The 112,178-nt window shown below is 67.7% G+C and carries 103 protein-coding genes and 1 riboswitch (2 of these 104 only partly in view); of the genes, 40 read left to right on the forward strand and 63 right to left on the reverse strand.

The features are described 5' to 3' along the window. Both ACEN9N_RS20880 and ACEN9N_RS20885 read right to left on the reverse strand, forming a co-directional pair. Positions 1–1,067, reverse strand: partial view of an acyl-CoA dehydrogenase family protein gene (locus tag ACEN9N_RS20880; protein WP_495654433.1) — the 5' portion only. 82 nt of this gene lie to the left of the window's left edge; 1,067 of the gene's 1,149 nt are visible here — the first part of the coding sequence; the start codon lies at positions 1,065–1,067; its stop codon lies beyond the left edge, outside the window. Positions 1,068–1,101: 34 nt separating this feature from the next. Beyond that, positions 1,102–2,214, reverse strand: coding sequence for a CaiB/BaiF CoA transferase family protein (locus ACEN9N_RS20885; protein ID WP_413314839.1), 1,113 nt, complete (start codon positions 2,212–2,214; stop codon positions 1,102–1,104). Between the two features lie 255 nt (positions 2,215–2,469). Here ACEN9N_RS20885 and ACEN9N_RS20890 point away from each other — a divergent pair, with 255 nt between their 5' ends. Then, positions 2,470–2,706 carry a hypothetical protein gene (locus ACEN9N_RS20890; protein ID WP_413314840.1) on the forward strand — a complete coding sequence of 79 codons (237 nt, stop codon included), beginning with the start codon at positions 2,470–2,472 and terminating at the stop codon, positions 2,704–2,706. Between the two features lie 9 nt (positions 2,707–2,715). Here the strand turns inward: ACEN9N_RS20890 and ACEN9N_RS20895 are convergent, their stop codons facing one another. The 3 genes from ACEN9N_RS20895 to ruvB all read right to left on the reverse strand — a co-directional run bounded on the left by ACEN9N_RS20895 (position 2,716) and on the right by ruvB (position 5,748). Beyond that, the gene (locus ACEN9N_RS20895; RefSeq protein WP_413314841.1) at positions 2,716–3,585 is read right to left on the reverse strand and encodes a UDP-2,3-diacylglucosamine diphosphatase; all 870 of its coding nucleotides are present in this window, start codon (positions 3,583–3,585) and stop codon (positions 2,716–2,718) included. 124 nt (positions 3,586–3,709) lie between these two features. Next, positions 3,710–4,678, reverse strand: a complete 969-nt coding sequence (gene dmeF, locus ACEN9N_RS20900) for a CDF family Co(II)/Ni(II) efflux transporter DmeF (protein ID WP_495654434.1) — start codon at positions 4,676–4,678, stop codon at positions 3,710–3,712. Between the two features lie 5 nt (positions 4,679–4,683). Then, positions 4,684–5,748 (reverse strand): Holliday junction branch migration DNA helicase RuvB, encoded by a 1,065-nt coding sequence (gene ruvB / locus ACEN9N_RS20905; RefSeq protein ID WP_042672563.1) that lies wholly within the window; start codon positions 5,746–5,748, stop codon positions 4,684–4,686. Between the two features lie 99 nt (positions 5,749–5,847). Here ruvB and ACEN9N_RS20910 point away from each other — a divergent pair, with 99 nt between their 5' ends. The 7 genes from ACEN9N_RS20910 to ACEN9N_RS20940 all read left to right on the forward strand — a co-directional run bounded on the left by ACEN9N_RS20910 (position 5,848) and on the right by ACEN9N_RS20940 (position 12,418). After that, positions 5,848–6,465 carry a CDP-alcohol phosphatidyltransferase family protein gene (locus ACEN9N_RS20910; RefSeq protein ID WP_495654435.1) on the forward strand — a complete coding sequence of 206 codons (618 nt, stop codon included), beginning with the start codon at positions 5,848–5,850 and terminating at the stop codon, positions 6,463–6,465. A 32-nt stretch (positions 6,466–6,497) separates the two neighbouring features. Next, the gene (locus ACEN9N_RS20915) at positions 6,498–8,264 is read left to right on the forward strand and encodes a bifunctional alpha/beta hydrolase/class I SAM-dependent methyltransferase (protein ID WP_413314844.1); all 1,767 of its coding nucleotides are present in this window, start codon (positions 6,498–6,500) and stop codon (positions 8,262–8,264) included. Next, positions 8,261–9,610 (forward strand): phosphatase PAP2/dual specificity phosphatase family protein, encoded by a 1,350-nt coding sequence (locus ACEN9N_RS20920; protein WP_495654436.1) that lies wholly within the window; start codon positions 8,261–8,263, stop codon positions 9,608–9,610. The genes ACEN9N_RS20915 and ACEN9N_RS20920 overlap by 4 nt, the downstream gene beginning before the upstream one ends. Beyond that, a complete protein-coding gene (locus ACEN9N_RS20925) occupies positions 9,600–10,046 on the forward strand; it encodes a hypothetical protein (protein WP_413314847.1) in 447 nt (148 codons plus the stop codon). The genes ACEN9N_RS20920 and ACEN9N_RS20925 overlap by 11 nt, the downstream gene beginning before the upstream one ends. A 124-nt stretch (positions 10,047–10,170) precedes the next feature. Then, the gene (locus ACEN9N_RS20930) at positions 10,171–10,881 is read left to right on the forward strand and encodes a lysophospholipid acyltransferase family protein (protein WP_007827978.1); all 711 of its coding nucleotides are present in this window, start codon (positions 10,171–10,173) and stop codon (positions 10,879–10,881) included. Then, entirely contained in the window at positions 10,878–11,834 is a 957-nt protein-coding gene (locus tag ACEN9N_RS20935) for a phosphatidate cytidylyltransferase (protein WP_007827976.1), read from the forward strand. Before ACEN9N_RS20930 ends, ACEN9N_RS20935 begins: the two co-directional genes overlap by 4 nt. Further along, the gene (locus ACEN9N_RS20940) at positions 11,831–12,418 is read left to right on the forward strand and encodes a YdeI/OmpD-associated family protein (protein WP_413314849.1); all 588 of its coding nucleotides are present in this window, start codon (positions 11,831–11,833) and stop codon (positions 12,416–12,418) included. The genes ACEN9N_RS20935 and ACEN9N_RS20940 overlap by 4 nt, the downstream gene beginning before the upstream one ends. Before the next feature lie 87 nt (positions 12,419–12,505). Here the strand turns inward: ACEN9N_RS20940 and ruvA are convergent, their stop codons facing one another. Beyond that, positions 12,506–13,078, reverse strand: a complete 573-nt coding sequence (gene ruvA, locus ACEN9N_RS20945) for a Holliday junction branch migration protein RuvA (protein WP_007827972.1) — start codon at positions 13,076–13,078, stop codon at positions 12,506–12,508. Between the two features lie 29 nt (positions 13,079–13,107). Here ruvA and ACEN9N_RS20950 point away from each other — a divergent pair, with 29 nt between their 5' ends. Together ACEN9N_RS20950 and ybeY are read left to right on the forward strand one after the other, a co-directional pair. Next, entirely contained in the window at positions 13,108–14,055 is a 948-nt protein-coding gene (locus ACEN9N_RS20950) for a PhoH family protein (protein ID WP_495654437.1), read from the forward strand. A 1-nt stretch (position 14,056) separates the two neighbouring features. Continuing rightward, the gene (ybeY, locus tag ACEN9N_RS20955; RefSeq protein WP_007827968.1) at positions 14,057–14,524 is read left to right on the forward strand and encodes an rRNA maturation RNase YbeY; all 468 of its coding nucleotides are present in this window, start codon (positions 14,057–14,059) and stop codon (positions 14,522–14,524) included. A 10-nt stretch (positions 14,525–14,534) separates the two neighbouring features. Here the strand turns inward: ybeY and dtd are convergent, their stop codons facing one another. Both dtd and ACEN9N_RS20965 read right to left on the reverse strand, forming a co-directional pair. After that, positions 14,535–14,978, reverse strand: a complete 444-nt coding sequence (gene dtd / locus ACEN9N_RS20960) for a D-aminoacyl-tRNA deacylase (RefSeq protein ID WP_495654438.1) — start codon at positions 14,976–14,978, stop codon at positions 14,535–14,537. Further along, complete coding sequence (locus tag ACEN9N_RS20965; protein WP_495654439.1) at positions 14,975–15,892, reverse strand: cation diffusion facilitator family transporter; 918 nt, start codon at positions 15,890–15,892, stop codon at positions 14,975–14,977. Before ACEN9N_RS20965 ends, dtd begins: the two co-directional genes overlap by 4 nt. Positions 15,893–16,044: 152 nt before the next feature. On the opposite strand from ACEN9N_RS20965, the gene ACEN9N_RS20970 reads away from it, so the two are divergent. Continuing rightward, positions 16,045–16,605 (forward strand): FecR family protein, encoded by a 561-nt coding sequence (locus tag ACEN9N_RS20970; protein ID WP_495654440.1) that lies wholly within the window; start codon positions 16,045–16,047, stop codon positions 16,603–16,605. Continuing rightward, positions 16,602–17,225 (forward strand): OmpA family protein, encoded by a 624-nt coding sequence (locus ACEN9N_RS20975; RefSeq protein ID WP_413314853.1) that lies wholly within the window; start codon positions 16,602–16,604, stop codon positions 17,223–17,225. Before ACEN9N_RS20970 ends, ACEN9N_RS20975 begins: the two co-directional genes overlap by 4 nt. Before the next feature lie 8 nt (positions 17,226–17,233). Here the strand turns inward: ACEN9N_RS20975 and tyrS are convergent, their stop codons facing one another. Further along, entirely contained in the window at positions 17,234–18,442 is a 1,209-nt protein-coding gene (gene tyrS / locus ACEN9N_RS20980) for a tyrosine--tRNA ligase (RefSeq protein WP_007827958.1), read from the reverse strand. A gap of 184 nt (positions 18,443–18,626) precedes the next feature. Between tyrS and ACEN9N_RS20985 the strand changes: the two genes are divergently transcribed. Both ACEN9N_RS20985 and ACEN9N_RS20990 read left to right on the forward strand, forming a co-directional pair. Beyond that, a complete protein-coding gene (locus tag ACEN9N_RS20985; RefSeq protein WP_007827955.1) occupies positions 18,627–19,973 on the forward strand; it encodes a M23 family metallopeptidase in 1,347 nt (448 codons plus the stop codon). A gap of 44 nt (positions 19,974–20,017) precedes the next feature. After that, positions 20,018–21,142, forward strand: a complete 1,125-nt coding sequence (locus tag ACEN9N_RS20990) for an anhydro-N-acetylmuramic acid kinase (RefSeq protein ID WP_495654441.1) — start codon at positions 20,018–20,020, stop codon at positions 21,140–21,142. Positions 21,143–21,148: 6 nt separating this feature from the next. Here the strand turns inward: ACEN9N_RS20990 and mdtD are convergent, their stop codons facing one another. From mdtD to rplM, 4 genes are all read right to left on the reverse strand, one after another. After that, a complete protein-coding gene (mdtD, locus tag ACEN9N_RS20995) occupies positions 21,149–22,573 on the reverse strand; it encodes a multidrug transporter subunit MdtD (RefSeq protein WP_478179388.1) in 1,425 nt (474 codons plus the stop codon). Positions 22,574–22,653: 80 nt separating this feature from the next. Further along, a complete protein-coding gene (erpA, locus tag ACEN9N_RS21000; protein WP_007827949.1) occupies positions 22,654–23,019 on the reverse strand; it encodes an iron-sulfur cluster insertion protein ErpA in 366 nt (121 codons plus the stop codon). Between the two features lie 216 nt (positions 23,020–23,235). Beyond that, positions 23,236–23,628: a 30S ribosomal protein S9 gene (gene rpsI / locus ACEN9N_RS21005; RefSeq protein WP_007827948.1), complete on the reverse strand. Its 393-nt coding sequence runs from the start codon at positions 23,626–23,628 to the stop codon at positions 23,236–23,238. Positions 23,629–23,640: 12 nt separating this feature from the next. Next, on the reverse strand, positions 23,641–24,072 hold the full coding sequence (gene rplM, locus ACEN9N_RS21010; RefSeq protein WP_007827946.1) for a 50S ribosomal protein L13: 432 nt from the start codon (positions 24,070–24,072) through the stop codon (positions 23,641–23,643). Between the two features lie 197 nt (positions 24,073–24,269). Between rplM and ACEN9N_RS21015 the strand changes: the two genes are divergently transcribed. Continuing rightward, a complete protein-coding gene (locus ACEN9N_RS21015) occupies positions 24,270–25,220 on the forward strand; it encodes a 23S rRNA (adenine(2030)-N(6))-methyltransferase RlmJ (protein ID WP_007827944.1) in 951 nt (316 codons plus the stop codon). A 13-nt stretch (positions 25,221–25,233) separates the two neighbouring features. Here ACEN9N_RS21015 and ACEN9N_RS21020 read toward each other — a convergent pair whose 3' ends face one another. From ACEN9N_RS21020 to ahcY, 4 genes are all read right to left on the reverse strand, one after another. Then, positions 25,234–25,854: a septal ring lytic transglycosylase RlpA family protein gene (locus ACEN9N_RS21020; RefSeq protein ID WP_413314857.1), complete on the reverse strand. Its 621-nt coding sequence runs from the start codon at positions 25,852–25,854 to the stop codon at positions 25,234–25,236. A gap of 62 nt (positions 25,855–25,916) precedes the next feature. After that, a complete protein-coding gene (metF, locus tag ACEN9N_RS21025; protein WP_056595584.1) occupies positions 25,917–26,741 on the reverse strand; it encodes a methylenetetrahydrofolate reductase [NAD(P)H] in 825 nt (274 codons plus the stop codon). Between the two features lie 10 nt (positions 26,742–26,751). Further along, a complete protein-coding gene (locus ACEN9N_RS21030) occupies positions 26,752–27,546 on the reverse strand; it encodes a TlyA family RNA methyltransferase (protein WP_495654442.1) in 795 nt (264 codons plus the stop codon). Between the two features lie 10 nt (positions 27,547–27,556). After that, positions 27,557–28,996, reverse strand: coding sequence for an adenosylhomocysteinase (ahcY, locus tag ACEN9N_RS21035; RefSeq protein ID WP_413314859.1), 1,440 nt, complete (start codon positions 28,994–28,996; stop codon positions 27,557–27,559). A 65-nt stretch (positions 28,997–29,061) separates the two neighbouring features. Next, positions 29,062–29,130: riboswitch (S-adenosyl-L-homocysteine riboswitch) on the reverse strand. A gap of 148 nt (positions 29,131–29,278) precedes the next feature. On the opposite strand from ahcY, the gene ACEN9N_RS21040 reads away from it, so the two are divergent. The 5 genes from ACEN9N_RS21040 (at position 29,279) to ACEN9N_RS21060 (ending at position 36,052) form a co-directional block, all read left to right on the forward strand. Continuing rightward, positions 29,279–31,435, forward strand: coding sequence for a hypothetical protein (locus ACEN9N_RS21040; RefSeq protein WP_495654443.1), 2,157 nt, complete (start codon positions 29,279–29,281; stop codon positions 31,433–31,435). 137 nt (positions 31,436–31,572) lie between these two features. Continuing rightward, positions 31,573–32,232, forward strand: a complete 660-nt coding sequence (locus ACEN9N_RS21045; protein WP_495654444.1) for a hypothetical protein — start codon at positions 31,573–31,575, stop codon at positions 32,230–32,232. Between the two features lie 161 nt (positions 32,233–32,393). After that, entirely contained in the window at positions 32,394–32,888 is a 495-nt protein-coding gene (phaP, locus tag ACEN9N_RS21050) for a TIGR01841 family phasin (protein ID WP_478179385.1), read from the forward strand. Positions 32,889–34,107: 1,219 nt separating this feature from the next. Next, on the forward strand, positions 34,108–34,362 hold the full coding sequence (locus tag ACEN9N_RS21055) for a hypothetical protein (protein ID WP_495654445.1): 255 nt from the start codon (positions 34,108–34,110) through the stop codon (positions 34,360–34,362). Positions 34,363–34,417: 55 nt separating this feature from the next. After that, the gene (locus tag ACEN9N_RS21060; RefSeq protein WP_495654446.1) at positions 34,418–36,052 is read left to right on the forward strand and encodes a peptide chain release factor 3; all 1,635 of its coding nucleotides are present in this window, start codon (positions 34,418–34,420) and stop codon (positions 36,050–36,052) included. Positions 36,053–36,061: 9 nt separating this feature from the next. On the opposite strand, the gene ACEN9N_RS21065 is transcribed toward ACEN9N_RS21060, so the two are convergent. From ACEN9N_RS21065 to ACEN9N_RS21075, 3 genes are read right to left on the reverse strand one after another with little or no spacing between them, the layout of a single operon-like run. Further along, positions 36,062–36,865, reverse strand: a complete 804-nt coding sequence (locus ACEN9N_RS21065; protein WP_413314861.1) for an ABC transporter permease — start codon at positions 36,863–36,865, stop codon at positions 36,062–36,064. Position 36,866: 1 nt separating this feature from the next. Then, positions 36,867–37,703 carry an ABC transporter permease gene (locus ACEN9N_RS21070; RefSeq protein ID WP_413314867.1) on the reverse strand — a complete coding sequence of 279 codons (837 nt, stop codon included), beginning with the start codon at positions 37,701–37,703 and terminating at the stop codon, positions 36,867–36,869. Between the two features lie 8 nt (positions 37,704–37,711). Further along, on the reverse strand, positions 37,712–38,707 hold the full coding sequence (locus ACEN9N_RS21075) for an ABC transporter ATP-binding protein (protein WP_495654447.1): 996 nt from the start codon (positions 38,705–38,707) through the stop codon (positions 37,712–37,714). Positions 38,708–38,801: 94 nt separating this feature from the next. On the opposite strand from ACEN9N_RS21075, the gene ACEN9N_RS21080 reads away from it, so the two are divergent. Beyond that, positions 38,802–39,650 (forward strand): HAD-IIB family hydrolase, encoded by an 849-nt coding sequence (locus ACEN9N_RS21080; protein ID WP_495654448.1) that lies wholly within the window; start codon positions 38,802–38,804, stop codon positions 39,648–39,650. A gap of 36 nt (positions 39,651–39,686) precedes the next feature. Here the strand turns inward: ACEN9N_RS21080 and ACEN9N_RS21085 are convergent, their stop codons facing one another. From ACEN9N_RS21085 to ACEN9N_RS21100, 4 genes are all read right to left on the reverse strand, one after another. Continuing rightward, the gene (locus tag ACEN9N_RS21085; RefSeq protein WP_495654449.1) at positions 39,687–40,661 is read right to left on the reverse strand and encodes a Bug family tripartite tricarboxylate transporter substrate binding protein; all 975 of its coding nucleotides are present in this window, start codon (positions 40,659–40,661) and stop codon (positions 39,687–39,689) included. A 128-nt stretch (positions 40,662–40,789) separates the two neighbouring features. Then, positions 40,790–41,830 (reverse strand): histone deacetylase family protein, encoded by a 1,041-nt coding sequence (locus ACEN9N_RS21090; RefSeq protein ID WP_495654450.1) that lies wholly within the window; start codon positions 41,828–41,830, stop codon positions 40,790–40,792. A 7-nt stretch (positions 41,831–41,837) separates the two neighbouring features. Continuing rightward, the gene (gene ocd / locus ACEN9N_RS21095) at positions 41,838–42,887 is read right to left on the reverse strand and encodes an ornithine cyclodeaminase (RefSeq protein WP_413315861.1); all 1,050 of its coding nucleotides are present in this window, start codon (positions 42,885–42,887) and stop codon (positions 41,838–41,840) included. 135 nt (positions 42,888–43,022) lie between these two features. Next, positions 43,023–44,435, reverse strand: a complete 1,413-nt coding sequence (locus tag ACEN9N_RS21100; protein ID WP_007827899.1) for an aminotransferase-like domain-containing protein — start codon at positions 44,433–44,435, stop codon at positions 43,023–43,025. A 163-nt stretch (positions 44,436–44,598) separates the two neighbouring features. Between ACEN9N_RS21100 and gabT the strand changes: the two genes are divergently transcribed. From gabT to ACEN9N_RS21135, 7 genes are read left to right on the forward strand one after another with little or no spacing between them, the layout of a single operon-like run. After that, on the forward strand, positions 44,599–45,891 hold the full coding sequence (gabT, locus tag ACEN9N_RS21105; RefSeq protein ID WP_413315865.1) for a 4-aminobutyrate--2-oxoglutarate transaminase: 1,293 nt from the start codon (positions 44,599–44,601) through the stop codon (positions 45,889–45,891). A 27-nt stretch (positions 45,892–45,918) separates the two neighbouring features. Next, positions 45,919–47,013, forward strand: coding sequence for an ABC transporter ATP-binding protein (locus tag ACEN9N_RS21110; RefSeq protein WP_369648969.1), 1,095 nt, complete (start codon positions 45,919–45,921; stop codon positions 47,011–47,013). Between the two features lie 55 nt (positions 47,014–47,068). Beyond that, a complete protein-coding gene (locus ACEN9N_RS21115; RefSeq protein WP_007827892.1) occupies positions 47,069–48,097 on the forward strand; it encodes an ABC transporter substrate-binding protein in 1,029 nt (342 codons plus the stop codon). 54 nt (positions 48,098–48,151) lie between these two features. Further along, positions 48,152–49,375: an ABC transporter permease gene (locus tag ACEN9N_RS21120; RefSeq protein ID WP_413315866.1), complete on the forward strand. Its 1,224-nt coding sequence runs from the start codon at positions 48,152–48,154 to the stop codon at positions 49,373–49,375. A gap of 22 nt (positions 49,376–49,397) precedes the next feature. Continuing rightward, positions 49,398–50,216: an ABC transporter permease gene (locus ACEN9N_RS21125; protein WP_369648971.1), complete on the forward strand. Its 819-nt coding sequence runs from the start codon at positions 49,398–49,400 to the stop codon at positions 50,214–50,216. 14 nt (positions 50,217–50,230) lie between these two features. Then, complete coding sequence (gene speB / locus ACEN9N_RS21130) at positions 50,231–51,190, forward strand: agmatinase (protein ID WP_042672569.1); 960 nt, start codon at positions 50,231–50,233, stop codon at positions 51,188–51,190. A gap of 37 nt (positions 51,191–51,227) precedes the next feature. Further along, entirely contained in the window at positions 51,228–52,706 is a 1,479-nt protein-coding gene (locus ACEN9N_RS21135) for an NAD-dependent succinate-semialdehyde dehydrogenase (RefSeq protein WP_495654451.1), read from the forward strand. A gap of 35 nt (positions 52,707–52,741) precedes the next feature. Here ACEN9N_RS21135 and uvrA read toward each other — a convergent pair whose 3' ends face one another. Beyond that, complete coding sequence (uvrA, locus tag ACEN9N_RS21140) at positions 52,742–58,591, reverse strand: excinuclease ABC subunit UvrA (RefSeq protein ID WP_495654452.1); 5,850 nt, start codon at positions 58,589–58,591, stop codon at positions 52,742–52,744. Positions 58,592–58,769: 178 nt separating this feature from the next. Between uvrA and ACEN9N_RS21145 the strand changes: the two genes are divergently transcribed. Next, positions 58,770–59,885 (forward strand): ABC transporter substrate-binding protein, encoded by a 1,116-nt coding sequence (locus tag ACEN9N_RS21145; RefSeq protein ID WP_413335594.1) that lies wholly within the window; start codon positions 58,770–58,772, stop codon positions 59,883–59,885. Positions 59,886–59,903: 18 nt separating this feature from the next. Here ACEN9N_RS21145 and ACEN9N_RS21150 read toward each other — a convergent pair whose 3' ends face one another. The 5 genes from ACEN9N_RS21150 to ACEN9N_RS21170 form a co-directional block, all read right to left on the reverse strand. Continuing rightward, positions 59,904–60,050 (reverse strand): hypothetical protein, encoded by a 147-nt coding sequence (locus ACEN9N_RS21150; RefSeq protein ID WP_007827873.1) that lies wholly within the window; start codon positions 60,048–60,050, stop codon positions 59,904–59,906. Between the two features lie 119 nt (positions 60,051–60,169). Next, positions 60,170–61,864 carry an MFS transporter gene (locus ACEN9N_RS21155; RefSeq protein WP_495654453.1) on the reverse strand — a complete coding sequence of 565 codons (1,695 nt, stop codon included), beginning with the start codon at positions 61,862–61,864 and terminating at the stop codon, positions 60,170–60,172. Positions 61,865–62,034: 170 nt separating this feature from the next. Next, positions 62,035–62,679, reverse strand: coding sequence for a 2-hydroxychromene-2-carboxylate isomerase (locus ACEN9N_RS21160; RefSeq protein WP_495654454.1), 645 nt, complete (start codon positions 62,677–62,679; stop codon positions 62,035–62,037). After that, positions 62,676–62,933, reverse strand: a complete 258-nt coding sequence (locus ACEN9N_RS21165; protein ID WP_007827867.1) for a DUF1289 domain-containing protein — start codon at positions 62,931–62,933, stop codon at positions 62,676–62,678. Before ACEN9N_RS21165 ends, ACEN9N_RS21160 begins: the two co-directional genes overlap by 4 nt. Further along, positions 62,930–63,418: a YbaK/EbsC family protein gene (locus ACEN9N_RS21170; protein ID WP_007827866.1), complete on the reverse strand. Its 489-nt coding sequence runs from the start codon at positions 63,416–63,418 to the stop codon at positions 62,930–62,932. The genes ACEN9N_RS21165 and ACEN9N_RS21170 overlap by 4 nt, the downstream gene beginning before the upstream one ends. Positions 63,419–63,812: 394 nt before the next feature. Here ACEN9N_RS21170 and nirB point away from each other — a divergent pair, with 394 nt between their 5' ends. Genes nirB through ACEN9N_RS21190 form a run of 4 tightly spaced genes read left to right on the forward strand, consistent with a single transcriptional unit; the run spans position 63,813 to position 69,323 of the window. Then, the gene (gene nirB / locus ACEN9N_RS21175) at positions 63,813–66,344 is read left to right on the forward strand and encodes a nitrite reductase large subunit NirB (protein ID WP_495654455.1); all 2,532 of its coding nucleotides are present in this window, start codon (positions 63,813–63,815) and stop codon (positions 66,342–66,344) included. Positions 66,345–66,364: 20 nt separating this feature from the next. Next, a complete protein-coding gene (gene nirD / locus ACEN9N_RS21180) occupies positions 66,365–66,706 on the forward strand; it encodes a nitrite reductase small subunit NirD (RefSeq protein WP_007827864.1) in 342 nt (113 codons plus the stop codon). Positions 66,707–66,757: 51 nt separating this feature from the next. Continuing rightward, complete coding sequence (locus tag ACEN9N_RS21185; RefSeq protein WP_007827863.1) at positions 66,758–67,570, forward strand: formate/nitrite transporter family protein; 813 nt, start codon at positions 66,758–66,760, stop codon at positions 67,568–67,570. Positions 67,571–67,580: 10 nt separating this feature from the next. Then, on the forward strand, positions 67,581–69,323 hold the full coding sequence (locus ACEN9N_RS21190; RefSeq protein ID WP_495654456.1) for a bifunctional protein-serine/threonine kinase/phosphatase: 1,743 nt from the start codon (positions 67,581–67,583) through the stop codon (positions 69,321–69,323). Positions 69,324–69,338: 15 nt separating this feature from the next. Here the strand turns inward: ACEN9N_RS21190 and ACEN9N_RS21195 are convergent, their stop codons facing one another. The 15 genes from ACEN9N_RS21195 to ACEN9N_RS21265 all read right to left on the reverse strand — a co-directional run bounded on the left by ACEN9N_RS21195 (position 69,339) and on the right by ACEN9N_RS21265 (position 85,782). Continuing rightward, a complete protein-coding gene (locus tag ACEN9N_RS21195) occupies positions 69,339–70,259 on the reverse strand; it encodes a hydroxymethylglutaryl-CoA lyase (RefSeq protein ID WP_413335601.1) in 921 nt (306 codons plus the stop codon). Positions 70,260–70,427: 168 nt separating this feature from the next. Beyond that, entirely contained in the window at positions 70,428–70,733 is a 306-nt protein-coding gene (locus ACEN9N_RS21200; RefSeq protein ID WP_495654457.1) for an acylphosphatase, read from the reverse strand. 10 nt (positions 70,734–70,743) lie between these two features. Next, positions 70,744–71,913 (reverse strand): acyl-CoA dehydrogenase family protein, encoded by a 1,170-nt coding sequence (locus tag ACEN9N_RS21205; RefSeq protein ID WP_007827846.1) that lies wholly within the window; start codon positions 71,911–71,913, stop codon positions 70,744–70,746. After that, a complete protein-coding gene (locus ACEN9N_RS21210) occupies positions 71,910–73,136 on the reverse strand; it encodes a CaiB/BaiF CoA transferase family protein (RefSeq protein WP_007827844.1) in 1,227 nt (408 codons plus the stop codon). The genes ACEN9N_RS21205 and ACEN9N_RS21210 overlap by 4 nt, the downstream gene beginning before the upstream one ends. Before the next feature lie 122 nt (positions 73,137–73,258). Continuing rightward, positions 73,259–74,275 (reverse strand): Bug family tripartite tricarboxylate transporter substrate binding protein, encoded by a 1,017-nt coding sequence (locus ACEN9N_RS21215; RefSeq protein ID WP_413315882.1) that lies wholly within the window; start codon positions 74,273–74,275, stop codon positions 73,259–73,261. Between the two features lie 25 nt (positions 74,276–74,300). Beyond that, entirely contained in the window at positions 74,301–74,690 is a 390-nt protein-coding gene (locus ACEN9N_RS21220) for a cupin domain-containing protein (protein ID WP_130428240.1), read from the reverse strand. Then, positions 74,687–75,436 (reverse strand): IclR family transcriptional regulator, encoded by a 750-nt coding sequence (locus ACEN9N_RS21225; RefSeq protein ID WP_495654458.1) that lies wholly within the window; start codon positions 75,434–75,436, stop codon positions 74,687–74,689. Before ACEN9N_RS21225 ends, ACEN9N_RS21220 begins: the two co-directional genes overlap by 4 nt. 92 nt (positions 75,437–75,528) lie before the next feature. After that, positions 75,529–76,449, reverse strand: a complete 921-nt coding sequence (locus tag ACEN9N_RS21230; protein ID WP_413335606.1) for a 2-hydroxyacid dehydrogenase — start codon at positions 76,447–76,449, stop codon at positions 75,529–75,531. Positions 76,450–76,549: 100 nt separating this feature from the next. Beyond that, positions 76,550–77,521 carry a DUF4349 domain-containing protein gene (locus tag ACEN9N_RS21235; RefSeq protein WP_495654459.1) on the reverse strand — a complete coding sequence of 324 codons (972 nt, stop codon included), beginning with the start codon at positions 77,519–77,521 and terminating at the stop codon, positions 76,550–76,552. Between the two features lie 69 nt (positions 77,522–77,590). Further along, the gene (locus ACEN9N_RS21240; RefSeq protein ID WP_495654460.1) at positions 77,591–79,681 is read right to left on the reverse strand and encodes an acetyl/propionyl/methylcrotonyl-CoA carboxylase subunit alpha; all 2,091 of its coding nucleotides are present in this window, start codon (positions 79,679–79,681) and stop codon (positions 77,591–77,593) included. Continuing rightward, positions 79,674–80,345, reverse strand: coding sequence for a DUF4126 domain-containing protein (locus ACEN9N_RS21245; RefSeq protein WP_007827835.1), 672 nt, complete (start codon positions 80,343–80,345; stop codon positions 79,674–79,676). Before ACEN9N_RS21245 ends, ACEN9N_RS21240 begins: the two co-directional genes overlap by 8 nt. Positions 80,346–80,354: 9 nt before the next feature. Continuing rightward, positions 80,355–81,149: an enoyl-CoA hydratase/isomerase family protein gene (locus ACEN9N_RS21250; protein WP_495654461.1), complete on the reverse strand. Its 795-nt coding sequence runs from the start codon at positions 81,147–81,149 to the stop codon at positions 80,355–80,357. A 13-nt stretch (positions 81,150–81,162) separates the two neighbouring features. After that, on the reverse strand, positions 81,163–82,788 hold the full coding sequence (locus ACEN9N_RS21255; RefSeq protein WP_413315889.1) for a carboxyl transferase domain-containing protein: 1,626 nt from the start codon (positions 82,786–82,788) through the stop codon (positions 81,163–81,165). Then, positions 82,785–84,464 carry an AMP-binding protein gene (locus ACEN9N_RS21260; protein ID WP_495654462.1) on the reverse strand — a complete coding sequence of 560 codons (1,680 nt, stop codon included), beginning with the start codon at positions 84,462–84,464 and terminating at the stop codon, positions 82,785–82,787. The genes ACEN9N_RS21255 and ACEN9N_RS21260 overlap by 4 nt, the downstream gene beginning before the upstream one ends. 145 nt (positions 84,465–84,609) lie before the next feature. Continuing rightward, the gene (locus ACEN9N_RS21265; RefSeq protein WP_007827817.1) at positions 84,610–85,782 is read right to left on the reverse strand and encodes an isovaleryl-CoA dehydrogenase; all 1,173 of its coding nucleotides are present in this window, start codon (positions 85,780–85,782) and stop codon (positions 84,610–84,612) included. A gap of 139 nt (positions 85,783–85,921) precedes the next feature. On the opposite strand from ACEN9N_RS21265, the gene ACEN9N_RS21270 reads away from it, so the two are divergent. Continuing rightward, entirely contained in the window at positions 85,922–86,950 is a 1,029-nt protein-coding gene (locus tag ACEN9N_RS21270; RefSeq protein ID WP_413315552.1) for an AraC family transcriptional regulator, read from the forward strand. Between the two features lie 16 nt (positions 86,951–86,966). Here ACEN9N_RS21270 and ACEN9N_RS21275 read toward each other — a convergent pair whose 3' ends face one another. The 4 genes from ACEN9N_RS21275 to ACEN9N_RS21290 form a co-directional block, all read right to left on the reverse strand. Beyond that, positions 86,967–87,296: a thioredoxin family protein gene (locus ACEN9N_RS21275; RefSeq protein WP_495654463.1), complete on the reverse strand. Its 330-nt coding sequence runs from the start codon at positions 87,294–87,296 to the stop codon at positions 86,967–86,969. A gap of 21 nt (positions 87,297–87,317) precedes the next feature. Further along, positions 87,318–88,010 carry an HAD family hydrolase gene (locus tag ACEN9N_RS21280; RefSeq protein ID WP_413315554.1) on the reverse strand — a complete coding sequence of 231 codons (693 nt, stop codon included), beginning with the start codon at positions 88,008–88,010 and terminating at the stop codon, positions 87,318–87,320. A gap of 53 nt (positions 88,011–88,063) precedes the next feature. Further along, entirely contained in the window at positions 88,064–89,950 is a 1,887-nt protein-coding gene (gene thiC, locus ACEN9N_RS21285) for a phosphomethylpyrimidine synthase ThiC (RefSeq protein WP_007827808.1), read from the reverse strand. 223 nt (positions 89,951–90,173) lie between these two features. Beyond that, on the reverse strand, positions 90,174–90,608 hold the full coding sequence (locus ACEN9N_RS21290) for a YchJ family protein (RefSeq protein ID WP_007827801.1): 435 nt from the start codon (positions 90,606–90,608) through the stop codon (positions 90,174–90,176). A 340-nt stretch (positions 90,609–90,948) separates the two neighbouring features. On the opposite strand from ACEN9N_RS21290, the gene ACEN9N_RS21295 reads away from it, so the two are divergent. Beyond that, complete coding sequence (locus ACEN9N_RS21295; RefSeq protein ID WP_495654464.1) at positions 90,949–91,698, forward strand: helix-turn-helix transcriptional regulator; 750 nt, start codon at positions 90,949–90,951, stop codon at positions 91,696–91,698. Positions 91,699–91,708: 10 nt separating this feature from the next. On the opposite strand, the gene iaaH is transcribed toward ACEN9N_RS21295, so the two are convergent. From iaaH to ACEN9N_RS21330, 7 genes are all read right to left on the reverse strand, one after another. Next, complete coding sequence (gene iaaH / locus ACEN9N_RS21300) at positions 91,709–93,229, reverse strand: indoleacetamide hydrolase (RefSeq protein WP_495654465.1); 1,521 nt, start codon at positions 93,227–93,229, stop codon at positions 91,709–91,711. A gap of 90 nt (positions 93,230–93,319) precedes the next feature. After that, positions 93,320–94,450 (reverse strand): acyl-CoA dehydrogenase family protein, encoded by a 1,131-nt coding sequence (locus ACEN9N_RS21305; RefSeq protein ID WP_495654466.1) that lies wholly within the window; start codon positions 94,448–94,450, stop codon positions 93,320–93,322. Between the two features lie 36 nt (positions 94,451–94,486). After that, a complete protein-coding gene (locus ACEN9N_RS21310; protein ID WP_007838712.1) occupies positions 94,487–95,734 on the reverse strand; it encodes a glutamate carboxypeptidase in 1,248 nt (415 codons plus the stop codon). 88 nt (positions 95,735–95,822) lie between these two features. Beyond that, a complete protein-coding gene (locus ACEN9N_RS21315) occupies positions 95,823–97,007 on the reverse strand; it encodes an acetyl-CoA C-acyltransferase (protein ID WP_495654467.1) in 1,185 nt (394 codons plus the stop codon). Between the two features lie 45 nt (positions 97,008–97,052). Beyond that, on the reverse strand, positions 97,053–98,873 hold the full coding sequence (aceK, locus tag ACEN9N_RS21320) for a bifunctional isocitrate dehydrogenase kinase/phosphatase (protein WP_007836168.1): 1,821 nt from the start codon (positions 98,871–98,873) through the stop codon (positions 97,053–97,055). A gap of 29 nt (positions 98,874–98,902) precedes the next feature. Beyond that, positions 98,903–99,691, reverse strand: coding sequence for a carbonate dehydratase (can, locus tag ACEN9N_RS21325; RefSeq protein ID WP_413315560.1), 789 nt, complete (start codon positions 99,689–99,691; stop codon positions 98,903–98,905). A gap of 27 nt (positions 99,692–99,718) precedes the next feature. Beyond that, positions 99,719–100,138 (reverse strand): MerR family transcriptional regulator, encoded by a 420-nt coding sequence (locus ACEN9N_RS21330; protein WP_007836165.1) that lies wholly within the window; start codon positions 100,136–100,138, stop codon positions 99,719–99,721. A gap of 107 nt (positions 100,139–100,245) precedes the next feature. Between ACEN9N_RS21330 and ACEN9N_RS21335 the strand changes: the two genes are divergently transcribed. The 4 genes from ACEN9N_RS21335 (at position 100,246) to ACEN9N_RS21350 (ending at position 104,392) form a co-directional block, all read left to right on the forward strand. Then, positions 100,246–101,316 carry an MBL fold metallo-hydrolase gene (locus ACEN9N_RS21335; protein ID WP_007836164.1) on the forward strand — a complete coding sequence of 357 codons (1,071 nt, stop codon included), beginning with the start codon at positions 100,246–100,248 and terminating at the stop codon, positions 101,314–101,316. A gap of 9 nt (positions 101,317–101,325) precedes the next feature. After that, on the forward strand, positions 101,326–102,630 hold the full coding sequence (locus ACEN9N_RS21340; RefSeq protein WP_495654468.1) for a leucine-rich repeat-containing protein kinase family protein: 1,305 nt from the start codon (positions 101,326–101,328) through the stop codon (positions 102,628–102,630). Then, positions 102,627–103,547 carry a pseudouridine synthase gene (locus tag ACEN9N_RS21345; RefSeq protein ID WP_495654469.1) on the forward strand — a complete coding sequence of 307 codons (921 nt, stop codon included), beginning with the start codon at positions 102,627–102,629 and terminating at the stop codon, positions 103,545–103,547. The genes ACEN9N_RS21340 and ACEN9N_RS21345 overlap by 4 nt, the downstream gene beginning before the upstream one ends. A 74-nt stretch (positions 103,548–103,621) precedes the next feature. Beyond that, on the forward strand, positions 103,622–104,392 hold the full coding sequence (locus ACEN9N_RS21350) for an SDR family oxidoreductase (RefSeq protein WP_056515878.1): 771 nt from the start codon (positions 103,622–103,624) through the stop codon (positions 104,390–104,392). A gap of 18 nt (positions 104,393–104,410) precedes the next feature. Here ACEN9N_RS21350 and ACEN9N_RS21355 read toward each other — a convergent pair whose 3' ends face one another. From ACEN9N_RS21355 to glyQ, 6 genes are all read right to left on the reverse strand, one after another. After that, positions 104,411–105,394 (reverse strand): M48 family metallopeptidase, encoded by a 984-nt coding sequence (locus ACEN9N_RS21355; RefSeq protein ID WP_495654470.1) that lies wholly within the window; start codon positions 105,392–105,394, stop codon positions 104,411–104,413. A 17-nt stretch (positions 105,395–105,411) separates the two neighbouring features. Next, positions 105,412–106,179, reverse strand: a complete 768-nt coding sequence (locus tag ACEN9N_RS21360) for a lysophospholipid acyltransferase family protein (protein ID WP_007836158.1) — start codon at positions 106,177–106,179, stop codon at positions 105,412–105,414. Then, positions 106,179–106,772, reverse strand: coding sequence for a D-glycero-beta-D-manno-heptose 1,7-bisphosphate 7-phosphatase (gene gmhB, locus ACEN9N_RS21365; RefSeq protein ID WP_413315565.1), 594 nt, complete (start codon positions 106,770–106,772; stop codon positions 106,179–106,181). Before gmhB ends, ACEN9N_RS21360 begins: the two co-directional genes overlap by 1 nt. Before the next feature lie 22 nt (positions 106,773–106,794). Then, positions 106,795–108,948 carry a glycine--tRNA ligase subunit beta gene (gene glyS, locus ACEN9N_RS21370; RefSeq protein WP_495654471.1) on the reverse strand — a complete coding sequence of 718 codons (2,154 nt, stop codon included), beginning with the start codon at positions 108,946–108,948 and terminating at the stop codon, positions 106,795–106,797. Positions 108,949–109,043: 95 nt separating this feature from the next. Further along, positions 109,044–109,595 (reverse strand): metal-dependent hydrolase, encoded by a 552-nt coding sequence (locus tag ACEN9N_RS21375; protein ID WP_495654472.1) that lies wholly within the window; start codon positions 109,593–109,595, stop codon positions 109,044–109,046. A gap of 18 nt (positions 109,596–109,613) precedes the next feature. Next, entirely contained in the window at positions 109,614–110,522 is a 909-nt protein-coding gene (gene glyQ, locus ACEN9N_RS21380; protein WP_007836152.1) for a glycine--tRNA ligase subunit alpha, read from the reverse strand. A 171-nt stretch (positions 110,523–110,693) separates the two neighbouring features. On the opposite strand from glyQ, the gene ACEN9N_RS21385 reads away from it, so the two are divergent. Continuing rightward, entirely contained in the window at positions 110,694–111,506 is an 813-nt protein-coding gene (locus ACEN9N_RS21385) for a phosphatase PAP2 family protein (RefSeq protein ID WP_495654473.1), read from the forward strand. A gap of 109 nt (positions 111,507–111,615) precedes the next feature. Here the strand turns inward: ACEN9N_RS21385 and ACEN9N_RS21390 are convergent, their stop codons facing one another. Next, positions 111,616–112,178, reverse strand: partial view of an asparaginase gene (locus tag ACEN9N_RS21390; RefSeq protein WP_007836147.1) — the 3' portion only. 508 nt of this gene lie beyond the right edge of the window; the window shows 563 of its 1,071 coding nt (coding positions 509–1,071); its start codon lies off the right edge, out of view; the stop codon is at positions 111,616–111,618.

The raw sequence follows: 112,178 nt of genomic DNA on the forward strand, positions 1-112,178 counted from the left end.
CGCGCCACCATGTACTCGTTCATGAAGCCGTAGCCGCCGAACAGCTGCAGGCACTCGTCTATCACGCGGCCTTGCGCCTCCGAGCCCCAGAGCTTGGCCATCGAGGCGGTGGCGGTGTCGAGCCTGCCGGCCACGAGGTCTTCCACGCAGCGATCGATGAAGGCGCGGCCCACCTTGATCTGCGTGGCGATCTCGGCCAGCTTGAACCGGGTGTTCTGGAATTCGGCGATCGGCTTGCCGAAGGCCTTGCGATCGCGCACGTAGTCCAGCGTGGCCTGGTAGGCGCCTTCCATGGCGGCCAGCGCGCTCAGGCCGATGATGGTGCGCTCATAGGGCAGGTCGCTCATGAGCTGGAAGAAGCCCTGGCCCTCGACGCCGCCGAGCAGCGCGTCGGCGCCCACGCGCACGTCGTCGAAGAAGAGCTCGGAGGTGTCCTGCGCCTTCATGCCGATCTTGTCGAGCACGCGGCCCACGCGGAAGCCCTTGCAACCCTCGGTCTCGACGATGAGGATCGAGGTGCCCTTGGCGCCCTGCGTCGGGTCGGTCTTGCACACCACCAGCACCACGCCGGCCAGGAAGCCGTTGGTGATGAAGGTCTTGGAGCCGTTGACGACATAGCCACCGTCCTTCTTCTCGGCGCGGGTGCGCACGCCCTGCAGGTCGGAGCCTGCGCCGGGTTCGGTCATGGCGATGGCGCCGACCAGCTCGCCGCGCGCCATGCGCGGCAGGTAGCTGCGCTTCTGCGCCTCGGTGCCGTGGTTGAGGAAGTAGTGCGCCACGATGCTGTGCACCGAGCTGGCCATGCCGGTGAGCGCGCGGCGCGACATCTCCTCGTAGAACACGGCTTCATGGCGAAAGTCGCCACCGGCGCCGCCGTATTGCTCGGGAATGTCCGCGCACAGCAGGCCGAGCGCGCCGGCCTTGCGCCAGACCTCGTGGCCCACGTGGCCGCGCCTGCGGGCTTCCTCGTCGTGCGGGAGCACTTCGGTTTCGATGAAGCGCACCACGTTGTCGCGGTACAGCTCCAGGTCTTCATCGCTCCAGGAGCGGCGGAAATCGATGGCCATGTCGCCTTTCTTCGTTTGTCGTCGGCTTGCTTCGTCAGGAAGCGCACAGCGGTGCGATGGCGTGGGCCGCCACGCCCCAGCGGCGCAGCACGGTCTCGCCGTCGTCGCGCGCGGCGGCCGGAGGCACGACCGGCGCGGTGCGGCTGAAACGCGGCGCGGGCGCGGGCTGCACCACGCCGCCCACGTTGGCGAAGGTGCCGCGCGCCACGTTGTGCGGATGTTCTGGGGCCTCGTCCCAATCGAGCACGGGCGCGAAGCAGGCGTCGCTGCCCTCGAGCAGCACGCACCACTCGTCGCGCGTGCGGGTGCGGAACAGGTCGGCCATGCGCAGCTTGAGCAGCGGCCAGCGGTCGGCGTCCATCTGCGCGTCGAAGGAGGGGTCGTCGGCGATGCCGCAGCGCTCGCGCAGGAGCGCGTAGAACTGCGGCTCGATGGCGCCCACGGCCACGTACCTGCCGTCGGCGCAGGCGTAGGTGTCGTAGAAATGCGCGCCGCCGTCGAGCATGTTCTCGCCGCGCTGGTTGCTCCACCGGCCGGCCGACTTGAGGCCGTACATCATGGCCGACAGCAGCGCCGTGCCATCGGCCATGGCGGCATCGACCACCTGCCCTTGCCCCGACTGCTTCGCCTCGTGCAGCGCGGCGAGGATGCCGAAGGCCAGCAGCATCGCGCCGCCGCCGAAGTCGCCCACGTAGTTGAGCGGCGGCACGGGCGGCTCGCCCGCGCGGCCGATGGCATGCAGTGCGCCGCTGATGGCGATGTAGTTGATGTCGTGCCCCGCGGCATGCGCCAGCGGGCCGTGCTGGCCCCAACCGGTCATGCGGCCGTAGACCAGGCGCGGATTGCGCGCATGGCAGGGCGCGGGGCCGAGGCCCAGCCGCTCCATGACGCCGGGGCGGAAGCCTTCGATGAGCACGTCGGCCTTCTCGACGGCATCGAGCACGGATTGCGCCGCGCCTTCCGCGCGCAGGTCGGTCTGCAGCGTGCTGCGGCCGCGCGCGAGGATGTCATGCGCATCGGGCTGCGTGCCCGGGCGGGCGATGCGGATCACCTCCGCGCCCATGTCGGCGAACAGCATCGCGCAGAACGGGCCGGGGCCGATGCCCGCCATCTCGATGACCCGCAACCCCTGCAGTGGACCCGCCATGCCTCGTCTCCTTCGGCTCCGCGCGGAACGCCTGCCGTGTGGCGCCATCTTGGCGCCCAGGCGCCCCGCAAGCATCGTCGGAAGCGACGAATGCGCACGCGATGAGCCGCGCTTCGCGCCAATCACTAGCGCAGACTTTTGTTTTCATTTACTCGGGATAGTCCGATATCCCGCCGCGCCGGCAGATGTTTCAATTCGTACGGGAGTCGTTCCGGGCGTCACAGAAAAAGTGCGCCACCTTCGAAGGAAGCAACCTTGAGCTCTGTCATTCCCGGCTTCTCGCACGCCAGCGTCGAACGGCTGTGCGACTACGAACTGCCCGAACCACCGGCCCCTGCGCTGCGGGAAGCAGCGGAACCTCCTGGGCCCGAGAACCTCGCCCTGGCCTGGTGGCTGTGGATGGACGAACTGGGCAAGAGCATGTTCAGGCACTACGACACCTGGCGCGACCAGCTCGGCCATACGGCGGACGGCCCGGCCCGCAAGGGCTGAGCGCGTCGTTCAGGTCGCGACGGGTTCGCGCTGCGGCACGGCTTTCGCCGGCACGGGCATGTGCTTTGCCCAGTCGATGATTTCCAGCGTGCCGTCGGCATGCTCGGCCAGCGCGGTCAGGCTCTCGACCCAGTCGCCATCGTTGCAGTAGAGGATGCCGTCGATGTCGCGCATCTCGGCGTGGTGGATGTGACCGCAGACCACGCCCTGCGCGCCGCGCTTGCGGGCTTCGCGGGCCACGGCCATTTCGAAGTCGCCCACGTAGCTCACCGCGCGCTTGACCTTGCCCTTGAGGTACTTCGAAAGCGACCAGTACGGCAGCCCCATGCGTGCGCGCAGCGAGTTGAGGTGGCGGTTGAGCTTGAGCGTGAATTCGTAGAGCGAATCGCCCACGTAGGCGAGCCACTTGGCGCACTGGATCACGCCGTCGAACAGGTCGCCGTGGATGATCCACAGCTTGCGGCCGTCGGCGGTTTCATGAATCCATTCATCGGCCACGTCGATGCCGCCGAAGTTGTGGTGCAGGTACTTGCGCGCGAACTCGTCGTGGTTGCCCGGAATGAAGATCACGCGTGTGCCCTTGCGCGCCTTGCGCAGCAGCTTCTGGATCACGTCGTTGTGCGCCTGCGGCCAGTACCAGTGCCGCTTGAGCTGCCAGCCGTCGATGATGTCGCCGACCAGGAACAGGGTTTCGCACTCGGTGTGCTTCAGGAAGTCGAGCAGCGCACGCGCCTGGCAGCCGGGCGTGCCCAGGTGCAGGTCGGAGATCCACAGGGTACGGAATTGCAGGGGTGGACGAGCGCGATCGTCGTCCTCCGGGTCGAGGGCCCGGGTCGCGGTGTCGCGCCATGCGCGAAGGAAAGCGTCGTCGCGTTGCATGGACGGGTAGGCTCCCACCGCGGCGTGACCGCATGATGGCGCTGCCGTGACACTCCGGTGACGCGTGACTGGCCCTTGGCTTCGCATTTCTCCCTCCCCCGGAACGGGAAGGAGCAAGACCCACTCAATCCACGCAGCGCTGGATTTCGACCGTCGAGTGGCGGATTTCCTCGTGCATCGAGAAGCAGGCGCGCACCTCGTCGGCCGTCAGCGTGGGCGAATGCGTCACCACCGTCAGCGCGCAGGCATACGCGTCGCGCCCCACGCGCCACACATGCAGGTCGGCCACGCGCGTCTTCGAACCGGCCAGCATCGTCTCGACGCCTTCGCGGATTTCTCCGGTAACGGGGTGGTCCATCTCGCGGTCGAGAAGCACCTTGCCGGTTTGCTTCAGCAGCCCCTTGGCCCAGACCGCCACCAGCACCGCGCCGACGATGCCCATCGCCGAGTCGAGCCAGGCCCAGCCGTAGAACCAGCCACCGAGCAGCGCCGCGATGGCCAGCACCGAGGTGGCGGCGTCGGCGACGACGTGCAGGTAGGCAGAGCGCAGGTTCAGATCGTGGCCGTGATCGCCGTGTGCATGGTCGTGGTCGTGGTCGTGCCCATGTCCGTGGTCGTGCCCGTGATGATGGTGGTGATGCGCCCCGCCCAGCAGCCGCGCGCAGACCAGGTTGACCACCAGCCCCAGCACTGCCACCGAAATGGCTTCGGGGTAGAGGATCGCCGAAGGCGACCACAGCCGCTCCAGCGAGCCGGCCACCATCAGCACCGCGATGCCCAGCAGCACCAGCGCGCTCGCGAAGCCGCCGAGCACCTCGATCTTCCAGGTGCCGAAGGCGAAACGCGGGTCGCGCGCATAACGGCGTGCTGCCGCATACGCGAACGCGCTCAGCCCGATGGCCAGCGCATGCGAACTCATGTGCCAGCCGTCGGCCAGCAGCGCCATCGAATTGAACCACCAGCCGGCGCCGATCTCGACCATCATCATTGCGGCGGTGATCCACATCACGAGGCGCGTGCTGCGCTCGGCCGAAGAGGTGTCGGCGCCGAAATGATGATCGTGCTGCCAGGCGCTCAGGTCATGGGTGTGCATAAGGTTCAAGCTCCGAAAAGATCGGGCCCCTCGGCGCGGCCCGAAGGCGGCGCCACGCCCAGGTGCCGGTACGCCGCCAGCGTGGCGATGCGCCCGCGCGGCGTGCGCTGCAGGTAGCCCTGCTGGATGAGGTAGGGCTCGATCACGTCCTCGATGGTGTCGCGCTCCTCGCCGATGCTGGCCGCGACGTTGTCGAGCCCCACCGGGCCGCCGTCGAAGCGATGGATCACTGCTTCGAGCAGCTTGCGGTCCATCAGGTCGAAGCCCTGCGGGTCGACGTCGAGCATGGCGAGCGCCCTGTGCGCGATGTCTTCGGTGATGCGGCCATTGCCCTTCACGTCGGCGTAGTCGCGCACGCGGCGCAGCAGGCGGTTGGCGATGCGGGGCGTGCCGCGCGAGCGGCGGGCGATCTCGAAGCCGCCGGCCGTGTCGGTCTCGACCTTGAGCAGGCCCGCGCTGCGATGCACGATCAGCGCCAGCTCTTCGGGCGTGTAGAACTCCAGCCGCGCGACGATACCGAAGCGGTCGCGCAGCGGGTTGGTCAGCATGCCGGCGCGGGTGGTGGCGCCCACCAGGGTGAAGGGCTGCAGGTCGAGCTTGATGCTGCGCGCGGCCGGGCCCTCGCCGATCATGATGTCGATCTGGTAGTCCTCCAGCGCGGGGTACAGGATTTCCTCGACGACCGGGCTCAGCCGGTGGATTTCGTCGATGAAGAGCACGTCGTTCGGCTCAAGGTTGGTCAGTAGCGCGGCCAGGTCCTTGGGCTTCTCGAGCACGGGGCCGGAGGTCTGGCGCAGGTTCACGCCGAGCTCGGCCGCGATGATGTGCGACAGCGTGGTCTTGCCCAGGCCCGGCGGGCCGAACAGCAGCACGTGGTCGAGGGCTTCCTGCCGCTTGCGCGCGGCGCCGATGAAGATCTCGAGCTGCTCGCGCACCTTGGCCTGGCCGACGTACTCGTCGAGCAGCTTCGGTCGAAGGGCCCGTTCGATCGCCTCTTCGTTGGGCGAAGCGGGGGCAGCGGACACCACGCGTTGGGGGGCGGGCGCGAAGTCGTCGGTCTGGATGGTCATTGCGAGGGGGTTCTTCGACGGCGAGTTTAGTGCCTGCCACACTGGCAGAATGCTCCGGCCGTGTATCCGGCCATATAACAAGCGAGGAGAAGCCAGCACGTGTCGATCTACGAACTGAAGCCGCGTTTCCAGGCCCTGTTGCGGCCGCTGGTGGTCCGCCTGCATGCGATGGGCGTCACCGCCAACCAGGTCACGCTGGCGGCATGCGTGGTGTCGGTCGCGCTCGGGCTCTGGCTCTTCTTCGCGGCGCCTTCTCTGCGTGCCTTCGCGCTCATTCCGCTGTGGATGTTCCTGCGCATGGCCTTCAACGCCATCGACGGCATGCTGGCGCGCGAGCACAACCAGCAGAGCAGGCTGGGCGCCTTTCTCAATGAACTGACCGACGTGGTCTCCGACGCAGCGCTCTACCTGCCCTTTGCGCTGGTGGCGCCGTTCAGCCCGTTCTGGGTCGGCGCGGTGATCGTGCTGGCCGGGCTGAGCGAATTCGCCGGTGCGCTGGGCCCCACGGTGGGCGCCTCGCGCCGCTACGACGGCCCGCTGGGCAAGAGCGACCGGGCCTTCGTGTTCGGCGCGCTCGGCCTCTACGTGGCGCTGGGCTGGCCGCTGCCGGGCTGGACGGCCTGGCTGATGCCGCTGCTGGCCGCGCTGGTGGCCTGGACCACCGTCAACCGCATCCGCCGCGCGCTGGCCGAAGCCGACGCGGCCGGCCGCCACTGAACAAGACAAGATCCAAGGATCACAGGGATTCAATGAACGACACCACTCCACGCCTTGCCGCCGAGCATCACTTCCAGACGCACGACGGCGAATCGCTCTTCTACCGCCACTGGCCGGCCACCGGCGCCACGCGGCGCGGCGCCATCGCGCTGTTCCACCGGGGCCATGAGCACGGTGCACGCATGGCGCATCTGGTCGACGAGCTGGACCTGCCCGACTTCGACTTCTTCGCCTGGGACGCGCGCGGCCACGGCCGCTCGCCCGGGCAGCGCGGCTACAGCCCCAGCTTCGGCACCTCGGTGCGCGACGTGCAGACCTTCGTGCAGCACATCGGCAGCGCGCACGGCGTGCCCGAGCAGGACATCCACGTCGTCGCGCAGAGCGTGGGCGCGGTGCTGATCGCCACCTGGGCGCACGACTACGCACCCAAGGTGCGCGGTCTCACGCTCGCCTCGCCGGCCTTCAAGGTGAAGCTGTATGTGCCGTTCGCGCGCGCCGGGCTCGGGCTGATGCACAAGCTGCGCGGCCTGTTCTTCGTCAACAGCTACGTGAAGGCGAAGTTCCTCACGCACGACCCCGAACGCATCGCAAGCTACGAGAGCGACCCGCTGATCTCCCGCCCCATCGCGGTCAACATCCTGCTGGGCCTGTACGAGGCGGCCGACCGCGTGGTGACCGACGCCAATGCGATCACGCTGCCGGTGCAGCTGCTGATCTCGGGCGCCGACTGGGTGGTGCACCACAAGCCGCAGCACCAGTTCTTCGAGCGCCTGGGCAGCGCGGTGAAAACCAAGACCGAGCTGCCGGGCTTCTTCCACGACACGCTGGGTGAGAAAGACCGGGCGCCGGCGGTGGCCTCGATCCGCGAATTCATCCTGCAGCGCTTCGACGAGCCGGCCGTGCCGGTCGACCGCCGCGAGGCGCACCTGAGCGGCGACACGGCCGACGAGTCGCGCGCGCTGTCCGAGCCGCTGTCGCCCCTGTCGCCGCGCGGCGCCTACTGGGCGATGACCCGCGCCGGGCTGAAACTGGGCGGCACGATGTCCGAAGGCATCAAGCTGGGCCACGCCACCGGCTTCGACTCCGGCAGCACGCTCGACTACGTGTACCGCAACCACCCGCAGGGCAGCTCGGCCATCGGCCGCTCCATCGACAACACCTACCTGAACTCCATCGGCTGGCGCGGCATCCGCCAGCGCAAGATCCACGTCGAGGAGCTGATCCGCGTCGCCATGGAGCGCCTGGCCGAAATGCACCGCGAGGTGCGCGTGATGGACATCGCCGCAGGCCATGGCCGCTACGTGCTCGATGCGGTGCTCGCAAGCCCCGTGAAGGCCAGCTCGATCCTGCTGCGCGACTACAGCGACATCAACGTGCGCGACGGCCGCGCACTCATCGCCGAGAAGGGCCTGGAAGACGTCGCGCAGTTCGTGCAGGCCGACGCCTTCGACCGCATGAGCCTCGCCACCGTGGCGCCGCGCCCCACGCTGGCCGTGGTGTCGGGCTTGTACGAGCTGTTCCCCGACAACGAGATGGTGCGCCGCTCGCTCGCGGGCGTGGGTGATGCGGTGGAAGACCGCGGCTATCTCGTCTACACCGGTCAGCCCTGGCACCCGCAGCTCGAGATGATCGCGCGCGCCCTCACCAGCCACCGCCAGGGCGAAGCCTGGGTGATGCGCCGCCGCACGCAGCACGAGATGGACCAGCTGGTGGAGGAAGCGGGCTTCCGCAAGATCGACCAGCGGGTCGACGAGTGGGGCATCTTCACCGTGTCGCTGGCGGTGCGCGTCGCGCAATGACCGCCTCTGCGGCACGACGGCCCTGGAAGCGCGCGGCCGCATGGCTGGTGTTCTTGGGGCCGCTGTTCTATGCGACCTACGGCCTCGCCAACTGGTGGGCCACCACGCGCGCCAACGTTCCGTCGATGGCTTTCGAGTGGGAGCGGCAGTTGCCTTTCTGGCCGTGGACGATCTTCCCGTACTGGACGATCAACGTCTTCTACGCGCTGTCGCTGTTCCTCGCGCGCAGCCGGCACACGCTGGACCGGCATGCGCTGCGGTTGGTGACGGCCACGCTCATCGCCTGCAGCTGCTTCATCGTCTGGCCGCTGCACTTCAGCTTCGGGCAGCCGCCGGTCGAGGGGGCACCAGCCTTCCTGTTCAATGCGCTGCGCGGCTTCGACCAGCCGTTCAATCAGGCGCCCTCGCTGCACATCGCGCTGGCGGTCATCCTGTGGGACTGGTACCGCCAGTTCATTCGGCCCCTGTGGGCGCGGCTGGTGCTGCACCTGTGGGCCTTCGCCATCTGCGCCTCGGTGCTCACGACGTGGCAGCACCACTTCATCGACATTCCGACCGGCGCGCTGCTCGGCCTGTTCTGCGTGTGGCTGTGGCCGCTGGAGCGCGTGGTGTCGATGCCGCGCGCATGGTGCTGCACGCGGGACGCCCAGCGCTGGAAGCTGGCGGGGTTCTATGCGGCCGGCGCGGCGCTGTTCCTGGCTGCCGCGCTGCGTGGCGGCGGCGTCGCGCTGTGGCTCGCATGGCCGGCCGCATCGCTCGCGCTGGTGGCGCTGAACTACGCCGGCTTCGGCGCCCGCGGCTTTCAAATGGACGGCCATGGCCGCATGGCCTGGGCGGCGCGCTGGATGCTGGCGCCCTACCGGCTCGGCGCTGCCGTCAACGCCTGGCTCTGGACGCGCAGGCTGCCGGCCTCGGTCGAGGTGGTGCCCGGCCTGCGGCTCGGCCGCCGCCCGACGCACGCCGAATGGCTGGCCGCCGGGCAGCCCCGGCTGGTGAGCCTGTGCGCCGAGCTGCAGATGCCGGCCGTCGTGCCGCATGCGCGCTGCGTGCCGCTGCTCGACCTCACGGTGCCGCCCACCGTGCGCCTGCAGCGCGCGGCGGCCGTCATCGAAGGCCAGCGGCGCAGCGCGGATGGTGCGACAGTGTGGGTCTGCTGCGCGCTCGGCTTCTCGCGCAGCGCGGCCGCGGCGATCGCCTGGCTGGGCCGCTACGGCGCGGCCGGCGGTGTCGCCCAGGCCGAGGACGCGGTGCGCCGCGCACGGCCGCAGATCGTGCTGCGAGGTGCGTGGCGCCTGTCGCTGGAGCCCTTCAAGCCTTTGCCGGAGGTGCCGCCCCATGACCGATGACAACGAACGAACCACCTGCGCCGCGCTGGCGGGCCTGCTGCGCGCCATCGCGCTGCTGGCCCTCTGGGGCTTCGCGCTCACCTGCATCTCGGCGCTGGTGCTCGCGCTGACGCTGCGCTCGCTCTCGACCACAGCCACCATGGGCTTCGGCGCGGTCGTGATCCTCGGCGCGCTGGAGCGCTACTTCGCGTTCCGGTTGCGCTTCGACGAGGCCCTGTTCGACGGCCTCGCGCGCGGCACCGTCGCCTCGCTCGATGCGCTCGATCGCGCGCTCTCGGCCCTCGGGCTGCGCGAGCCGCCGCCGTCGCAGCACGCCCCCCGCCCGCTCGACGACCGCGTGCAGGGCACCCGCCAGCTCATGCAGCGCCACGCCATCGTGGTGGCCTGCCAGAGCGCGCTGTTCCTACTTGCCTTGATGACACAGGACTTGTCATGACTCTCCCCCAGGCTTGCCCACTGCGTGTGGCCTCCTCCCCCCTCGCCGGGGGCCGCGCCGGCGGCCCGGCGAAGCCGGTTCCGCGGTGCGCACCGAACCAAGCGCGCACACCGGAGGCAGCACTTTGAGCGACAGGACAGAAAAGCCCGACAGCACGGTGCTGCGGCGCGGCCTCGCCGTCGTGGCCGGCAAGCTCATCATCGGCGCCGCCGGGCTGCTGACCGGGGTGCGCGCCATCTGGTCGGGCACCACGCCGAAGGCCGAGCAGACGCTGTACTTCGCCAACCACACGAGCCACGGCGACTTCGTGCTGCTGTGGGCCACGCTGCCGCCCGACCTGCGCGGACTCACGCGGCCGGTGGCGGGGCAGGATTATTGGGAAGCCTCGAAGCTGCGCAACTTCATCGGCAAGGACGTGTTCAACGCGCTGATGATCCGGCGCGACGGCTCGGGCCAGGGCGGCAACCCGGTCGACCAGATGAAGGACGCGCTGGAGGGCGGCGACTCGCTCATCATGTTCCCCGAGGGCACTCGCAACACGGGCGAAGACATCCTGCTACCGCTGAAAAGCGGGCTGTTCCACCTGGCGCGCGCCTGCCCCCACGTGCGGCTGGTGCCGGTGTGGATCGAGAACCTGAAGCGCGTGCTGCCCAAGGGCGTGCTGGTGCCGATTCCGCTGGCCTGCACGGTGCGCTTCGGCACGCCGATCACGCTGGCGGAAGGGGAAGAGAAGGTGTCGTTCCTGGCCCGCGCGCGCGCGGCAATGCTCGACCTGCGCCCCGAATACGACCGCCTCGAACCCAACAGCAGGCAGGACGGAGGGACGGCCGCATGATCGAGCTCTCTCCTTTCGCGTGGACCACGCTCAGGCTCTTCGGTGGCGTCTTCGGCGTTCTGGTGCTGGCCTCGTCCATCGGCGCGCTGCTCAAGTGGCGGGTGGCGAGCGGCCAGCCGCATTCGGTGATCGACAACCTCAACTCGCGCGTCAATGCGTGGTGGGTGATGGTGGCGGTGATCGGCATTGCCTTCGCCTTCGGCAAGGGCGGCGTGATCGTATTGTTCTACCTGATCTCGTTCTATGCGCTGCGCGAATTCATCAGCCTGGCCTACACGCGGCGCGGCGACCACGCGGCGATCGCGCTGGCCTTCTTCGTCGCGCTGCCGGGGCAGTACTTCCTGATCTGGATCGACTGGTACGGGCTGTATTCGATCTACATCCCGGTCTATGCCTTCCTGCTGCTGCCCATCCTGGCGGCGATGGGCGGCGACACGCAGCGCTTCCTGGAGCGCACCTCCAAGATCCAGTGGGGGCTGATGGTGTGCGTGTTCTGCATCAGCCACGTGCCCGCGCTGCTCACGCTGCAGATTCCGGGCTTCGAGGGCCGCAACCTGCTGCTGATCGCGTTCCTCGTGATCGTGGTGCAGGGCAGCGACGTGCTGCAGTACGTGTGGGGCAAGCTCTTCGGCAGGCGCAAGGTGGCGCCCGAGCTGTCGCCTTCCAAGACCTGGGAAGGCCTGGTCGGCGGCGTGGCAAGCGCCACCGCGCTGGGCGCGGCGCTCTACTGGGCCACGCCGTTCAACCCGTGGCAGGCGGCGCTGATGGCGCTCACCATCTGTTTGATGGGCTTCTTCGGCGGCCTCGTCATGTCGGCCATCAAGCGCGACCGCGGCGTGAAGGACTGGGGTTCGATGATCGAGGGCCACGGCGGCATGCTCGACCGGCTCGACTCGGTGATCTTCGCGGCGCCGATCTACTTCCACGCGCTGCGCTATTGGTGGGTGCCGTGAGCACGGAACGCGTTCCGCACGACACGCCGATCGAGTGCAGCAGCGCTGCGTCGTGGGCGCGCTGGCTCAAGCGCCACCACGCCAGCGCCGCCGGCGTGTGGCTGCGCATCGCCAAGAAGGACAGCGGCATCGCCTCCATCGACTATCCCGCCGCGCTGGAAGAAGCGCTGTGCTGGGGCTGGATCGACGGCCAGCGCAAGAGCGAGGATGCGCAGTACTTCCTGCAGCGCTTCACGCCGCGCACCAGGCGCAGTATCTGGTCGCGGATCAACCGCGCCAAGGTGCTGAAGCTCATCGACGAAGGCCGCATGCAACCGGCCGGCCATGCCGAGATCGAGCGCGCGAAGGCCGACGGCCGCTGGGACGCGGCCTATGAGGGCGTCAGCGCGGCGACGGTGCCGCCCGACCTGCAGGCTGCGCTCGATGCGAACAAGAAGGCCGCGAAGTTCTTCGCCACGCTCGATTCGCGCAACCGCTTCGCGGTGCTGTTCCGTACCCAGGGCGCGAAGAAGCCCGAGACGCGGGCGCGGCGCATTGCGCAGTTCGTGGAGATGCTGGCCAAGGGCGAGAAGATCCATCCCTGAGTGCCCCTTCTGGGGCGCGTGCGAAGGCCACCGGGTGCTCTCCTCCGCGAATGTCCCCCGTTGGCGTGAGCGCGCCCTGAATCACGCTCACTTCGCCAGCGACTTCAACGCCAGCTTGATCCCCTCGCTCACGGTCGCATCCTTCGGCAGCGCCTTGAGCGCGAGCGCAGCTTCCTTATCGCTATAGCCGAGCGCGACCAGCGCCTGGAGGATGTCGGCCTGCGCGTCCGACGCCGCGTGCGCAGGCAGGCCGATGTCGGCACCGAGCTTGCCCTTGAGTTCCAGCAGAAGCCGCTCGGCGGTCTTCTTGCCGATGCCCGGGATCTTCACGAGCCGGCCCAGTTCCTGCGTCGTGATCGCCTGCGACAGTTCGCCCACGCTCATGCCCGAAAGCAGGCCCAGGGCCGTGCGCGGCCCCACGCCGGTGATCTTGATGAGCTGGCGAAAAGCCGCCCGCTCCTCGGCCGTGCCGAAGCCATAGAGAATCTGCGCGTCCTCGCGCACGACGAAGTGCGTGAGCAGCGACACGCGCTCGCCGGTACCGGGGAGGTTGTAGAACGTGCTCATCGGCACATCGACCTCGTAGCCGACGCCGTTGCAGTCCACCACCACCTGCGGCGGATTGCGCTCAGCGAGCGTGCCGGTCAGTTTGCCTATCATGGGTGCCCTTTTTCCTTGAAATGTCCGGCGTGATTCTGCGACACACCTTTACCCCACTGAACAACTCGCGCCTCGGCCACCTGTGCGGACCTCTGGACGCGCACCTGCGCCGCATCGAGGAAGCGCTGGGCGTGAAGATCGCGCACCGCCACGAACAGTTCAAGGTCGACGGCCCCAAGGCCTCCGCGCAGCGCGCAATGGACGTGCTGCAGGCGCTGTACGAAATCGCCCAGCGCGTCATCGATCCGGCCGTGGTGCAGCTCACGCTGGCCGGCGACGGCTCGATGCTCGACGGCGACGACGACCTCGCGATGCTCGTCACCCGCCGCACCGACCTGCGCGCGCGCACCCCCACGCAGGCGATCTACCTCGAGAACATCGCCAGGCACGACATCACCTTCGGCATCGGCCCTGCGGGCACGGGCAAAACGTATCTCGCGGTGGCCTGCGCGGTCGATGCGCTCGAGCGCGCCGCCGTGCAGCGCATCGTGCTGACGCGGCCCGCGGTGGAAGCGGGCGAGCGGCTCGGCTTCCTGCCGGGCGACCTGACGCAGAAGGTCGATCCGTACCTGCGCCCGCTGTACGACGCGCTCTACGACCTGATGGGCTACGAGAAGGTGCAGAAGGCATTCGAGCGCAACGCGCTGGAAATCGCGCCGCTGGCCTTCATGCGGGGGCGCACGCTGAACAACGCCTTCGTGATCCTCGACGAGGCGCAGAACACCACCGTCGAGCAGATGAAGATGTTCCTCACGCGCATCGGCTTCGGTGCCAAGGCGGTGGTGACGGGCGACGTGAGCCAGATCGATCTGCCCAAGCAGCAGCTGAGCGGCCTGATCGATGCGGAGCGCGTGCTCAAGCGGGTGAACGGCATCGCGATCACGCACTTCACGAGTGCGGACGTGGTGCGGCATCCGCTGGTGGCGAAGATCGTCGATGCCTACGACGGCCAGCGCAAGCGCGCGGGAGGCCACTGAGATGGCCGCCTCCAGGCTCCCCGCACTTTCGCTCTCGCTGCAGTTCGGGCGCTTCAAGGGCGTGGAACGCCACCGCGCCGCGCTGCCGCGCCACAGCGTGACGCGCTGGATCCGCCATGCGCTCGACATCGACGGCGAGATCACCGTGCGCATCGTCGATGCCGACGAGGGCCAGCGCCTGAACCGCGAGTTCCGCGGCAAGGACTACGCGACCAACGTGCTGACCTTCGACTACGCGCAAAGCCCGCTGGTGATGGCCGACCTCGTGCTGTGCGCGCCGGTGGTGGCGCGCGAGGCGAAGGAAAACCGCAAGACGCTCGCCGACCACTACGCGCACCTGCTGGTGCACGGCACGCTGCATGCGCAGGGCTGGGACCACGAGACCAGCGAGGCCGACGCCGACGAGATGGAAGCCTACGAGATCGAGATCCTCGCGGGGCTGGGCATCCGCAGCCCGTACGGCAAGTAGATGGCGTCCGCTACGCCGCCATCTGCAGCGGAATGGTGACGGGCCCGTCGTTCAGCAGGTGCACCTGCATGTCGGCGCCGAACTCGCCGGTGGCCACCACCGGGTGCGCGGCGCGTGCCCGCGCCACGAAGTACTCGTAGAGCCGGCGCCCCTCATCGGGCGGCGCGGCCTGGGTGAAGCTGGGGCGGTTACCGGCGCTGGAATCGGCCGCCAGCGTGAACTGGCTCACCACCAGCAGGCCGCCGCCGATGTCCTGCACGCTGAGGTTCATCTTGCCGGCGTCGTCCGAAAAGATGCGCAGCTTGAGGATCTTGGCGAGCATGCGGTCGGCCAGCGCATCGGTGTCGCCGCGCTCGGCGCACAGCAGCACGAGCACGCCCGAATCGATGGCACCGACGGTGCGGCCCGCAATATCGACGCGCGCATTCGCCACGCGTTGAAGAACAGCCTTCATAGGGGGTGATGTTCGCCGGCCTGGGTGGCGCGGGCTTCCATGGTCAGGGGCAGGAGCTGGATCGTGACGCGCAGGCCGGGCACCGCGTCCATCAGGGCCTGCTCCAGTTCGTCGCGCATGCTGGCGGCGTGCTGCAGGGTCCAGTGGCCGGGCACGTGCATGTGCAGGTCGGCGAAGCGGCGCTGGCCGGCGCTGCGCGTCACCATGTCATCGAAGCGCAGCCGCGTGCCTTCGGGCATGCGGGCGGCAAACGCGTCGAGCGTGGCGCGCACGGTGGCAAGGGTCTCGGCGTCGAGCGCTTCGTCCATCAGGCCCTGCGACGAGCGCCACACCAGCTTGACGCCCTCGCGCACGATGTTGAGCGCCACGCCGATGGCCAGCACCGGGTCGAGCCAGAGCCACCCGCTGAATTGCACGCAGACGATGCCGACGACCACCGCGGCGGAAGTCCACACGTCGGTCATCAGGTGGCGGCCGTCGGCCTCCAGCGCGATCGAGCGATGCGTGCGGGCCGCGCGGAACAGCAGGAAGGCCAGGCCGGCATTGAAGCCCGAACTGACCACCGACAGCGCCAGGCCCCAGCCCAGTTGCTCGAGTGGCTGTGGCGTCAGCAGGCGTTGCACCGAGACCCAGAGGATCGCGATGGCCGCGCCCACGATCAGGATGCCCTCGAAGCCCGAGGAGAAGTACTCGGCCTTGTGATGGCCGTAGGGATGGTCGTCGTCCGCTGGCCGCTCGGCGATGGTCACCATGGCGAGCGCGAACATGGCGCTCGCCAGGTTCACGAAGGACTCCATCGCGTCGGAGATCAGGCCCATCGAGTTGGTCACGTAGCCTGCCAGGCCCTTGAGCACGATCGTGATCAAGGCCACGGCGACGGAAACGCGCAGCAGCGTCTTAGGGGTAAACGTCATGTAAAAATCATCGGAAATTGGGCAATAGGCCACACGAAAAGCGGTAAAAGGCCGCAAGAACCGCCTGAATTATCGGCCCCGTGTCTTCATGTAACGCCTTCGCATTAGTATTTGCGACCATTGCGGAACACCGTTTCGCAGAGAGCCCCCTGATGATGAAAAAACTCGTGACCGCCTTGAGCGGCCTGGCCATTGTGGGCTCGGCCGCGCTGGCACAGGCCCAGACTCCTTCGACCGCCCCGGTGGCGGTTCCCGCTGCCTCGCCCGCACCCGCACCCGCACCCGCACCCGCACCCGCGCTTGCGCCTGCGGCCCCGGCCAAGGCCGATCCCCAGGCGGGCTTCGTGAAATCCGTGCGCGGCAACGTGCAACTGCTCAACGGCACCGGTGCCACGCGCCCCGCCAGCCCGGGCGATGCACTGGGCACCGTGGACCGCATCGTGACCGGCCCCGATTCGTCTGCCTCCGTGGTGCTGCGCGACGACACGACGCTGGTGGTCGGTCCCTCGTCGCGGCTCGACCTGAAGGAATTCCACTTCGACGGCACGACGTACGAGGGCGGCATGCTGGTCTCGCTGCTGCGCGGCTCCATGCGCATGATCACGGGCCTGATCGGCAAGACCAACCCCGACGCGGTCCGGGTCGAAACGCAGACGGCCACCATCGGCATCCGCGGCACTGACTTCATCGTGCAAGCCGACGGCAAGCCATGATGATGATCTCCTCCAGGCCCCGCCCCGCATCGCTCTTCATCGCCACGCTGGCAGCCGCGCTTCTTGCCGCCTGTTCGACGCCGGGCACGCGGGTGGTGCTGCTGCCGCAGGCCGACGGCAAGCCATCGGCGGTGGTGGTGCGCGCCAAGGATGGCGAGGAAGTGCTCTCCAAGCCCTACCAGCGCGCCACGGCCGCAGTGGGCGCAAGTGGCGCCCCGGCGGTCGACCAGGTCGATCCGGCCAAGGTACAGGCTGAAAACAAGCCGCTTTTCGACATGCGCCCGCCCCCGCCGCAGCGCTACACGGTGTATTTCGATATCGGTGGCACAACGCTGACTCCGGCATCGCAGCAGATCATGACCGAGGCATTGGCCGCTGCCCTGGCGCGCAGCGGCGGCGACATCGTGGTCACGGGCCACACCGACACCAAGGGCAGCGGCGAGCAGAACGACCAGTTGTCGCGCCGCCGCGCGCAGGAAGTGGTCCAGCTCTTCGTGGAGCGCCAGTTCCCGGCCAACCGCATCGAGGCCGTAGGCCGAGGCGAGCGCGACCTGGCCATTCCCACCGCCGACGAGGTGGACGAGCCGCGCAACCGGCGCGTCACCATCGAGGTGCGCTGAGCGGGCGCTCAGCTCAAGGTCACGCGGGCGAACTTGCGCTTGCCGACCTGAACCACGTAGCTGCCCGCAGGCAGCTTCAGGGCCTTGTCGCTGACCACGGCGGAATCGATGCGCACGCCGCCGCCGTCGATCAGGCGGTTGCCTTCCGACGCCGAAGAAGCGAGGTTTGCCTGCTTGAGGAGCTGGGCAATGCCCAGCGGCGCGCCCGGCAGCGACACCTCGGGAATCTCGTCCGGCACGCCGCCCTTGCTGCGGTTGATGAAATCCTGCTCGGCCGTATCTGCCGCCGCCGCGCTGTGGAAGCGCGCGGTGATTTCCTTCGCCAGCGCGACCTTGGCGTCCTTCGGATTGCGGCCGCCCTCGATCTCGGCCTTCAGCGCCGCGATCTGCTCCAGCGACTGGAAGCTCAGCAGCGTGTACCAGCGCCACATCAGGTCGTCGGAGATCGACAGCACCTTGGCGAACATGGTGTTGGCGTCCTCGCTGATGCCGATGTAGTTGTTCTTGCTCTTGGACATCTTTTCGACGCCATCGAGCCCTTCCAGCAGCGGCATAGTGAGTATGCACTGCGGCTCTTGCCCGTATTCCTGCTGGAGATGCCGGCCGACGAGCAGGTTGAACTTCTGGTCGGTGCCGCCCAGCTCGAGGTCGCTCTTCAAGGCGACCGAGTCGTAGCCCTGCATCAGCGGGTAGAGGAATTCGTGCACCGAGATCGACTGGCCGCCCTTGAAGCGCTTGTTGAAGTCGTCGCGCTCCATCATCCGGGCGACCGTGTACTTGGCGGCGAGCTGGATCATGCCGCGCGCGCCCAGGGGGTCGCTCCACTCGGAGTTGTAGCGGACTTCGGCGATATCGACGTTCAGCACCAGGCGCAGCTGGTCGAAGTAGGTCGCCGCATTGGCCTCGATCTGCTCGCGGGTCAGCGGCGGCCGGGTGCTGTTGCGCCCGGACGGGTCGCCGATGGTGGTGGTGAAGTCGCCGATCAGCGGGATCACCGTGTGGCCCAGGTCTTGCAACTGGCGCATCTTGTTGAAAACCACCGTGTGACCCAGATGAATATCCGGTGCCGTCGGGTCCAGACCGAATTTGATGCGCAGGGGGGTCCCGGTGGCTTCGGAGCGCTGGAGCTTGCGCACCCACTCGTCCTGCGGCAGCAGCTCGTCAGCGCCGCGGAGGGATATTTCTAGCGCGCGTCCTACACTATTTGAGAGGCTCATGGATGTAACAGATTCGGCCTTTACGGGCCTTTTTAGCTGACTTTGGGGGTGCCGAAGCTATACTCAGCCCGACTTGTCAAGCGCCGAATTCTAAGCGGCGCTTTTTTCCGCACCGTCTGCTGCCGCCCTGAACGTACTGGGCCTTGCAGGGCGGATTTGCAGAACCTGAGCTGGAATTCACAGTTTGATCAACGGCATTCTTGCCGCCGAGGAGCTACTTGCTTCTCGCGTGGCCTATACATTCCGGACGTATCCCAAGCAGATCACCGCGCTCATCGCGGCGGCGCTGCTGAGCGCCGGCACCCTTGCGGTGGCATCGCTGGGCCCTGACGCCTCCGACCTCCCGGTCCACCAGATCCTCGAAGCGACGGCGCCGGTGTCGTTCGCTGACCAGGGTGAATCGCTCGAGAACTTCAGCTTCACCCTGTTCCGCACCGACGTTACCCGTTCGAGCGACACGGCCGAAGCCCTGATGAAGCGCCTCGGCATCTCCGACCCGGCCGCCACCGCCTTCGTGCGCGGCAGCGTCGAAGCCCGCAACGCGCTGTTCTCGCGCGCCGGCCGCACCGTGACGGCCGAGGCGACGCAGGAAAACCAGCTCAAGAAACTCAGCGCCCGCTGGATTCCCGACGGCGACGGCGGCTTCAAGCGCTTCGTCATCGAGCGCACGCCCACCGGCTTCGCCGGCGTGACCGAGCGCGACACGCTCACGCCGGGTACGCGCCTGGCGAGCGGCACCATCCGCACCTCGCTGTTCGCCGCCACCGACGATTCGCGCATTCCCGATGCAGTGGCGAGCCAGCTGGCCGACATCTTCGCGGGCGACGTCGACGTTCGCGCCCTGCGCAAGGGCGACCGCTTCGCCGTGGTGTACGAAACCTTCGAGGCCGACGGGCAGGCGCTGCGCAGCGGCCGCGTGCTGTCGGCCGAATTCGAGAACAACGGCAAGATCCACCAGGCCGTCTGGTTCCAGCCTCCGGGCGCGGGCCAGAAGGGCAGCTACTATCGCCCGAACGGCGACAGCCTGCGCAAGGCCTACCTGGCAACGCCGGTCGAGTTTTCGCGCGTGTCCAGCGGCTTCGCGATGCGCATGCACCCGATCCTGAACAGCTGGCGCCAGCACAACGGCGTCGACTACGCGGCGCCCACGGGCACCTCGGTGCGCTCGGTCGGCGACGGCACGGTCGATTTCGCCGGCACGCAGAACGGCTACGGCAACATCGTCATCATCAATCACCGCAACAACCAGCAGACGGCCTATGCGCACCTGAGCCGCATCGACGTCAAGGCAGGCCAAGCGGTGAGCCAGGGCCAGACGGTCGGCGCGGTGGGTTCCACCGGCTGGGCCACCGGCCCGCACCTGCACTTTGAATTCCGCGTGGGCGGCGTCTATCAAGACCCGGCATCCATCGCCCAGGAAGGCGGCGCGCCGATCACCGCGGCACTGCGGCCGGCCTTCGAACGCATCGCCGTGGGCGCGCGCACCGAGCTGGCAGCCGCCTTCTCGGTCATCCAGGCCAGCGCCGACTGATTCCGCCGCGCGGCAGGCGACCTCTCTCGAGACCCGATCCAGAGATGGCCGCCAAACTCTTCATCGGCCTGATGTCGGGCACCTCGCTCGACGGCGTCGACGGCGTGCTGGCCGACTTTTCCGGCGGCCGCATCGCGGTGCGGGCTTATGCCACGGCGCAATTTCCCGTGGCCCTGCGCGCCGAACTGCTGGCGCTGAACACGCCCGGCGACAACGAACTGCACCGTGCGGCACTGGCGGGCAACGGACTGGCCCGGGCGTACGCCGGCGTCGTCGCCCAGTTGCTGGCGGACAGCGGCATCGACGCCAGCGCCGTCGCCGCCATCGGCGCGCACGGCCAGACGGTGCGCCACCAGCCGCTCGAGTTCGACGAGGTCGGCTACACCCTCCAGGTCAACAATCCCTCGCTGCTGGCCGAACTGGCCGGCATCGACGTGGTCGGCGATTTCCGCAGCCGCGACCTCGCGGCCGGCGGCCAGGGCGCGCCGCTGGTGCCGGCCTTCCACCAGGCGCTGTTCGCACGGGCCGACGAGACGGTCGCGGTGCTGAACGTCGGCGGCATCTCCAACCTGAGCCTGCTGCCGGCCACCAATGCGGCCAGCGGCATCAGCGTGCTCGGCTTCGACTGCGGTCCGGGCAATGCGCTGATGGACCACTGGTGCCAGACCCACCAGGGCCAGCCCTTCGACCGTGGCGGCCAATGGGCCGCCAGCGGACAGGTGCTGCCCGATCTGTTGGCGCAAATGCTGGCGGACCCGTACTTCGCCAAGGCACCCCCGAAAAGTACCGGGCGCGATCTGTTCAATCCGACCTGGCTGGCCGCGCAGCTGGGCACGGTGGCGATGGCGCCCGCCGATGTGCAGTCGACATTGGCCGAACTGACCGCTCGTGCCTGCGCAGCAGATGTAAGTAGCTATGGAAAAGATAGCAAGCTGCTGATCGTGTGCGGAGGCGGCGCCCTCAACGACCACCTGCTGGACCGCCTGCGCGCGCTGCTGCCCGGCGTCGACGTGGCGGCCTCGACCGAACACGGCCTGCCGCCCCAGCAGGTCGAGGCGGCGGCATTTGCATGGCTGGCCCGCGCCACCATCCGGCGCGAGGCGGGCAACCTGGCCAGCGTAACCGGCGCCCGCGGGCCGCGGGTGCTCGGCGCGATCTACCCTGCCTGAAACGGATCAGCCCTGGCCGGAAACCTCCGGCTGCGCAGGGCGTGTCGCGCGCACTTCTGAGGGCAGATGCCAAAAGATCAGCGCAGAAGCCACCGTGATCAGCCCCATGCTTGCGAAAGTGGCCTGGAAAGCATCCAGCGTGTGCGCCGGCGTCTCGGTGCCGAAAATGCCGTTGTAGCCCGTCAGCACGGCGCCCGCGGCGGCAACGCCCAGGCTCATTGCGAGCATCTGCACCATCGACAGCAGGCTGTTGCCGCTGCTGGCCATGCTGCCATCCAGATCCTTCAGCGTGATCGTGTTCATCGCGGTGAACTGCAGCGAATTGACCGCGCCGAAAGCCAGCAGCTGCAGCACATGCAGCGCCATCGGCTGGCCCGGCGCCGTCAGGCCGAAGCTGGCCATCGTGCAGCCCACGAGGATGGTGTTGGTCACCAGCACCTTGCGGTAGCCGTGGCGCGTGATCAACGGCGTGGCGAAGCGCTTCATGGCCATGCCCGCCAGGGCGATCGGCAGCATCATCAGACCGGCGCGCACCGGCGAATAGCCCATCGACACCTGCAGCAGCAGCGGCACCAGGAAGGGCATGCAACTGCTGCCCAGCCGCGAGAACAGGTTGCCGATCAGGCCGATGCTGAGGGTGGGCACATGGAAGAGCGAGGGCGCGAACAGCGGCTCGGGCGTGCGCGCGGCGCGCAGCCAGTAGCCGGCGATGCTGGCGAAACCGAAGATCAGCACGACCATCACGCCGCCCTGGTGCAGGCCCGCGCCGTCGAGCGAAAGCGAAATCGCCACCATGCCGAAGGCCAGCATCGCGTAGCCAACGCTGTCGAAGCGCTTCTGCACGGCACCACGCAGGTCGGGCATGTACTTGAGCGTGGCAATGCAGCCCAGCAGCCCCACGGGCACGTTGATCAGGAAGATCCAGTGCCACGAGGCGTACTGCACGAGCCATCCGCCCAGCGTGGGGCCCAGCAGGGGCCCTATGAGCCCCGGGATGGCGACGAAGCTCATCGCCTGCAGGAACCCTCCGCGCGGCACGGTGCGCAGCAGCGCCAGGCGCCCCACGGGCAGCAGCAGCGCGCCGCCCAGGCCCTGCACCACCCGCGCAGCCACCAACTGGCCCAGCCCGTGCGAGAGCGCGCACAGTACCGATCCGGCGGCGAACAGCACGATGGCCGAGAAAAAGACACGCCGGGTGCCGAAGCGGTCGGCGATCCAGCCCGAGGCGGGAATCAGCATCGCCATGGTGAGCGCATAGGCCACCACCACCGACTGCATGCGCAGCGGGCTTTCGCCGAGGCTCGCGGCCATCGCCGGCAGCGCCGTGTTGATGATGGTGGCGTCCAGCGTCTGCATGAAGAAGCCGACCGCGACGAGCCACAGCAGGCTCTTTTGAACGGGATCGGCGGCGGCATCGGCCTTGAAGGTCATGGGCAAGGGAATGAAGCAGGAACTAAAAAGCCGCCCGGAGGCGGCTTTGGGGGGGAAGCTGGGTCAGCAGCATCCAGGCATCAGGCCGAGAAGCTCGATCCGCAGCCGCAAGTGCTGGTGGCGTTCGGGTTCTTGATCACGAACTGGGCACCCTGCAGGTCTTCCTTGTAGTCGATCTCGGCGCCGACCAGGTACTGGTAGCTCATGGCGTCGATCAGCAGCGAGACGCCGTTCTTGGTCATGGTGGTGTCGTCTTCGTTGGTGATTTCATCGAAGGTGAAACCGTACTGGAAGCCGGAGCAGCCGCCACCCTGCACGAACACGCGCAGCTTCAGGTCGGGATTGCCCTCTTCGGCGATCAGGTCGGCGACCTTGGCGGCCGCGCTGTCGGTGAAGACGATCGGCTCGGGCATCTGGGTCTGGATGTTTTCGGCAACGGCGCTCATGGGGTGATAACTCCTAGGGGGCCGGACATGCGGCCAATGAAACGAATGCTACTGCAATGCCGCATTCCCGGCAGGCCGGGTGTGGCGTGCACCCCAATGCAAGTGGGGTCGGACGCCCCCCCGCACCAAGGGGCAGCTCCAGCGAAAAGGCACCCGAAGGCGGCCCCGGTAACGAAAAAGCCGCCCGAAGGCGGCTTTGCGTTCGCAGTGAACAGATCAGCGCTTGCTGAACTGCTTGCGACGACGGGCGGAGTGCAGACCGACCTTCTTACGCTCGACTTCACGCGCGTCGCGCGTCACGAAGCCGGCTTGGCTCAGCACGGGCTTGAGCGTCGCGTCGTAGTCGATCAGCGCACGGGTGATGCCGTGGCGCGTGGCGCCGGCTTGACCCGATTCGCCGCCACCGTTCACGTTGACCATCACGTCGAAAGCTTCGAGGTTGTTGGTCAGCGCCAGGGGCTGCTTGGCGATCATGATCGAGGTTTCGCGGCCGAAGAACTCTTGGATGTCCTTGCCGTTGACCGTGATCTTGCCGGTGCCTTTTTTCAGAAACACGCGGGCGACGCTGGATTTGCGACGGCCGGTGCCATTGTTCCATTCACCAATCATTCTCAAGGCTCCTTACAGTTCCAGCACTTTGGGCTGTTGGGCGGTATGCGGGTGCTCAGCGCCACCGTACACCTTGAGTTTCTTGATCATCGCGTAACCGAGCGGGCCCTTGGGCAGCATGCCCTTGACAGCCTTTTCCAGGGCGCGGCCCGGGTGCTTGTTCTGCATGTCGCGGAAGTTCGTCGCCGTGATACCGCCCGGGTAGCCCGAGTGACGGTAGTACACCTTGTCGATCGACTTGGCGCCGGTGACGCGCAGTTGCGCGGCGTTGATGATGACGATGAAGTCACCGGTATCGACGTGAGGCGTGTAAATGGCCTTGTGTTTGCCGCGCAAACGGAGAGCAACTTCGCTGGCTACTCGTCCGAGGACCTTGTCGGTCGCGTCAATCACAAACCACTCGTGCGTCACGTCAGCGGGCTTGGCGCTGAACGTTTTGGTCATGAGTTTTTCTCTTGAAAAGAGGGTTTGGCGGGCCCTTTTCCACGGTCGGCGTTCCTCTGATGGGAATCTCTTAGGTGGGTTTAAAGTCCTCGCCGCGGGGCCACAAAAACGCTGCGAAGCCCGCGATTATATAAAGAATGGCCCTGTGCTGGCAAATTTGCATATGCAGGGCCCAACACCGTTACCATCCTCCCCCTATGTTCAGTTACCGCCACGCCTTCCATGCCGGCAACCACGCCGACGTGCTCAAGCACACGGTGCTGATTGCCACGCTCGACCATCTGCTTGAAAAAGAGGCGGCCCTGACGGTCGTCGACACTCACGCCGGCGCCGGCCTGTACCGGCTCGACGGCGACTACGCCGGCACCAGCGGTGAAGCGGCCGACGGCATCCTGCGGCTTCTTTCGGGCAAGAAAATACCCGATGCGCCAGCCCCCGCCGCGAAGTCCGCTACCAAAAAAGTAGCACCTGAAGCCGAAATTCCAGTCGCCGACGCCATTGCGCGCTACCTGGAAGTGATTCACGACTTCAACCCCAACGGCGGCGCCCGCGTCTATCCCGGCTCGCCATTCATCGTGCAGCACCTGCTGCGCGACCACGACAGGCTCAAGCTGTTCGAGCTGCACCCGACCGACGGCCGCGCGCTGAGCGCCAACATCGCCCAGCTCGAGGCCGGCCGCCAGATCGCCGTGTTGAACGAAGACGGCTTCGGCAGCGCCACCAAGTTCCTGCCGCCGCCCTCGCGCCGCGCGCTGGTGCTGATGGACCCGAGCTACGAGATGAAGACCGACTACGGCCGCGTGCTCGACTTCGCGGCCGAGGCGCTCAAGCGTTTCGCCACCGGCACCTACGCGGTCTGGTATCCGATCATTCCGCGCCCCGAGGCGCACGACCTGCCGCGCCGGCTCAAGACCATGGCGACGAAAGCCGGCAAGTCGTGGCTGCACGCCACGCTGACGGTCAAGTCCAGCAAGATCACGACGGACGCATCGGGCGAAACGCACCGGCCGGGGCTGCCGGCCAGCGGCATGTTCCTGATCAACCCGCCGTACACGCTGAAGCCGCTGCTGGCGGCCGCCCTGCCGCAGTTGGCGGAGCGCCTGGCGCAAGACCGGCACGCTGCCTTCTCGCTCGATTCGGGCGGCTGAGCCTTCCGGCCCCCTATCTCTGGCGGCGGGGCGGCACGACCGCCTTGCGGCGTGCGGGCGCCGGCGACCTCGCCCGTTGCGGCGCAGCCGGTACTGTTGCGGACGCCAGCACGTCGCCCGCCTCCACCGGCAATCCGCCGCAACGCATCCCCTCGCGATCGACGACCGTCAACGCCACCTGCTTGATGCCCATGCTCGTCAGGCCGATGCGGTCGGCCGCCGCGCGGCTCAGGTCGATCACGCGACCTGCCGCGTACGGCCCGCGGTCGTTGATGCGCACCAGCACCTCGCTGCCGTTGACGAGGCTGCGCACGCACACGCGCGTGTTGAAGGGCAGGGTCTTGTGGGCCGCCGTCATGGCTGCCATGTCGAAGCGCTCGCCGCTGGCGGTCTTGCGCTGATGGAATTGAATGCCGTACCAGGAGGCACCGCCGCGCTCGAAGATTTCCCGCGTGCCCTCATCGCCGGGCACGCCGTCGTCCGGCGGCAGTTCGCCCGTGCCGGACACCGCAAGGTCATAGCGCACCGACGGCACGCTCGAACGCGCCGCCGCGCCCGGAGGCACCGCGATGGCGCGAGGCAAGGGCGTCAGCTTCGCTGTCGCCCCGCCTTCGGCGTCGGTCGCAGGTGGCATGGCGCAACCCGCGAGAACGCAGGTCGCAGCGACGAGCGCTGCACGAAGCCCCGCGCCCCCACTCAATCGAGGCGCTCCAGCACAGCCAGCGTGGCCGCCGACTGGTTCATCGTGTAGAAGTGCAGCGCCGGCGCGCCGCCTTCCTGCAGACGCGCGCACAGGTCGGTGACCACGTCGAGACCGAAGGCCTTGATCGACGCCGTGTCGTCGCCGAAGCCCTGCAGCCGCAAACGGACCCAGCGCGGAATCTCGGCGCCGCAGGCGTCGGAAAAACGCATGAGCTGCGTCGAGCTCGTGATCGGCATGATGCCCGGCACGATCGGCGTGTCGAGCCCCAGCTTGCGCACGTCGTCGACGAAGCGGAAGTAGGCCTCGGGGCTGAAGAAGTACTGCGTGATCGCAGAGTCGGCGCCCGCCTTCACCTTCGTGGCAAAGGCCTGCAGGTCGGCTTCGGGCGAGCGTGCCTGCGGATGGACCTCGGGGTAGCAAGCCACCTCGATGTGGAAGTCGCGGCCGGTCTCTTCGCGGATGAAGGCAACGAGGTCGCTCGCGTACAGGAACTCGCCGCCCATGCCATAGCCGCTCGGCAGGTCACCGCGCAGGGCCACGAGGCGCTTGACGCCCATGGCCTTGAGTTCGGCGAGTTGCTCGCGCACCGTGGCGCGGGTGGCGCCGATGCACGAGAAGTGGCTCGCAGCGTCCACGCCTTCGGACAGGATCTCCTGCACCGCACCGAAAGTGCCCTGGTGCGTGGAACCGCCCGCGCCGTACGTGACCGAGCAGAACTGCGGCTTGCGCACATACAGCTGCTGGCGCGCGGCGCGCAGCTTGACCGCGCCCTCGGGCGTCTTGGTCGGGAAGAATTCGAAACTCAACGGAAGGCGCACCTGCGTCTCCTTAGGAACCGTCGTTCGCGCCGTGAACAGCGCGAACGGCGTGAATGAAAAACTCGCGATTGCCGTCGCCCCCGGCGATCGGGCTGTCGAACCATTGCAGCACCCGCAGGCCCAGCGCCTTGCAGGCATCGTGCAAGCGCTTCTCGACCACCGCGTACATCGACTCGTCGCGCACGATGCCGCCCTTGCCGACCTGGCCGGGCTGCAGCTCGAACTGCGGTTTCACCAACATCAGCAGGTGGCCGTCGCCGGCCAGGAACTCGACGACCGCCGGCAGCACCAGCGTGAGCGAGATGAACGACAGGTCGCCGACGATCAGGTCGAAGCGTGGATCGAATGGTTCCCCGCCCTCTTCCTGCAAGTCGTCAGCCGAGAGCGCGCGCGCATTGACGCCTTCGAGGGGGACCACGCGTTCGTCCTCGCGCAGCTTCGCATGTAGCTGCCCGTGGCCGACATCCACGCCGACCACTTTGGCGGCGCCGCGCTGCAGCAGGCAGTCGGTGAAACCGCCGGTCGACTGGCCCACGTCGAGACACACTTTGCCGGAGGGATCGACACCGCTCACGGCGAGCGCGCCTTCGAGCTTGAGCCCGCCGCGCGACACATACCGGGCCTCGGACGCATCGACCAGCTCGAGCTCGGCCGTTTCGGGCACGTCGTCCTTGTTCTTGGCGACGGAGCGCCACGCGTCGCTGGTGCCCGCGTCGCGCCAGCGCAAGCCGCCGGCGATGAGCCGCACAGCCTGCGAACGCGACGCGGCCAGGCCGCGCTCTACCAACAGTTGATCGGCGCGCATGCGCTGTCGATCAGTAGCGGTACGTGTCCGGCTTGTACGGACCGTTCTTGCTCACGCCGATGTAGGCGGCCTGCGCGTCCGTCAGCTCGGTGAGCATGGCACCGACCTTCTTCAGGTGCAGGCGCGCGACCTTCTCGTCGAGGTGCTTCGGCAGCACGTAGACCTTGCCGGCCTGGTAGGCGTCGGGCTTGGTGAACAGCTCGATCTGGGCGATGGTCTGGTTCGCGAACGACGACGACATCACGAAGCTCGGGTGGCCCGTGCCGCAGCCCAGGTTCACGAGGCGGCCCTTGGCCAGCAGGATGATCTTCTTGCCGTCCGGGAAGGTGATGTGGTCGACCTGCGGCTTGATCTCTTCCCATTCGTACTTCTCGATCGACGCGACGTCGATCTCGTTGTCGAAGTGGCCGATGTTGCAGACGATGGCCTGGTCCTTCATCTTGACCATCGTGTCATGCGTGATGACGTCCTTGTTGCCGGTGGTGGTCACGAAGATGTCGGCCTTGTCGGCGGCGTATTCCATCGTCACGACCTTGTAGCCTTCCATCGCGGCCTGCAGCGCGTTGATCGGGTCGATCTCGGTCACCCACACCTGCGCGCTCAATGCACGCAGTGCCTGGGCCGAGCCCTTGCCCACGTCGCCGTAGCCGGCCACGCAGGCCACCTTGCCGGCGATCATCACATCGGTCGCGCGCTTGATGCCGTCGACCAGCGATTCGCGGCAACCGTACAGGTTGTCGAACTTGCTCTTGGTGACCGAGTCGTTCACGTTGATGGCGCGGAACAGCAGCGTGCCCTTGGCGCTCATCTCGTTCAGGCGGTGCACGCCGGTGGTCGTCTCTTCGGTCACGCCGATGATCTCGGCCGACTTGCGGGTGTACCAGGTGTTGTCCGCGGCCAGCTTGGCCTTGATGGCGGCGAACAGGATGCGTTCTTCCTCGCTGGTCGGGTTGGCGAGCACGCCCAGGTCCTTCTCGGCGCGCTGGCCCAGGTGCATCAGCAGCGTGGCGTCGCCGCCGTCGTCCAGGATCATGTTCGGACCTTCGCCCTTCGAGCCCTTGGGGCCGAAGTCGAAGATGGCGTGGGTGTAGTCCCAGTAGTCCTTCAGCGACTCGCCCTTGATGGCGAACACCGGCGTGCCTGCGGCGGCGATGGCCGCGGCGGCGTGGTCCTGCGTCGAGAAGATGTTGCACGAGGCCCAGCGAACGGTCGCGCCCAGGGCTTGCAGCGTCTCGATCAGCACGGCCGTCTGGATGGTCATGTGCAGCGAGCCCGTGATGCGTGCGCCCTTGAGCGGCTGTGCCTTCGAGAACTCCTCGCGGATGGCCATCAGGCCGGGCATCTCGGTTTCCGCGATCTTGATTTCCTTGCGGCCCCAGGCAGCGAGGGACAGGTCGGCAATCGCCTGGTCGGCGGTCGAAACGGGGGTGGGCTTGAGAACGGCGCTCATGGGAACTCCAACAAAACTGGTTTGAAAGATGCCACTGCCTACGGGGAAAGACTCACCGCGAGAACAGCGGGTGAGCGTGGTTGCGATGTGGTCCGAGCCTCACGCCTGACGGCGCTGCAACGCTCCTCGGAACGGCGGATTGTAGACGGGGCGGCCGGTCCTGCAAGGCGATAGAGGTTTGTCGGGATTTTCACAATCGCGCAGTAAAGACACTCTGTTACGATAAATCGAGGATTGCAAGCGGAGGGCTTGCATAGAACAAACACCAACAAGGGAGTCGCCATGAGGTCTCGGACACAAGTCCTGGTTGCATGTCTGGCCGGCCTGCTGGCAGCCTGCGGCGGAGGTTCCGGCGGATCAGCCTCAGGCGGCCTCGGCGGCGCCGGGCTGTCGTCCGGTTCTTTGAAGACCGATACCGCATTGCAGGCGGTGAGTTCCGCGGAGGCCGCGCCTTCGCTGATCGCAGAAGGTGTCGACCCCAACACACCGAAGCAGGCGCGCCTCGACCTCTCCGGGCGAGCACCGGGCGATGCGCGCAACGGCGTCTACCGCATTTACGCCGCCAACGGCTCACAGCAGATGCTGTCGATCAATTTCGACACCATGAGCTACACAGTGACCGACGGCACAGGCGATGCGACCTCGGGCAGTTTCATCAACGACGTCGCCGAGACCGGCACCTACGTTTTTCTGAACAGCCGAGTGGCCGGCAGCGTGAACAATGCGCGCTTTCGGATTGCGCAGGACGTGGTGGTCGGTGGCTTCCCGTTCGCTGCGCCTTACTCCAATCCGGCGACCTACGCCGTTCAACCGTTCCTCGCAGTCCGTTCCTTGGTGACCGATGCGGCGCAACTCGATGGCACGTACAACCGCTTCGGCATCAGCCGCAGCAGCCTCGGCGTTGCGGACTCCCAGATCCTGCAATTAAAGATCTCGCAGAGTGGCCGTCTGCTCGAGATGTGCTTCGACAACGCCATCAACCGGATCGAGAACTGCCCCCAGTCTTCGAAACGGTCGTACACCATCACGGCGGATGCTTCCGGTCTCTGGCGTGGCACGAACCCGGCCGACACCACCGACCAGCAGACCTTTCGCATGGCGCGTATCGGTGACCAGAACGTCTATCTCACGGCCGGGACGTCGTTCAGCCCGTCCAACCAACAGGCGCTGCGCATCGGCCTTCAGGATTCGACGGCATGGCCCGCCAGCCGGGCAATCGGCCTGTCGACGGAAAAAACCTGGGGCGTAAACAATCTGAGCAGCGCGCTGTCGACGCGCCGGAGCATCACGCCGGACGGCGTTTTCGGCACCCTCGAACTGCCCATCACCACAATGGGAGGAGGACCTGACGGTATCCGCGGACTCAACCTGTCCGGCGACCATAAATACTACGTCATGCAGAACGGCCTGCTCTCCGTGATCGTCGGAACACGCAACGCCAACACCCAGGGCTACATCCAGATCAATCTGCTCGACACCGGTGCCGAACAGGATGCGCGAAACGGTCGCTACAAGGTGTTCGCAACCAACGGAACTCGGCAATGGCTCGCGCTCAACATGGACACAGGGCGCTACGAGATGACGGACAGCGCCGGCGCGGTCAGCGCGGGCACCTTTGCCAGCGACCCATCGGAAAGCGGCACGTATGTCTTCACCAGCGACCGGATCACGAGCGCGGCGAACACCGCGCGCTTCCGCCTGGCCACAGACACGGTCGTCGGAGCCTTCCCATTCGCCGTCACTCAGGCGGCAACGACGAGCTATGCGGTGCAACCCTTCGTCGCCTCGCGCGCCCTCGAAACAGACGCGGCCGCGCTGGACGGGGTCTACAACCGCTTCGGTATCGATGTCGCGTCGGCATCCGCCAGCTCTACGATCTCGCAGTTCCAGATATCGAGCACCGGCTCGACGCTGATTCGATGCACCAACAACACGATCTACAAGATCAGCAATTGCCCGAGTGAATCGTTGCAGACCTGGACCATCTCGGCCGGAAGCACCGCAAACACCTGGACGATGACCGAAGTCACTAACCCCACCAACTATTCGATCTTCTCGGTGGCGCGACTCGGCAATCAGAAGATCTTCCTGATTGCCGGCAAGTTGGCCACAGACCCACTGGCCTCAGTGTTTCGGATCGGCGTGAGCGACAGCAGCGCCTGGCCGACCGGCACCGGCGCCGGCGCTAGCACCCAGGGCTCGTGGGGCGCCGTGAACGTGCAGGCCACGCAATCAACTCGAAGCGCCATTGCCACGGACGGCACGACATCGGCGGCCCTGAACGTCTTCGGGGCACTCGACCCCGACGGCATGCGAGTGATCACGAATGGCGGCGCGGGCCTGACTTACTTCGCGATGCAAGGCGCAAAGATCTTCGCGATCGTCGGTGCTAACAGTCCATCGACTGCCGGCTATCTCCAGATCAATTTGATGGATTGATTCAGACGAATCGTGCGGCGGGCGCAGGCGACGCGATCGCGCTGCCCGCCGACACAGAGGAACGCGGAGTGCCGTACAGTGCTCCAGTCGCCGTACGACAGCACCTCTCGGTCTGCGCGGCGGCCCACGAGGCCTTCATGCACACCCTTTCCCGAATTTTCTCCGCCGTTCTGGCGGCCCTCACTCTTTCGGGCGCGCTCGCCTCCCCCACGATCGCCGCTGCACAGCCCGTAGCCACGGCCGCACCGGCGCAGCCGCCGGTGCGCATCCGCGGCACTGTCGTCTATGCCGACGCGAAGCAACTCATCGTCAAGGACCGTGGCGGCGAAGTCATCAGCCTCGTGCGGCCGGCCGACATGCAGCTGTCGGAGGTCTACCGCATCAAGCTGTCCGACATTAAGCGTGGCAGCTTCATCGGCACCGCCGCCATGCCGCAGGCCGACGGCACACAGAAGGCGCTCGAAGTGGTGGTGTTCCCCGAGGCCGCGCGCGGCACCGGCGAAGGCCATCGCCCATGGGACTTGCTGCCGCAAAGCACCATGACCAACGCCACGGTCGCCGACCTGGCCGCGGCGCCCAAATCCGTGCACGGCGGCCAGCAATTGCGCCTGACCTACAAGGGCGGGGAGAAGACCGTCATCGTGCCTCCCGACGTGCCCGTGGTCACCTTGCGCCCCGGCACCGACGCACTGCTGGCACCCGGCGCCTACGTGCTGGTCAATGCGCAGGAGAAGAACGGCACGCCCACCGCCTTGCGCGTGACCGCCGGACGCAACGGCTTCGCGCCACCGATGTAAATCGATAGCCGGAAAGCCCGGCACCCAAGGGAAATCCCGCAGGCATTTTTGTCGCTGCGGCGACCTCTGGCGCACCGGTGCGGCGTATCGTGGCGAGGGACTTTTGCCGTCCGGCCGGTCCTTGCAATCCACCCGCTCACCGTCACAGGAGATTCCGCACCATGGCCACTGCCAAGAAAGCCGCCGCCAAAAAGACCACGACCAGCAGCACCGCCAGCGAGAAGAAGGCGGCACCGACCGCCGCGGACATGCTCAATCCGCTGAAGGGCATGGCCGACCGGCTGCAGGACCTCAATCTGACCGGCGGCGCCGGCAAGCTGCTGGAGAGCGGCCGCAAGGATCTGGCGGCGCTGATGCAGGCCAACGAGAAGTCCTACCAGGGCCTGCAGACCGTCGTGCAGCGGCAGACCGAGATGATCAAGAGCGCCATCGCCGAATGGCAGACCGCCGCCAAGGAAATGCCGGGCAAGGATCCGAAGGCCAATCTCGCCAAGCTCGACGAGCTCGGCCGCCAGTCGTTCCAGCGCGCCATTGACGACATCAAGGAGCTGGCGAACCTTGCGGCCAAGTCGCAGGCCGATGCCTTCGACGTGGTACGCCAGCGCATCCAGGCCAACGTGGACGAGGTCACGAAGATGCTGCAGCGCAAGCAGTAGGCAGGGCCGCGCATCGCGGCTATCGACGCTCCCCGAGGGAGCGACCGGCATGACGAACAAGTTCTCCCCGCTCGACCCGATGGCCATGTGACGCGTACTCACGGCGCGGGTCGAGGCGCAGATGCAGACGTACGGGGATGGCCCAGGCGGTTCTAGGAAGGAAGCCGCACGCCAGACACCTTCTTTGGCAACGACTGCTCATATTCTTGTTATAAAAAGTCTCCAAAATCATCAATCGTAGATACGATTCGGAGAAGCTCCTGGAGGGGGTGCACGGCCGATGCAGCCGCATCAAAGATGCCGATTCGAGGACACACTGCAATGAAGAGAACACTCGCCGCGCTCGGAGGGGCGGCCGTGCCTTGCCTGGGCCCGGCTTCATGCGGGAGGCCACGATTCCACGGCAGCCGCCGACGCCGCCCGACTTCGCCTGAAAGCTAGACGCTGTCGCGGCCCCGCGCCGGCGAAGCGCATCGCCGCATAGGCCTCCAATGGGGCGTGACAACGAATACCCCCGGTTCGCGCGTACGGCGGCAGCCCGGGAGCGATGCCTCTGCCGCCAGTTGGTCTAAAACCAGATACGTCGGTGCATCAAACGACGGCAGTTGGGGAGCTAATGTCTTCGGCAACTGGAACTCGATACGCACAGCGGTCACGCCAGAGGGAGCCGTCGGCGAACTCAGCCTCTCGCTAGCGTGGATCGGAAAATCACAAGGCGTCCGGCTCTTGAACTCCGCAGGTACCAAGAGGTACTACGCGATATATAACGACGCCCTTTCGGTCGTCGTTGGACTACCCTTCGAGAGTGCCCGCGACTATGTGGAAGTCAGCCTTTTCAAGGATAGCTGGGATGCCCGAAACGGGCACTACACAGTGTTCACGACCAACGGCACGGAGCAGATGCTGGACATCGACTTCGACAAGAAGCTCTACGCGATGACGGCGCCTGGCGGCGATGCAACTGCAGGCACCTTTAGCGAGGATCCGAACGCCCCCGGGACCTACATCTTCGCGAACGAGCGCATCACAGCGACATACAACACCGCGCGCTTCAGGACTGCGAGCGGCGCCATCGTCGGAGGATTTCCAAGGCTTCAGAAAACTATTCACCGTACGTCGCTCCTGGTTCCCCACTTTTCCCTATCCGATCTGGATATTCATGACAGGCCTTCAGCGGCAGACGGGTGTAACAATCCCCGTGTACTGGCCTGCGATGCGCATGCATATCGCTTCGACGGGGGGCTCCTTCGGAACCGCATTCGTCGACTCGACCGGCTACACGACCAGCTATTCACGGCCAGACGGTACTTCCGGCTCGCTGGCCCTCGACATGCTGAGCGCGTCCGGCAACTTCCAGGTGCGAGAAGGCACCGGCAGCACCGGAAACAGGTACCTGCTGGCACAGAACGGCGTCATCGCGCTCATGCGGGCCGACCCGCCCTTCGACAACCTGCACATAGGTCTGGCCGAGTGACCCGTTCGGCTCCTTCTGGCCAGTCTGCGAAAATCGCGGGTTCTTGGAGCTCCCCGTGTCATCACCTTTCGTAGCCGAAACCCGCCGCCGCCGCACCTTCGCGATCATTTCCCACCCTGACGCCGGCAAGACCACGCTGACCGAAAAGCTGCTGCTTTTCTCCGGCGCGATCCAGATCGCCGGCTCGGTGAAGGCGCGCAAGGCCTCGCGCCATGCGACCTCCGACTGGATGGAAATCGAAAAGCAGCGTGGCATCTCGGTGGCCTCGTCGGTCATGCAGATGCTGTATCGCGACCATGTGATCAACCTGCTCGACACGCCCGGCCACAAGGACTTCTCCGAAGACACCTACCGCGTGCTGACGGCCGTCGACTCGGCCCTGATGGTGATCGACGCCGCCAACGGCGTGGAAGCGCAGACGCGCCGGCTGATCGAGGTCTGCCGCCAGCGCGACACGCCCATCATCACCTTCGTCAACAAGATGGACCGCGAAGTGCGCGAGCCGCTCGACATCCTCGACGAAGTGGAGCGCGAGCTCGGCATGCCCTGCGTGCCGATGACCTGGCCAGTCGGCCAGGGCAAGTCTTTCCGCGGGATCATGAACCTCCGCACGCAGGCGATGACGGTGTTCGAGTCGGGCAGCGAGCGGCTGCCGCAGGACTTCGAGACCATTCCGCTGAGCGAGCGCGACACGCTGGTCAAGCGCTTCGGCGCCGACTTCGAGCACGCCATGGAAAGCATGGAGCTGGCCACCGGCGCCTCGCCGACCTGGGACCGCGAAGCCTTCCTGGCCGGCAAGCAGACGCCGGTGTTCTTCGGCTCCGGCGTGAACAACTTCGGCGTGATGGAAGTGCTCGACGCGCTGGTCGACCTCGCGCCCTCGCCGCAGTCACGCACCAGCACCACGATGGTCAACCGCCAGCCGGTGGTGAAGGAGATCCAGCCCGAGGACAAGGATTTCGCGGGCGTGGTCTTCAAGGTGCAGGCCAACATGGACGCCAACCACCGTGACCGCATCGCCTTCGTGCGCATGGCCTCGGGCAAGTACACGCCGGGCATGAAGCTCAAGGTGCAGCGCACGGCCAAGGAACTGCGCCCGACCAGCGTCGTGACCTTCATGAGCCAGCGCCGCGAGGCGGTCGAAGAGGCCTACGCGGGCGACATCGTGGGCTTCACCACCCACGGCGGCGTGCAGTTGGGCGACACCATCACCGACGGCGCGAGCCTGCAGTTCACCGGGCTGCCCTTCTTCGCGCCCGAGCTGTTCATGACCGTGATCCTCAAGAACCCGCTGCGCACCAAGCAGCTACAGCAGGGCCTGGCCCAACTCGGCGAGGAAGGTGCGATCCAGGTGTTCCGCCCCGAGGTCGGCGGGCCGATGCTGCTGGGTGCCGTGGGGCAGCTGCAGTTCGAAGTGGTGCAGCACCGCCTGAAGGCCGAGTACGACGCCGACGTGCGGCTCGAAGGCTGCCAGTACACGGGCGCGCGCTGGATCACGGCCGACACGCTGGCCGAGTTGCGCGAGTTCGTCAACGCCTATCCGGTGCGCATGGCCAAGGATGCGGCGGACACGCTGGCCTTCCTGTGCACCTCGCCTTACGACGTGCGGCTGGCGCAGGAGCGCTTTCCGAAGATCCACTTCCATCCGCTGCGCGAGCACGCGGGTTTGGCGCTGCAGAAGGCGGGCTGAACCGGCGAGCTAGCTGCCGGTCGAGGCGTAGTGGCGCAGCCCGATGCGCCATGCGCCGAATGCCGCCGCCAGGAACACGAAACCGGCGAGCGGCGACGCCATGCCCACCCAGGCCGGCGCGCCCAGCGGATCGGGCTTACCGAGGATTGCGAGCGCCGGGTAGTACGCCACGCAGGCCAGCGGCACGATGAAGGTCAGCACGCGGCGGAACCACTGCGCATAGAGCGCCAGCGGGTATTGCGCCGCCTGCACGCCGCCGTAGGTCAGCACATTGGCGATCTCCAGGCTCTCCACGGTCCAGAACGACAGCGTGCCCTGCAGCACCAGGATGCCGAGGAACAGCGCCACGCCGCCGGCCAGCGCGAACAATGCGATGCCCACTGCGGCCGGCGTCCAGCCGATGTCCGCCTGCACCGTCGCGAACGCCAGCACGAGGCCGCCCTGCAACAGCCGGCCCGCGCGGCTGATGCGGAAGTCGTGCCCCATCAGTTGCAACGCGACCGGGCGCGGGCGCAGCAGCAGCCGGTCGAAGGCGCCGGTGCGAAGGAACTCGGTGCCCAGCGTGTCGAAGCCGCGGCCCAGCGCGTCGGCCACCGCGAACATGCAGTTCACGAGCCCGTAGAACAGCGCCACTTCCCCGAGGCGCCAGCCCTGCACTTCGCCGAAGCGGTGGAACAGCGCCCACACCGCGATGACCTCGATGCCGGTGCCGAGGAACTGCCCCAGCGTCAGCATCAGCGCCGAGGCCGGGTAGCGCGCCTGGCCGCCGAGCGAAGCCTTCACAAGGCGAGCAAGAAGCGCGATGGACCCCATGTCAGCCGCCCTGCACTTCCAGCCTGCGCATCGTGCGGTCCATGGCGGCATGGCCCAGCGCGACCAGCACCACGATCCAGAAGCACTGCAGTCCGAGCCCGGCCAGCGCATGCGGTCCGCTCATCAGCCCGAAGTAGAGCCGCGCGGGAATGTCGACCACGCCGGCCAAGGGTTGCATCAGCAGCGCTGCCTGCCAGGCGTCAGGCAGCAGCACCAGCGGCAGCAGGTTGCCCGAGAACACGATGACGACCGGGCCCGCCAGTGCGTTGATGCCGCGCTCGTTGAGCGCCGCGACCGTCGCGATGTTGAGCAGCATCACCATCGCGGTCGACAGCAACAGCGCGAGGACGGCCGATGCGAGGAACGCGACCGCGGCGGCAAGGCTCGCCGGTGGCTGCCAGGCCCAATCGCCCAATCCGGCCAGCGGCAGCGCGACGGCCGCGAAGACGGCCATCAGCGCCACGCGCGGCAGCGCGCGGGCCGCAATCCAACCCGCGCTGCGCACGAACCACAGCGCATAGGCATCCACCGGCCGCAGCCGGTCGTAAGCCACGGCGCCGGTGCGCACGGCCTGCGCCACCTCCGGGTCGCCGAGCCACGGCACCAGCACGAGCAAGCCCTGCGAGAGCCAGCTGTAGGTGATCGCCTGCGCGAGCGACATCGGCGTGCCGGCCATCGACGCGCCGCCGTAGAAGGCCGCCAGCACCATCACCTTGATGCCGCCCCACCAGCACTGCGTGCCGAAGCCCGCGAGCGCCGCCGTGCGGTACTGCAGCATCTGCAGGAAGCGAGACGCGAAGGCCGCGACGTAGGGGCGCACCAGTTCGCGCACGGGCATCGGCGTCATCACGCCTCGGCCGCCCCATGCATCGCATAAAAGCGTGCGATGACGGCCTCGATCGCCAGGCCTTCGAGGCGGATATCCTCCACCGCATGCGCGGCCGCGATGCGCGCGATCAGCGCGGGCGCCGTGGTCACGGCCGGATCGAAGTCCAGCACCAGTGTCTGCCCGTCGCGCGAATGCATCCTCGCGCCGGCCACCCGTTCGGGCAGTTCGGCGTCCTGCGCGAAGTCGACCACGAGGCGCCGCTCGGCCATCACCTGCGCGCGCAGCGCTTCAACCGGGCTGTCGGCCAGCACGCGGCCGTGGCCGATGATGATCACGCGCCGGGCCAGCGCCTCGATGTCGTGCATGTCGTGCGTGGTCAGCAGCACGGTGGTGCCGCGCTCGCGGTTGGCGCGGCGCACGAAGTCGCGCACCGCCAGCTTCGACGGTGCATCGAGCCCGATGGTCGGCTCGTCGAGGAACAGGATGTCGGGCTCGTGCAGCAGCGCCGCAGCGATCTCCGCGCGCATGCGCTGGCCCAGCGAGAGCTGCCGCACCGGCTGATCGAGCACGCGCTCCAGGTGCAGCAGCGCGACCAGCTCGTCGCGCGTGCGGCGGTAGCGCTGCGGATCGACGCGGTAGATGTCGCGCAGCAGGTCGAAGCCGTCGCCCACGGGCAGGTCCCACCACAGCTGAGTGCGCTGACCGAAGACCACGCCGATACGCGCCACGTGGCGCTCGCGGTCGGCGAAGGGATCGCGGCCATCGATCTCCACGCGCCCGCCGTCGGGCCGCAGGATGCCCGCGAGGATCTTGATGGTGGTCGACTTGCCCGCGCCGTTCGGCCCGATGAAGCCCAGCAGCTCGCCCCTCTCCAGCGCGAACGACACGCCCGACAGCGCCTCCACCGTGCGGTGCCGGCGCTGCACGAGCCCGCGCAGTGCGCCCATCACGCCGGGATCGCGCTCGGAGATTCGATAGGTCTTGCGGAGGTGGTCGACGAGGATGTGAGGCATGGAAGGCGCCGCTCCGGCCTCGATGGCGCGGCAGGGGGCGGGATGCTACACGAAAGCGCCGGTACGATCACCGACTCCCCAAAAGATGCACGCCATGCCTTCGCAGTCGCCTCCCTTGCCCTCCCCGCCCCATCATCTGCAGCCGCTGGCCCAGTGGCCGGCGGCCGCGCGCAGCGCACTCGTGGGCGTCTTCACCGACATCGACGACACACTGACCCACGAAGGCGCGATCACGCCCGATGCGCTGCAGGCGCTGGGCGACCTCAAGGCCGCGGGCCTTTGCGTCGTGGCGATCACCGGCCGGCCGGTGGGCTGGAGCCTGCCCTTCGTCAACACCTGGCCCATCGACGCCATCGTGGCGGAGAACGGCGCAGTGGCGCTGCTGCCCACCGCCGACGGCCGCGTCGAGAAGCGCTACCAGCAGGACGCCGCCACGCGCGCCGCCAACTTCGCGCGCATGCAGGCCGTGCTGGCGCGCATCGAACGCGAGATCCCGGGCGTTGGGCGCGCCACCGACTCGCCGGGGCGCGAGACCGACATCGCCATCGACCACAGCGAGTTCGTTCAGCTGAGCGACGCGACGATCGCTCAGGTGGTGGCGTTGATGCGCGGCGAGGGCATGCACGCCACCGTGAGCAGCATCCACATCAACGGCTGGTATGGCGACAACGACAAGCTCGAAGGCGCGCGCTGGATCACGCGTGAGCTGTGGGGCCGCGCCCTCGACGACGAGATGGACCGCTGGGCCTACGTGGGCGACTCCACCAACGACCAGTTGATGTTCCGCACCTTCGCGCACAGCATCGGCGTGGCGAACGTGGCGCGCTTCGTGCCGCAGCTGGAACACCTGCCGCGCTATGTGACGCAGGGCGAGCGCGGTGCGGGGTTTGCCGAAGCAGCGCGCGCGATCATCTTGGCGCGCCCGGGCCTCGACACTGGCTGACCCGGCCGACGGGCAATCTGGATGAAAGCCGCAGGCTTACTTCTCCTTGGCCAACCCCAGCTTCTCGATCACCACCTTCTCCCGCACCACCGTGTCCTGCGCAAACTTGGTGTACTGCGCCGAACTCATGTAGTTAGGCAGCATGTCGTAGCGCCCCAGCGCCGCTACGTAGCTCGGCTCTTCCATCGCCTGCTTGAACGCGTCGTGCAGCTTCTTCACCACTTCGGGTGGCGTGCCCTTGGGGGCGCCGATGCCGAAGGGCGAGTTCTGCACCACGTCGTAGCCAAGTTCCTTCAGCGTCGGCGCGTCGGGGAACTTCGCGAGGCGCTTCTCGCCCCAGGTGTTCAGCACGCGCAGCTTGCCGGCCTCCACCTGCGGCGCGAAGCCGGTGCTGTCGGCGGCAGCCATGAGCTGACCACTGACCACCGCGAGCATCAGGTCGGCGCTGCCTTTGTAGGGCACGTGCTGCAGCTCGATGCCGGCCTTCTGCGCGACGATCTCGGTGGTCAGGTGCGGGCTGGTGAGGTTGCCGGTGGAGCCGTACGTCAGCTTGCCGGGGTTGGCCTTGGCGTAGGCGACAAAGTCGGCCCAGGTCTTGAAGGGGCTGTTGGCAGGCACGACGATGCCGAAGGCATAGCCCGTGACGTTGATGACGTACGTGATGTCCTTGAGCGGATCCCAGTTGATCTTGGTGGTGTAGCCCATGCGGAACACGCCCAGCGGGATCTGCGCGACGGTGTAGCCGTCGGGCTGCGAGGTCTGCAGCGCCTGCGCGGGCAGCGTGCCGGCGGCGCCGGGCTTGTTGTCGACGATCACCGGCTGGCCGAGGATCTTGCTCGCGTTGTCGGCGAGCTGGCGCATGGTGATGTCGGTCGGGCCGCCGGCCGGAAACGCGACGATCAGCTTGATGGGCTTGGTGGGAAAGCCCTGCGCGAAGGCCGCCATCGGAAAGGCGAGGCTGCAGGCAGCGAGCGTGGCGGCGGTACGGAGGAAGGCGGAGCGGCGGAGCATGGCTGACGGGGGTCCTGACTTTGAAACCGCCAATTGGGCCTTGCCCCGTTGGCGAAGGCAATCGGGGCTCCCCTGATTTCCACGGGGAAACCCGGGCCATCGTCACATCCGAGACGCCCGCGCGTCAGCTACGCCTGCTCGAAGCCTTCGAGCACGTTGACGGCGTTGATGCCCACCTCGGCCACCGCATAGCCGCCCTCGAAGACGAACACCGTGGGCAGGCCCGCGCGCGCGAGGTCTTCGCCCATGCGCAGGTAGTCGTCGCTCCCGAGCCTGAAGCCCGCGACCGGGTCGCCCTCGAAGGTGTCGACGCCGAGCGAGAGCACGAGCGCGCCGGCCTTCACCGCCGCGATGCGCTCGAGCGCGGTCTTCAGCGCCGCGCGCCACGCCGAGAAGTCCGTGCCGCGCGGCAGCGGCAGGTTGTGGTTGAAGCCCTCGCCCCGCCCCGCGCCGCGCTCGTCGGCATGGCCCAGGTAGTACGGATAGTCCGTCAGCGGATCTCCGTGCAGGCTGGCGAAATGCACGTCGCTGCGCTCGTAGAAGATGGCCTGGGTTCCGTTGCCGTGGTGGTAGTCCACGTCGAGCACGGCCACGCGCTCGACGCCCGCATCGCGCAGCGCCTGCGCCGCGACCGCGGCGTTGTTGAGAAAGCAGTAGCCGCCGAAGAAATCGGCGCCCGCATGGTGGCCCGGCGGCCGCGTGAGCGCGAAGGCGGCGCGCGCGCCGCCAACGACGCGCTGCGCCGCGGTCCACGCGCAGGCCGCGCCATGGCGCGCCGCGGCCCAGCTGCCCGCCATCAGCGGCGTGCCGGCATCGAACGAGAACAGCCCCATGCGCGCCTGAAAGCTCTTCGGCAGCACATCGGTGCGCATGCCGCGCGTGGGCCAGTACGAGGGCAGCGCATCGCGCGACACGTTGGACGGGTCGAGCGCCACCCACTCATCCCACGCATGCGCGATGAAGTCCAGGTAACGCGGCGCATGCACCTTGGCCAGCAGCGCCTCGTCGAAGGCATCGGGCGCCTGGAGCGCGCCGAGGCGGCGGCGCTCCAGTTCGTGTTTCACATGGTCGACGCGGGCCGGAACCTCGAAGCACGGCACGAGTTCGCCGCGGAACATTTCGACTCTGCCCTGGTGAAGAACGTGCTGGTCGTTGTAGATCGTGAGCATGCCGCCATCATGCCGCACGCCGCAGCACCGCCCGGCGCCGGCCCGAGGCCGTGAGGCCGAACAGGTCCTTCGGGTCGTCGAGCTCGGGCACCAGCGCGATCTGCTGGCCGATGCCGCGCTCGGTGGCGAGGCGCTGTATGTAGCGAAGCGCCGTGTAGTCTTCCAGCGCGAAGCCGACCGAGTCGAACAGCGTGACCTGTGTGGGAGTTTCGCGGCCGGGCACTTCGCCGAGCAGCACGCGCCACAGCTCGTGCACCGGAAAGTCGGCCCCCACCTGCTGGATCTCGCCCTCCACGCGGGTCTGCGGCTCGTACTCGACGAACACGCGCGCCTTGTGCAGCACGTCGGGGTGCAGCTCGGTCTTGCCGGGCGAGTCGCCGCCCACCGCATTGATGTGCATGCCCGGCTCGATCATGTCGGGCGTGAGCACGGTCGCGCGCCCCTGGCAGGCGGTGACGGTGGTGACGATGTCGGCGCCGCGCACGGCATCCGCCACGGAGCCCGCGCGCACGATGTCCAGCGGCGTGCACGCCGACAGGTGCCGCACCAGCTTGTCGGTGGCGTGCGGATCGGTGTCGTACACGCGCACTTGCTCGATGCCCAGCAGCGCATGGAAGGCCAGCGCCTGGAACTCGCTCTGCGAGCCGTTGCCGATCAGCGCGAGGCTGCGCGAACCGGGCCGCGCCAATGCCTGGGCGGCCATGGCCGAGGTGGCGGCCGTGCGCAATGCGGTGGTGAGCGTGAGTTCGGAAAGCAGCACCGGGTAGCCCGTGTCGACTTCCGCCAGCACGCCGAAGGCCATGACGGTCGGCAGCCCGAGCTGGGTATTGTTCGGATGCCCATTGACGTACTTGAAGGCATAGGCGCCGTCGTCGGCCACCGGCATGAGCTCGATCACGCCGAGGTGCGAATGGCTGGCCACGCGGGCCTTCTTGTCGAACTCGCGCCACCGCAGGAAATCGTCGCGCAACGCGTCGGCCAGGGCCGTGAGGAACTGCGGAACGCCGGTCTCGTCCACCAGGCGGACCAGGCTGTGAACATCGATGAAGCGGGTCATGGCATGGCTCCTTGCGTAGCCCTGCCGCGGCGCTTCATCCCCTCACATGTTTACTCCACCATGGCTGGTTCAGGATGCGCCTGCGCCAAGGGTTGAAGCCATTGTGCGCCTGCTTGCGCGGCATTGCGAGCGACGTCAGTCGTACCTGCGCTGTTCTTCGATGCTGCGCTCCAGGAAGCGCCAGAGCCGCTCGTCCTCGCTGAAGGCCACGTTGAAGCGCAGCCAGCCGGTGGGATGCGGATTGACCAGGAACAGCTGGCCCGGGCCGAGCATGATTCCCTCGGCCGCAGCGCGCCGCGAGAGCTCGGAGCTGTCGGCGATGTCGGGGTGCCGGGCCCACAGGTACATGCCGGCCGCGGCCTCATGGAACAGCTCGAAGCCCAGCGCGTCCAGCCGCCTCGCGACGCTGCCCTGCGCCTGCGCGAGGCGGTCGCGCAGCGCCTTGAGATGCTTGCGCCAGCGGCCGTCGGTCACGGTGCCGAAGGCCAGGCGCTCGGTGATGTCGGAGGAGGTGAGGCCCGAGACCATCTTGAGCTGCGCCAGCTCATCGAGCAGCTCCGGCTGCGCGACCACGTAGCCGACGCGGATGTTCGGCGAGATGGTCTTCGAATAGCTGCCCACGTAGACCACGCGGCGCAGCTGACCCAGGCTGGCGAGCGAGGGGCGCATCGACGCGTCCATCTCGGCGTAGATGTCGTTCTCGACCAGCGTGAAGTCGTGCGCCTGGGCCAGCTGCAGCAATTGCACCAGCTGCGGCAGCGAAGCCATCGAGCAGGTCGGGCTCTGCAGCCGGGGCTGGGTGAAGAAGGCCTTGGGCCGGTGCTGAGCGAGCAGCGCCTCGAGCGCGGGCATGTCATAGCCCGAAGGGATGCGCGGCACGCCGATGATCTCCACGCCCAGGAAGCGCAGCATGAACATCAGGTTCGGATAGCCGGGGTCGTCCACCAGCACCGCATCGCCCGGCTTGAGCAGCCGGCGCGCGACCAGGTCCAGGGCCTGGCTGGAGCCCTGGGTCAGCAGGACCTGTGCGGCATCGACCACGATCTGCTGCTCCGACAGCGCCTCGGCCGTCGCCATGCGCAGCGCCATGTGGCCGAAGGGCAGGCCGTAGCCGCCGATGTCGGTGCCTTCGGAGGCGAGGTGGCGCAGGCTGCGGCGCATGCCGTCCTCGAACAGCCAGTCGTGCGGCAGCCAGCCGCAGCCGGGCTTGAGCGGCAGGTTGCGGTTTTCGAAGATCTGCTGAAGGTACCAGCGGGCGTCGAAGCGGGGGTCCGGGCGGGGCGTGCTGGCCGCGCCGGCGGCGCTCTCGTCGCTGCGCCGCTTGACGAAGAAACCCGCGTTGGCGCGAGAGACCAGCAGGCCCTGGGCCACCAGCCGGTCATAGGCCTCGACCACCGTGAAAACACTGACGCCGTGCGCCGCGGCAAAGGCGCGGATCGACGGCAGCTTGCTGTCGGCCTTGAGCTTCTGGGAGCCGATCAGTCCGCGCAGCCCTTCCACGATCTGGCTTACCAGCGGCGTCGGCTGTTCGGGGCGAAGAATGAGCATCGGGGGGCGTCTCCGGCAGTCCGGGCTGCACCATATTGAGGAAAGTATGTACAGGATACAAGACCAGTACAGTCTTCCGGGCGATCACTTCCGGTGTACATGGCTGGATCGATTCGCGCGACCTAGAGTGCCGGCATTCCTCCTTCAAAGCACAGGTCGTACCATGCAACGCGAACCCCATCTCAGCAATGCCGCCCTCATGGCCCGCCGCAGCGCGGCCGTCGCCCGCGGTGTGGGCCAGGCCCATGAAATCTTCGTCGCCCGCGCCGCCAACGCTGAACTGTGGGACGTCGAGGGCCGCCGCTACATCGACTTCGCCGGCGGCATCGCGGTGCTCAACACCGGCCACTGCCACCCGGAGATCAGTGCCGCAGTGAAGGCGCAGGTCGATCTCTATTCGCACACCTGCTTCCAGGTGGTGGCCTACGAGCCCTATGTGGAGCTGGCCGAGCGCCTGAACGCACTGGCGCCGGGCGCGTTCGCGAAGAAGTCGATCTTCCTGAGCACCGGTGCCGAGGCGGTGGAGAACGCGGTCAAGATCGCCCGCGCCCACACCCGGCGCCCCGGCGTCATCGCATTCACGGGCGGCTACCACGGCCGCACGATGATGACGCTCGGCCTGACCGGCAAGGTCGCCCCCTACAAGATCGGCTTCGGCCCCTTCCCGGGCGAGGTGTTCCATGCGCTGTACCCGAACGCGCTGCACGGCGTGAGCGTGGACGACGCCCTGCACTCGGTCGAGCTGCTGTTCAAGAACGACATCGAGCCCGAGCGCGTGGCGGCCTTCATCCTGGAGCCGGTGCAGGGCGAAGGCGGCTTCTACGTGGCGCCCAACGATTTCGTCGAAGGCCTGCGCGCGCTGGCGGACCGCCACGGCATCCTCATCATTGCCGACGAGGTGCAGACCGGCGCGGGCCGCACCGGCACCTGGTTCGCCAGCGAGCAGTGGCCCGTGGCGCCCGACCTGATCACCACCGCCAAGTCGATGGCGGGCGGCTTCCCGATCTCCGGCGTGGTGGGCCGCGCCGAGGTGATGGACGCTCCCGCGCCCGGCGGCCTGGGCGGCACCTATGCCGGCAGCCCCATCGGCTGTGCCGCGGCACTCGCGGTGCTCAAGGTGTTCGACGACGAGCAACTGCTCGCGCGCAGCCGGGCGCTGGGCGAACGGCTCACGGCCGGCCTGCGCCGCATCGCGGCCGGCGAGCCGGCCATTGGTGACGTGCGCGGGCTCGGCGCCATGGTGGCCATCGAGCTGTTCGAGCAGGGCGACACCGCGCGGCCCGATGCCGCACTGACCCGCCAGGTGGTCGCGGAGGCGGCGCGGCGCGGGTTAATCCTGCTGTCATGCGGCACCTACGGCAATGTAATTCGTGTACTGGTGCCGCTCACGGCATCCGACTTGCTTGTGGACGAAGGCCTGGCGCTTCTCGCGGACAGCTTCGCCGCGCTGCGCTGATCGACCGATCCTTTCCCGGAATCCTCCATGACAGCAGAACCCTTGGTGCGCTTCCAGCGCGTCCAGAAGACCTACGACGGCGAACACCTGGTGGTGCGCCAGCTCGATCTGGACATCCACCGCGGCGAGTTCCTGAGCCTGCTCGGGCCTTCGGGGTCGGGCAAGACCACCACGCTGATGATGCTGGCGGGCTTCGAGTCGCCGACCTCGGGCGAGATCCTGCTCGACGGCAAGCCGATCACCCGCACGCCGCCACACAAGCGCAACTTCGGCATGGTCTTCCAGAACTACGCGCTGTTTCCGCACCTGAGCGTGGGCCAGAACGTGGCCTACCCGCTCACCGTGCGCAAGGTTTCGAAAGACGAGCAGCAGCGCCGCGTGCAGCGCGCGCTCGACATGGTGCAGCTGCGCGGCATGACCGACCGCCTGCCCGGCCAGCTCTCGGGCGGCCAGCAGCAGCGCGTGGCGCTGGCGCGCGCGCTGGTGTTCGAGCCGCAGCTGGTGCTGATGGACGAGCCGCTCGGCGCGCTCGACAAGCAGCTGCGCGAGCACATGCAGCTCGAGCTCAAGGACCTGCACCGCCAGCTCGGCGTGACCTTCGTCTACGTGACGCACGACCAGGGCGAAGCGCTCACCATGAGCGACCGCGTGGCGGTGTTCAACGAAGGCGTGATCCAGCAGCTGGACACGGTCGACCGGCTCTACGAGACGCCATCCAACCGCTTCGTGGCCGGCTTCGTCGGCGACAGCACCGTGCTCAAGGGCCAGCTGGACCGCGGCGGCGAGCACGCCGAGATGAAGCTGCCCGACGGCCGCGTGCTGCGCGGGCTCAACGTCGGCGGCGCGGCCGCGGGTGCGGCCGTGGAGGCCTGCATCCGCCCCGAACGCGTGGTGCTGCACCGCCGGCCGGAGACGCAGGGCACCAACATGCTCGCCGCCGAGGTGGCGCGCGTCATCTACTACGGCGACCACCTGCGGCTCTTGTGCAGCGTCGGCGGCGGCCAGACCGAAGCCACCGTGAAGCTGCCGCTGGACGGCCTCGACGGCGCCGCTGCGCCGCGGGCCGGCGAAGCGGTGGTGCTCGAATTCCCCACCGCGCACGCGCGCATCTATGCCCCCTGATCCCGGTCCGTTGTTGTTCCCTCGTTTCCTTTCATCACCCAGGAAGATTTCCATCATGAAAAAGACATTCCTCGCCTGCATCGTCGCCGCCAGCTTCGCGCTGCCGGCCCTGGCCCAGCAGCAGCTCACCGTGGTCAACTTCGGCGGCGCCAACGCCAATGCCCAGAAGAAGGCCTATTACGAGCCCTACGAGAAGACCGGCACCAAGATCATCCCGGTCGAATACAACGGCGAACAGGCCAAGATCAAGGCCATGGTCGAAACGAAGAAGGTCACCTGGGACGTGGTCGAAGTCGAATCGCCCGACGCGGTGCGCGGCTGCGACGAGGGCCTGTTCGAGAAGCTCGACTATTCGAAGATCGGCAGCAAGGCCGACTTCCTGCCGGCCGCGGTCACCGACTGCGGCGTGGGCCTGTTCGTGTGGTCGACCGTGATGGCCTACAACGGCGAGAAGCTCAAGACCGCGCCCACCAGCTGGGCCGACTTCTGGGACGTGAAGAAGATCCCCGGCAAGCGCGGCATGCGCAAGGGCGCGCGCTACAACCTCGAGTTCGCGCTCATGGCCGACGGCGTGAAGCCGGCCGACGTGTACAAGGTGCTCGCCACCAAGGAAGGCGCCGACCGCGCGTTCAAGAAGCTCACCGAGCTGAAGCCCAACATCCAGTGGTGGGAAGCCGGTGCGCAGCCGCCACAGTTCCTGGTGGCCGGTGACGTGGTGCTGACCACGGTGTACAACGGCCGCATCGACGCGGCCAACCGCGAAGGCCGCGACCTCAAGATCTACTGGCCGGGCGGCATCTACGACCTCGACTACCTGGTGATCCCGAAGGGCGCCCCGAACAAGGAAGCCTCGCTGAAGTACATCCAGTTCACGATGCAGCCGGCCAACCAGGCGGTCTATGCACAGAGCATCGCCTACGGCCCCACCAACACCAAGGCGCTGGCCTCGCTCAGCCCCAAGGTGCTCGCCGACCTGCCGACCTCGGCGGCCAACGCCAAGGATGCGCTGCAGTTCAGCGTCGGCTTCTGGGCCGACCAGGGCGAGGCGCTCGAGAAGCGCTTCGCGTCCTGGGCCACGCAGTAAACGAGCGGCGCGAAGAAGGCCATGCACGCGGCAACGTCTGTCCCCCAGGTTTCGATGCAGGCTCCGCCCGGCGAGCTTCGGCGTGCGCTGGGGCGCGCCGAAGCCCGCCGCAAATGGCGCGCCTTTGCGCTCACGGTGCCGCTGCTGGTGTTCCTGCTGCTGACCTTGCTGGTGCCCATCGTGGCGCTGCTGCAGCGCGCGGTCGAGAACCCCGAGGTGGCCAACGCACTGCCGCGCACCGTGCGTGCGCTCGACGGCTGGAACCGCAAGGAGGCGCCCGCGCCAGCGGCCTTTGCGGCCATAGCAGCCGATCTCGCCCAGCTGCCCGACAGCTCCGACGCGGGCGCCCTGGCGCGCCGCCTCAACACCGAGATCGCGGGCGCCCGCTCGCTGGTGATGGGCACCTTCCGGGCGCTGCCGATCGCCGGCACGCCGGAAGAAGTCAAGGCGCGCATGCTGGAGCTCGACCCGCGCTGGGGCGAGGCGCCGTACTGGCAGGCGATCGCCAAGAACGGCTCGCGCTGGACGCCCGACTACCTGCTCGCCTCGGTCGACCTGCGGCGCGACGTGGCCGGCGAGATCGAGCGCATGCCCGCCGACCAGCGCGCCTTTGCCGGCATCCTGCTGCGCACCTTCCAGATCAGCGCCGTCGTCACCTTCTTCTGCCTGCTGCTGGCCTATCCGCTGGCGTGGTGGCTGTCGACGCTGCCGGCGCGCAAGGCCAACGTGCTGATGATCCTGGTGCTGGTGCCGTTCTGGACTTCCATCCTGGTGCGCGTGGCTGCCTGGATCGTGCTGCTGCAGTCCGAGGGGCTGGTCAACCGGGGCCTCATGGGCATCGGCCTGACCGACCATCCGCTGGCGCTGCTGTTCAACCGCACCGGCGTGATCATCGCGATGGTGCACATCCTGCTGCCCTTCATGATCCTGCCGCTCTACAGCGTCATGAAGAGCGTGCCGCCCACCTACCTTCGCGCAGCCGTCTCGCTGGGCAGCTCGCCGCTGGCGGCCTTCTTCCGCGTGTACGTGCCGCAGACCTATCCGGGCATCGGCGCCGGCGCGCTGCTGGTCTTCATCCTGGCGATCGGCTACTACGTGACGCCGGCGCTGCTCGGCGGCGCGGACGACCAGATGCTGAGCTACTACATCGCGCGCTACACCAACGTGGAGATCAACTGGGGCATGGCCTGCGCGCTGGGCGCCGTGCTGCTGGTCGCCACGCTCCTGCTGTATGCCGTCTACCGCCGCATCGGCAAGGCCGAGCTGAGCCTCGGCTGAGCGGCACGAAGGACCGACAAGCATGTTCAAGCTTCCCCAATTCCCGGCCTACGCCACCTTCGCCGACAAGCTCGGCTGGTGGCTGGTGCGCGCCGGCTGCGTCGCGGTGCTGGCCTTCCTGCTGGCGCCGATCCTGGTGGTGATTCCGCTGTCGTTCTCCGACAGTTCGTTCCTGGCCTACCCGATTCCCGGCTGGTCGCTGCGGTGGTATCGCAACCTCTTCGAATCGCCCGAGTGGGCGCGTGCGGCGCGCAACAGCTTCATCGTCGCGCCGGCCGCCACGGTGCTGGCCACCGTGCTGGGCACGCTGGCGGCGGTGGGGTTGTCGCGCACGAGCTTCGCCTTCAAGGGCCTGCTCATGAGCGTGCTGATCTCGCCGATGGTGGTGCCGATCGTGGTGGTGGGCGTCGCCACGTACCTCTACTTCGCACCGCTCGGGCTGGCCGACACTTACTTCGGGCTGATCGTGGTGCACGCGGCGCTGGGTGCACCTTTCGTGCTGACCACGGTGCTCGCCACGCTGGCCGGCTTCAACCAGAACCTGGTGCGCGCATCGCTGAGCCTGGGCGAGACACCGTTCAGGACTTTCATGCGCGTCACGCTGCCGGTGATTGCGCCAGGCGTGATCTCGGGCGCGTTGTTCGCCTTCGCCACCTCGTTCGACGAAGTGGTGGTCACGCTGTTCCTCGCGGGGCCCGACCAGGTCACGCTGCCGCGCCAGATGTTCACCGGCATCCGCGAGAACATCTCGCCCACCATCGCCGCCGTGGCGACGCTGCTGATCATCTTCACCACCACGCTGCTGCTCGCGCTCGAATGGCTGCGCGGCCGGCGGCGCTGAACCCGCTCCACACGATGCCGATCACCACGACACCGAACCAGCCGCTCGGCGGCAACACCATGCCGCGCTTCGCCGGCCCCGGCACGATGATGCGGCTGCCGGCCGCAACTTCGCCGGAGGGGCTGGACGCGGCGTTCATCGGCGTGCCGCTGGACATCGGCACTTCCAACCGTCCGGGTGCACGCTTCGGGCCGCGCCAGATCCGCGCCGAATCGGCGCTGCTGCGCCCCTACAACATGGCCACCGGCGCGGCGCCTTTCGACCGGCTGAACGTGGCCGACCTGGGCGACGTGCCGATCAACACCTATTCGCTCGAAAAGTCGATCGACATCGTTTCGACCTTCTACGACTCGGTGCTGGCCGCCGGCTGCGCGCCGCTGACGCTGGGCGGCGACCACACCATCGCGCTGCCGATCCTGCGCGCGGTGGCGCGCAAGCACGGCCCGGTCGCGCTGGTGCACGTCGATGCGCATGCGGACGTGAACGACGACATGTTCGGCGAGCGCATCGCGCACGGCACGCCGTTCCGCCGCGCCGTCGAGGAAGGCCTCCTGGCCTGCGACAAGGTCTGGCAGATCGGCCTGCGCGGCACCGGCTATGCGGCGGACGATTTCGACTGGCCGCGCGAGCAAGGCTTCACGGTGGTGCAGGCGCACGAGGTCTGGTACCAGTCGCTCGCGCCGCTGATGGCGCAGGTGCGCGAGCGCATCGGGCCGACTCAGCCGGTCTATATCAGCTTCGACATCGACGGCATCGATCCTTCGTTTGCTGGCGGCACTGGCACCCCGGAGATCGGCGGGCTCACCGTGCCGCAAGCATTGGAGATCGTGCGCGGCTGCCGCGGGTTGAACGTGGTGGGCGCCGATCTGGTGGAGGTCAGTCCGCCCTACGACACGAGTGGAAACACTGCGCTGCTCGGGGCCAACCTGCTTTACGAAATGCTCTGCGTACTCCCCGGTGTACCTTTCCGCTGACACCGGCTACTCATTTCTCCCAGGACAACACGACACCATGGATACGAAGACTTCCCCTCTCTCGCTGCTGAACGACCCGACCCTGCTCAAGACCGATGCGCTGATCGCCGGCGAATGGACAAAGGGCGCCAGCCGCTTCGACGTGAACGACCCGGCCACCGGCCTGAAGCTGGTCGACGTGGCCAACCTCACGCGCGCGGACGCCGAGCTCGCCATTGCCGCTGCCGACAAGGCGCTCGCCGCCTGGCGCGGCAAGACCGGCAAGGAGCGCAGCATCGTGCTGCGCAAATGGTTCGACCTGCTGACCGCCAACACCGAAGACCTCGGCCGCCTCATGACCGCCGAGCAGGGCAAGCCCTTCGCCGAGGCCAAGGGCGAGGTCGCCTATGCCGCCAGCTTCGTCGAGTGGTTCGCCGAAGAGGCCAAGCGCGTGAACGGCGAGGTGCTGCCGCAGTTCGACAACAACCGCCGCCTGCTGGTGATGAAGCAGGCCATCGGCGTGTGCGCGGCCATCACGCCGTGGAATTTTCCGCTGGCCATGATCACCCGCAAGGTGGCGCCGGCACTGGCCGCTGGCTGCACGGTGGTCATCAAGCCGGCCGAACTCACGCCGCTGACTGCGCTGGCCGCAGCGGAGCTGGCCGTGCGGGCCGGCATTCCGGCGGGCGTGCTCAACGTGCTCACGGCCGACAGCGCGAACAGCATCGCGATCGGCAAGGCGCTGTGCGAGAGCGACGTCGTGCGCCACCTGAGCTTCACGGGCTCCACCGAAGTGGGCCGCATCCTGATGAGCCAGTGCGCGCCGACGGTCAAGAAGCTGTCGCTCGAACTCGGCGGCAACGCGCCCTTCCTGGTGTTCGACGATGCGGACGTGGACTCGGCGGTCGAGGGCGCGATGGCCAGCAAGTACCGCAATGCCGGCCAGACCTGCGTTTGCGCGAACCGGCTGTATGTGCAGGACGGCATCTACGACGCCTTCGTCGAGAAGTTCGCGGCCAAGGTCAAGGCGCTCAAGGTCGGCAACGGCTTCGAGGATGGCGTGGTGCAGGGTCCGCTGATCGAGGATGCGGCTCTCGACAAGGTGCAGCGCCACGTCGACGACGCCGTCGCCAAGGGCGGCAAGGTGCTCGCGGGCGGCCACCGGATGCAGGGCCAGTTCTTCGAGCCGACCGTGGTTGCCGAAGCCACCTCCGACATGCTGTGCGCGCGCGAAGAAACCTTCGGTCCCTTCGCACCCGTGTTCCGATTCAAGACCGAGCAGGACGGCATCGATGCGGCGAACAACACAGAGTTCGGCCTCGCGAGCTACTTCTACACCCGCGACGTGGGCCGGATCTTCCGCGTGGCGGAAGCGCTGGAATACGGCATGGTCGGCATCAACGCCGGCGTGATCGCCACCGAGCATGTGCCGTTCGGCGGCGTGAAGCAGTCGGGCCTGGGGCGCGAGGGCTCGCACCACGGCATGGACGACTACGTGGAGATCAAGTACCTCTGCCTGGGCGATATCCAGAAGTAGGAAGAAAAGAAGGGCGGGGGCGAGCCCGCCCTGCCCTATCGCGCCAGCACCGGCGCCAAGGCCACGCCGGTGTGCGTGCCCAGCCGCACCACCTCTTCGGGCGGCGCCGCCGCGACGATGCGCCCGCCGGCGTTGCCGCCTTCGGGCCCGAGGTCGAGGATCCAGTCGGCCTCGGCGATCAGGTCGAGGTCGTGCTCGATCACCACCACGCTGTGGCCGCCATTCACCAGCCGGTGCAGCACGTGGATCAGCTTCTCGACGTCGGCCATGTGCAGGCCCACGGTCGGCTCGTCGAGCACGTACAGCGTGTGCGGCGCCTTCTGGCCGCGGCGGGTGACGTCGTCGCGCACCTTGCTGAGCTCGGTCACCAGCTTGATGCGCTGCGCCTCGCCGCCCGAGAGCGTGGGCGAAGGCTGCCCCAGCGTGAGGTAGCCGAGCCCCACGTCCTTCAGAAGCTGCAGCGGGTGGCTGATGTTGGGCATGGCCGCGAAGAACTCGACCGCCTCGTCCACCTCCATCTGCAGCACCTCGCCGATGCTCTTGCCGCGCCAGCTCACGGCCAGTGTCTCGGGATTGAAGCGCGCGCCGTGGCACACCTCGCAGGGCACCTTCACGTCGGGCAGGAAGCTCATCTCGATGGTGCGCACGCCCGCGCCCTCGCAGCCGGGGCAGCGGCCTTCGCCGGTGTTGAAGCTGAAGCGTGCCGGGCCGTAGCCGCGCGCCTTGGCTTCGAGCGTGTCGGCGAACAGCTTGCGGATGGTGTCCCAGAAGCCGATGTAGGTGGCCGGGCAGCTGCGCGGCGTCTTGCCGATGGGGGTCTGGTCGACCTCGAGCACGCGGTCGATGGACTCGTAGCCCTCGACGCGGTCGCAGCCGGACCAGGCCGGGCGCTTGCCCGCGGCATCAGCGTCGCGGCCGGCCTTGGTCATGCGCTGGACCACGATGGCATGCACGCTGGCCAGCAGCACGTCGCGCGCCAGCGTCGACTTGCCCGAGCCGCTCACGCCGGTGACCACCACGAGGCGGTGCAGTGGCAGCGTGGCCGTCACGTCCTGCAGGTTGTGCAGGTCGGCGCCGTGCACGGTGAGCCATTGGCCGCTCTCTTCGGCCTTCGGGTCGGGCAATGGAACCAGGCGCCGCGCATGCAGTGGATGCCGGATCGCATCACGCAGGTAGCGTCCGGTCTGCGAATCGCTCGCCTGCTGGATGTCGGCCACCGAGCCCTCGGCCACGAGCCGGCCGCCGCGCTTGCCCGCGCTCGGGCCGATGTCGATGATGTGGTCGGCGCGGCGGATGGTGTCTTCGTCGTGCTCCACCACCACCAGCGTGTTGCCCTTGTCGCCGAGTTTGTGCAGCGCGTCGAGCAGGATCTGGTTGTCGCGCGCGTGCAGGCCGATGGTCGGCTCGTCGAGCACGTAGCACACGCCCTGCAGGTTGCTGCCCAGCTGCGCCGCCAGGCGGATGCGCTGCGCCTCGCCGCCCGAGAGCGTGGGCGCGCCGCGGTCGAGCGTGAGATAGCCCAGGCCCACCTCTTCCAGAAACTCCAGACGGCTCCTGATCTCGGGCACCAGGTCGCGCGCGATCTCGGCTTCACGGCCCGCGAGCGCCAGCCCTTCGAACCACTGCCGCACCTCGGTCACGCTCATGCGCGCGAGTTCGGTGATGCCGATGCCGCTAAGGCCATCCGCCGGCGAGGCGCCGAAGCTCACGGCGCGCGCCGTGGCGTTCAGGCGCGTGCCCTCACATGTCGGACAGGCGGTGTCGGCCAGGTCTTCCACCTCGGGCTCGGCGAAGGTCTGCTCGCGGCCCTTGTTGTCGTCATCGCGGATGGAATCGTCGAAGACCTTGCGCTGGTCCTTGCTGAGCTTCACGCCCGTGCCCACGCAGTCGGGGCACCAGCCATGCTTGCTGTTGTAGCTGAACAGGCGCGGGTCGAGCTCGGCGTAGCTGGTGCTGCACACGGGGCAGGCGCGCAGCGTGGAGAACACGTTCACACGGCCGATGCCCGAGGCCGACACGCCGGCCATCATCGCGGCCTTGAGCCCGTCGAGCTCGCTCAGCACATGCACCACGCCCTTGCCGTGTTCGAGCGCCTTGGCAAGCGCCTCGCGCAGCTCGGTTTCCTTCGCGGGCAGCACGTCGAGGCTGGCCACCGGCAGCTCGATGCTGTGCTCCTTGAAGCGGTCGATGCGCGGGAAGCCGGTGGTCGGCAGGAAGTCGCCGTCCACGCGCAGGTGCGTGAAGCCGCGCGGGCGCGCCCAGTCGGCCAGCTCGGTGTACACGCCCTTGCGGTTGCTCACCAGCGGCGCGAGCAGGCCGATGTGCTGGCCCTTGAAATTGCGCATCAGCTGCGCGGCGATGCTGTCGGGCGTCTGTGGCTGCACGGCGGCGCCGTCGTGGATGCAGTGCTGGATGCCCAGCTTCACGTACAGCAGGCGCAGGAAGTGCCAGACCTCGGTGGTGGTGCCCACCGTGCTCTTGCGGCCGCCGCGCGACAGGCGCTGCTCGATGGCCACGGTCGGCGGAATGCCGTACACCGCGTCCACCTCGGGCCGGCCGGCCGGCTGCACGATGCTGCGCGCATAGGCGTTGAGTGATTCGAGATACCGTCGCTGCCCTTCGTTGAACAGGATGTCGAAGGCGAGCGTCGACTTGCCCGAGCCGCTCACGCCCGTCACCACGCTGAACTTGCCGCGCGGAATGTTCACGCTGAGGTTCTTGAGGTTGTGCTCGCGCGCATTGACGATCTCGATCGCATGGCCGCCGGGCGCCGTCTTCGCATTGGCGATGTAGCGCCGCGCGGCGCGCTCGGCCACCTTGTAGGCCTCGGGGCCGATCGCCAGGTCGTAGTCGGCCAGCGCCGCGCCGGTGAGCGAGGCGCGGTTCTCGCGCAACTGCTCGGGCGTGCCCTCGGCCACCACCATGCCGCCGCCCTCGCCGCCTTCGGGGCCGAGGTCGATGCACCAGTCGCTGGCGCGGATCACGTCGAGGTTGTGCTCGATCACGATCAGCGAATGGCCGGCGTCGAGCAGCTTGCGCAGCGCGCGCATCAGCCGCGCGATGTCGTCGAAGTGCAGGCCGGTGGTCGGCTCGTCGAACAGGAACAGCGTGCCCCGGCGCGCCACCGACTGCTTGCTCGCGGTCGCGCTCTTCGCCGCTTCGGCGAGAAAGCCCGCGAGCTTCAGGCGCTGAGCCTCGCCGCCGGAGAGCGTCGGCACGGGCTGGCCGAGCTTGACGTAGTCGAGCCCCACGTCGGAGATCGGCTGCAGCACGCGCAGCACGTCGCGGTCGGCCTCGAACACGGTGGCCGCTTCGGCCACGGTGAGGTCGAGCACGTCGGCCACGTTGTAGCTCCTGCCCTTGCGCTCCACGCGCACTTCGAGGATCTCGGGGCGGTAGCGCTTGCCGTCGCAGTCGGGGCAGCGCAGGTACACGTCGGACAGGAACTGCATCTCGACGTGCTCGAAGCCCGAACCGCCGCAGGTCGGGCAGCGCCCGTCGCCCGAGTTGAAGCTGAACTTGCTCGCCGTATAGCCGCGCTGGCGCGACAGCGTGGCCGTCGCGAAGATCTCGCGGATCGCGTCCCAGGCGCCTACGTAGCTCGCGGGGTTGGAGCGCGCGGTCTTGCCGATCGGCGACTGGTCGACGAAGACCACGTCGCCGAGGTGATCGGCGCCGAGCATGCGGTCGTGCGCGCCGGGCGTTTCCGTGGCCTTGCCGAAGTGGCGCATGAGCGCGGGCGCCAGCACGTCCTGGATCAGCGTCGACTTGCCCGAGCCGCTGACGCCGGTGACGCACACCAGCCGCGCGAGCGGGAACTCGACCGTGACGTTCTTCAGGTTGTGCTCGCGCACGCCTTCGAGGATGAGCCGGTGCGTGTTCTCGCTCACGAGCCGCTTGAAGCCCATGCCGATCTTCTTGCGCCCGCCCAGGTACTGGCCGGTGAGCGTGTCGGCGTCGCGCAGCTGGTCGGTGGTGCCATCGAACACGATCTGCCCGCCGCGCGCGCCGGGGCCTGGGCCCATGTCGATCACGCGGTCGGCCGCGAGCATCACGGCCGGGTCGTGCTCGACCACGACCAGCGTGTTGCCCGCATCGCGCAGGCGCAGCATGGCCTCGGTGATGCGGTTCATGTCGCGCGGGTGCAGGCCGATGCTGGGCTCGTCGAGCACGAACAGCGTGTTGACCAGCGAGGTGCCGAGCGCGGTCGTGAGGTTGATGCGCTGCACCTCGCCGCCGCTCAGCGTGCGGCTCTGGCGGTCGAGCGTGAGGTAGCCGATGCCGACGTCGTGCAGGTAGCGCAGGCGGGTGGTGATTTCTTCGAACAGCAGCTTCAGGGCCTGTGCTTCCCCGGTCTTGGCTCCTTCCCCCGCTGGGGGAAGACTGGGATGGGGGCTCGCGGCCTCATTCGAGGCAGCAGGGCTTGCAGGCGCTGCCGGCCCCCACCCCTGCCCTCCCCCGGCGGGGGAGGGAGAAACACCCATGCGGTCGAAGAATTTACGCAGCCGCTCGATCGGCAGCAGCATCAGGTCATGCAGGCACAACCCCGGCAGTGCCTCCAGCTGAGCCCGCGTCCACTTCGCCCCCGTCGGCATGAATCGCTTCCCGGGTGGCAACACCGCGTCTGCATCTTCCTTGCTGCCGATGCGCCAGATCAGGCTGTCGAGCTTCAGGCGCGCGCCGCTGCAGGTCGGGCATTGCGTATAGCTGCGGTACTTCGACAAGAGCACGCGGATGTGCATCTTGTAGGCCTTGCTCTCCAGGTAGCCGAAGAAGCGCCGCACGCCATACCACTGCTTGTTCCAGTTGCCTTCCTTGTAGTTGGGCGTGCCCTCGATCACCCAGTGCTTCTGCTCCTCGGTGAGCTTGTTCCAGGGCGTGTCGCGCGGGATGCCGGCGGCCTCGGCGTGGCGCATGAGGTCGTCCTGCGCTTCTTTCCACGCGGGCGTCTGGATGGTCTTGATGGCGCCGGCGCGCAGCGTGAGCTTGTCGTTCGGAATCACGAGGCCCAGGTCGACACCGATCACGCGGCCGAAACCGCGGCAGGTGTCGCAGGCGCCCACGGCCGAATTGAACGAGAACATCGACGGGATCGGGTCGGCGTAGCGGATGTCGCTCTCGGGGCAGTGCAGGCCGGTGGAGAACTTCCACACGTCCGTCGGCGCGTTTTCCTCGGCGCCGGTCGCATGCACGGTGACGCGCCCGCTGCCGCGCTTGAGCGCCACCTCGATCGCCTCGACCACGCGCGCCCGCTCGGCGCCCGATGCACGGAAGCGGTCGGCCACCACGTCGAGCACCTTGCGCGGACCGGTGGGCGTGGCCACCTCGCGCTCGGCCTGCACGCGCGTGAAGCCGCTGGCCGACAGCCACTGCGTCACTTCCTCGGCCGTGGTGCTCGCTGGCAGCTCGACCGGAAAGGTGACCACGAGGCGCGGATCGCCCGCAGCCGTCGCGCGCTCGACGATCTGCGCGTAGATGCTGTCGGGCGAGTCGTGGCGCACCGGCAGCGCGGTCTCGCGGTCGAACAGGTCGGCCGCGCGCGCGAACAGCAGCTTCAGGTGGTCGTTCAGCTCGGTCATGGTGCCGACCGTGGAGCGCGAGGAGCGCACCGGGTTGGTCTGGTCGATGGCGATGGCGGGCGGCACGCCCTCCACCTTGTCGACGGCCGGCTTGTCCATGCGGTCCAGGAACTGGCGCGCGTAGGCGGAGAAGGTCTCCACGTAGCGCCGCTGGCCTTCGGCATAGAGGGTGTCGAAAACGAGGCTCGACTTGCCCGAGCCGCTGGGCCCGGTGACCACGGTCATCTCGCCTGTGCGGATGTCGAGGTCGAGGTTCTGGAGGTTGTGCTGGCGCGCGCCGCGAATCCGGATGGAGCCCTGTGTCATGAGTGCCTTGGGGGGTGGGGCAAACATTCTAGGGAGTGGCCCATGACGGGTTCGTGCAGTACTTCACAAGGTCGGTGGCTTCGCAGGGGTTTGTCCGGATGGAGTTGAAGACACTTTTAGAAACAAATAGCACATTTGTTTTCGATTGCTTCCGAGCTTGTCGAGAGGAGAAATTTCCATGAAGAAGATGACGCGCACGCTGTGTGCCGCCGCGCTGCTGGCACTGTCGGCGGCCGGCGCTCCGGCGCAGATCCTGATCGGACAGACCGCCGGCATGACCGGCTCGGTGGCCGCGGGCGTGAACGAGACCATCGGCGGCGCCCAGCTGGTGATCGATGCGGCCAATGCCCAGGGTGGCATCCACGGCGAGAAGATCGAGATGATCCGCATGGACGACGCTTTCGACGTCAAGCGCGCCAGCGAGAACGCCCGCGTGCTGATCGAGGACAAGAAGGTGCTGGCGCTCTTCATGAGCCGCGGCACGCCGCACTCGCAGGCCATCATCCCGTGGCTCGACAAGTACGACGTGGCGCTCATCGGCCCCTCGACGGGCGCGATGGTGCTGCACAAGCCGCTGCAGAAGCACGTGTTCAACGTGCGCGCCACCTACCAGCGCGAGGCCGAGAAGGCGGTGCAGCACCTGCTGACCATCGGCCTCACGCGCATTGCGGTGGTGCATGTGACCGACTCGTTCGGCGCGGACGCGCTCGAGGGTGCGATGACCGGCTTCACCAAGGGCAAGGCCAAGCCGGTCGTGACCATTCCGGCCGACCGCGAGAAGCCCGACTACAAGACCATCGTGCCGGCCATCAAGGATGCCGATGCACAGGCCGTGGTGTGGATCGGCTCGGGCGTCGCCGTGGTGGACGGCATCAAGGCGCTGCGCGCCGCGGGCTCCGCGGCGCAGGTGGTCACGCTGTCGAACAACGCTTCGTCGGGCTTCATCAAGCAGCTGGGCGACGCGAGCCGCGGCGTGATCGTGACGCAGGTGTTCCCGAACGAGCGCTCGCTCGGCCAGCCGATGGTGAAGGAAGCCCTGGCCCTCGCGCAGGCCAAGGGCCAGGCCGAACTGTCGCCGGCCACGCTCGAAGGCTTCGCCTCGGCCAAGGTGCTGGTGGAGGCGCTGCGCCGCGCGGGCCCCAAGCCCACACGCGCAAAGATCGTGGCGGCGCTCGACAGCCTGCGGGGCTACGACCTGGGCGGCGGGCTCGAGGTGAGCTACTCGCCGCAGGATCACAGCGGCATCGATTTCGCGGACCTGTCGATCATCAGCGACGGCAAGTTCAAGCGCTGACCGCTGCGCGGCGCCTTCCTACTTCGGCGCGGCGGCGGGCGCCGTTTCGTGCGCTGCGTCGGCGCCATGCTTCTCGCCCGACATGTCGACCTTGTCGCCGGCCTTGGAAATCACGAACAGAGCGATGGCGGCAAAGACGATGAAGCCGACGGCGAGTTTCCACATGGGTGCTGTCTCCTGACGAGGTTGATTCAAAGGGCTCAAGAAAAAGGCTTCATGCGGTTGGCATGAAGCCTCTTTGTTGAACGGAGGGCGGATGGCGCCCTCCTTTGCGCGAGCAGCGATCAGTCGTTGGCGTAGATGTCCACGTTCTTCGTTTCGCGGATGAAGAGCGTGCCCACCACCAGCGTGACACCGGCGATGATGATCGGATACCAGAGGCCGTTGTACATGTTGCCGGTGGAGGCCACGATGGCGAAGGCGGTGGTCGGCAGCAGGCCGCCGAACCAGCCGTTGCCGATGTGGTACGGCAGGCTCATCGAGGTGTAGCGGATGCGCGTGGGGAAGAGTTCCACCAGCATCGCGGCGATCGGGCCGTAGACCATGGTCACCAGCAGCACCAGCCAGAACAGCAGCAGCACCGTCAGCACCTTGTTCATCTTCGCGGGGTCGGCCTTGGCCGGGTAGCCCGCGACCTTCAGGTCTTCGGCCACGCTCTTCTTGAAGGCGGCGATTTCCTTGGCGGAGCCCTCGTCGAACTTGGAGTTCACGACGTTGCCGACGGGCGCCTCGACCGACTTGTCGCCGATCTTCACGACGGCCTTCGAGCCCGGCGCGCCGGCCACGTTTTCATAGCTCACCGAGTTCTGCACCAGGTAGCGCTTGGCGATGTCGCACGAGCTCCTGAAGTCGATCTCGCGGGCCACCGGGTTGCCCTGGAACGAGCAGGTCGACGGGTCGGCCGTCACCGTGACGCCGGCCGTGGCCTGTGCACGGGCCAGGTCGGGGTTGGCGGCTTCGGTCAGCATCTTGAAGACCGGGAAGTAGGTGACCACGGCCAGCAGGCAGCCGGCCATGATGATCGGCTTGCGGCCGATCTTGTCGGACAGCGTTCCGAAGACCACGAAGAACGGCGTGCCGATCAGCAGCGCGGCGGCGATCATCAGGTTGGCCGTGGTCGCATCCACCTTGAGCTGTGCCGTCAGGAAGAACAGCGCATAGAACTGGCCCGAATACCAGACCACGGCCTGGCCTGCCGTCAGGCCGACCAGCGCCAGGATCACGATCTTGAGGTTCTTCCACTGGCCGAAGGATTCGGACAGCGGCGCCTTCGAGGTCTTGCCCTCGGCCTTCATCTTCTGGAAGGCCGGCGACTCGGACAGCGAGAGCCGGATCCACACCGACACGCCGAGCAGCAGGATCGACACCAGGAACGGAATGCGCCAGCCCCAGTCGTTGAACACCGCTTCGCCCATGCCTTCGCGAACGCCCAGGATCACCAGCAGGCTCAGGAACAGGCCGAGCGTGGCGGTGGTCTGGATCCACGAGGTGTAGGCGCCGCGCTTGCCGTGCGGCGAGTGCTCGGCCACGTAGGTGGCGGCGCCGCCGTACTCGCCGCCGAGCGCGAGGCCCTGCAGCATGCGCAGCGCGATCAGGATCACCGGCGCAGCGACGCCGATGGTCGCGTAGCTTGGCAGCAGGCCGACGATGAAGGTCGACAGGCCCATGATCAGGATCGTCACCAGGAAGGTGTACTTGCGCCCGATCATGTCACCCAGGCGGCCGAACACGATGGCACCGAACGGACGCACCAGGAAGCCCGCGGCGAACGCCAGCAGCGCGAAGATGAAGGCGGCGCCCGCATCGAGGCCGCTGAAGAACTGCTTCGCGATGATCGCGGCGAGCGAACCGTAGAGATAGAAGTCGTACCACTCGAACACGGTGCCGAGCGAGGAGGCGAAGATGACCTTCTTCTCCTCCGAGGACATGGGCCGGGGGGCCGGATGCGGCACTCCCCGTGAATCTAGTGTGGCTGCCATTGCGTCGTCTCCTGTGTGTGTGCGTTCATGCGGCGCCCGACTGTTTCGGGACCGTGAGGCATTCTTGGAGGCGCGACTGACCCGAGCCTTGCGCGAAACTGAACCGGTGCTTACGGTTTAAGGTGAAACCCGCGGGGCGCGTTTCAGGTTGTAAGAAATCCGGGGGTCACTCAGTTTTTGCTGCTGCGCAGCAGGGACGGGCGCTGGTCCGCCGAGGTCCATTGCGGGCCGTCGAACCACGCGTCGCCCGACAGGTAGGCGCGCAGCATCTGCAGGCCGTCGAAGCCCCAGAACAGGCGGCCGTCGACCACATAGGCGGGCGTGCCGAACACGCCGAGCTGCAGGGCCTCGTCGGTGTTGCGCTTGAGGAGGGCCTTACTCTCCTCGCTGTTCGCGTCGCGCTTCGGCGCCAGCTGCGCGGTGAGCGCGGCGAGGCGCGCGGCGTCGCCCGCGTCTTCGCCGCCGCGCCACACATGGCGGAAGATGGTCTCGGCCACGAAGCGGCTGATGCTGCCGTCGTCGCTCGTCGACACTGCCAGCCGCAGGTGAGGCAGCGGGTTGTAAGGGTGCGAGGCGGGCATTTCGATCCGGATGCCGTTCGTGTGGCCCAGCCAGAGCACGTGGCGGTAGGTCCAGCTGCGCTTCGACGGAATCTCCGCCGGCCCGAGCTGGCCGTGCTGCTTGAGCAGCGCCCCCAGCAGCACGGGCTTGTAGGCCACGCTGCAGCTCAGGCCTTCGAGCGCCTCCGGCAGGTGCTCGAACGCGAGGTGCGCGTAGGGCGAGATGAAGTCGAGATAGAAGTCGATGTGCTTCATGCGGCGTTGTCTCCTGAAGCGCGCCAGATGCCGGCCCGCGCCCGCAACTCTATCGCGCGCCACACGTGGCGCCGCGTTTCGTCCTCCATCCGGCTCCAGCCAGCGATCTCCGGGATGGTGCGCAAACACCCTTCGCAGAAGCCGCTCAGGCGGTCCATGCGGCACACGGAAGAGCACGGCGAGGGCACGTCGTCGGCCATGGCCTGCACGGCCACGGCGCGCTCGGCCAAGGTCTCGGCCTCGTCGAAGTTCACACCACGTCCGCCACCGGCGCGCCGGTGAGCTTCTCGAGGTCGTGCGGGCGCAGCTGGAACACCGCATGCGGATGGCCCGCAGCCGCCCAGATCTCCTCGAAGCGGAACAGCTCGCGGTCGATCAGCACCACGGGCTTGGTCACGTGCCCGACCGGCGACACGCCCCCGATGGTGAAGCCGGTGCGCGCCTTCACGAAGTCGGCGTCGGCGCGGCCGGTCTTGCCGACCAGCGCATCGACCTTCTTCTCGTCGACGCGCCTGTCGCCCGAGGTAATGACCAGCACCGCCGCCTCATCGCTCTTGCGGCGGAAGATGATGCTCTTGGCGATCTGGCCGACCGAGATGCCGAGCGCGTCGGCCGCCTGCTGCGCGGTGCGGCAGGCGTCGTCGAGCATGCGCGGGGCATGCGGATGGCCGGCGTCCTGGAGCACGCGCGAGACGCGCTGGACACCGTCGGGAAGGGAATGGAGTTCGGAGCCGCACATGGCAGGTTCAGCAGGTTCTGGGTTCATCGAGGCCCCAGAGCATACGGAAAAGCCTGCGCCGCCGCCCGGGGTGCACCAATGCGAAGAGCGTCGCGGCGCCACGGCGCACGACGCCCGTGCGTCCGGTGCCGGGCCCGGGGCGGTTTCGGTGCGCAACCGGCCGGTCAGGGCGGCCGCGGCACCCGCACGATTGGGCATGGATATTGCTTATCCCTCGGTTCACAGTGCCTCCGCTAACGACGGCGGGGTTCAAGCGAGCCGGCGGCCGACAAGCCGCGAGCTCGTCTGCTCCAACCCAATTTCGCATCCGTTCCGTCGCGGGGCTCTGCTGCCGCTGTCTGCCACGACAGCGCGGCGCTGCACCTCCAAGGGCCGGCTGCGTGCAGGACCCCCAATGAAGATCGCAGTCATCGGCCACGGCATGGTCGGCCACAAGTTCCTCGAGCAACTCCACGAGCTCGGCGTCGCGAACGCGCAAGTCACCGTGCTGTGCGAGGAGCCCCGCCCGGCGTACGACCGGGTTCACCTGTCCGAGTTCTTCGCCGGCAAGACGGCGGAAGACCTGTCGCTCGTCGAGCCGGGCTTCTTCGAACGCAGCGGCTTCACGCTGCGCCTGGCCGCGCGGGCGGTAGCCATCGAGCGGCGCAACAACACCGTCACTACGGCCGACGGCGAAGTGGTGCACTACGACAAGCTGGTGCTTGCGACGGGCTCCTTCCCCTTCGTGCCCGCCGTGCCCGGCCGCGACCGCCCGAACTGCTTCGTCTACCGCACCATCGAGGACCTCGAGGCCATGAAGGCCTGCGGCGCCCGCTCGAAGAGCGGCGTGGTCGTCGGCGGCGGCCTGCTGGGCCTGGAATGCGCCAAGGCGCTGCGCGACATGGGCCTCGAAACCCACGTCGTGGAGTTCGCACCGCGCCTGATGGCCGTGCAGGTCGACGAAGGCGGCGGCCGCGCCCTGCGCAACAGCATCGAGGCAATGGGCCTGCACGTGCACACCGGCCGCAACACGGTGGAGATCACCGACGGCGCGACCGCCCGCCACCGCATGGTGTTCGCCGACGGCACGCACCTGGAAACCGACATGATCGTGTTCTCCGCCGGCATCCGTCCGCGCGACGAACTGGCGCGCCAGAGCGTGCTGGCCGTCGGCCCGCGCGGCGGCGTGGCGGTCGACAGCCACTGCCGCACCAGCGACCGCAACATCTACGCGATCGGCGAATGCGCGTCGTGGAACGAGCAGACCTTCGGCCTCGTCGCACCGGGCTACGACATGGCCCGCGTAGCCGCCAGGCACATCGCCGGCCAGGACGACGCCGCCTTCACCGGTGCCGACATGAGCACCAAGCTCAAGCTGATGGGCGTGGACGTTGCAAGCATCGGCGACGCGCACGGCAAGACGCCGAAGTCGCGCGCCTACCAGTACGTCGACGAGCGCAAGCAGATCTACAAGAAGATCGTCGTCAGCGAGGACGGCAAGCAGCTGCTGGGCGCGGTGCTGGTCGGCGATGCCGCCGAGTACGGCACGCTGCTGCAGATGGCGCTCAACGGCATCGCGCTGCCCGCCGACCCTGAATTCCTGATCCTGCCGTCGAGCGACGGCAAGGCCAAGCCAGGCCTGGGCGTCGATGCGCTGCCCGACACCGCGCAGATCTGCTCGTGCAACAGCGTCACCAAGGGCCGGATCTGCGAGGCCGTGGGCGAGGGCGCGTGCACCGTCGCCGAGCTGAAGGCCTGCACCAAGGCCGGCGCCACCTGCGGCGGCTGCGTGCCGCTGGTCACGCAGGTGATGAAGATGGAGATGTCCAAGCGCGGCATGGCGGTCAACAACCACCTGTGCGAGCACTTCCCCTACTCGCGCCAGGAGCTGTACCACCTGATCCGCGTGGGCGAGATCCGCAGCTTCGCCGACCTGCTGGCAAAGCACGGCAAGGGCCTGGGCTGCGACATCTGCAAGCCGACGGCCGCGAGCATCTTCGCTTCGTGCTGGAACGAGTTCGTGCTGAAGAAGGACCTGGCCAGCCTGCAGGACAGCAACGACTACTTCCTCGGCAACATCCAGAAGGATGGCACCTACTCGGTGGTGCCGCGCATGCCGGGCGGCGAGGTCACGCCCGACGGGCTGATCGCGGTGGGCCAGGTGGCGAAGAAGTACGGCCTGTACACCAAGATCACAGGCGGTGCGCGCGTGGACATGTTCGGTGCGCGCGTCGAGCAGCTGCCCGCCATCTGGGAAGAATTGATCGCGGCCGGCTTCGAATCGGGCCATGCCTACGGCAAGTCGCTGCGCACGGTGAAGAGCTGCGTCGGCTCCACCTGGTGCCGCTACGGCGTAGACGACAGCGTCGGCCTGGCCGTGGAACTGGAGAACCGCTACAAGGGCCTGCGCGCGCCGCACAAGATCAAGTTCGGCGTGTCGGGCTGCACCCGCGAATGCGCGGAAGCGCAGGGCAAGGACGTCGGCATCATCGCGACCGACAAGGGCTGGAACCTCTACGTGTGCGGCAACGGCGGCATGAAGCCGCGCCATGCCGAACTGCTCGCGAGCGACCTCACCAAGGCCGAGCTGATCCGGCTGATCGACCGCTTCCTGATGTTCTACGTGCGCACGGCCGACCGCCTGCAGCGCACCAGCACGTGGCGCGAGAATCTCGAGGGCGGCCTCGACTACCTCAAGGATGTGCTGCTGCAGGACACGCTGGGCCTCGGCGACGAGCTGGAAACACAGATGCAGCGCGTGGTCGACACCTACCAGTGCGAATGGAAGACCGCGGTGAACGACCCGGTCACGCGCCAGCGCTTCCGCTCCTTCGTCAACAGCGAGAAGCCGGACGAGCACATCGTTTTCGTGCAGGAGCGCGGCCAGATCCGCCCCGCCCGCGTGGAAGAGCGCGGCGAAGCCGCCTCCGACGTCTCGATGGCCTGAAGAACACCCAAGGAAATCCCATGACCCAAGACAAGCTCCAGTGGACCCCGGTGTGCGCGGCCACCGACATCCTGCCCGACACCGGCGTGTGCGCGCTGGTCGACGGCGTGCATGTCGCGATCTTCAGCGTCGGCCATGAGCAGGCGCTGTTCGCCATCGACAACATCGACCCGAAGGCGGGGGCCAGCGTGCTGTCGCGCGGGCTGGTCGGCAGCCTGGGCGAGCGCATCGTCGTGGCTTCGCCGCTCTACAAGAACCACTTCGACCTGCGCAGCGGCGAATGCCTGGAAGCGCCCGAGCACTCGGTGCGCGCGCATGCCGTGCGCGTGCAGGAAGGCCGCGTGCTCGTCGCGCTGGCTTGAGGCCTCAGTCTCCCTTTTCAGTTTCGTCTTTATCGCTTCCAAGGAACCAGAATGGCCTATCTAGCCCCCGCCGAATTCGTCACCAAGATGGTGGACGCCGGTGAATCCAAGCTGCTGATGTCCACGCGCGACACGCTCATCCGCTCGTACATGGCGGGCGCGATCCTCGCGCTGGCGGCGGCCTTTGCCGTGAGCATCACCGTGAACACCGGCAATGCGCTCGTTGGCGCGATGCTGTTCCCGGTGGGCTTCATCATGCTGTACCTGCTGGGCTTCGACCTGCTGACCGGCGTGTTCACGCTGGCACCGCTGGCCGTGCTCGACAAGCGCCCCGGCGCCACCTGGGGCGGCGTCATGCGCAACTGGGGACTGGTGTTCACCGGCAACTTCGCGGGCGCGCTGACGGTCGCGGTGTTCATGGCCGTCATCTTCACCTTCGGCTTCAGCGAGGCGCCCAACGCCATCGGCGAGAAGCTCGGCCACATCGGCGAAGGCCGCACCATCGGCTACTCCGCGCATGGCGCCGCCGGCATGCTCACGTTGTTCATCCGCGCCGTGATGTGCAACTGGATGGTGTCGACGGGCGTGGTGGCGGCCATGATGTCGACCACCGTGTCGGGCAAGGCGATCGGCATGTGGATGCCGGTCATGGTCTTCTTCTACATGGGCTTCGAACACTCGATCGTCAACATGTTCCTGTTCCCCACCGGCCTGATGCTGGGCGGCAAGTTCACGATCATGGACTACCTGATCTGGAACGAACTGCCCACGGTGCTGGGCAACCTCGTCGGCGGCCTGACCTTCGTCGGGCTGACGCTCTACTCCACGCACTACAAGACGGCGCCCAAGCGCGCCGCCAGCTGAGCCGGCCTGGATGCCGCGCAAGGCATTGCGCGTGACGCTCGGCCAGCATTCGCTGGCAGGGCGCAAATCGCCGGTCAACCAGGACTTCCACGGCGCCATGCTGCCCGAGGGGGCGCTGCGCGCCTCCAAGGGCATCGCGGTGGCGCTCGCCGACGGCATCGGCTCCAGCCGCGTGAGCCAGGTGGCGAGCGCGGCGGCCGTGCGGGGCTTTCTCGACGACTACTACGCAACCTCCGACGCGTGGTCGGTGCGCCGCTCCGCGCAGCGGGTGCTGGACGCCACCAACTCGTGGCTGCATGCGCAGACGATGCGCAGCGACGCGCGCTTCGACAAGGACAGCGGCTACGTCTGCACCTTCAGCGCGCTGATCCTCAAGGGCCGCGACGCGCACCTGCTGCACGTCGGCGATGCGCGCATCTACCGGCTGCATGCCGGCGCGCTGGAACAGCTCACCGAAGACCATCGCGTCAACGTGTCGTCGGCCGAGTCGTACCTCGGGCGCGCTCTGGGCGCGGGCGCCAATGTGGAGATCGACTACCGCTGCTGGCAGGCTGAGGCGGGCGAGGTCTACCTGCTGGCCACCGATGGCGCGTACGCGCATCTCGACAGCGGCACGGTGAACGAGGTGCTCGGCCGCTGCGGGGACGATTTCGACGCGGCCGCCCGCCTGCTGGCAGAAACCGCGCAGGCCAAGGGCAGCGACGACGACAGCACGGTCCAGCTGCTGCGCATCGACGAGCTTCCCGAAGCCGACGCGCCTCATGCGCAGCTGCAGCGCGAAGGCCTGGCGCTGCCGCCGGCCCTCGCGCCGAGGGACCGCTTCGAGGGCTTCACGCTCGTGCGCGAGATCCACATGAGCGCGCGCAGCCACGTGTACCTGGCCACCGACGAGGCCACGGGCCAGCCGGTGGTGCTGAAGCTCCCGTCGATCGACCTGCGCGGCGACCCCGACTACCTCGACCGCTTCGTGCTCGAGGAATGGGTGGCGCGGCGCATCGACAGCCCGCACGTGCTCAAGGCCAGCACCGTCGAACGCACGCGCAGCCACCTGTACGTGGCCATGGAGTACGTGGACGGCCAGACGCTGGCGCAGTGGATGGTCGACCACCCCCGGCCCGCGCTGGACAGCGTGCGCGGCATCGTCGAGCAGCTGGCGCGGGGCCTGCAGGCGCTGCACAGCAAGGAAATGCTGCACCAGGACATGCGCCCCGAGAACGTGATGATCGACCGCACGGGCACCGTGAAGATCATCGACCTCGCCGCCACCCACGTCGCGGGCCTGTCCGACGGCAGCGGCGAGCGCCGGGCGCTCGCCATCGAAGGCACGCTGCAGTACACCGCGCCGGAATACTTCACCGGCCATGGCGGCACGGCCCGATCCGACCTGTTCTCGCTGGCGGTGATCGCCTACCAGATGCTCGCCGGCCAGCTGCCTTACGGGCTGCAGGCGTCGCGCATCCGCTCACCCGCCGATGTCGGCCGGCTGCGCTATGTGCCGGTGCGGCATTTCCGTCCCGACCTGCCTGCGTGGGTCGATGCCGTGCTGCAGAGGGCGCTGCAGCCGCAGGCGGCGAAGCGGCAGGAGGCGGTGTCCGAATTCGCGCACGACCTCAGGGCGCCGGGGCCGGAGTTTCTTCGCCCGCGGTCACCCGCGCTGATCGAGCGCCGGCCGGTGCTGTTCTGGCAATGCACGACGGTCCTGCTGGCCGCGGCGGTGATCGTGCTGCTCGGGCTGCGCGCCTTCGGGCGCTGAAGAAGACGAAGCCGCTCAGCCGGCGCGCTTGGTGCGGATCGCCTTCGACGCGCGCGAGTTCGGTTCGCGGCCCAGCGCCTCGCTGATGTAGACGCCCGCGTCGATCAGCTTGTCGAGATCGACGCCGGTCTCGATGCCCATGCCGTGCAGCATGTAGACCACGTCTTCGGTCGCCACGTTGCCCGTCGCGCCCTTCGCGTAGGGGCAGCCGCCGAGGCCGGCCGAGGACGACTGGAAATTCCACACGCCCAGTTCGAGCGCCGCCAGCGTGTTGACCAGCGCCTGCCCGTAGGTGTCGTGAAAATGGCCGGAAACGGCATCGACATCGAAGTGCGCCAGCGTGGCCTCCATCGCCCCTTGCACCTTGCGCGGCGTGCCCACGCCGATGGTGTCGGCCACGTCCACGCGCTGCACGCCAATGCCCTTCATCAGCTGCGCGAGGTAGCCGACCTTGGCCGGCGCGATCTCGCCTTCATACGGACAGCCCACGGTGCACGACATCGCGCCGCGCACGTGGATGCCCTTCTCGCGCGCCGCGGCCACCACGGGCGCGAAGCGTTCGATGCTCTCGGCAATCGAGCAGTTGATGTTCTTCTGGCTGAAGGCCTCGCTCGCGGCGCCGAACACCACGATCTCGTCGGGCCATTCCTCGCGCGGCGCGGCGATGGCGGCCTCGAAGCCCTTCATGTTGGGCGTGAGCACCGAGTAGCGCACGCCGGGCTTGCGCACGATGCCATGCATCACCTCGGCGTTGTCGGCCATCTGCGGCACCCACTTGGGCGAGACGAAGCTGGTGACCTCGATCTCCTTCAGGCCCGCGTCCTGCAGGCGGTGCACGAGGCCGATCTTGACTTCGGCCGAGACGGGCTGCTTTTCGTTCTGCAGGCCGTCGCGCGGGCCGACGTCGACGAGCTTGACGCGGGTGGGGAGTTTCATGGGATGTCTCTTGTGTCGCGGGAGGATGAAAGACCGTCGGCCATTGTCCGACACATGGAAATGCCCTGCCAGGCACACAGGCCGCGGAAGGTAGCAATGCGCGCCTGCGGGGTTGCAAATGGTGCCAACCGCACGGCACCCGGGCTCGGACGCAGACCGAAGCGGGCGCTAGACGGTTCCCCGCTGCTCGAAGCCGCCGGGCATGCCGCCCGCGGCGACAGCGTCGAGGCGCTCGTCCACGTCGACCGCATCCACGCGCGCACCGTCCGGCCCCTGCTGCGCCCAACGGACCAGCGCTTCGACCGCGCCAGCCTCGCCGATCGCCAGCGCTTCCACGCTGCCGTCGCGCCGGTTGCGCACCCAACCCTGCACGCCGAGCCGCTGCGCGGCCTGCGCCATCGACCAGCGATAGCCCACGCCCTGCACGACGCCGCGGATGACGAGGTGGCGAGCGACGGTGATGGCGTTGTTCATGGCATTGCGATCAGTACGACTTGGGCAGCCCCAGTGCCTTCTCCGCGATGAAGTTCAGGATCATCTGCGGGCTCACCGGCGCGATGCGCGGGATGTAGCTCTCGCGCAGCAGGCGCTCCACATGGTATTCCTTCGCATAGCCCATGCCGCCCAGCGTGAGGATCGCGTTCTGGCAGGCATCGTGCGCCGCCTCGGCCGCGAGGTACTTGGCGGCATTGGCCTCGATGCCGCAGGGCTCGCCCGCGTCGTACAGCGTGGCGGCCTTGAACACCATCAGGTCGGCGGCCTCGAGGTTGGCCCAGGCCCGTGCGAGCGGATGCGCCACGCCCTGGTTCTGCCCGATGGGCCGGCCGAACACGATGCGCTCCTGCGCGTACTGCGAGGCGATGCGCAGCGCCGCGCGGCCGATGCCGATGGCTTCCGCAGCGATCAATATGCGCTCGGGGTTCAGGCCGTGCAGGATGTACTCGAAGCCGCGCCCTTCCTCGCCGATGCGATCCTCCTGCGGCACTTCGAGCCCGTCGATGAAGAGCATGTTCGAATCCACCGCCGCGCGGCCGAGCTTGTGGATCTCGCGCACCTCGACCTTGCTGCGGTCCAACGCCGTGTAGAACAGCGTGAGGCCTTGCGTGGGCTTCTTCACCTGGTCGATCGGCGTGGTGCGCGTGAGGATGAGCATGCGGTCGGCGACCTGCGCGGTCGAGATCCATATCTTGCGGCCGTGCAGCAGGTAGCTGCCGCCGGGCTGGCGCACCGCCTGCGTCTTGAGGCTGGTGGTGTCGAGCCCCGCGTCGGGCTCGGTCACGGCGAAGCAGGCTTTCTCGGTGCCCGCGATCAGCGGCGGCAGGAAGCGCTGGCGCTGGGCCTCGCTGCCGAACACCACCACCGGGTTGAGCCCGAAGATGTTCATGTGCACCGACGATGCGCCCGACATGCCCGCGCCCGACGCGCTGATGGCACGCATCATCAGCGCCGCCTCGGTGATGCCGAGCCCCGCGCCGCCCTGCGCCTCGGGCATCGCGATGCCGAGCCAGCCGCTCGCTGCAACGGCGCGGTGGAATTCATGCGGGAACACGGCGCGATCGTCGTGGTCGCGCCAGTAGTCGGCGGGGAAGTCCTCGCAGAGGCGTTCGATGGCCGCGACCAGCGAGCGCTGGTCTTCGTTCAGGGAGAAGTTCATTCTTTGCTGTCCTTCGGTGGGTCGGGTTGCAGCGTGACGCCGCGTTCGAGCATGCGGGCAATGGCCTCGTCGCCATATCCCGCTTCGCGCAGCAACTCCACGCTCTGCTCGCCGATGCGCGGCGCGGGCCGGCGGATGGCGGTGGGCGTGGCGCCGTAGCGGCCGACCGGCGCGAGGGTGCGGATGCGGCCCTCGGTCGGGTGGTCGAGCTCGGGGTAGAAATCGACGGCGCGCAGGTGCGGATCGTCGAGCAGGCTCTCGGTGCTGTGAAGGCGCGCGACGGGGATATCGGCAGCATCGAGCGCGGCGAACCATTCGTCGCTGGTGCGCGTGGCCATCGCTTCGGCGACGAAGGCGTACACCGCGCCGATGTTCGCGGCGCGCGCGGTGTGCGTGCCGAACATCGGCGAATCGCGCAGCCCGGGGCGGCCGATCAGGTCGAAGAAGGCCTGCCAGTGCTTGTCGTTGTAGATCAGCACGCTGAGGTAGCCGTCGGCCGTGGCGTAGGGCTTGCGGTGCGGCGCGAGCAAGCGCGCATAGCCGGTGGGGCCGAGCGGCGGCTCGAAACTGTGGCCGCCGAGGTGGTCGCCCATGACGAACTGCGAGAGCGCTTCGAACATCGGCACCTCGACCGCCTGGCCCTTGCCGGTGCGTTGCGCGTGCAGCACGGCGGCGAGCAGCGCGATGGCGGCCTGCAGTCCGACGGCGCGGTCGGCGAGCGTGACGGGTGCATAGCGCGGTTCGCCGCCGCTTTGCTGCGCGAACAGCGAGGCCACGCCTGCCGCGCCCTGGATCAGGTCGTCGTACGCGGGCCTGCCGGCGTAGGGCCCCTGCTCGCCATAGCCGAAGGCGCCGAGGTAGACGATCTTCGGATTGGCCCCGGCCACCGCGTCGTAGTCAAGCCCGAGCCGCGCCATCGCCTGCGGCCGCGTGTTGTAGATCAATGCATCGCAACTTGCCGCGAGCTTCAGGCAGGCCTCGCGCCCTTCGGGCTGCTTGAGGTCGAGCACGATCGAACGCTTGTTGCGGTTGAGGTGCAGCGCCATCGCGCCCATGCCGGGGTGGCGCATGGGGCCGACAGCGCGCAGGTTGTCGCCGCCGGGCGGCTCGACCTTGATGACGTCGGCGCCGAGGTCGCCGAGCGTCTGCGTGGCGTAAGGCCCCATCACCACGGCCGTGAGGTCGAGGATGCGGATGCCTTGGAGAGGTCCGGAGGTGTTCATGTCTTCGCTCCTTCCCCCGCTGGGGGAAGGTCGGGATGGAGGCAGGCAGGGCGCCAAGCAGGGACGCCGCTTGCCCCCACCCCTGCCCTCCTCCAGCGGGGGGAGGGATAAAGTCGGATCACTCATTCGGGTTGAATCCCCGCAGCCTGGATCAGCTTCTTCCATTTCGCCAGTTCCGACACCGTGAACGCCCCCAGCTCCTCGGGCGTACTGCCGAAGGCATCGAAGCCCAGCTTGCTCACGCGCTCGCGGAAGGCCGCGCCGTTCGCCATCTCCGACAGCGCCTTGTTGAGCTTCAGCACGATGTCGCGCGGCGTGCCGGCCGGCGCGAACACGCCGTTCCACGAGGTGATGTCGAAGCCTTTCAGCTCGGGCGTGTCGGCCAGCGGCGGCAGCTCGGGGAAGAGCTTGGTGCGCTCCTGCGTCGTGACCGCAATCGCGCGCATCTTGCCGGCCTTCACCGTCGCAAGGCCCGCGGCGAGGTCGACCACCATCATCGACACCTGCCCGCCGATCAGGTCGGCAATGGCCGGCGGCGTGCTCTTGTACGGCACGTGCAGCATCGGCACGCCGCTCATGCGCGACAGCGTGGCGCCGCTCACGATGCCGGTGCTGTTGCCGCTCGCATAGGTCAGCTTGCCGGGATGCGCGCGTCCCCAGGCCAGCAGCTCGGCCACGCTCTTCACGGGCAGGTCGTTGTTCACCACGAGCATGAACGGCAGGTTGCCCATGCGGCTCACGGGCGCGAAGTCTTTCACCGGGTCGTAGGGCAGCGACTTCATCAGGCTCGGGTTGGCCGAGTGCGTGGTGTTGGTGGTCATGAACAGCGTGTAGCCGTCGGGCGGCGCCTTGGCCACGGCTTCGGCGCCGATCACGCCGTTGGCACCGGCCTTGTTGTCGACGATGACCGAGCCCTTGAGCGCCTCGCCCAGCATCTGCGCGGTGATGCGTGCCACAGCGTCGGTGCCGCTGCCGGCCGCGAAGGGCACGACGATGCGTATCGGCTGCTTCGGGTAGCCGTCCTGCGCAAAGGCCCAGGGCACTGCGCTGGCGAGGCCCGTGGCGGCACCGATGGAAATGAAACGGCGGCGGTTCGCCACCGCGACCGATGGCTCGGTCGCGTTCTTCGTTGTCTGCATTTGCTTGTCTCCGGGTGGTTGTCGTTCAGGGCCGGATCACGCGCTCCGGCAATTCCTCGTACGGCGGGCTGTAGATCACCAGCACGCGCACCGGCTCGTCGCTCACCACCGTGAAGGTGTGCATCGCGTCGGCCGGAAAAAAGCAGCTGTCGCCAGGGTGCAGCTCCTGCCGCTGGCCACCCACCTCGGCGACTGCACGGCCTTCGAGCATGTAGCAGACCTGCTCGATGCCCGGGTGCGCGTGCGGCAGCGCGCCCTTGCCCTTCTGGATGTGGCCGACCAGCACTTCGAGCTGCTTCGCGCCCACGGTCTCGGGGCCGATCAGGCGCTTGTTGAGCGTGCCGGTATGGTTGGCCGGGTGGTAGCCGGCGATCTCGTCCTCGCGGACGAAGTAGCGGGGGGTGCTTGCAGTCATCGGGGACTTTCGGTCTTGGGTTCGATGGCGAGGCAGGCCGAGCGCAGCATCGCCGCGATCTCCTCGATGCGCGCCTCCATGCGGTAGCGCGGACCGGCGACCGAGATGGCATAGGCCTGGCCGCCGATGCGCAGCGGCCAGGCCAGGCCGATCAGGTCGGGAATGCTTTCGCCGAGGTTGCCGTACCAGCCGCGCGCGGCAGAGCGCTGCAACTCGGCTTCGATGGCATCGGCGGTGGTGAGCGTGGCGTCGGTCAGCGGCGCGAGCGTCATGCCGTCGAGCAGCTTGCGGCGCGCTTCGGGCGTGAGCGTGGAGAGCAATGCACGCCCCAGCGAGTTGGCGTAAGCCGGGCGCGTCTCGCCCGACTCGGCCGTGTAACGAATGCTCTGCGGCGCGCTCAGCACTTCCAGGTACACCACCAGGCCCGCATCGCGGAACTTGGCGAACACCACGGTTTCGCGCGCAGCATCGCGCAACTCCTCGAGCGTGGCCTTCACCCGGTCGAGCACCGGGTCGTGGGCGGCGATGACCTGCGCCATCGCGAGCAGCCGGCCCGTCGGGTAGTAGCCCTGGCGGCGGCCGGTTTCGTACATGTAGCCCTGCTCTTCGAGCGTGCGGATCAGGCCCAGGCAGCTCGACACCGGCATGTCGAGCAGGCGCGCCATCTCGGACAGCGCCAGCGGCTGCTTCTCGCGAGCGAAGAGCTCGACGATCTCGATCACGCGGAATGCAGTTTTCACAGTCATGAAAATATTTTCATGTTTATGAAAAATCGGCGCTTCGGGGTTTCCCCTGCCCGCCTTGCGCCGCGGCGGGCTCGCAAAAGGTGACGCCGCCGTCAGTACCCGCGCGCCGGATCGACCACGCCGGCGATCGGCAGGCCCTGCTCCATCGCCCGGATCTTCCCGGCGATCTGCGCAATGGACTCCTCGCGCAGCGTGCGCGCCGAGCCGTGCGGCGTCACGGTGATCTTGGGATGCCGCCAGAAGGCGTGGTCGGCCGGCAGCGGCTCGACCTGGAACACGTCGAGCGTCGCGCCCGCGAGCTGGCCGGCGTCGAGCATCGGGATCAGGTCGTCTTCCACGAGGTGCGCGCCGCGCGCGATGCTGATCAGGTAGCCCTCGGGCTTCAGCTTGCCCAGCGTGTCGCGGTTGAGGATGCCGCGCGTCGCCTCCGTCAGCGGCAGCAGGTTCACGAGCACGCGCGTGGACGACAGGAACTCGTCGAACTGCGCCTCGCCGCTGAACACGCGCACGCCGTCGATCTCCTTCGGCGAACGGCTCCAGCCCAGCACCGGAAACTCGAACTGCGCGACCGCCTTGGCCACGCGCTCGCCGAGCACGCCCAGACCCATGATCCCGACCGGGAAGTCGCGCCGCAGCTTCGGCTTGCGGTAGCTCCACTTGCCCTGCTTCGCGTCGGCCTCGTAGGCGTCGAACTCGCGGAAGTGGCGAATGAGCGTGTGGCAGACGTACTCCGCCATCTGCACCGACATGCCCGCGTCGTCGAGCCGCACGATGCGCGTGTGCGCCGGCACCTTCAGCTTGAGCAGCGCATCGACGCCCGCGCCGATGTTGAAGATGCCGCGCAGCTTCGGCTGCTCGTCGAGAAACTCCTGCGGCGGCGCCCACACCACGGCATGGTCGGCCTGCGGCGCGCCGGGCCTCCAGGCCTCGATGACGGCATCGGGTAATTCGGCCTTGAGGCCCTCGATCCAGGGGTCCGGGCGGTTGTCGGTGAGGTAGACGGTGATTCGCATGGGGACGAATCTTAGTGAAGGCGCTGGCGCGGCGTTCGGGCCGCACGCGAAGGAGATCAGGGACGGCGTCAGCGACGGGGCGGTGGGCTGACCCCGGGGGTCAGGGGGTCAACCCCGCCTTGATGCGGCGACGGCGCCACAGCACCCGCACCAGCCATCCCATCGGCAGTACCGCCAGCAGCAGCCAGGGCAACACCGCCGCGACGAAGGTGATCAGCGAGCCGACGCTCTCCGCCAGCACCACGCCCGCGTTGCGCAGCGCCCTCCCCATCGGGCTGTAGCCGTCGCCGCCGCTCACCAGTGCGCGCCTGGGCGTGAACTGGATCTGGATGTGCTGCTTGCTGGTCTGCTGCGCCAGCACCTTGCGCTGCGTGGCGATGGCGTCGAGCTCGGCCTGCGTGTCCGACAGCGTGCGCTGGATCGCCAGCAGGTCGGCCATGGTGCGCTTGGTGACGGTGTCGCGCAGCATGACGCGCAGGCTGTCGCGGAACTCGGTGCGGTTCCTGATGCGGGCTTCGACATCGATCACCTCGGCGGTCTTGTCCTCGCTCGTGGTGGTGTGCGAGACCACGTTCGCCACGCCGGCCAGGCCGCCGAGCAGCTTGTCGACGTCGGCGGGCTCCACGCGCATCTCGAGCATGGCGTTGCCGGGCTGCTGCGGCGTCTCGCGCAGCAGGGAGGACGACAGCAGCTCGCACTTCAGCGAGCCGCAGAGGTCGCGCACCTTGCCCCAGGCATCGGCCAGCTGCTCGGACGGCACCTCGACGTTCAGGTCTTGCCGCACGGCCAGGAAGCGCTGCAGCGGGGTGTCCTGCCCGCCCTGGGCCTGATCGGCGGAAGCCGTTTCGGCCGACCGCATGCGCTGCTCCTTCCTGGCCATGCCGCTGGCATAGCTGGCCGCGGCCTGCATCGGCGCGGGCGGCGGAGCCGGCTCGGCGAGCGTGGCGGCCTCGTCGTGGGTGCGGTTGCAGCCGGCGAGCGACAAGGCGGCCGCCAAGGCCAGCAGGACGATGCCCGCGCGGTGGCGGCCAGACAGGAAACGCGGCGCGCCGGACAGCGTGCGATAGGTCATGGGATATCCCTTGAGTGATGACTACCGCAGCTGATACGGACAGGCGCCCGCAACGGGGTTAACTATTTTTCAGGCTGCGGCGGCACTCATTCGCAACAATTCCTCGCCTTCGGCCACCTGCTCGCCCGGCGCGAACATCAGCTCGTCCACCGTGCCGTCGGCCGGTGCCGCGATGGTGTGCTCCATCTTCATGGCCTCCATCACCGCGAGCGGCTGGCCGCGGCTGACCTTGTCGCCGGCCTTGACGGCAAAGGACACGACCTTGCCGGGCATCGGTGCCGTGAGCCGGCCGCCTTCGGCGTGGGTGTCGCCCGCATGGGCGAGGCGGTCGATGGCGGTGATCTTCGTCGCGCCTTTCGAGGCGAAGACGTGGGCCGTGGCGCCGTCGACGTGCACGTCGAGCGTCTGGCGCGTGCCGGCGAATTCGACCTCGAATTCACCGCTCGGGAACTGGCCGATGACCAGCGGGCCTTCGGCACCGCCGGCTTCGAGCCACAGGCCGCCGTCGCGCTTGTAGGTCAGCAGGGCGGTCTGCTCGGCACCGCGGAACTCGAAGTCGAAGTGGCGCCGGTACTCGCCCAGCGAGCGCCAGCCGTCGCGCCACGCAAAGGGATCGGGCATCTTCGCGGGCCACTCGGTGATCAGCGTACGCGTGATCGCGGCGGCCGCGGCCAGCGGCAGTCCCAGCGGCTCGCGGTCGAACAGCACGGCGCGCTCGCGCTCGATCAGCGCGGTGTCGAGGTTCGCCTTCGAGAACGACTCGGTCGCCAGGATGCCGCGCAGGAACTGCACGTTGGTCGACACGCCCACGATCTGCACTTGCGCGAGCGCCGCATCGAGCCGGGCCAGCGCCTCGGCGCGCGTGCTGCCGTGCACGATCAGCTTGGCGATCATCGAGTCGTAGAAGGGCGAGATCTCGCCGCCCTCGCGCACGCCGTCGTCGATGCGCACGCGGCTGCGCTGGAAGGCGGTCGCCTGCGGCTTGCGGTACACGCGCAGCGTGCCGGTGGCGGGCAGGAAGTTGTTGTCGGGGTTCTCGGCGCAGATGCGCGCCTCGATGGCGTGGCCGTGGATCTGCAGCTCCGCCTGCTTCGCGGGCAGCGTCTCGCCCGAGGCCACGCGCAGCTGCCATTCGACGAGGTCCTGGCCGGTGATCGCTTCAGTGACGGGATGCTCGACTTGCAGCCGCGTGTTCATCTCCATGAAGAAGAAGTTCATCTCGACGGAATCGGCCCCCACGCTCGGCACTGATGTGTCCTCGCTGCCCCCCGAGGGGGCGCTCGCTTGCTTGGGGCGGCCCGGCGCTGCGCGAGTTTCGCGCTGCTCGACGATGAACTCCACCGTGCCAGCACCGACGTAATTCACGGCGCGCGCCGCAGCGACGGCGGCCTCGCCCATCTGCTTGCGCATCGCCTCGGTCATGCCCGGCGCGGGCGCTTCTTCGAGCACCTTCTGGTGGCGGCGCTGCACCGAGCAGTCGCGCTCGAACAGGTACACGTAGTTGCCGTGCGTGTCGCCGAAGACCTGGATCTCGATGTGGCGCGGGCGCTGCACGTACTTCTCGATCAGCACCGCGTCGTCGCCGAAGCTGTTGATGGCCTCGCGCTGGCAGGAGGCGAGCGCGGCGGCGAAGTCTTCCGCCTTGTCGACTGCGCGCATGCCCTTGCCTCCGCCACCCGCACTGGCCTTGATGAGCACCGGGTAGCCGATGCGGTCGGCCTCGCGCTGCAGCAGCTGCGGGTTCTGGTCGTGGCCGTGGTAGCCGGGCACCAGCGGCACGCCGGCCTTTTCCATCAGCTGCTTCGACTCGGCCTTCAGGCCCATCGCCTTGATGGCCGAGGGCGGCGGGCCGATGAAGACCAGGCCGGCGTCGGCGCAGGCCTGCGCGAATTCTTCGTTCTCGCTCAGGAAGCCGTAGCCCGGATGCACCGCCTCGGCGCCCGTGGCCTTGGCCGCTTCGAGGATCTTTTCCCAGCGCAGGTAGCTGTCCTTCGGGGCACTGCCGCCGAGGTGCACCGACTCGTCGCAGGCGCGCACATGGTTGGCATGCGCGTCGGCATCGGAGTACACGGCGACCGTGCGAATGGCCATGCGGCGGGCCGTTGCAGCGACCCGGCAGGCGATCTCGCCACGGTTGGCAATCAGGATCTTCTTAAACATTCGGAGTGTCTCCCGGAGGATTCTTTTTCAGTTGAAACGCGGGCACGACGCCCGGATCGGGTCGGCCGCTGAAGATGCGGGCCACGCGGCTGAACAGCGCCTTGAGGAAACGCCAGCTCTTGCGGATCAGCCACACGCTGAGCACCAGCACGAAGACGAACAGCACCAGAAAGACCAGCGGATGCGCCACCGCGAGCCACAGCCCCGCCGGCACCATCGTGTCTTCGACCAGCGAAGCACCCACGTTCGAGAACGGCTCGGGCGAGGTGTTGATGGCCGCGCGCGTCGTCGCCTTGGCCGCGTGCGCGGTGGCAGCGAAGCTGCCGCCCAGCAGCGCGGCGACGATGGCCATCACGCCATGGTCGGCGCCGAACACGCTGGCTGCGAGCGCGGCACCGGCCGGGATGCGGATGGCGGTGTGCACCACGTCCCACAGCGAATCGAGGCCGGGGATCTTGTCGGCGAAGAATTCGACGAACACCATGAAGCCACTGGCTGCGATGACCACCGGATGCGCCAGCAATTGCAGCCCGCTCGGCAACGGCACCCAGCCGAAGTAGCCGACAAGTCCGGTCAGCAGCACGACGAGGTAGAGCCGCACGCCGCTGGCCCAGCCGATGGCGGCGGCCAGTGCGAGCAGCTGGGGCATGTCGAGTGCGTTCATCGCGTGTACTCAGCGGCCCAGCCAGGACGGCTTGCGCTTCTGCAGGAAGGCCTGCACGCCTTCACGGCCTTCCTCGCTCGCGCGGATGTCGGCGATGCCTTCGACGGTTTTCGCGATCAGCGCGTCGTCGATCTCGCGGCCGGCCACGTCGGCGATCAGTTGCTTGCAGGCGCGCACCGCGGCCGGACTTGCACCGGTCAACGCCTTCACGAGTTCGTCGACCTTGGCATCGAGCGCATCGGCAGCAACCACTTCATGCACGAAGCCGATGCGAAGCGCTTCGGACGCAGTGAAGCGCTCGGCCGTGAGGAAGTAGCGCTGCGACGCGCGCGTGCCCATGGCGCGCAGCACGTACGGGCTGATGGTCGCGGGCACGAGGCCGATCTTCACTTCGCTCAGGCAGTACCAGGCCGTGTCCACGCTCACGGCCATGTCGCAGGCCGCGACCAGCCCCATGCCGCCCGCATACACGTCACCCTGCACGCGCGCGATGGTGGGCTTGGGGCACTCGGCGATGGTGCGCAGCATGGCGGCCAGCTTGCCCGCATCGGCGATGTTCTCGTCGCGCGTGTAGTCTGCCATGCGGCGCATCCAGTTGAGGTTGGCGCCCGCACAGAAGGCCGGGCCGTTCGCGCCGAGCACGATGGCTTTCACCTGCGGCGCGGCGCCGGCTTCGGTGAAGGCCTGCGTGAGCTCGGCGATGACCACGTCGTCGAAGGCATTGCGCGCGTCGGGCTGGTCGAGCCAGATGCGTGCGATGGTGCCTTCGCTGGTTTCGAGTTTCAGTTTGGTGAAGTTGCTCATGCCGCGTCCCTCGTCACATGCGGAAGATGCCGAACTTCGGCTCTGGAATGGGCGCGTTGCGTGCAGCGGCAAGACCGAGCGCCAGCACCCGCCGCGTGTCCGCCGGATCGATGATCCCGTCATCCCACAGCCGCGCCGTCGCGTAGTACGGGTGGCCCTGGTCTTCGTACTGCTGGCGGATCGGCGCCTTGAAGGCCTCTTCCTCTTCCTTGCTCCAGCTGCCGCCCTTCAATTCGATGCCGTCGCGCTTCACCGTGGCCAGCACGCTCGCGGCCTGCTCGCCGCCCATCACGCTGATGCGTGCGTTGGGCCACATCCAGAGGAAGCGCGGGCTGTAGGCGCGGCCGCACATGCCGTAGTTGCCGGCGCCGAAGCTGCCGCCGATGATGATCGTGAACTTGGGCACGTTGGCGGTGGCCACGGCCGTCACCATCTTGGCGCCGTGGCGCGCAATGCCTTCGTTCTCGTACTTGCGGCCCACCATGAAGCCGGTGATGTTCTGCAGGAACACCAGCGGGATCTTGCGCTGGCAGCACAGTTCGATGAAGTGCGCGCCCTTCTGCGCCGATTCGCTGAACAGGATGCCGTTGTTGGCAACGATGCCCACGGGCATGCCCTCGATCTCGGCGAAGCCGCAGACCAGGGTGGCGCCGAAGCGCGCCTTGAACTCGTGGAACTCGCTGCCGTCGACGATGCGCGCAATGATCTCGCGCACGTCGAAGGGCTTGCGCGTGTCGGTGGGGATCACGCCATAGAGTTCTTCGCGCGGGAATGCAGGTGCGCGCACCGGGGTGTTCGCCGGCGTTGCCGCCGCGGCCTTCGCATTGAGGTTGGCCACCGCCGAGCGCGCGAGCGCCAGTGCATGCAGGTCGTTCTGTGCGAGGTGGTCGACCACGCCCGACAGCCGCGTGTGCACGTCGCCGCCGCCCAGGTCTTCGGCCGTCACGACCTCGCCGGTGGCAGCCTTCACGAGCGGCGGGCCGCCCAGGAAGATGGTGCCCTGGTTCTTCACGATGATCGATTCGTCGCTCATCGCCGGCACGTAGGCGCCGCCGGCCGTGCACGAGCCCATGACCACCGCGATCTGCGGAATGCCCTGGGCGCTCATGTTGGCCTGGTTGAAGAAGATGCGGCCGAAATGGTCGCGGTCCGGGAACACCTCGTCCTGGTTCGGCAGGTTGGCGCCGCCCGAGTCGACGAGGTAGATGCACGGCAGGCGGTTCTGCTCGGCGATCTCCTGTGCGCGCAGGTGCTTCTTGACGGTCATGGGGTAGTAGGTGCCGCCTTTCACCGTCGCGTCGTTGCACACGATCATGCAGTCGACCCCGTTCACGCGGCCGATGCCCGCGATGAGGCCGGCGCCCGGCGCCGATTCGGCGCCCTTGGCGTCAAGGTACATCGCATGCGCGGCCAGCGGCGCGATCTCGAGGAAGGGCGTGCCCGGGTCGAGCAGCTCGGCGACGCGGTCGCGCGGCAGCAGCTTGCCGCGCGACGTGTGCTTGGCGCGCGCTGCCTCGCCGCCGCCTTGCTCCACTTTGGCGAACTGCTGGCGCAGGTCGTCGACCAGCGCGCGCATCGCTGCGGCATTGGCCTGGAAGTCGGCCGAACGGGCATTCAGTTTGGTTTCGAGTTGGCTCATGCTGTCTTTTCTTGGCTGAGGCCGAGTTGCTCGGTCATGGCATCGCGGATCTTGAATTTCTGGATCTTGCCGGTCACCGTCATCGGGAACTCGGTGACGAACTGGATGTACTTCGGCACCTTGTAGTGCGCGATCTGGCCCTTGCAGAAATCGCGGATCTCGGTGTCGGTTGCGGTCTGGCCGGGCTTGACGATGATCCAGGCGCAGAGTTCTTCGCCGTACTTTTTATCGGGCAGGCCGACCACCTGCACGTCCTGCACCTTGGGGTGGCGGTACAAGAATTCCTCGATCTCGCGCGGGTAGATGTTCTCGCCGCCGCGGATCACGAGGTCCTTGATGCGGCCGACGATGTTGACGTAGCCCTCGGCGTCCATGGTGGCCAGGTCGCCGGTGTGCATCCAGTGCTCGGCATCGATCGCCTCGCGGGTCTTCGGCTCGTCTTCCCAGTAGCCGTGCATCACCGAGTAGCCGCGCGTGCAGAGCTCGCCCGATTTTCCGACCGGCATGATTTCGCCGGTCTCGGCGTCGACGATCTTCACTTCGAGGTGCGGCTGCACGGTGCCCACGGTCGACACGCGGCGGTCCAGCGGCGTGTCGGTGCTGCTCTGGCAGCTCACGGGGCTGGTCTCGGTCATGCCGTAGGCGATGGTGATTTCGCTCAGGTGCATCTCGCTGACCACGCGCTTCATCACCTCGATCGGGCACGGCGAGCCGGCCATGATGCCGGTGCGCAGCGTGGACAGGTCGAACTCCTTGAAGCGCGGATGGTCGAGCTCGGCGATGAACATCGTGGGCACGCCGTGCAGGCCGGTGCACTTCTCGGCCTGCACCGTCTCGAGCACGGTGAGCGGGTCGAAGCCGTCGTTCGGGTACACGATGGCCGAGCCGTGCGTGAGGCAGGCGAGGTTGCCCAGCACCATGCCGAAGCAGTGATAGAGCGGCACCGGAATGCACAGCCTGTCGACGGGCGACAGCTTCATGCACTCGCCGATGAAGAAGCCGTTGTTCAGGATGTTGCGATGCGTGAGCGTCGCGCCCTTTGGAAAGCCCGTGGTGCCGCTGGTGAACTGGATGTTGATCGGATCGGTGGCTTTGAGCGTCTTCTGCACCTGTCCCACGCGCGGATCGGCGGCATCGCCGCTCGCGAGCAGCTGCGAGAAGCGCTGCATGCCGGGCTGCTCGTCACCCTGGCCGGGCTTGTCGATCCAGAAGGTGTGCAGCAATTGCGGCAGGCGCTGGGGGCCGAGTTCGCGCAGCATGCCGAGGTAGTCGCTGGTCTTGAACTGCGCCATCGTCACCAGCGCCTTGCAGCCGACCTTGTTGAGCGCGTATTCGAGCTCGGAGGTCCGGTAGGCGGGGTTGATGTTGACGAGGATCAGGCCGACCTTGGCGGTGGCGATCTGCATCAGCACCCACGCGACGTTGTTGTGCGACCAGATGCCGACACGGTCGCCGGGGGCGAGGCCGAGGTTCAGCAAGGCGCCGGCGAGGCGGTTCGATTCGGTCTGCAGCTCGCGGTAGGTGAAGCGCTGGCCTTCATGGCGGCTGACGAGCGCCTCGCGGTCGGGCTGCTTCGCAACCATGTCGTCGAAGAAGTCGCCGATGGGTTGTTCGATGAGGGGGACGTCGGCGGCGCCCTTGCCGTAGCTCTCGGTCAGTGCTGCAGTCATGTTCATTTCCTTGTCTCCGTTTGTCTTGCTCCTTCCCCCTCTGGGGGAAGGCTGGGATGGGGGCTCGCGGCGCCTGTTCGGTGCAGTGCCTCATCGAACGCCGCTTGCCCCCACCCCCGCCCTCCCCCAGAGGGGGAAGGAGAAAAACATCCTAGGCCGTTTCCGAAAACAGCTCGCGCCCGATCAGCATGCGTCGGATCTCGCTGGTGCCGGCCCCGATCTCGTACAGCTTGGCATCGCGCCACAGCCGTTCCACCGGAAACTCCTTCGTGTATCCCACGCCGCCCAGCGCCTGGATCGCCTCGCCGGCCATCCACGTGGCCTTCTCGGCCGAGTACAGGATGGCGCCGGCCGCGTCCTTGCGGAAGGTGCGCGCATGGTCGTTGCGGTCGCAGGCCTTGCCCACGGCATACACGTAGGCGCGCGTGGCCTGCCACGTCGAATACATGTCCGCCAGCTTGCCCTGCATGAGCTGGAACTCGCCGATGCTCTGGCCGAACTGCTTGCGCTCGTGGATGAAGGGCAGCACCGCGTCCATGCACGCGGCCATGATGCCGAGCGGGCCGCCCGAGAGCACTGCGCGTTCGTAGTCGAGGCCGCTCATCAGCACCTTCGCGCCCATGCCTTCGCCGCCGAGCACGTTCTCTTCGGGCACTTCGCAGTTGTCGAAGAACAGCGGGAAGGTGTTGGAGCCGCGCATGCCGAGCTTGTCGAGCTTGGTGCCGGCCGAAAAACCTTTGAAGTTCTTTTCGACGATGAAGGCCGTCATGCCGCGCGCGCCCATCTCGGGTTCGGTCTTGGCGTAGATGACCAGCGTGTCGGCGTCGCCGCCGTTGGTGATCCACATCTTGCCGCCGTTGAGCACGTAGTAGCCGTTTTTCTTCTCGGCCTTGAGCTTCATGCTCACCACGTCGGAGCCGGCGTTGGGCTCGCTCATGGCCAGCGCGCCGACGTGCTCGCCGCTCACCAGCCTGGGCAGGTACTTTTTCTTCTGCGCCTCGCTGCCGTTGCGGTGGATCTGGTTCACGCACAGGTTGGAGTGCGCGCCGTACGACAGGCCCACCGAGGCCGAGGCGCGCGAGACCTCTTCCATCGCCACGATGTGCGCCAGGTAGCCCAGCTCGGTGCCACCGTACTCTTCCTTCACCGTCATGCCGTGCAGGCCGAGCTCGCCGAGCTTCTGCCAGAGGTCGTGCGGGAACAGGTTGTCGCGGTCGATGGCGGCGGCGCGGGGTGCGATCTCGTGGGCGGCGAAGTCCTGGATCGCGCTGCGCAGCGAGTCGATGTCCTCGCCCAGGTCGAAGTTCAGGCCGGGATCGTGCATGTGTCTTGTCTCCTCTGAAGGGTCTGCGCAGTGCTACCCGCGCTGGATGGCGCTTGCGAAAGATCGCAGCTTACGCCTCGCTGTTTCGCAATTGGCGCCACAATGGTTGCAAATTGCGCCACGCCCGATCCGCATATCCATGTCGTCCCCGTCCTTCCTGAGACCTGCCCGCGCCGTCACGCCGATGGCCTTCGTGCGAGCCATCGTGCAGGGCTACGAGCGCTACGGCAAGGACCCGGCCGAGGCCCTGAAAGCGGCACAGATCACGCCGCGCGATCTGGCCCGCCCGGGCGCGCGGGTCACGGCCGCGCAGTTCGAGGCGCTGTCGGGCCATGCCATGCAGGAGCTCGACGACGAGGCGCTGGGCTGGTTCTCGCGGCGCCTGCCCTGGGGCAGCTACGGCATGCTGTGCCGTGCCTCGCTGACCTCGCCCGACCTGGGCGTGGCCATCAAGCGCTGGTGCCGCCACCACCGGCTGCTGACCGAGGACATCGGCCTGGCGCTCGAGGTGGCGGGCGGCGTGGCCACCTTGCGCATCACCGAGAACCGCCCGCTCGACGATGCCTTCCGCGAGTTCTGCCTCGTGACCAGCCTGCGCTTCATGCACGGCTACATGTGCTGGGCCATCGACTCGCGCATCTCGCTGCGCAGCGCGACCTTTCCATTTGCCGCGCCGCCGCACCGCGACGCCTACGCGCCGATGTTCACGCCCGAGGTTCGCTTCGACGCGCCCAAGGCCGGCATCAGCTTCGACGAACGCTACCTCGCCCTGCCGCTGCAGCGCGACGAACGCGCGCTGCGCACCATGCTCAAGCGGGCGCTGCCACTGACCATCCTGCAGTACCGGCGCGACCGCCTGCTGGGCCAGCGCGTGCGCGAGCTGCTGCGTTCGCGTGCGAGCGAGGCCACCACGGCCGAGGCGCTGGCTGCGCTGCTCAACGTGTCGAGCCGCACGCTGCACCGGCAGCTGCACGAGGAAGGCACGTCGCTGCAGGTGCTCAAGAACGAGGTGCGCCACGAGGTCGCCGTGGAACAGTTGCGGCGCACGACGCGCCCCATCAAGCAGGTGGCGCTGGCGGTGGGGTTTCGCAACGAGAAGAGTTTTTCGCGCGCATTCCTGCAATGGACAGGGCACGCGCCGCGCGACTTCCGGCAGCAGGGGCTGTAGGCGGCCCCTGCCGTGCTCAGGCGGCTGGGGCGTCGATCAGCGCGAGTGCGTCGGCAATCGACTGGCTGTCTTCCGGACGCACCAGCTTCGCGACTTCCTTGCCGTCACGCATGAACACCAGCGTGGGCCAGAGCCGCACGTTGAACGAGCGGCCCAGCGGGCGGCCGCTTCCGTCTTCCACCTTGATGCGGCGCACGCCCGGGTACTTGGCAAAGGCCTCGGCGATGTTCGGCTGCGCGGCCTTGCAGATGCCGCACCAGTTGGTGCCGAACTCGACCACGGCGGGGCCGCTGAGTGCATCGATTTCGCTGCGATCGGGCTGCTCGGTCTTGTATTCGGAATTCATGCCCTTCATTCCACCAGAAACTCAGGCCGCCTGCAGGCCATAGCCCGAAAGCAGCGCCGGCAGTTCGGCCATGTCGCTGAACACCTTGACCGCGCCCACGCTCAGCAACGGGCCGGGGCCGCTGTGGCCCGATTCGCCCGTGCTGTAGCCGAACACCGTGGCACCGGCGGCCACGCCCGCCATCGCACCGGTGACGGTGTCTTCGACGATGGCGCAGCGCTTCGGATCGACCCCGAGGGCTTCAGCGGCGGCGAGGTAGACATCGGGATGCGGCTTGGAGCGCGGCATCTCGTGGCCGCTGAAGATGCGGCCCTCGAAACAGTCGAGCAGGCCGACCTTGGCCAGCTGCAGCTCGACCTTGTGGCGGTCGGCACCCGAGGCACAGGCAATGCGGCCCTTGAGCCTCGCATGGATGTCCCGGATGGCCGCAGGGGCGTTGGGTATCGCCGTGAGAGTGCGTTCGAGGGCTTCGTTGCGACGCGCCCGGAACGCCTTCAGCCACTCGGCGGTGATGGCGAAGCCCGTCTTCGATTCGATGAGGGCGGCTTCGTCCTTCACGGCCTTGCCGGTGAAGGTGTTCATCGACTCTTCGGTGGTGATGTGCCAACCGAGCTCGCCGAGCATTTCTGCGAGCACGCGGTTGGTGATGGGTTCGGAATCGACGAGAACGCCGTCGCAGTCGAAGAGAACTGCGGAGAAGGGGAAGGGGGTCATTGCGCTGCAGGGTTCGGGGGAGTTCCCCATGGTAGCAACGACCCCGGGCGCGCTCAGGCCGCCGGCTTGATCGGGATGTAGATTTCGCCCCCGCCCGCCATGAATTCCCTGGACTTCTGCTCCATCCCGTCGGCCAGGGCCTCGGCCTCGGCCACGCCCTTCTTCGCGGCGTACTCTCGGACCTCCTGCGTGATCTTCATCGAGCAGAACTTCGGGCCGCACATCGAGCAGAAGTGAGCGACCTTGCTGGAGTCCTTCGGCAGCGTCTCGTCATGGAATTCGCGCGCCGTGTCCGGATCGAGGCCCAGGTTGAACTGGTCCTGCCAGCGGAACTCGAAGCGCGCCTTGCTCAGCGCGTCGTCGCGCGAGCGTGCGCCCGGATGGCCCTTTGCCACGTCGGCCGCATGCGCGGCGATCTTGTACGCAATGATCCCCTGCTTCACGTCGTCGCGGTCGGGCAGCCCCAGGTGTTCCTTGGGCGTCACGTAGCAAAGCATCGCGGTGCCGGCCCAGCCGATCATCGCGGCGCCGATGGCGCTCGAGATGTGGTCGTAGCCCGGCGCGATGTCGATGGTCAGCGGGCCGAGCGTATAGAACGGCGCCTCGTGGCAGTGCTTGATCTGCTCGTCCATGTTGGCCTGGATCATGTGCATCGGCACGTGGCCCGGGCCTTCGATCATGGTCTGCACGTCGTGCTTCCATGCGACCTGCGTGAGCTCGCCCAGCGTACGCAGCTCGGCGAACTGCGCTTCGTCGTTGGCATCGGCGCCCGAGCCCGGCCGCAGTCCGTCGCCCAGCGAGAAGCTCACGTCGTACGCCTTCATGATGTCGCAGATGTCCTCGAAGCGCTCGTACAGGAAGCTCTCCTTGTGGTGCGCGATGCACCACTTGGCCATGATCGAACCGCCGCGCGAGACGATGCCGGTCATGCGGTCGGCCGTCAGGTGGATGAACGGCAGCCGCACGCCCGCGTGGATGGTGAAGTAGTCGATGCCCTGCTCCGCCTGCTCGATCAGCGTGTCGCGGAAGATCTCCCAGGTCAGGTCCTCGGCCACGCCGCCCACCTTCTCGAGCGCCTGGTAGATCGGCACGGTGCCGATGGGCACCGGCGAGTTGCGCACGATCCAGTCGCGCGTGGTGTGGATGTTCTTGCCGGTCGAAAGATCCATCACGTTGTCGGCGCCCCAGCGGATCGCCCACACGAGCTTCTCGACCTCTTCCTCGATGCTCGACGTGACGGCGGAGTTGCCGATGTTGGCGTTGATCTTGACCTTGAAGTTGCGGCCGATGGCCATCGGCTCGACTTCGGGGTGGTTGATGTTGGCCGGAATGATGGCGCGGCCGCGCGCCACCTCGTCGCGCACGAACTCGGGCGTGATGATGCGCGGAATCTGCGCGCCCATCGGGTTGCCGGCGACGCGCTTCGCGCGCGCCTCGTTGGCGAGGTACTCGGCCATCCACTCGCGCTTGCCGTTCTCGCGCAATGCCACGTATTCCATCTCGGGCGTGACGATGCCGCGGCGCGCGTAGTGCATCTGCGTGACATTGGCACCCGACTTGGCGCGGCGCGGCGTGCGCTGCAATGCGGAAGCTCCAGCGCGCAGTTCGGCCAGGCGCTGGGCGTCGTGGTCATGCGCATGCTTCAGGCCTTCGTCGAGCGCCTGGTGCGAACGGCCTTCGTAGATCTCGGTGTCGTTGCGCTCGGCGATCCATGCATCGCGCACGCCAGGCAGGCCGCGGCGCACGTCGATCTCGACCTTGGCATCGGTGTACGGGCCGGAGGTGTCGTAGAGCGACACGGTCTCGCCGTTGGTCAGCAGCACGTCTCGCACGGGCACGTTCAGGTCGGGCCGGCTGCCCGGGATCAGGCACTTGTGCGACGCGGGAAAGGGCTCGCGCGTGAGCGAAAGCAGCGAGGTGAACTTGTCGGGGGCATTCATGGCAGGCACTCCTTGTTGAGGAAAGGGTGCTCCGCAATCGCTCGGTGGGCTTTGGAGAAACCCGTCACGGAAGGGGGAGTGACGGACCGAAGCCAGGGAGTGCAGCTCTTCTTACGCCGGTATGACCCGGATCAAGTTCGCGGGTCGGCTGCTTTGCCATCTCAGCACGCCACATGCGTACACCCCGGAGCGGGGCCGATTGTGCGGGCCTGCGCCCGGCGCGTCAACCCAGGGGCTGCTGCAGGTCGCCGTCCAGGTAGTACCAGCGCCCGTCCTCGCGCACGAAGCGGCTGCGCTCGTGCAGGCGCGTGGCGGCGCCCGTGGCCGCGCTGCGCTGGCGCGCGACGAATTCGATCTCGGCATGGTCCGCGTCGAGCACCGAGCGCGAGCGGATGTCCAGCCCCAGCCATTTGACGCCCGGCTCGAACTCGATCGAGGCCGGCCGCTTCGACGCATGCCAGGTGGCGAGCAGGTAGTCGCCGCGCTCCAGCACGAAGGCCGAATAGCGCGAGCGCATCAGCGATTCGGCGTCGGGCGCGGGCGTATTCTGGAAATCGTCGAGGTAGCGGCCGCAGCACAGGGCGTAGCCGATGGGCTTGTCGCGGCGGTCGGTGCGGCCGCAGGGGCAAGGTCCGGTGGTGGGATCGATGGCGCTCATGGAGACCGCTATTGGAACACCTCGCGGCCCGGGTGCCGACAGGGCAAGCCCCGAAACGGGTCGATCGGGCGCGTTTGCTCTGCCGCGCGGGGTTCCTGCGGGCATTCACCCTTGGCGCGGCGCTTGCTGGACGCTAGGGTCTGTCATCAATCAAACGCCCTCGCGGGGTTCCCTCCGGGCTGGCCCCGCCATACGGCGTCTGCTTTATCGGCCGGCTTGCCCATGGGTGGCCATGGGCCGCGCCGCCCTCCGCACATCCACCGCATGGCGGGGCCAGCGCGAGGGCGTTTGATTGATGACAGACCCTAGCGTTGCAACGACCCCATCGAGAAAACCGGCGATGTACCTCACAGGCACTGAACAGCACGCCCTGCGCGGCGTTTTCGCGCTGCTGGCGGAAGACGACCACGGCGAGCGGGAGATTCGCGAGCATCTGGGCCGGGCCCTGCTCAACCTGCTGCACGCGGACCAGTTCGCCTCCTTCGTGTGGGATGCCGGGAGCGGCAGCTTCGGCGCGCGCGTGGCGCTGCACATGGACCCTGCCAACCTCGACCGCTACGCGCAATGGCATCAGCACCACGACCCGATCACCTTCGTGCTGCAGTCGCGCCGCCGCGCCACGCGCGTGACGGAGGTGATGCCGCAGCGCGAACTGATGCGCACCCCCTTCTTCAACGACTTTCTCGCGCGCGACGGGCTGCACTGGGGCATGAACCTGCACGCCTTCGAGGGCGGGCGCGCACTGGGCGACCTGCGCATCTGGCGCCGCAAGGGCCGCGGCGATTTCGGCGATCACGAGAAGGCGCTGCTGGACCTGATCGAGCCGGCGTTCGCGGGCGCCCTGCAACGGGCGCAGCGCGCGGCGGCTTCGGCCGCGGCAGTGCCCGCGCCCGCCGCATGGACTTTGCTCAGCGCACGCGAGCAGGAAGTGGCCCGCTGCGTGCGCGAAGGGCTCACCGACAAGGAGATCGCGCGTCGCCTCGCAGTGGGCGTGCCGACCGTGCGGACCTACCTGCGGCGCATCTTCGACAAGCTGGGCATCGAGCGCCGCTCGGCGCTGGCAGGCTGGGTGGCGCCGCCCGCGCGCTGACCCGGCGCGCTTACTTCGGCGCCGGCAGGCGGCCCAGTACTTTTTCCACCGCGAGGCCCACGGCCAGCAGCCTGCGGTCGCTGCCGGCCGGCCCGTCCAGCTCCAGGCCCACGGGCAGGCCGCTGGTGGCGCCAAGGCCGGAGGGCAGCTGCACGCCCGGAATGCCGGCGTTGCTGCCGGGGTCGGTGTTTCGGATCAGCGCGCCGAAGTTCTCGGGGCTGCTGGCTTCGGGCGCCGCGGCCAGCGCCACGCCGGGCACCGTCGGGAACACCAGCGCATCGAGCCTGTGCTTCGCGAAGGTGTCGCGGTAGAGCTTGCGCAGCGCGGGGCGAGCGACGTGCATCGCGTGCTCGTAGGCCGGCCTGGCGTCGACCACGCCGCTGGCGGCGGGCAGCTTGCGCGGGACAACGAAGGCCTCGAAGGTGCCCTTGACGTCGGGGCTCGCAATGCCGGCCGTGAGCTGCGCGATGTCGATGCCCGTGCGGTACTTCGCGAGGTAGGCCGCCATGTCGTCGTACGCCTCGTAGAGCGCGAGCGGGAAGCCGACCGCGCCGTTGAGCTCCATCAGCCCCGGCATGTCCACGTCCACCAGCGTGGCGCCGGCCGCGCGCAGTTTCGCGAAAGCGGCGTCGGTGGCGGCGCGCGTGTCGGTGTCGAGGCCGGCCTGGAAGGCGGGCACCACGCCGAGCCGCACCCGCTTCAGATCGGCCGGCTTCAGCGGAGCGCCGCCGGCAATGATGCTGTCGAGCAGCGCCACGTCGGCCATCGATTGCGCCATCGGCCCTGCGGTGTCGCGCGTGTGCGAGATCGGCGCAATGCCTTGCTGCGGATAGCGCCCCACCGTGGGGCGCAGCGACGCGCAGCCGTTGAACGCACACGGAATGCGCACCGACCCGCCCGTGTCGGTGCCCAGCGCGGCCGGCGCCATGCGCGCGCCCAGCGCGGCGCCATTGCCCGACGACGAGCCGCCCGCGATGCGGCTCGGGTCGTAGGCATTGCGCACGCCCACCTCGGGGCCGGTCTGGAACGCGGGGTTGTAGCCGGTGACGCCGAAGGCCAGCTCGTGCATGTTCGTCTTGCCGAGCACGACGGCGCCGGCCGCGCGCAGCCTGGCGACCACCGGCGCGTCGGCGGTCGGCACGAAACCCTTGAGTGCGGGCGTGCCGGCTGTCGCGGGCAGGCCCCGCACCTGGATGTTGTCTTTGATGGCCACCGGCAGCCCGGCCAGCGGCGTGCACGCGCCGCCGCGCTTGCGCAGTGCATCGGCGGCGCGCGCGGCTGCCAGGGCGCCGGCTTCGTCGAGCGTGACGAAGGCGTTGAGGTTCGCCTTGGCCTTGGCCTGCGCGAGGTAGGCCGACACCAATTGCTCGCTGGTGACGGCGCCGGCGCACAACTGCCGCACGGCTTCGGTCGCGGTCAGCGTGGCGATATCGGGGACGGCAGGCTGGGCATTGGCGCAGGGGCCGAGCGCAGCGGCGAGCGGCAATGCCGCAAGCCATGCGGCGCGGGAGACGGGGGTGGCAGAAGTCATGGCAAGGCACTCCGTGAAAGAGGCAGCCATGGTGCGCTGGCGCGGGGCGCCTGTCTGTCATCCAAACCGATGACAGACAGGCGGCGTCGCTCACGCGAGTGCGCGTTGGATCAACAGCTTCTGGATGTCCGACGTACCTTCGTAGATCTGGCACACGCGCACGTCGCGGTAGATGCGCTCCAGCGGAAAGTCGTTCACGTAGCCGTAGCCGCCCAGCGTCTGGATGGCGGCGCTGCATACACGCTCGGCCATCTCGCTCGCGAACAGCTTGGCCATGGCGGCTTCCTTCAGGCACGGGCGCCCGGCGTCGCGCAGGCTGGCGGCATGCCAGATCAGCTGGCGCGCGGCTTCGAGCTGCGTGGCGCATTCGGCCAGGCGAAAGCCCACGGCCTGCTGGTCGAAGATCGAGCCGCCGAAGGCCTGGCGCTCCTTGGCATAGGCCAGCGCCACGTCGAAGGCGCTGCGCGCCATGCCCACGCTCTGCGCGGCAATGCCGATGCGCCCGCCCTCCAGCGCGCCGAGCGCGATCTTGTAGCCCTCGCCTTCGGCGCCGATCAGGTTCTCGGCCGGAATGCGGCAGCCGTCGAAGTTGATCTGCGCGGTGTCGCTGCTGTGCTGGCCCAGCTTGTCTTCGAGCCGCGTGGCAGCGTAGCCGGGGGTGTCGGTCGGCACGATGAAAGCGCTCATGCCGCGCTTGCCCGCGCCCTTGTCGGTCACGGCGATGACGATCGCCACCTGGCCGTTCTTGCCGCTGGTGATGAACTGCTTCACGCCGTCGATCACGTAGGCATCGCCTTCCTTGCGCGCCGTGGTGCGCAGGCTCGATGCATCGCTGCCGGCCTGCGGCTCGGTGAGGCAGAAGGCGCCGAGCATCTGCCCTTGCGCCAGCGGTTCGAGCCATTTTTTCTTCTGCTGCGCGTTGCCGTAGCGCATGAGGATGGCGTTGACGGGGCAGTTGGTCACGCTGATGGCGGTGCTGGTGCCGCCGTCGCCGGCCGCGATCTCTTCGAGCACCAGCGCGAGCGTGAGGTAGTCGAGGCCGGCGCCGCCATTCTCCTCAGGTACGCAGATGCCGTAGGCGCCCAGCGCGGCGAGGCCCTGGTGCGCCTCCTTCGGAAAGCTGTGCTCGCGGTCCCACTTGGGCGCGTTGGGCCAGAGTTCGGCTTGCGAGAAGTCGCGCACCGCGTCGCGGATGGCTTCCTGGTCGGGGCTGAGCAGCATGGCGTTGTCTCCTGTCTGTCTTTTTTCGAGTCGTGCTTACTTGCCGGCGCCCAGGTCCATGATCAGGCGCGCCGCCATGTACAGGCGGCGCGGAATGGCACTGATGTCCACGTACTCGGCCTTGTCGCTGTGGTAGCCGAAGCCCGGCAGGCCCAGGCTCTCGATCACCGGCTTGCCCGACAGCGCCGCATAGGCCGCGTCCGTGCCGCCGCCGGTGCGCTCTTCCACGCCGAGGTTGCCGCCGGCCTCCTTGTAGAAGCCCACAGCCTTGTCGACCAGTTTCTTGCCGCCTTCGCCCGCGTTGAAGGCCGGACGGCCGCGCGTGACGACCACCTTGACGTCGGCCTCGGGCAGCTTCTTCTGCTGCGCGCGCTCTTCCAGCGTCTTCATGGCGGCGTCGAAGTCTTCGTTGCGCGCATAGCGCACGTCGGCGTTCAGCGTGGCGCTGGCCGGGATGATGTTCGACACGTTGCCGGCCTTGGCGATGGTCCAGTTGAAGCGCAGGTTCTTCGCCTTGTCGTCGATGTTCATGGTGCGCAGCACGAGGTCGGAGGCCTCGACCAGCGCGTTCACGCCCATCTCGGGCGCGCCTCCCGCATGCGAGGCCTTGCCGGTGATGTTGACCTGCACGTAGGCGATGCCCGAGGTGCCCAGCGAGAGTTTCTCGTCGCCGGCACTGGCGGGCTCGAAGGACAGCACGTAGTCGGCCAGCTTGGCTTCTTCCTGGATCAGGTCGCGCGAGCCGAAGGAGCCCTTTTCCTCGTCGGTGTTGAACAGCACGGTGATGGTGCCGTAATCGCGCACGCCGTAGTCCTTCAGCAGCTTGAGCGTGTGCAGGATGACGGCGTTGCCGCCCTTGTCGTCGGCGATGCCGGGGCCGTAGGCCTTGTCGCCTTCGATCTTGAACGGCGCCTTCGCGAGCGTGCCCTTCAGGTACACGGTGTCCATGTGCGACATCAGCAGCAGGTTCTTGCCGCCGCGGCCCTTGATCTTGCCGACGATGTTGTCGCCCACCACGAGGCCGGCCGACTTGCTGCGCGTGACCGTGAAGCCCAGATTCTTGAGTTCGCCCTCGAGGTAGTTGCCGGCGGCGGCGATGCCTTCGGCGTCACCGGTGCCGGTCTCGATGTTGACGAGCTTTTCCAGCGTCTTGATCACCGCAGGCTGCTCGTCGGTGGCGGCCTGGAACAGCACGTTGTCGCGCTTCTGCGCCCAGGCGGCGCTCGCCACGAAAGCGGTGGCCAGCACGGCGGCAATGGCGGTACGGTGGATGGATGGGCGCATGAAATCTCCTGCTCTACGCATTGTTTGAAGTATCCGAACGAAAAAGCCGGCAAGCGCCCGTCCCCCGGGCGCTTGCCGGCCGTTGCTCTTATAGCAATTCGAGTGCCACGGCGGTGCCTTCACCGCCGCCGATGCACAGCGTGGCCACGCCGCGCTTCTTGCCGCGCGCCTTCAGCGCATGGATCAGCGTGACCATGATGCGCGCGCCGCTGGCGCCGATCGGGTGGCCCAGCGCGCAGGCGCCGCCGTTCACGTTGACGATCTCGTGCGACACGTCGAGTTCGTGCATCAGCGCCATCGGCACCACGGCGAAGGCTTCGTTCACCTCCCACAGGTCGACGTCCTTCACGGTCCAGCCGGTCTTCTTGAACAGCTTGGCGACGGCGCCCACGGGCGCGGTGGAGAACCATTCGGGCTGCTGGGCGTGCGTGGCATGGCCGACGAGGCGGGCGATGGGCTTGGCGCCGATCTTCTTCGCATGCGACTCGGTCATCATCACCAGCGCGGCCGCGCCGTCGTTGATCGACGAGCTCGACGCGGCAGTGATGGTGCCGTTCTCCTTCTTGAACGCGGGCTTGAGGGTGGGGATCTTGTCGAGCTTGACCTTGCCGGGGCCTTCGTCGATCGAAACGACGGTGTCGCCGCCGCGGCCCTTGACCGTGACGGGCACGATCTCGTCCTTGAAGAGACCGGTGTCGGTGGCCTTCTTGGCGCGCTCGACGCTTGCGATGGCAAACGCATCCTGCTGCTCGCGCGTGAACTTGTACTTGGCGGCGCAGTCTTCGCCGAAGGTGCCCATCGAGCGGCCCGGCTGGTAGGCGTCTTCGAGGCCGTCGAGCATCATGTGGTCGAAGATGCGGTCGTGGCCCATGCGGTAGCCGCCGCGGCCCTTGAGCATGAGGTAGGGCGCGTTGGTCATGCTTTCCATGCCGCCCGCCACCATCACATCGTGCGTGCCCGCCAGCAGCAGGTCGTGCGCGAGCATCGCGGCCTTCATGGCCGAGCCGCACATCTTGCTGAGCGTGACGGCGCCCGCGCTGTCGGGCAGGCCGCCCTTGTAGGCTGCCTGGCGCGCCGGCGCCTGGCCTTGGCCGGCCATCAGGCAGTTGCCGAACAGCACTTCGCCCACGCTGTCGGGCGCGATGCCGGCGCGCTCGACGGCGGCCTTGATGGCCACGCCGCCGAGGTCGTGCGCGGAGAGGGACGAGAAGTCGCCCTGGAAGCTCCCCATGGGAGTGCGGGCGGCGCCGACGATGACGATGGATTCGGACATGGAGGTCTCCTTCAGGGATGTGAAAGCGGAATCAAAAACGATCGGTCAAAAATGCGTCGCGTGCCCCTCGTGCTGGAAGCGTTGCGACTCTTCGTACGGAAACACGTCGAGCATCTGCCCGGCCTGGATGCGTTCCTTGTGGTGCTGCCAGAAGGCGGCGTCGAGCAGGTCGGCGTGGTGCGCCATGAAGGCGGCGCGCACGTCGTCGTTGCCGAGCAGGAAGGGCTCGAAGGTTTCGGGGAACACGTCCTTCGGACCCACGGAGTACCAGACCTCGCCGCTCATCTCGTCCTCCTCGTTGCGCGGTGTGGGCACCTTGCGGAACTTGCAGTCGGTGACGTATTCGATCTCGTCGTAGTCGTAGAACACGACCTTGCCGCCGCGCGTGACGCCGAAGTTCTTCCACAGCATGTCGCCCGGAAAGATGTTGGCGGCGACCATGTCCTTGATGGCGTTGCCGTACTCGACCACCGCGCGCTCGAGCTGGTCCTTCGCGCGCTTGGCATGTGCCGGGCTCTCGGGGCTGGCCAGCGTGTCGAAGGCTTCCTGCAGGTAGATATTCAGCGGGATCATGCGCCGCTCGATGTAGACGTGCTTGAGCACGACCTCCATTTCCCCGTTGCTGTCGCGGTCGCCGAGCTCGAGCTGGCTGGGCGCGAACTTCCTGATCTCCTCGATCAGCTCGGGCTCGAAGCGGTCGAGCGGGAAACCCACGTCGCTGTACTCCAGCGTGTCGGCCATGCGGCCCACGCGGTCGTGCTGCTTCACGAGCAGGTACTTGCCCTTGATCTGCTCGCGCGTGGTGTCCTTCTGCGGCGGATAGAAGTCCTTGATGACCTTGAACACGAACGGGAACGACGGCAGGTCGAACACCAGCATGACCATGCCCTTGATGCCGGGCGCAATGCGGAAGCGGTCGCTCGAATAGTTCAGGTGCGAGAGGAAGTCGCGGTAGAACAGCGTCTTGCCCTGCTTGGCGAGGCCGAGCGCGTTGTAGATTTCGGCGCGCGGCTTGCGCGGCATGAGCGAGCGCAAAAACTGCACCCAGGCCGAGGGCACTTCCATGTCGACCATGAAATAGGCGCGTGCAAAGCTGAACAGCATCTGCATGTCGTCCTCGCCGAACAGCGCCGCGTCGATGTAGAACTTGCCGTGGCTGTCGTGCAGGATCGGCAGCGAGAACGCAATCTCGGTGAAGCCGTTCATGATCTTTCCGACCACGTACGCGCCCTTGTTGCGAAAGAACAGGCCCGACAGCACCTGCAGCTGGAAGTTGGCGCGCAGCTTGACCTGGTGGAAGCGGTTGAGGATGACGTGCGCCACGCGCTGCGCATCGCGCCGCTTGTTGGCATAGCTGCCGAGCAGCGCGAAGTCGTCGAGCATCTGCTCGATGGTGTCGGCCAGCGTGTCGGGCTTGGGGTAGTACGGGCGGTAGGTGGGCGCACCGCGCGGCTCGATGTACTCGGTGCTGATGGCCGGGCGCACGAAGATGAAGTCGTTCTGGAAGTACGCGCGGTGCAGGATCTTCGTGGTCACCGAGTTGAAGAAGGTCTCGGCCAGCTCGGGCTGGTGATGGTCCACCAGCAGGCCGATGTAGTGCAGCTTGACCTGGTGCCATACGTCCATCGGCTGTTCGCCGGCCTTGAACTCCTTTTCGAGCCGGGCCACGGCCTCGCTCACGCGCAGGTCGTAGAACTCGATGCGTTCGCGCTGTGCGCGCTGCTGGCCGTGCCAGTCGGCGGTTTCGAAACGGTGCTTGGCGCGTGCCGATTCGGCGCGGAACAACCGGTAGTGCCGGTTGAAGCCGTCCATCATCGCCTTCGCGATGTCATAGGCCAGCGGCGAGTCGAGGCGCTGCGGAAACATGGCGACGCGAGCCGATGGAGGACGGCCGCTCAGGCCGCGGCGGGGTCGGCCGTGCCGTTGGCCTCGGGCTGCGGCGTCATGGCCTGCGCCTCCTGCACCGCCTGGTTCACCTGCGTGCCTTGCAGCGTCAGCGACTGGATCACTTCGCCGGGCTTGCTCCACTTGTAGCGGATGCGCTGCACCGCGGCCTTGTAGACCGCATCGAGCGGCTTGGCGCCGTCGACGCTCAGGCCGAGGTCCTGCAGCAGGCCATCGTGCACGCCGAAGGTCCAGCCGTGGATGCGGACCTTCTGGCCGCGCGCCCAGGCGTCGACCATGACGGTGCTGACGGCCACGTTGACCACCTGCTCGGCGACGTTGAGTTCGCACAGCGCGTCGACGCGCGCATCTTCGGGCAGGCTCTCGAGCATCACGGCGTGGCGGTCGCGCACGTCCTGGATGTGGCGGATCCAGTTGTCGGCCAGGCCGATGCGCGCACCGCTGAGTGCGGCCTTCACGCCGGCGCAGCCGTAGTGGCCCACGACCATGATGTGCTCGACCTTCAGGTGCTCGACCGCGAACTGGATCGCCGAGAGCGCGTTGAGGTCGGAGTGCACCACGATGTTGGCCACGTTGCGGTGCACGAACACTTCGCCCGGCTCCAGGCCGGTGATCTGGTTGGCTGGCACGCGGCTGTCGGAGCAGCCGATCCACATGTAGCGCGGCGTCTGCTGCTTGACCAGGCTGGTGAAGAAACCGGGCCGGTCGCGCTCCATCTGCGCGGACCAGGCACGGTTGTGGGCAAAGAGGTCGTCGAGGTTATCGGTGTTGTCGGGCATAGTCGGCTATTGTCGATGAGTCGTGTTTCAGGCCTTGGCTTCCGCGGACTTGGCTGCCTTGTTCGCCTTTTGTGCCTTGGCCAGGGTGGCCCGTCCCTTTTTCTCGTGCTCCCGCACCTCCGCGAGGTTGGCCTGCAATTCGGTCAGCTGCGCTTCGAGCTGGGCCCGGTGGGTGCCCAGCACGCCAAGGAATCTTTCCAGCTGCGGCACGGTGTCTCGCGGGCTGTCGTACATGTCGAGGATTTCCTTCGCCTCCGTCAGGCTCAGGCCGAGGCGCTTGGCGCGCAGCGTGAGCGTGAGCCGCGCGCGGTCGCGCGCGCTGTACACGCGCTGCAGGCCGGCGCGCTCGGGCGTGAGCAGGCCCATGTCCTCGTAGAAGCGGATGGCCCGCGTCGTGAGGTCGAACTCCTTCGCGAGCTGGCTGATGGTGAAAGTTTGCGCAGGCATGGCGGCGGTGGTGGCGAAAGGGCGTTACGGGGGCGACAGCAGGTTTGCGCGGCGATCCCTACAATGGTGCCATCAACCCATGACGTTTACGTAAACGTCAATCTTACATGAACCTCCTCGAACGTGAACTCCACTACCCCCTCGGCGACACGCTCCCCGAGCCCGGCGAAGCCCTGGAAGTGGCGCCCGGCGTGCGCTGGATCCGCATGCGGCTGCCCTTTGCGCTCGACCACATCAACCTCTGGCTGCTGCGCGACAGCCTCGACGGCGTCGAGGGCTGGACAGTGGTCGACTGCTGCATCGCGCACGACGAAGCGCGCGCGCAGTGGGAGCAGATTTTCGAAACGCAGCTGCAGGGCATGCCGATCCTGCGCGTCATCGTCACCCACATGCACCCCGACCACATCGGCCTGGCCGAGTGGCTCTGCTCGCGCTGGAACGCGCCTCTATGGATCAGTTCCACCGACTACCACGTGGCCCGCGTGCTCAGCACCAATGGCGACACCCTGGCGGGCGGCGATGCGGCCGCGGCCTTCTTCGGCTCGCACGGCCTGACCGACGCCGAGTCGCTCGCCAAGATCCGCGCGCGCACCAACTACTACGCGAACATGGTGCCCTCGGTGCCCGACCGCTTCGTTCGCATGCTCGACGGCGACGACGTCGTGATCGGCGGTCACGCCTGGCGCTGCATCAGCGGCTACGGACATGCGCCCGAGCACATCGCGCTGTACTGCGACGAACTCAAGCTTCTGCTGGGCGGCGACATGATGCTGCCGCGCATTTCCACCAACGTGAGCGTGCACGCGGGCGAGCCCGAGGCGAACTCGCTGCGCCTGTTTCTCGACAGCATCGACAAGTTCAAGGCACTGCCGGCCGACACGCTGGGCCTGCCCTCGCACGGCAAGCCGTTCCGCGGCATCCACCGCCGCGTCGACCAGCTGCAGGAGCACCACCGCGACCGGCTGGCCGAATTGCTCGAAGCCTGCACGGCGCGTGCCCTGACCGCCGCCGAAGGCCTGCCGATCCTGTTCAAGCGCGAACTCGACCTGCACCAGATGACCTTCGCCATGGGCGAAACGGTGGCCCACCTGCACCTGCTGTGGTTCGCCGGCCAGGTGAAGCGCGAACTCGGCAAAGACGGCATCTATCGCTTCGGACCCAAGGCCGCGACGGCTTAGACTCGCCGGATGGACACGCTGGCTCAGCTGCGCGCGGGCCGGCTGGCAGGCGCAAGAAGAATCGATCTCTCGAGCGGACTCACCGAGTTCCCGCGAGAGGTCTTCGCACTCGCCGATTCGCTCGAGGTGCTGAACCTGTCGGGCAATGCGCTCGACACGCTGCCCGACGACCTCCATCGCCTTCACAAGCTGCGCGTGCTGTTCTGTTCGGACAACCGGTTCACCACGCTGCCTGAAGCCATCGGCCAGTGCCATGGCCTCGACATCGTCGGCTTCAAGGCCAACCGGATCCGCACCGTGCCGTCGGCCTCGCTGCCGTCCTCGCTGCGGTGGCTGATCCTCACGGACAACCAGATCGAAGAACTGCCCGGCTCGCTCGGCAATTGCACGCGGATGCAGAAGCTGATGCTCGCGGGCAACCGCCTGCGCGCGCTGCCGCCGTCGATGGCCGGCCTCGGGCAGCTCGAACTGCTGCGCATCCCGGCCAACCGCTTCGAGACGCTGCCCGCATGGCTGCCTTCGCTGCCGCGCCTGTCGTGGCTCGCCTGCGCGGGCAACCCCTTCGATACGCAGGCCGAGGACGCGGCGATCACCGCGCAGTCGGTGCCGCACATCGACTGGCGTGAACTGGCGCTGGGCAGGAAGCTCGGTGAAGGCGCATCGGGCGTGATCCATCGAGCCACCCTCGGCGCATCGCAGCAGGTCGCGGTCAAGCTTTTCAAGGGCGCGGTCACCAGCGACGGCTGGCCGCACAGCGAGATGGCCGCCTGCATCGCCGCCGGCGCGCATCCCACGCTGATCGCCGCGCAGAGCCGCATCGACGGCCACCCCGAAGGCATCGAAGGCCTGGTGATGGCGCTGGTCGATCCATCGTTCGCCACGCTCGCCGGGCCGCCGAGCCTTGCGTCGTGTACGCGCGATGTCTATGCCGAAGAAGCGCGGTGGACATCCGCCGTGGCGCTGCGCATCGCACGCGACATCGCGTCGGCCATGCAGCACCTGCATGCGCAAGGAATTCTTCACGGCGATCTCTATGCGCACAACATCCTCTGGCATCCGGAAGATGGCGGCCGACTCGGTGACTTCGGTGCGGCGTGGATGACGGGTGCGCTCGATTCGGCGCAGGCGCGTGCGTTCCAAGGCCTGGAGATGCGTGCCTTCGGCTGCCTGCTGGAAGAGCTGCTCGAACGCTGCAACGACGCACCGCCGCAGGCCGTGGCGACGTTGAAAGACCGCTGCCTGCAGCCCGACGCGGCGTCGCGGCCTTCGTTCGCCGAAGCCCTGTCCGTGCTGCGGCGAGCACTGCCGCAATGACCCGGCGCCGACCGCCCCAATTGCCGCTGCCCACGCGCGACGGCGTCGGACCGAGCTGTGTGGGCCTGGTCCACGGCCCCTGGCCGACCATTACCGAATTCCTGATCGAGCGCTTTCCCGCGATCACGCGCGAGGCCTGGCTCGAACGCATCGAGGCGAACGACGTCATCGACGAGCACGGCGTGCCCGTGACGGTGGCGCGCCGTTATCAATCGCCGCTGCGCGTGTACTACTACCGCACGCTCGACAACGAAGCGCGCATCCCGTTCGAAGAGCAGGTCGTGTTCCGGGACGACGAACTGCTGGTGGTCGACAAGCCCCCCTTCGTACCCGTCACGCCCACCGGCAAGTACCTGCAGGAGAGCCTGCTGGTGCGGCTCAAGCGCAAGCTGGCGCTCGACGACCTCGTGCCGCTGCACCGCATCGACCGCAGCACCTCGGGGCTGGTGCTGTTCTCGGTGCGGCCCGCCACGCGCGGCGCCTATCAGCAGTTGTTTCCGGAGCGCCGCATCGCCAAGCACTACGAGGCCGTGGTGCCGTGGTACGAAGGCGTATCGTCGGTGCCCGCCACCTACCGCAGCCGGCTGGTCGACGACCACCACTTCATGCGCGTGCGCGAAGAACCCGGCGAGCCCAACTCCGAAACCCGCATCGAGGTGCAAGAGGTGCGCGACGGCCACGCGCTGCTGAAGCTCTCGCCCGTGACGGGCCGAAAGCACCAATTGCGCGTGCACTGCATGGCGCTGGGCATGCCGATCGTGAACGATCCGATCTATCCCGTGCTGCTGCCCGAAGGCGCCGACGACTTCGGCAAGCCCTTGCAGCTGCTGGCCAGGTCGGTCGCGTTCCTCGACCCGGTGAGCGGCGACCTGCGCAGCTTCACGAGCCCCCGAAGCCTGACGCTGACACCGAGGTGACGCCCGCGGGGCGCGGCGCGCACTAAGCTCGTTTCCTGGACCGATCGCTCATTCATTCAGGAGACACCCGCACCATGGACACCACCCAACTCTTCTCGCTGAAGGGCCGCACGGCGCTGATCACCGGCGGCTCGCGCGGCATCGGCCGCATGATCGCCGAGGGCTACCTGGCCCAGGGCGCGCGCGTGTACATCTCGGCGCGCAAGGCCGCGGCCTGCGACCAGACGGCGAAGGAGCTGTCGGCGTTCGGGCATTGCGTGTCGCTGCCGGCGGACGTGTCGACGCTCGAGGGCGCGCAGGCGCTGGTCGATGCCTATGCGAAGCACGAAGGCTCGCTGGACATCCTGGTGAACAACGCCGGGGCCGCCTGGGGCGCGCCATATGAAGAGTTTCCCGAGAGCGGCTGGGACAAGGTGGTGGACCTGAACCTGAAGACGCCGTTCTTCCTGACGAAGGCGTTGACGCCGATGCTGAAGAAGGCGGCCACGGATCACCTGGCGAAGGTGATCAACATCGCATCGATCGACGGGATTTCCGTGAATCCGCAGGAGACGTACTCGTATGCGGCGAGCAAGGCGGGGCTGATCCAGCTGACGCGCCGCATGGCGTTGCGGCTGGCACAGGACCGCATCGCGGTGAGTGCGATTGCACCCGGCGCATTCGCCTCCGACATGAACAAGGACGCTCGCGACCACGGGGACGAGGTCAAGGGCCGCATCCCCGCGGGGCGCATCGGTACACCGGAAGACATGGCGGGCGCGGCCATCTACCTTGCCTCTCGGGCTGGGGACTATGTGATGGGGTCGACGCTGGTGGTGGACGGGGGCGTTACGCACGCGCGCTGAGCGCGCCCGAGAAATGCCTCAGGACCAGCGGGGAACCGCTTCGTCCTTGAGCTGCTGGCGCAGCAGGTCGTAGTCAGGCATCACGCTCCCGACCGTTTCCCAGAAGCGGTGCGAATGGTCCATCACGCGCAGGTGGGCCAGTTCGTGCGCGACCACATAGTCGATCACGGGCATGCGGAAATGAATGAGCCGCCAGTTGAGCCGGATCGACCCGTCCGCGCTTGCGCTGCCCCAGCGCGTGGCCGCGTTCGACAGCGACAGCTTCTGCCAGCGCACACCGAGCAGCGGCGCGAAATGATCGAGCCGCTCGATGAACAGGCGCCGCGCCTGCCGCATGAGCCAGGCCTGTGCCGCATCGCGGATCTGCGAAGGCGCAGCGTTCTGCGCCACCGCCAGCCGCAGGATGCGCGGCCCCGTGCCGTCACCGGCATCGAGCGTGCCGCCGACGCTGGCGAAGCCGTGCTTCGGGTCGAGCTGGATCACCACCGGCTCGCCGAGGAACGGAAACCCGGCCCCATCCCTCCACTCGATGCGCGTGGCTTCGACGCGCGCATGACGCTGCTGCGTTTCAGCGAGCTTGCGCAGGATCCAGTCGGACTTCTCGTGGATGGCCACATCGACATCGCGCAGCGCCACCCATCGCGGCGCGCGCACCGACAGGCCTTCGGCACCGACGAGAAAGCCGATGGTCTTGCGCTTGCCGCGCTTGAATTCGTAGGCCACGCGCGCAGAGCCGAGCACCACCTCGCGGGTGGCTTGAGGGTGCGCGAAATTCGCGAGCGCCAGCGTCTCGGCAAGCGGAACCGCCGGCGGCGAGGGCACGGCGTGTTCATCGTCCGGCGCCGAAGGCGCCACGGAGGGAGGAGCAAGAAGAGTCGCCGGCGGTGCCGCAGGCTTCGGCTTCTTCGCCCTGCGCGGCCGCGCCGGGACGGGTGCCGGCGACGCGAACTCGCTGCCAAGCCCTTCGAACAGGTCCATCGTGAACTGAAGCAGTCGCCCCATGCCAGGCTCTCTGTTCCTCAGCTCACCGCTTCTTGCGCAGACTGCGGGCTGTCGACATAAGCCTCGGGATCGAGGCGGCGCATCTCGGCCTCGATCCAGGCCTCGACCTCGCGCATCAGCTCGTCGGGCTTGCGGCCCACGCTCGAAATGGCCGGGCCGATGGACACGTCGACCACGCCCGGGCGCTTGATGAAGGCCTTGCGCGGCCACACCTTGGCCGACGTCACCGCAACGGGAATCACCGGTACGCCGGTCTCGCAGGCGAGCCGCGTGCCGCCGCTCTTGTAGGTGCCCTTCTGCCCGCGCGGGATGCGCGTGCCCTCGGGGAACATGATGATCCAGATGCCCTGCGCGAGCAGCTTGCGGCCCTGGTTCACCACCTTGTTGAAGGCCTGCGCGCGCTGGCTGCGGTCGATGTGGATCATGTCCAGCCGCGCCATCGCCCAGCCGAAGAAGGGCACGTAGATCAGCTCCTTCTTGAACACGTAGGCCAGCGGATGCGGCATCAGCGTGGGCATCAGGAAGGTCTCGAGCGTGGACTGGTGCTTCACCAGCAGCACTGCGCCCGCGAGCTTGTCGGTCGGCAGGTTTTCCATGCCGCTCACGCGGGTCTTGATGCCCAGCAGCACGCGCGCGCCGCCGATGGCCCAGCCGAGCCAGCGCTCCGCCATCCAGTAGAGCGGAATGCCGCGCTTCCACAGCGAGCTGACGCACATGATGATGCCCCAGGGGATCACGGTGACGAGCATCCACAACGCGTGGAGAACGGAACGAAAAAACGCCATCAGACAGTCACCTGCAGTGCAGCCCGCGCTTCGCGCGCAAGCAAAAAATCAACAAAAGCGGCGAGATCGTCGTGGACCAACGTGTTCGCCGGATATTCGGAAGGCAGCGGATCGATGCCGCGGCAGGCCGCCCCCATGCCCGTGAGCAGCAGGTGCGGCTCGCAACCGGCGGCCGCGCCCGCCTGCAGGTCGCGCAGGCTGTCGCCGCAGGTCGGGATGCCCTTGAGGTCGATGCCGTAGCGGTCGCCGATCTGCAGGAACAGGCCCGGCTTGGGCTTGCGGCAGTCGCAGTCCTCGTCGGGGCTGTGCGGGCAATAGAACACCGCATCGACCTTGCCGCCCACCGCCGCGAGCATCTTGTGCATCTTGGCGTGCATCGCATTGAGCGAGGCCATGTCGAACAGGCCGCGGCCCAGGCCCGACTGGTTGGATGCCACCACCACGTGCCAGCCCGCATGGTTGAGCCGCGCCACAGCCTCGAGCGCACCAGGCAGCGGCGTCCACTCGATGTCGCTCTTCACGAAGTCTTCGCGGTGCACGTTGATCGTGCCGTTGCGGTCGAGGATGACGAGTTTCATGGCGGTGCCGCCCATGGTGGTGTTGCCGTAGGAATGTTCAGACGGCCAGCCGCTCGAGCTGCGCCACCCGGTTCATCGCGGCGTGCAGCGACATCAGCAGGCCGAGCCGGTTCAGGCGCAGGTCGGCCTGTTCGGCGTTGACCATCACGCCGTCGAAGAAGGCGTCGACCGGCTCGCGCAGCGCGGCCAGCGTCTGCAGCGAGGCGGTGTAGTCGCCGGCCTCGAATTGCGCGTTGGCGGCGGGCACGACCTGCGCCATGGCCGCATGCAGCGCCTTCTCGGCCGGTTCGTGCAGCAGCAGTTCGCTGACGTGCGCGTCGGCCTCTGGGGCCTTCTTGAGGATATTGCCGATGCGCTTGTTCGCGGCCGCCAGCGCGGCGGCGGCCGGCAGGGCGGCGAAGGCGCGCACGGCGGCCAGCAGCTTGGGCACTTCGCCCAGGCGCTGCGGGCGCGGTGCCAGCACGGCTTCGACTTCCTGCGCGCTGGCGCCCTGCTCGCGCAGGGAACCGGCGAGCCGGTCGTAGATGAAATCGACGACCTGGCTCACGTCTTCCGCGGCCTTGTGCAGCGGGAACTGCCCCGTCTTGCCGATGGCGTCGTCCAGCACGGTGCGCGCGGCGCTCACCAGCTTGCTCAGATCGAGCGGCAGGTCTTTCTCGACCAGCATGCGGATCACGCCCAGCGCATGGCGGCGCAGCGCGAAGGGGTCGCGGTCGCCGGTGGGCAGGTTGCCGATGCCAAACATGCCGACCAGCGTCTCGAGCTTGTCGGCCAGCGCGACCACGAGGCCCACGCTGTTGCGCGGCAGCTCGTCGCCTGCGAAGCGCGGCTTGTAGTGGTCTTCGATGGCGTCGGCCACCGAGGCGTCCAGGCCGTCGTGCAGCGCATAGTAGCGGCCCATGATGCCCTGCAGCTCGGGGAACTCGCCGACCATGTCGGTCACGAGATCGGCCTTGGCGAGTTGAGCGGCCTGCGTGGCGTGCGCGGCCAGCGATACATCGCCGAGCTTCTCTGCGATGCCGCGCGCGATGTGCATCACGCGCTGCACGCGCTCGCCCTGCGTGCCAAGCTTGTTGTGGTAGACCACCTTGCCCAGCGACTCGACCCGCGAGGCCAGCGACTTCTTGCGGTCCTGGTCGAAGAAGAATTTGGCGTCGGCCAGGCGCGGGCGCACGACGCGCTCGTTGCCTTCGACGACCGCGCTCGCATCGTCGGGGCTGATGTTGCTGACCACCAGGAACTTGTTGGTGAGCTTGCTCGACGCATCGAGCAGCGGAAAGTATTTCTGGTTGGCCTTCATCGTGAGGATCAGGCATTCCTGCGGCACTTCGAGGAACTCGCGCTCGAAGCTGCAGACCAGCACGTTGGGGCGCTCGACCAGCGCGGTCACTTCGTCGAGCAGCGCGTCGTCGTGGATGGGCACCGAGCCGCCGCCGACCTCCACTGCCGCCGCGGCCAGCTGGCGCGCGATTTCGGCGCGGCGCGCCTCGAAGCTCGCGATGACGGCGCCGTCTTCCTGCATCTGCAGCGCATAGCTGTTGGCATCGCGCAGCACGACCGGATCGACCGCCGCCTCGAAGCGATGGCCGTGCGTCTCGCGGCCGGCCTTCAGGCCCAGCGCCTCGATGGCCACCACGGTGTCGCCGTGCAGCGCGACGAGGCCGTGCGCCGGTCGCACGAAGCTCACGCTGGTCCAGCCGGGCAGCTCGCTGCCTTCTTCGAGCTGGTAGCTCATGACCTTGGGAATCGGCAACCTGGCAATGGCTTCGGCCAGCGCCTTCTGCAGGCCTTCGGCCAGCGTGGCGCCCTTGGCGGTGCTTTCGTAGAACAGGGCTTCGGCCTTGCCGTCCATGGCGCGCTTCAGGCCGGGCACGGCGGAAGCATCGGCGCCCAATGCGCCCAGGCGCTTGAGCAGCGCGGGCGTGGGCTGGCCCGAAGCATCGAGGCCCACGGCCACGGGCATGAGCTTTTGCGACACGGCCTTGTCGGCGGCGCGCTCGGCCACGTGCGTGAGGTGCGCAGCCAGGCGGCGCGGCGAGGCATAGGCAGTGAGCACGGCGCCGGATGCGGCGAGCCCTTGCGCCACGAGCTGGTCGCGCAGCACGCCGGCAAAGGCATCACCGAGCTTCTTCAGCGCCTTGGGCGGCAATTCCTCGACAAACAGTTCGACAAGAAGGCTGGCAGACGACATGGCTCAGAGCGTTGTTGGAAATGGGCCGCGAACGGCACCGGTCACGGGCACGCAGCGAAGCGGCACCGTGGAGGGGAAAGAAGAAAAGACCGAATTCATGCGGCAACGGCGCCGTGGCGCCGCTCCACGGATCGACGCGCAACCAGCGCGAGCACCGCGGCCGCCAGCAGCGGCGCCCACACGGTGGCCATCTCGTTGAACAGCACCTGCGCACCGCGCGGCGAGAAGAACTTTTTCAGGGCGATCGGCGACACCTCGATGGGCCGCCATGGACTGAAATAGCGCACGTCGCTGAACGGCCAGAAGAAGGCGATGCCGATGCCGCCGTTGGTCAGCATGTCCAGCAGCGGATGCGACACGGTGCACAGCGCAATCCACGCCCAGCCCGCCGCCCGGCGCATGCCCCAGCGCGGCGCGAGCCACCAGCCCGCAAGGCCCAGCAGCAGCGCGAACACCAGCGTGTGCGTGAAGCCGCGGTGGCCCGCCATGCCGCCGTAGGCGATGCCGAGCTTGAAGGCCAGGCCGTCGAAGTCGGGCGCGATGGACGCCAGCATGCCCGCGAGCAGCGCCGGCACCGGCACGCGCCGCGCGCCCAGCGCAATGGCTGCGCAGACAGGTACGGCGACGTGGGTGAAGACGGTGGGCATCGGGCGTGCTGTGGTGTATCAGGCCGGCTTCCTGGGCGGCATCTGCGCGACCCATTCGCGCGGCGCCATCGGGAAACCAAGGCGCTCGCGGCTGTCGTAGTAGCTCTGCGCCACGCTGCGCGCGAGGTTGCGGATGCGGCCGATGTAAGCCGCGCGCTCCGTCACGCTGATGGCGCCGCGCGCGTCCAGCAGGTTGAAGCTGTGCGCAGCCTTGAGCACCTGCTCGTAGGCCGGCAGCGCGAGCTGCTCGGTCATGAGGTTCTTGGCCTGCTTCTCGTGCGCGGCGAAGGCGGTGAACAGGAACTCGGCGTCGCTGTGCTCGAAGTTGTAGGTCGACTGCTCGACCTCGTTCTGCTTGTAGACGTCGCCATAGCTGAGACCATCCGTCCACGTGAGGTTGTAGACGTTGTCCACGCCCTGCAGGTACATCGCCAGGCGCTCCAGGCCGTAGGTGATTTCGCCGGTGATGGGCTTGCAGTCGATGCCGCCGACCTGCTGGAAGTAGGTGAACTGCGTCACCTCCATGCCGTTGAGCCACACCTCCCAGCCCAGGCCCCAGGCGCCGAGCGTGGGGTTCTCCCAGTCGTCTTCCACGAAGCGGATGTCGTTCTTCTTCAGGTCGAAGCCCAGCGCTTCGAGACTGCCCAGGTAGAGCTCGAGGATGTTGCTGGGCGCCGGCTTGAGCACCACCTGGTACTGGTAGTAGTGCTGCAGTCGGTTGGGGTTCTCGCCGTAGCGGCCGTCCTTGGGGCGGCGGCTGGGCTGCACGTAGGCGGCCTTCCAGGGTTCGGGGCCGAGCGCGCGCAGGAAGGTGGCGGTGTGCGAGGTGCCCGCGCCCACTTCCATGTCGTACGGTTGCAGCAGCGCGCAGCCCTTGTCGGCCCAGTACGACTGCAGTTTGAGAATGATTTGTTGGAAGGTCAGCATGGCTCTGCGTGAAGGCGGCCGCCCGGCGGGAGAAGGACCCGCGGCGCAACGAACCGGCTATTTTACGAGGCAGTGGGCGGTCAGGAACGGCCCGCTATGCTCGACCTCCCCTTTGAAACCCCTGCCGACACGCCGTGATTCGCCTGCGCCTGCCGTCCGCCCGCCCCGCCCATGTCCGTTGAAGATGCCGCATTGATCGCCCTGGGAGAGCGCCTCGGCGCCCAGGCCTGGCCCGGATTCCTGGTTCTTCTGGTGATGCTGACCGTGGCCGCCGGCCTCGCGGCGTGGGGCTTCGAGCACCTGCGGCGCCGGCATGCGGCACAGCCCGAACCGGGCGCCGGACTGCTGTTCGGCGGGCTGACCATTGGCGCGGCGTCTGTGATCGCGCTGGCTTGGCTGTTCGCCGAAGTGGCGGAAGGCCTCGGCGACGGTCGGCCCATGGGCCTGCTGGACGAGACGATCAGCCGTGCCGTGGGCGCGCACACGCCGCCGGTCGTGAGGGAGGCGTTCTCATGGCTCACCCACATGGCCGACCCGATCGTCGCGGTGCTGGTGTGCGCCGGCGTGGCGGTGGCGCTGTGGCTTCGCGGGCACCGCGGTTTCGCGGCTGGCTGGGTCGCGGCCATCGCCGGCAACGGGGTGCTGAACCACGTGCTCAAGCTCATCTTCGAGCGCGCTCGGCCGGTGCACGACTTCGGCTTCGCGCAGGTGTCGGGCTATTCCTTTCCGAGCGGCCACAGCTCGGGCTCGATGGTGCTCTACGGCATGCTGGGCTACTTGGGGCTGCGCATGCTGCCGCCGCGCTGGCGGGTGCCGTCGGTGATGGCGGCAACGGCGGTGGTGGTCACCGTGGCCTGCAGCCGCATCTTCGTGCGGGCTCACTTCCCTAGCGACGTGCTCGCGGGGCTGTGCTCGGGCGGTGCCTGGCTGGCGATCTGCATCGCGAGCATCGAGTACGCACGGCACCATCGCGGCAAGCAATAGAGGAGCTGGCGGAGGCGGCCGCCGCCGGGCCGCCCCAAGGCGAGCCGCGCCTCCCCCTCGGGGGGGTGGCGAATTACACGCCGCGAAGCGGCGTGAAAAGCCGGGGGGCTCAATACTCCCAGAAGATGCGCTGCAGTTCCTTGGTGTTGTTCGTCTTGGTCAGCGCGACCATCGCCAGGATGCGCGCCTTCTGCGGACGCAGGTCGTGCGCCACCACCCAGTCGTACTTGTCGTCGGGCTGCTCGGCATTGCGGATCACGAAGCCGTCGGGCACGCGGGCGCTGCGGATCACGATCACGCCGTCGGCGCGCGCCTTCTGCAGGTTCGGCACGATGCGGTCGGCCACCGAGCCATTGCCCGTGCCGCCATGGATCAGCGCCTTGGCGCCGCTCTTGGCGATCGCGTCGATGGCCACCGACGACACGCCTTCGTAGCCCATCGCGATCTCGACCGGCGGCAGCGCGTTGATGCTGTCGATGTCGAACTCCGAGTTCATGGTGTGGCGCTTGACCGGTGCGCGGAACCAGTAGTTCCTGCCCTCGACGATCATGCCCAGCGGACCCCACTGGCTGGAGAAGGCGTTGGTCTTGATGTTGACGTTCTTGCTCACGTCGCGGCCGCTGTCGATGTTGTCGTTCATCGTCACCAGCACGCCCTTGCCCATCGCGTCCT

It is taken from the genome of Variovorax sp. Varisp46, from assembly GCF_059491885.1.

Bases quoted from the DNA above. Each gene is read 5' to 3' on its own strand.
- ACEN9N_RS20885 (WP_413314839.1), bottom strand. From the start codon at position 2,214: ATGGCGGGTCCACTGCAGGGGTTGCGGGTCATCGAGATGGCGGGCATC.
- ACEN9N_RS20895 (WP_413314841.1), bottom strand. From the start codon at position 3,585: ATGCAACGCGACGACGCTTTCCTTCGCGCATGGCGCGACACCGCGACC.
- dmeF (WP_495654434.1), bottom strand. From the start codon at position 4,678: ATGCACACCCATGACCTGAGCGCCTGGCAGCACGATCATCATTTCGGC.
- ruvB (WP_042672563.1), bottom strand. From the start codon at position 5,748: ATGACCATCCAGACCGACGACTTCGCGCCCGCCCCCCAACGCGTGGTG.
- ACEN9N_RS20915 (WP_413314844.1), top strand. From the start codon at position 6,498: ATGAACGACACCACTCCACGCCTTGCCGCCGAGCATCACTTCCAGACG.
- ACEN9N_RS20920 (WP_495654436.1), top strand. From the start codon at position 8,261: ATGACCGCCTCTGCGGCACGACGGCCCTGGAAGCGCGCGGCCGCATGG.
- ACEN9N_RS20925 (WP_413314847.1), top strand. From the start codon at position 9,600: ATGACCGATGACAACGAACGAACCACCTGCGCCGCGCTGGCGGGCCTG.
- ACEN9N_RS20935 (WP_007827976.1), top strand. From the start codon at position 10,878: ATGATCGAGCTCTCTCCTTTCGCGTGGACCACGCTCAGGCTCTTCGGT.
- ruvA (WP_007827972.1), bottom strand. From the start codon at position 13,078: ATGATAGGCAAACTGACCGGCACGCTCGCTGAGCGCAATCCGCCGCAG.
- ybeY (WP_007827968.1), top strand. From the start codon at position 14,057: ATGGCCGCCTCCAGGCTCCCCGCACTTTCGCTCTCGCTGCAGTTCGGG.
- dtd (WP_495654438.1), bottom strand. From the start codon at position 14,978: ATGAAGGCTGTTCTTCAACGCGTGGCGAATGCGCGCGTCGATATTGCG.
- ACEN9N_RS20965 (WP_495654439.1), bottom strand. From the start codon at position 15,892: ATGACGTTTACCCCTAAGACGCTGCTGCGCGTTTCCGTCGCCGTGGCC.
- ACEN9N_RS20970 (WP_495654440.1), top strand. From the start codon at position 16,045: ATGATGAAAAAACTCGTGACCGCCTTGAGCGGCCTGGCCATTGTGGGC.
- ACEN9N_RS20975 (WP_413314853.1), top strand. From the start codon at position 16,602: ATGATGATGATCTCCTCCAGGCCCCGCCCCGCATCGCTCTTCATCGCC.
- tyrS (WP_007827958.1), bottom strand. From the start codon at position 18,442: ATGAGCCTCTCAAATAGTGTAGGACGCGCGCTAGAAATATCCCTCCGC.
- ACEN9N_RS20990 (WP_495654441.1), top strand. From the start codon at position 20,018: ATGGCCGCCAAACTCTTCATCGGCCTGATGTCGGGCACCTCGCTCGAC.
- mdtD (WP_478179388.1), bottom strand. From the start codon at position 22,573: ATGACCTTCAAGGCCGATGCCGCCGCCGATCCCGTTCAAAAGAGCCTG.
- erpA (WP_007827949.1), bottom strand. From the start codon at position 23,019: ATGAGCGCCGTTGCCGAAAACATCCAGACCCAGATGCCCGAGCCGATC.
- rpsI (WP_007827948.1), bottom strand. From the start codon at position 23,628: ATGATTGGTGAATGGAACAATGGCACCGGCCGTCGCAAATCCAGCGTC.
- rplM (WP_007827946.1), bottom strand. From the start codon at position 24,072: ATGACCAAAACGTTCAGCGCCAAGCCCGCTGACGTGACGCACGAGTGG.
- ACEN9N_RS21015 (WP_007827944.1), top strand. From the start codon at position 24,270: ATGTTCAGTTACCGCCACGCCTTCCATGCCGGCAACCACGCCGACGTG.
- ACEN9N_RS21020 (WP_413314857.1), bottom strand. From the start codon at position 25,854: ATGCCACCTGCGACCGACGCCGAAGGCGGGGCGACAGCGAAGCTGACG.
- ACEN9N_RS21030 (WP_495654442.1), bottom strand. From the start codon at position 27,546: ATGCGCGCCGATCAACTGTTGGTAGAGCGCGGCCTGGCCGCGTCGCGT.
- ahcY (WP_413314859.1), bottom strand. From the start codon at position 28,996: ATGAGCGCCGTTCTCAAGCCCACCCCCGTTTCGACCGCCGACCAGGCG.
- ACEN9N_RS21040 (WP_495654443.1), top strand. From the start codon at position 29,279: ATGAGGTCTCGGACACAAGTCCTGGTTGCATGTCTGGCCGGCCTGCTG.
- ACEN9N_RS21045 (WP_495654444.1), top strand. From the start codon at position 31,573: ATGCACACCCTTTCCCGAATTTTCTCCGCCGTTCTGGCGGCCCTCACT.
- phaP (WP_478179385.1), top strand. From the start codon at position 32,394: ATGGCCACTGCCAAGAAAGCCGCCGCCAAAAAGACCACGACCAGCAGC.
- ACEN9N_RS21055 (WP_495654445.1), top strand. From the start codon at position 34,108: ATGCATATCGCTTCGACGGGGGGCTCCTTCGGAACCGCATTCGTCGAC.
- ACEN9N_RS21065 (WP_413314861.1), bottom strand. From the start codon at position 36,865: ATGGGGTCCATCGCGCTTCTTGCTCGCCTTGTGAAGGCTTCGCTCGGC.
- ACEN9N_RS21070 (WP_413314867.1), bottom strand. From the start codon at position 37,703: ATGCCCGTGCGCGAACTGGTGCGCCCCTACGTCGCGGCCTTCGCGTCT.
- ACEN9N_RS21075 (WP_495654447.1), bottom strand. From the start codon at position 38,707: ATGCCTCACATCCTCGTCGACCACCTCCGCAAGACCTATCGAATCTCC.
- ACEN9N_RS21080 (WP_495654448.1), top strand. From the start codon at position 38,802: ATGCCTTCGCAGTCGCCTCCCTTGCCCTCCCCGCCCCATCATCTGCAG.
- ACEN9N_RS21085 (WP_495654449.1), bottom strand. From the start codon at position 40,661: ATGCTCCGCCGCTCCGCCTTCCTCCGTACCGCCGCCACGCTCGCTGCC.
- ACEN9N_RS21090 (WP_495654450.1), bottom strand. From the start codon at position 41,830: ATGCTCACGATCTACAACGACCAGCACGTTCTTCACCAGGGCAGAGTC.
- ocd (WP_413315861.1), bottom strand. From the start codon at position 42,887: ATGACCCGCTTCATCGATGTTCACAGCCTGGTCCGCCTGGTGGACGAG.
- ACEN9N_RS21100 (WP_007827899.1), bottom strand. From the start codon at position 44,435: ATGCTCATTCTTCGCCCCGAACAGCCGACGCCGCTGGTAAGCCAGATC.
- gabT (WP_413315865.1), top strand. From the start codon at position 44,599: ATGCAACGCGAACCCCATCTCAGCAATGCCGCCCTCATGGCCCGCCGC.
- ACEN9N_RS21110 (WP_369648969.1), top strand. From the start codon at position 45,919: ATGACAGCAGAACCCTTGGTGCGCTTCCAGCGCGTCCAGAAGACCTAC.
- ACEN9N_RS21115 (WP_007827892.1), top strand. From the start codon at position 47,069: ATGAAAAAGACATTCCTCGCCTGCATCGTCGCCGCCAGCTTCGCGCTG.
- ACEN9N_RS21120 (WP_413315866.1), top strand. From the start codon at position 48,152: ATGCAGGCTCCGCCCGGCGAGCTTCGGCGTGCGCTGGGGCGCGCCGAA.
- ACEN9N_RS21125 (WP_369648971.1), top strand. From the start codon at position 49,398: ATGTTCAAGCTTCCCCAATTCCCGGCCTACGCCACCTTCGCCGACAAG.
- speB (WP_042672569.1), top strand. From the start codon at position 50,231: ATGCCGATCACCACGACACCGAACCAGCCGCTCGGCGGCAACACCATG.
- ACEN9N_RS21135 (WP_495654451.1), top strand. From the start codon at position 51,228: ATGGATACGAAGACTTCCCCTCTCTCGCTGCTGAACGACCCGACCCTG.
- uvrA (WP_495654452.1), bottom strand. From the start codon at position 58,591: ATGACACAGGGCTCCATCCGGATTCGCGGCGCGCGCCAGCACAACCTC.
- ACEN9N_RS21145 (WP_413335594.1), top strand. From the start codon at position 58,770: ATGAAGAAGATGACGCGCACGCTGTGTGCCGCCGCGCTGCTGGCACTG.
- ACEN9N_RS21150 (WP_007827873.1), bottom strand. From the start codon at position 60,050: ATGTGGAAACTCGCCGTCGGCTTCATCGTCTTTGCCGCCATCGCTCTG.
- ACEN9N_RS21155 (WP_495654453.1), bottom strand. From the start codon at position 61,864: ATGGCAGCCACACTAGATTCACGGGGAGTGCCGCATCCGGCCCCCCGG.
- ACEN9N_RS21160 (WP_495654454.1), bottom strand. From the start codon at position 62,679: ATGAAGCACATCGACTTCTATCTCGACTTCATCTCGCCCTACGCGCAC.
- ACEN9N_RS21170 (WP_007827866.1), bottom strand. From the start codon at position 63,418: ATGTGCGGCTCCGAACTCCATTCCCTTCCCGACGGTGTCCAGCGCGTC.
- nirB (WP_495654455.1), top strand. From the start codon at position 63,813: ATGAAGATCGCAGTCATCGGCCACGGCATGGTCGGCCACAAGTTCCTC.
- nirD (WP_007827864.1), top strand. From the start codon at position 66,365: ATGACCCAAGACAAGCTCCAGTGGACCCCGGTGTGCGCGGCCACCGAC.
- ACEN9N_RS21185 (WP_007827863.1), top strand. From the start codon at position 66,758: ATGGCCTATCTAGCCCCCGCCGAATTCGTCACCAAGATGGTGGACGCC.
- ACEN9N_RS21190 (WP_495654456.1), top strand. From the start codon at position 67,581: ATGCCGCGCAAGGCATTGCGCGTGACGCTCGGCCAGCATTCGCTGGCA.
- ACEN9N_RS21195 (WP_413335601.1), bottom strand. From the start codon at position 70,259: ATGAAACTCCCCACCCGCGTCAAGCTCGTCGACGTCGGCCCGCGCGAC.
- ACEN9N_RS21200 (WP_495654457.1), bottom strand. From the start codon at position 70,733: ATGAACAACGCCATCACCGTCGCTCGCCACCTCGTCATCCGCGGCGTC.
- ACEN9N_RS21205 (WP_007827846.1), bottom strand. From the start codon at position 71,913: ATGAACTTCTCCCTGAACGAAGACCAGCGCTCGCTGGTCGCGGCCATC.
- ACEN9N_RS21210 (WP_007827844.1), bottom strand. From the start codon at position 73,136: ATGAACACCTCCGGACCTCTCCAAGGCATCCGCATCCTCGACCTCACG.
- ACEN9N_RS21215 (WP_413315882.1), bottom strand. From the start codon at position 74,275: ATGCAGACAACGAAGAACGCGACCGAGCCATCGGTCGCGGTGGCGAAC.
- ACEN9N_RS21220 (WP_130428240.1), bottom strand. From the start codon at position 74,690: ATGACTGCAAGCACCCCCCGCTACTTCGTCCGCGAGGACGAGATCGCC.
- ACEN9N_RS21225 (WP_495654458.1), bottom strand. From the start codon at position 75,436: ATGACTGTGAAAACTGCATTCCGCGTGATCGAGATCGTCGAGCTCTTC.
- ACEN9N_RS21230 (WP_413335606.1), bottom strand. From the start codon at position 76,449: ATGCGAATCACCGTCTACCTCACCGACAACCGCCCGGACCCCTGGATC.
- ACEN9N_RS21235 (WP_495654459.1), bottom strand. From the start codon at position 77,521: ATGACCTATCGCACGCTGTCCGGCGCGCCGCGTTTCCTGTCTGGCCGC.
- ACEN9N_RS21240 (WP_495654460.1), bottom strand. From the start codon at position 79,681: ATGTTTAAGAAGATCCTGATTGCCAACCGTGGCGAGATCGCCTGCCGG.
- ACEN9N_RS21245 (WP_007827835.1), bottom strand. From the start codon at position 80,345: ATGAACGCACTCGACATGCCCCAGCTGCTCGCACTGGCCGCCGCCATC.
- ACEN9N_RS21250 (WP_495654461.1), bottom strand. From the start codon at position 81,149: ATGAGCAACTTCACCAAACTGAAACTCGAAACCAGCGAAGGCACCATC.
- ACEN9N_RS21255 (WP_413315889.1), bottom strand. From the start codon at position 82,788: ATGAGCCAACTCGAAACCAAACTGAATGCCCGTTCGGCCGACTTCCAG.
- ACEN9N_RS21260 (WP_495654462.1), bottom strand. From the start codon at position 84,464: ATGAACATGACTGCAGCACTGACCGAGAGCTACGGCAAGGGCGCCGCC.
- ACEN9N_RS21265 (WP_007827817.1), bottom strand. From the start codon at position 85,782: ATGCACGATCCCGGCCTGAACTTCGACCTGGGCGAGGACATCGACTCG.
- ACEN9N_RS21270 (WP_413315552.1), top strand. From the start codon at position 85,922: ATGTCGTCCCCGTCCTTCCTGAGACCTGCCCGCGCCGTCACGCCGATG.
- ACEN9N_RS21275 (WP_495654463.1), bottom strand. From the start codon at position 87,296: ATGAATTCCGAATACAAGACCGAGCAGCCCGATCGCAGCGAAATCGAT.
- ACEN9N_RS21280 (WP_413315554.1), bottom strand. From the start codon at position 88,010: ATGACCCCCTTCCCCTTCTCCGCAGTTCTCTTCGACTGCGACGGCGTT.
- thiC (WP_007827808.1), bottom strand. From the start codon at position 89,950: ATGAATGCCCCCGACAAGTTCACCTCGCTGCTTTCGCTCACGCGCGAG.
- ACEN9N_RS21290 (WP_007827801.1), bottom strand. From the start codon at position 90,608: ATGAGCGCCATCGATCCCACCACCGGACCTTGCCCCTGCGGCCGCACC.
- ACEN9N_RS21295 (WP_495654464.1), top strand. From the start codon at position 90,949: ATGTACCTCACAGGCACTGAACAGCACGCCCTGCGCGGCGTTTTCGCG.
- iaaH (WP_495654465.1), bottom strand. From the start codon at position 93,229: ATGACTTCTGCCACCCCCGTCTCCCGCGCCGCATGGCTTGCGGCATTG.
- ACEN9N_RS21305 (WP_495654466.1), bottom strand. From the start codon at position 94,450: ATGCTGCTCAGCCCCGACCAGGAAGCCATCCGCGACGCGGTGCGCGAC.
- ACEN9N_RS21310 (WP_007838712.1), bottom strand. From the start codon at position 95,734: ATGCGCCCATCCATCCACCGTACCGCCATTGCCGCCGTGCTGGCCACC.
- ACEN9N_RS21315 (WP_495654467.1), bottom strand. From the start codon at position 97,007: ATGTCCGAATCCATCGTCATCGTCGGCGCCGCCCGCACTCCCATGGGG.
- aceK (WP_007836168.1), bottom strand. From the start codon at position 98,873: ATGTTTCCGCAGCGCCTCGACTCGCCGCTGGCCTATGACATCGCGAAG.
- can (WP_413315560.1), bottom strand. From the start codon at position 99,691: ATGCCCGACAACACCGATAACCTCGACGACCTCTTTGCCCACAACCGT.
- ACEN9N_RS21330 (WP_007836165.1), bottom strand. From the start codon at position 100,138: ATGCCTGCGCAAACTTTCACCATCAGCCAGCTCGCGAAGGAGTTCGAC.
- ACEN9N_RS21335 (WP_007836164.1), top strand. From the start codon at position 100,246: ATGAACCTCCTCGAACGTGAACTCCACTACCCCCTCGGCGACACGCTC.
- ACEN9N_RS21340 (WP_495654468.1), top strand. From the start codon at position 101,326: ATGGACACGCTGGCTCAGCTGCGCGCGGGCCGGCTGGCAGGCGCAAGA.
- ACEN9N_RS21345 (WP_495654469.1), top strand. From the start codon at position 102,627: ATGACCCGGCGCCGACCGCCCCAATTGCCGCTGCCCACGCGCGACGGC.
- ACEN9N_RS21350 (WP_056515878.1), top strand. From the start codon at position 103,622: ATGGACACCACCCAACTCTTCTCGCTGAAGGGCCGCACGGCGCTGATC.
- ACEN9N_RS21355 (WP_495654470.1), bottom strand. From the start codon at position 105,394: ATGGGGCGACTGCTTCAGTTCACGATGGACCTGTTCGAAGGGCTTGGC.
- ACEN9N_RS21360 (WP_007836158.1), bottom strand. From the start codon at position 106,179: ATGGCGTTTTTTCGTTCCGTTCTCCACGCGTTGTGGATGCTCGTCACC.
- gmhB (WP_413315565.1), bottom strand. From the start codon at position 106,772: ATGGGCGGCACCGCCATGAAACTCGTCATCCTCGACCGCAACGGCACG.
- glyS (WP_495654471.1), bottom strand. From the start codon at position 108,948: ATGTCGTCTGCCAGCCTTCTTGTCGAACTGTTTGTCGAGGAATTGCCG.
- ACEN9N_RS21375 (WP_495654472.1), bottom strand. From the start codon at position 109,595: ATGCCCACCGTCTTCACCCACGTCGCCGTACCTGTCTGCGCAGCCATT.
- glyQ (WP_007836152.1), bottom strand. From the start codon at position 110,522: ATGCTGACCTTCCAACAAATCATTCTCAAACTGCAGTCGTACTGGGCC.
- ACEN9N_RS21385 (WP_495654473.1), top strand. From the start codon at position 110,694: ATGTCCGTTGAAGATGCCGCATTGATCGCCCTGGGAGAGCGCCTCGGC.